Annotated in this window: 117 protein-coding genes, 1 pseudogene and 1 riboswitch (2 of these 119 only partly in view); of the genes and pseudogenes, 36 read left to right on the top strand and 82 right to left on the bottom strand. The window is 72.1% G+C overall.

Annotated features, from left to right (window positions below):
• On the top strand, positions 1-1,546 hold the 3' portion of the coding sequence (locus ASF37_RS08555; RefSeq protein ID WP_055963725.1) for an AMP-binding protein. 32 nt of this gene lie to the left of the window's left edge; the window shows 1,546 of its 1,578 coding nt (coding positions 33-1,578); the start codon falls outside the window, past its left edge; the stop codon is at positions 1,544-1,546.
• Positions 1,547-1,778: 232 nt separating this feature from the next.
• A complete protein-coding gene (locus tag ASF37_RS08550; protein WP_082506450.1) occupies positions 1,779-3,125 on the top strand; it encodes a glycoside hydrolase domain-containing protein in 1,347 nt (448 codons plus the stop codon).
• Between the two features lie 61 nt (positions 3,126-3,186).
• On the opposite strand, the gene ASF37_RS08545 is transcribed toward ASF37_RS08550, so the two are convergent.
• The 7 genes and pseudogenes from ASF37_RS08545 to ASF37_RS08520 all read right to left on the bottom strand — a co-directional run.
• The gene (locus ASF37_RS08545; protein ID WP_055966188.1) at positions 3,187-3,555 is read right to left on the bottom strand and encodes a sterol carrier family protein; all 369 of its coding nucleotides are present in this window, start codon (positions 3,553-3,555) and stop codon (positions 3,187-3,189) included.
• A 5-nt stretch (positions 3,556-3,560) separates the two neighbouring features.
• Positions 3,561-5,852, bottom strand: coding sequence for a phosphoribosylformylglycinamidine synthase subunit PurL (purL, locus tag ASF37_RS08540; RefSeq protein WP_055963719.1), 2,292 nt, complete (start codon positions 5,850-5,852; stop codon positions 3,561-3,563).
• A gap of 57 nt (positions 5,853-5,909) precedes the next feature.
• Positions 5,910-6,275 carry a hypothetical protein gene (locus ASF37_RS08535; RefSeq protein WP_056579879.1) on the bottom strand — a complete coding sequence of 122 codons (366 nt, stop codon included), beginning with the start codon at positions 6,273-6,275 and terminating at the stop codon, positions 5,910-5,912.
• A gap of 9 nt (positions 6,276-6,284) precedes the next feature.
• The gene (locus tag ASF37_RS08530) at positions 6,285-6,581 is read right to left on the bottom strand and encodes a DUF1905 domain-containing protein (protein WP_056579878.1); all 297 of its coding nucleotides are present in this window, start codon (positions 6,579-6,581) and stop codon (positions 6,285-6,287) included.
• Between the two features lie 61 nt (positions 6,582-6,642).
• Positions 6,643-7,737 (bottom strand): NADH:flavin oxidoreductase/NADH oxidase, encoded by a 1,095-nt coding sequence (locus tag ASF37_RS08525; protein WP_056579876.1) that lies wholly within the window; start codon positions 7,735-7,737, stop codon positions 6,643-6,645.
• Between the two features lie 77 nt (positions 7,738-7,814).
• Positions 7,815-8,099, bottom strand: a complete 285-nt coding sequence (locus ASF37_RS17730) for a cation:proton antiporter regulatory subunit (RefSeq protein WP_369797004.1) — start codon at positions 8,097-8,099, stop codon at positions 7,815-7,817.
• Between the two features lie 63 nt (positions 8,100-8,162).
• Positions 8,163-9,023: pseudogene (locus ASF37_RS08520) on the bottom strand (RimK family alpha-L-glutamate ligase); the annotation flags it as partial.
• Here ASF37_RS08520 and ASF37_RS08515 point away from each other — a divergent pair.
• Complete coding sequence (locus tag ASF37_RS08515; protein ID WP_082480286.1) at positions 9,022-9,561, top strand: RimK/LysX family protein; 540 nt, start codon at positions 9,022-9,024, stop codon at positions 9,559-9,561. The pseudogene ASF37_RS08520 and the gene ASF37_RS08515 sit on opposite strands and share 2 nt — an antisense overlap.
• Positions 9,561-10,511, top strand: coding sequence for a succinylglutamate desuccinylase/aspartoacylase family protein (locus tag ASF37_RS08510; protein WP_156364867.1), 951 nt, complete (start codon positions 9,561-9,563; stop codon positions 10,509-10,511). Before ASF37_RS08515 ends, ASF37_RS08510 begins: the two co-directional genes overlap by 1 nt.
• A 126-nt stretch (positions 10,512-10,637) precedes the next feature.
• Here ASF37_RS08510 and ASF37_RS08505 read toward each other — a convergent pair whose 3' ends face one another.
• Entirely contained in the window at positions 10,638-11,837 is a 1,200-nt protein-coding gene (locus ASF37_RS08505) for an NAD(P)/FAD-dependent oxidoreductase (protein ID WP_056579875.1), read from the bottom strand.
• 47 nt (positions 11,838-11,884) lie between these two features.
• On the opposite strand from ASF37_RS08505, the gene ASF37_RS08500 reads away from it, so the two are divergent.
• Positions 11,885-12,664, top strand: coding sequence for a hypothetical protein (locus ASF37_RS08500; protein WP_156368148.1), 780 nt, complete (start codon positions 11,885-11,887; stop codon positions 12,662-12,664).
• Positions 12,665-12,676: 12 nt separating this feature from the next.
• On the opposite strand, the gene ASF37_RS17340 is transcribed toward ASF37_RS08500, so the two are convergent.
• From ASF37_RS17340 to ASF37_RS08485, 3 genes are all read right to left on the bottom strand, one after another.
• The gene (locus ASF37_RS17340) at positions 12,677-12,991 is read right to left on the bottom strand and encodes an META domain-containing protein (RefSeq protein WP_055963695.1); all 315 of its coding nucleotides are present in this window, start codon (positions 12,989-12,991) and stop codon (positions 12,677-12,679) included.
• Entirely contained in the window at positions 12,988-13,833 is an 846-nt protein-coding gene (locus tag ASF37_RS08490; protein WP_056556151.1) for a hypothetical protein, read from the bottom strand. The genes ASF37_RS17340 and ASF37_RS08490 overlap by 4 nt, the downstream gene beginning before the upstream one ends.
• Positions 13,834-13,908: 75 nt before the next feature.
• On the bottom strand, positions 13,909-15,438 hold the full coding sequence (locus ASF37_RS08485) for a gamma-glutamyltransferase (RefSeq protein ID WP_056579871.1): 1,530 nt from the start codon (positions 15,436-15,438) through the stop codon (positions 13,909-13,911).
• Positions 15,439-15,623: 185 nt separating this feature from the next.
• On the opposite strand from ASF37_RS08485, the gene nhaA reads away from it, so the two are divergent.
• Positions 15,624-16,901 carry a Na+/H+ antiporter NhaA gene (nhaA, locus tag ASF37_RS08480; RefSeq protein ID WP_056579869.1) on the top strand — a complete coding sequence of 426 codons (1,278 nt, stop codon included), beginning with the start codon at positions 15,624-15,626 and terminating at the stop codon, positions 16,899-16,901.
• A gap of 10 nt (positions 16,902-16,911) precedes the next feature.
• On the opposite strand, the gene ASF37_RS08475 is transcribed toward nhaA, so the two are convergent.
• Positions 16,912-17,358 (bottom strand): GNAT family N-acetyltransferase, encoded by a 447-nt coding sequence (locus ASF37_RS08475; RefSeq protein WP_156368147.1) that lies wholly within the window; start codon positions 17,356-17,358, stop codon positions 16,912-16,914.
• Positions 17,359-17,375: 17 nt separating this feature from the next.
• Complete coding sequence (locus ASF37_RS08470; RefSeq protein WP_056579867.1) at positions 17,376-18,008, bottom strand: hypothetical protein; 633 nt, start codon at positions 18,006-18,008, stop codon at positions 17,376-17,378.
• Positions 18,009-18,124: 116 nt separating this feature from the next.
• On the opposite strand from ASF37_RS08470, the gene ASF37_RS08465 reads away from it, so the two are divergent.
• Positions 18,125-18,520, top strand: a complete 396-nt coding sequence (locus ASF37_RS08465) for a nuclear transport factor 2 family protein (RefSeq protein ID WP_056557170.1) — start codon at positions 18,125-18,127, stop codon at positions 18,518-18,520.
• Between the two features lie 23 nt (positions 18,521-18,543).
• Here ASF37_RS08465 and ASF37_RS08460 read toward each other — a convergent pair whose 3' ends face one another.
• Both ASF37_RS08460 and guaA read right to left on the bottom strand, forming a co-directional pair.
• A complete protein-coding gene (locus tag ASF37_RS08460) occupies positions 18,544-18,864 on the bottom strand; it encodes a class I SAM-dependent methyltransferase (RefSeq protein ID WP_200931196.1) in 321 nt (106 codons plus the stop codon).
• A 58-nt stretch (positions 18,865-18,922) separates the two neighbouring features.
• Positions 18,923-20,482: a glutamine-hydrolyzing GMP synthase gene (gene guaA, locus ASF37_RS08455; RefSeq protein WP_056579865.1), complete on the bottom strand. Its 1,560-nt coding sequence runs from the start codon at positions 20,480-20,482 to the stop codon at positions 18,923-18,925.
• A gap of 212 nt (positions 20,483-20,694) precedes the next feature.
• Between guaA and ASF37_RS08450 the strand changes: the two genes are divergently transcribed.
• Positions 20,695-21,513 carry an adenylate/guanylate cyclase domain-containing protein gene (locus tag ASF37_RS08450; RefSeq protein ID WP_056573488.1) on the top strand — a complete coding sequence of 273 codons (819 nt, stop codon included), beginning with the start codon at positions 20,695-20,697 and terminating at the stop codon, positions 21,511-21,513.
• Between the two features lie 125 nt (positions 21,514-21,638).
• Here ASF37_RS08450 and ASF37_RS08445 read toward each other — a convergent pair whose 3' ends face one another.
• Positions 21,639-22,037 carry a cyclic nucleotide-binding domain-containing protein gene (locus ASF37_RS08445; protein WP_055963666.1) on the bottom strand — a complete coding sequence of 133 codons (399 nt, stop codon included), beginning with the start codon at positions 22,035-22,037 and terminating at the stop codon, positions 21,639-21,641.
• A gap of 138 nt (positions 22,038-22,175) precedes the next feature.
• On the opposite strand from ASF37_RS08445, the gene ASF37_RS08440 reads away from it, so the two are divergent.
• Positions 22,176-23,747 (top strand): adenylate/guanylate cyclase domain-containing protein, encoded by a 1,572-nt coding sequence (locus ASF37_RS08440; protein WP_056579864.1) that lies wholly within the window; start codon positions 22,176-22,178, stop codon positions 23,745-23,747.
• 155 nt (positions 23,748-23,902) lie between these two features.
• On the opposite strand, the gene ASF37_RS08435 is transcribed toward ASF37_RS08440, so the two are convergent.
• From ASF37_RS08435 to efeO, 4 genes are all read right to left on the bottom strand, one after another.
• Entirely contained in the window at positions 23,903-25,594 is a 1,692-nt protein-coding gene (locus ASF37_RS08435) for a GMC oxidoreductase (RefSeq protein WP_056573494.1), read from the bottom strand.
• Positions 25,595-25,688: 94 nt separating this feature from the next.
• Positions 25,689-27,239, bottom strand: coding sequence for a succinic semialdehyde dehydrogenase (locus ASF37_RS08430; protein WP_055963658.1), 1,551 nt, complete (start codon positions 27,237-27,239; stop codon positions 25,689-25,691).
• A gap of 66 nt (positions 27,240-27,305) precedes the next feature.
• Positions 27,306-28,580: an iron uptake transporter deferrochelatase/peroxidase subunit gene (gene efeB, locus ASF37_RS08425; protein WP_055963655.1), complete on the bottom strand. Its 1,275-nt coding sequence runs from the start codon at positions 28,578-28,580 to the stop codon at positions 27,306-27,308.
• Positions 28,581-28,611: 31 nt separating this feature from the next.
• Positions 28,612-29,745 carry an iron uptake system protein EfeO gene (gene efeO / locus ASF37_RS08420; protein ID WP_056573499.1) on the bottom strand — a complete coding sequence of 378 codons (1,134 nt, stop codon included), beginning with the start codon at positions 29,743-29,745 and terminating at the stop codon, positions 28,612-28,614.
• A 267-nt stretch (positions 29,746-30,012) separates the two neighbouring features.
• Between efeO and ASF37_RS08415 the strand changes: the two genes are divergently transcribed.
• The gene (locus ASF37_RS08415) at positions 30,013-30,705 is read left to right on the top strand and encodes a response regulator transcription factor (RefSeq protein ID WP_056579861.1); all 693 of its coding nucleotides are present in this window, start codon (positions 30,013-30,015) and stop codon (positions 30,703-30,705) included.
• Positions 30,702-33,377, top strand: coding sequence for a DUF4153 domain-containing protein (locus ASF37_RS08410; protein ID WP_082506448.1), 2,676 nt, complete (start codon positions 30,702-30,704; stop codon positions 33,375-33,377). The genes ASF37_RS08415 and ASF37_RS08410 overlap by 4 nt, the downstream gene beginning before the upstream one ends.
• A gap of 2 nt (positions 33,378-33,379) precedes the next feature.
• Here ASF37_RS08410 and ASF37_RS08405 read toward each other — a convergent pair whose 3' ends face one another.
• The 7 genes from ASF37_RS08405 to ASF37_RS08375 all read right to left on the bottom strand — a co-directional run bounded on the left by ASF37_RS08405 (position 33,380) and on the right by ASF37_RS08375 (position 40,497).
• Entirely contained in the window at positions 33,380-33,796 is a 417-nt protein-coding gene (locus ASF37_RS08405; RefSeq protein ID WP_056579858.1) for a hypothetical protein, read from the bottom strand.
• A complete protein-coding gene (locus ASF37_RS08400) occupies positions 33,793-34,899 on the bottom strand; it encodes a GuaB3 family IMP dehydrogenase-related protein (RefSeq protein WP_055966179.1) in 1,107 nt (368 codons plus the stop codon). The genes ASF37_RS08405 and ASF37_RS08400 overlap by 4 nt, the downstream gene beginning before the upstream one ends.
• Positions 34,900-35,111: 212 nt before the next feature.
• On the bottom strand, positions 35,112-35,639 hold the full coding sequence (locus ASF37_RS08395) for a polyketide cyclase (RefSeq protein WP_082506447.1): 528 nt from the start codon (positions 35,637-35,639) through the stop codon (positions 35,112-35,114).
• A 7-nt stretch (positions 35,640-35,646) separates the two neighbouring features.
• Complete coding sequence (gene guaB / locus ASF37_RS08390; RefSeq protein ID WP_056556185.1) at positions 35,647-37,155, bottom strand: IMP dehydrogenase; 1,509 nt, start codon at positions 37,153-37,155, stop codon at positions 35,647-35,649.
• Positions 37,156-37,214: 59 nt separating this feature from the next.
• Positions 37,215-37,979, bottom strand: a complete 765-nt coding sequence (locus tag ASF37_RS08385) for a siderophore-interacting protein (protein ID WP_056579856.1) — start codon at positions 37,977-37,979, stop codon at positions 37,215-37,217.
• 74 nt (positions 37,980-38,053) lie between these two features.
• Positions 38,054-39,052, bottom strand: a complete 999-nt coding sequence (locus ASF37_RS08380; RefSeq protein WP_082506446.1) for an ABC transporter substrate-binding protein — start codon at positions 39,050-39,052, stop codon at positions 38,054-38,056.
• Between the two features lie 47 nt (positions 39,053-39,099).
• Positions 39,100-40,497 carry an RNB domain-containing ribonuclease gene (locus ASF37_RS08375; RefSeq protein ID WP_156368146.1) on the bottom strand — a complete coding sequence of 466 codons (1,398 nt, stop codon included), beginning with the start codon at positions 40,495-40,497 and terminating at the stop codon, positions 39,100-39,102.
• Between the two features lie 69 nt (positions 40,498-40,566).
• On the opposite strand from ASF37_RS08375, the gene ASF37_RS08370 reads away from it, so the two are divergent.
• Positions 40,567-41,019, top strand: coding sequence for an SRPBCC family protein (locus ASF37_RS08370; protein WP_056579850.1), 453 nt, complete (start codon positions 40,567-40,569; stop codon positions 41,017-41,019).
• 15 nt (positions 41,020-41,034) lie between these two features.
• On the opposite strand, the gene ASF37_RS08365 is transcribed toward ASF37_RS08370, so the two are convergent.
• The 5 genes from ASF37_RS08365 to groES form a co-directional block, all read right to left on the bottom strand.
• A complete protein-coding gene (locus ASF37_RS08365) occupies positions 41,035-42,657 on the bottom strand; it encodes a 4Fe-4S binding protein (RefSeq protein ID WP_056579848.1) in 1,623 nt (540 codons plus the stop codon).
• Positions 42,658-42,664: 7 nt separating this feature from the next.
• Positions 42,665-43,597 (bottom strand): diiron oxygenase, encoded by a 933-nt coding sequence (locus tag ASF37_RS08360; protein ID WP_055963621.1) that lies wholly within the window; start codon positions 43,595-43,597, stop codon positions 42,665-42,667.
• A gap of 305 nt (positions 43,598-43,902) precedes the next feature.
• Positions 43,903-44,295: an MmcQ/YjbR family DNA-binding protein gene (locus ASF37_RS08355; protein WP_056579846.1), complete on the bottom strand. Its 393-nt coding sequence runs from the start codon at positions 44,293-44,295 to the stop codon at positions 43,903-43,905.
• 109 nt (positions 44,296-44,404) lie between these two features.
• Entirely contained in the window at positions 44,405-46,009 is a 1,605-nt protein-coding gene (groL, locus tag ASF37_RS08350) for a chaperonin GroEL (RefSeq protein WP_055963617.1), read from the bottom strand.
• Positions 46,010-46,216: 207 nt separating this feature from the next.
• Positions 46,217-46,510: a co-chaperone GroES gene (gene groES / locus ASF37_RS08345; RefSeq protein ID WP_055963614.1), complete on the bottom strand. Its 294-nt coding sequence runs from the start codon at positions 46,508-46,510 to the stop codon at positions 46,217-46,219.
• Positions 46,511-46,738: 228 nt separating this feature from the next.
• Here groES and ASF37_RS08340 point away from each other — a divergent pair, with 228 nt between their 5' ends.
• Genes ASF37_RS08340 through ASF37_RS08320 form a run of 5 tightly spaced genes read left to right on the top strand, consistent with a single transcriptional unit; the run spans position 46,739 to position 50,991 of the window.
• Positions 46,739-47,908, top strand: coding sequence for a methyltransferase domain-containing protein (locus ASF37_RS08340; RefSeq protein WP_056556199.1), 1,170 nt, complete (start codon positions 46,739-46,741; stop codon positions 47,906-47,908).
• 37 nt (positions 47,909-47,945) lie between these two features.
• Positions 47,946-48,635, top strand: coding sequence for a LamB/YcsF family protein (locus ASF37_RS08335; RefSeq protein WP_056556202.1), 690 nt, complete (start codon positions 47,946-47,948; stop codon positions 48,633-48,635).
• On the top strand, positions 48,632-49,240 hold the full coding sequence (locus tag ASF37_RS08330; RefSeq protein WP_056556205.1) for an allophanate hydrolase subunit 1: 609 nt from the start codon (positions 48,632-48,634) through the stop codon (positions 49,238-49,240). Before ASF37_RS08335 ends, ASF37_RS08330 begins: the two co-directional genes overlap by 4 nt.
• On the top strand, positions 49,237-50,112 hold the full coding sequence (locus ASF37_RS08325) for a biotin-dependent carboxyltransferase family protein (protein ID WP_055963600.1): 876 nt from the start codon (positions 49,237-49,239) through the stop codon (positions 50,110-50,112). The genes ASF37_RS08330 and ASF37_RS08325 overlap by 4 nt, the downstream gene beginning before the upstream one ends.
• 42 nt (positions 50,113-50,154) lie before the next feature.
• A complete protein-coding gene (locus ASF37_RS08320) occupies positions 50,155-50,991 on the top strand; it encodes a tryptophan 2,3-dioxygenase (RefSeq protein ID WP_056579844.1) in 837 nt (278 codons plus the stop codon).
• 103 nt (positions 50,992-51,094) lie between these two features.
• Here ASF37_RS08320 and ASF37_RS08315 read toward each other — a convergent pair whose 3' ends face one another.
• The 12 genes from ASF37_RS08315 to ASF37_RS08260 all read right to left on the bottom strand — a co-directional run bounded on the left by ASF37_RS08315 (position 51,095) and on the right by ASF37_RS08260 (position 61,542).
• The gene (locus ASF37_RS08315; RefSeq protein WP_055963593.1) at positions 51,095-51,754 is read right to left on the bottom strand and encodes a methionine ABC transporter permease; all 660 of its coding nucleotides are present in this window, start codon (positions 51,752-51,754) and stop codon (positions 51,095-51,097) included.
• Positions 51,754-52,830: a methionine ABC transporter ATP-binding protein gene (locus ASF37_RS08310; RefSeq protein WP_055963589.1), complete on the bottom strand. Its 1,077-nt coding sequence runs from the start codon at positions 52,828-52,830 to the stop codon at positions 51,754-51,756. Before ASF37_RS08310 ends, ASF37_RS08315 begins: the two co-directional genes overlap by 1 nt.
• Positions 52,831-52,903: 73 nt before the next feature.
• Positions 52,904-53,845, bottom strand: a complete 942-nt coding sequence (locus ASF37_RS08305) for a MetQ/NlpA family ABC transporter substrate-binding protein (protein WP_055963586.1) — start codon at positions 53,843-53,845, stop codon at positions 52,904-52,906.
• Positions 53,846-54,000: 155 nt separating this feature from the next.
• The gene (locus tag ASF37_RS08300) at positions 54,001-54,741 is read right to left on the bottom strand and encodes a hypothetical protein (RefSeq protein WP_156367956.1); all 741 of its coding nucleotides are present in this window, start codon (positions 54,739-54,741) and stop codon (positions 54,001-54,003) included.
• Between the two features lie 27 nt (positions 54,742-54,768).
• Positions 54,769-55,143 carry an MmcQ/YjbR family DNA-binding protein gene (locus tag ASF37_RS08295; RefSeq protein ID WP_055966173.1) on the bottom strand — a complete coding sequence of 125 codons (375 nt, stop codon included), beginning with the start codon at positions 55,141-55,143 and terminating at the stop codon, positions 54,769-54,771.
• 106 nt (positions 55,144-55,249) lie between these two features.
• On the bottom strand, positions 55,250-56,881 hold the full coding sequence (groL, locus tag ASF37_RS08290) for a chaperonin GroEL (protein WP_055963583.1): 1,632 nt from the start codon (positions 56,879-56,881) through the stop codon (positions 55,250-55,252).
• A 201-nt stretch (positions 56,882-57,082) separates the two neighbouring features.
• Positions 57,083-57,361 carry a hypothetical protein gene (locus ASF37_RS08285; protein ID WP_055963579.1) on the bottom strand — a complete coding sequence of 93 codons (279 nt, stop codon included), beginning with the start codon at positions 57,359-57,361 and terminating at the stop codon, positions 57,083-57,085.
• Positions 57,362-57,370: 9 nt separating this feature from the next.
• Complete coding sequence (locus tag ASF37_RS08280; RefSeq protein WP_235493051.1) at positions 57,371-58,633, bottom strand: hypothetical protein; 1,263 nt, start codon at positions 58,631-58,633, stop codon at positions 57,371-57,373.
• Positions 58,634-58,651: 18 nt separating this feature from the next.
• On the bottom strand, positions 58,652-59,101 hold the full coding sequence (locus tag ASF37_RS08275) for a hypothetical protein (protein ID WP_056579842.1): 450 nt from the start codon (positions 59,099-59,101) through the stop codon (positions 58,652-58,654).
• Entirely contained in the window at positions 59,098-59,334 is a 237-nt protein-coding gene (locus ASF37_RS08270; protein ID WP_055963573.1) for a hypothetical protein, read from the bottom strand. Before ASF37_RS08270 ends, ASF37_RS08275 begins: the two co-directional genes overlap by 4 nt.
• Entirely contained in the window at positions 59,331-61,211 is a 1,881-nt protein-coding gene (locus ASF37_RS08265; protein ID WP_156367955.1) for a hypothetical protein, read from the bottom strand. Before ASF37_RS08265 ends, ASF37_RS08270 begins: the two co-directional genes overlap by 4 nt.
• A 130-nt stretch (positions 61,212-61,341) precedes the next feature.
• On the bottom strand, positions 61,342-61,542 hold the full coding sequence (locus ASF37_RS08260; RefSeq protein WP_055963570.1) for a cold shock domain-containing protein: 201 nt from the start codon (positions 61,540-61,542) through the stop codon (positions 61,342-61,344).
• 261 nt (positions 61,543-61,803) lie between these two features.
• On the opposite strand from ASF37_RS08260, the gene ASF37_RS08255 reads away from it, so the two are divergent.
• Complete coding sequence (locus ASF37_RS08255; protein ID WP_055963566.1) at positions 61,804-62,208, top strand: DUF4870 domain-containing protein; 405 nt, start codon at positions 61,804-61,806, stop codon at positions 62,206-62,208.
• A 142-nt stretch (positions 62,209-62,350) separates the two neighbouring features.
• Here the strand turns inward: ASF37_RS08255 and ASF37_RS08250 are convergent, their stop codons facing one another.
• Positions 62,351-62,632 carry a ubiquitin-like small modifier protein 1 gene (locus tag ASF37_RS08250; protein ID WP_055963564.1) on the bottom strand — a complete coding sequence of 94 codons (282 nt, stop codon included), beginning with the start codon at positions 62,630-62,632 and terminating at the stop codon, positions 62,351-62,353.
• A 48-nt stretch (positions 62,633-62,680) separates the two neighbouring features.
• On the bottom strand, positions 62,681-63,988 hold the full coding sequence (thrC, locus tag ASF37_RS08245; protein WP_369815232.1) for a threonine synthase: 1,308 nt from the start codon (positions 63,986-63,988) through the stop codon (positions 62,681-62,683).
• A 16-nt stretch (positions 63,989-64,004) separates the two neighbouring features.
• Positions 64,005-64,130: riboswitch (SAM riboswitch) on the bottom strand.
• Between the two features lie 217 nt (positions 64,131-64,347).
• On the opposite strand from thrC, the gene ASF37_RS08240 reads away from it, so the two are divergent.
• Positions 64,348-64,722, top strand: a complete 375-nt coding sequence (locus ASF37_RS08240) for a hypothetical protein (protein WP_156368145.1) — start codon at positions 64,348-64,350, stop codon at positions 64,720-64,722.
• 51 nt (positions 64,723-64,773) lie between these two features.
• Here ASF37_RS08240 and ASF37_RS08235 read toward each other — a convergent pair whose 3' ends face one another.
• Positions 64,774-65,358: a TetR/AcrR family transcriptional regulator gene (locus ASF37_RS08235; protein ID WP_055963558.1), complete on the bottom strand. Its 585-nt coding sequence runs from the start codon at positions 65,356-65,358 to the stop codon at positions 64,774-64,776.
• A 90-nt stretch (positions 65,359-65,448) separates the two neighbouring features.
• On the opposite strand from ASF37_RS08235, the gene ASF37_RS08230 reads away from it, so the two are divergent.
• Positions 65,449-66,921, top strand: coding sequence for an MFS transporter (locus ASF37_RS08230; protein WP_082482036.1), 1,473 nt, complete (start codon positions 65,449-65,451; stop codon positions 66,919-66,921).
• A 7-nt stretch (positions 66,922-66,928) separates the two neighbouring features.
• On the opposite strand, the gene ASF37_RS08225 is transcribed toward ASF37_RS08230, so the two are convergent.
• Genes ASF37_RS08225 through ASF37_RS08210 form a run of 4 tightly spaced genes read right to left on the bottom strand, consistent with a single transcriptional unit; the run spans position 66,929 to position 69,123 of the window.
• On the bottom strand, positions 66,929-67,390 hold the full coding sequence (locus tag ASF37_RS08225; RefSeq protein ID WP_235499971.1) for a hypothetical protein: 462 nt from the start codon (positions 67,388-67,390) through the stop codon (positions 66,929-66,931).
• Between the two features lie 10 nt (positions 67,391-67,400).
• Positions 67,401-68,216 (bottom strand): trehalose-phosphatase, encoded by an 816-nt coding sequence (otsB, locus tag ASF37_RS08220; RefSeq protein WP_055963551.1) that lies wholly within the window; start codon positions 68,214-68,216, stop codon positions 67,401-67,403.
• A gap of 30 nt (positions 68,217-68,246) precedes the next feature.
• Positions 68,247-68,813 carry a LytR C-terminal domain-containing protein gene (locus ASF37_RS08215; RefSeq protein ID WP_056579838.1) on the bottom strand — a complete coding sequence of 189 codons (567 nt, stop codon included), beginning with the start codon at positions 68,811-68,813 and terminating at the stop codon, positions 68,247-68,249.
• A 13-nt stretch (positions 68,814-68,826) separates the two neighbouring features.
• Positions 68,827-69,123: a DUF3263 domain-containing protein gene (locus ASF37_RS08210; protein ID WP_055963545.1), complete on the bottom strand. Its 297-nt coding sequence runs from the start codon at positions 69,121-69,123 to the stop codon at positions 68,827-68,829.
• 74 nt (positions 69,124-69,197) lie between these two features.
• Here ASF37_RS08210 and ASF37_RS08205 point away from each other — a divergent pair, with 74 nt between their 5' ends.
• Both ASF37_RS08205 and ASF37_RS08200 read left to right on the top strand, forming a co-directional pair.
• Positions 69,198-70,274 carry a Gfo/Idh/MocA family protein gene (locus ASF37_RS08205; protein WP_082506445.1) on the top strand — a complete coding sequence of 359 codons (1,077 nt, stop codon included), beginning with the start codon at positions 69,198-69,200 and terminating at the stop codon, positions 70,272-70,274.
• Between the two features lie 90 nt (positions 70,275-70,364).
• Positions 70,365-71,822, top strand: coding sequence for a trehalose-6-phosphate synthase (locus ASF37_RS08200; RefSeq protein ID WP_056556226.1), 1,458 nt, complete (start codon positions 70,365-70,367; stop codon positions 71,820-71,822).
• 3 nt (positions 71,823-71,825) lie between these two features.
• On the opposite strand, the gene ASF37_RS08195 is transcribed toward ASF37_RS08200, so the two are convergent.
• Positions 71,826-72,533 (bottom strand): GAP family protein, encoded by a 708-nt coding sequence (locus tag ASF37_RS08195; RefSeq protein ID WP_056556230.1) that lies wholly within the window; start codon positions 72,531-72,533, stop codon positions 71,826-71,828.
• A 272-nt stretch (positions 72,534-72,805) separates the two neighbouring features.
• Between ASF37_RS08195 and ASF37_RS08190 the strand changes: the two genes are divergently transcribed.
• Together ASF37_RS08190 and ASF37_RS08185 are read left to right on the top strand one after the other, a co-directional pair.
• A complete protein-coding gene (locus tag ASF37_RS08190) occupies positions 72,806-74,137 on the top strand; it encodes an MFS transporter (protein WP_056579836.1) in 1,332 nt (443 codons plus the stop codon).
• Positions 74,130-75,566 (top strand): aspartate aminotransferase family protein, encoded by a 1,437-nt coding sequence (locus ASF37_RS08185; RefSeq protein ID WP_056579834.1) that lies wholly within the window; start codon positions 74,130-74,132, stop codon positions 75,564-75,566. The genes ASF37_RS08190 and ASF37_RS08185 overlap by 8 nt, the downstream gene beginning before the upstream one ends.
• 45 nt (positions 75,567-75,611) lie before the next feature.
• Here ASF37_RS08185 and ASF37_RS08180 read toward each other — a convergent pair whose 3' ends face one another.
• Positions 75,612-76,811, bottom strand: coding sequence for an MFS transporter (locus ASF37_RS08180; protein WP_055963531.1), 1,200 nt, complete (start codon positions 76,809-76,811; stop codon positions 75,612-75,614).
• A gap of 99 nt (positions 76,812-76,910) precedes the next feature.
• Between ASF37_RS08180 and ASF37_RS08175 the strand changes: the two genes are divergently transcribed.
• The gene (locus ASF37_RS08175) at positions 76,911-77,621 is read left to right on the top strand and encodes a uracil-DNA glycosylase (protein WP_056579832.1); all 711 of its coding nucleotides are present in this window, start codon (positions 76,911-76,913) and stop codon (positions 77,619-77,621) included.
• The gene (locus ASF37_RS08170) at positions 77,618-78,769 is read left to right on the top strand and encodes an AI-2E family transporter (protein ID WP_055963524.1); all 1,152 of its coding nucleotides are present in this window, start codon (positions 77,618-77,620) and stop codon (positions 78,767-78,769) included. Before ASF37_RS08175 ends, ASF37_RS08170 begins: the two co-directional genes overlap by 4 nt.
• 154 nt (positions 78,770-78,923) lie before the next feature.
• On the opposite strand, the gene ASF37_RS08165 is transcribed toward ASF37_RS08170, so the two are convergent.
• Positions 78,924-79,214 (bottom strand): WhiB family transcriptional regulator, encoded by a 291-nt coding sequence (locus ASF37_RS08165; RefSeq protein WP_055963520.1) that lies wholly within the window; start codon positions 79,212-79,214, stop codon positions 78,924-78,926.
• Positions 79,215-79,330: 116 nt separating this feature from the next.
• On the opposite strand from ASF37_RS08165, the gene ASF37_RS08160 reads away from it, so the two are divergent.
• The 3 genes from ASF37_RS08160 to ASF37_RS08150 are packed head-to-tail and all read left to right on the top strand — an operon-like array spanning position 79,331 to position 82,038.
• Positions 79,331-80,227 carry a MerR family transcriptional regulator gene (locus tag ASF37_RS08160; protein WP_056556241.1) on the top strand — a complete coding sequence of 299 codons (897 nt, stop codon included), beginning with the start codon at positions 79,331-79,333 and terminating at the stop codon, positions 80,225-80,227.
• 37 nt (positions 80,228-80,264) lie between these two features.
• Complete coding sequence (gene folP / locus ASF37_RS08155; RefSeq protein WP_055963514.1) at positions 80,265-81,131, top strand: dihydropteroate synthase; 867 nt, start codon at positions 80,265-80,267, stop codon at positions 81,129-81,131.
• The gene (locus ASF37_RS08150; RefSeq protein WP_162239948.1) at positions 81,124-82,038 is read left to right on the top strand and encodes a glucosyl-3-phosphoglycerate synthase; all 915 of its coding nucleotides are present in this window, start codon (positions 81,124-81,126) and stop codon (positions 82,036-82,038) included. Before folP ends, ASF37_RS08150 begins: the two co-directional genes overlap by 8 nt.
• Here the strand turns inward: ASF37_RS08150 and rpsN are convergent.
• Genes rpsN through rpmB form a run of 3 tightly spaced genes read right to left on the bottom strand, consistent with a single transcriptional unit; the run spans position 82,019 to position 82,742 of the window.
• Positions 82,019-82,324 carry a 30S ribosomal protein S14 gene (gene rpsN / locus ASF37_RS08145; RefSeq protein WP_055963508.1) on the bottom strand — a complete coding sequence of 102 codons (306 nt, stop codon included), beginning with the start codon at positions 82,322-82,324 and terminating at the stop codon, positions 82,019-82,021. The genes ASF37_RS08150 and rpsN overlap by 20 nt on opposite strands.
• Positions 82,324-82,506 (bottom strand): 50S ribosomal protein L33, encoded by a 183-nt coding sequence (gene rpmG, locus ASF37_RS08140; RefSeq protein ID WP_055963505.1) that lies wholly within the window; start codon positions 82,504-82,506, stop codon positions 82,324-82,326. The genes rpsN and rpmG overlap by 1 nt, the downstream gene beginning before the upstream one ends.
• On the bottom strand, positions 82,506-82,742 hold the full coding sequence (gene rpmB / locus ASF37_RS08135; protein WP_055963502.1) for a 50S ribosomal protein L28: 237 nt from the start codon (positions 82,740-82,742) through the stop codon (positions 82,506-82,508). The genes rpmG and rpmB overlap by 1 nt, the downstream gene beginning before the upstream one ends.
• Positions 82,743-82,797: 55 nt before the next feature.
• Between rpmB and rpmE the strand changes: the two genes are divergently transcribed.
• The 4 genes from rpmE (at position 82,798) to ykgO (ending at position 84,701) form a co-directional block, all read left to right on the top strand.
• Positions 82,798-83,097, top strand: a complete 300-nt coding sequence (gene rpmE / locus ASF37_RS08130) for a 50S ribosomal protein L31 (RefSeq protein ID WP_056556244.1) — start codon at positions 82,798-82,800, stop codon at positions 83,095-83,097.
• Complete coding sequence (locus tag ASF37_RS08125; protein ID WP_056579828.1) at positions 83,094-84,224, top strand: GTP-binding protein; 1,131 nt, start codon at positions 83,094-83,096, stop codon at positions 84,222-84,224. Before rpmE ends, ASF37_RS08125 begins: the two co-directional genes overlap by 4 nt.
• 106 nt (positions 84,225-84,330) lie before the next feature.
• Positions 84,331-84,504, top strand: coding sequence for a 50S ribosomal protein L32 (gene rpmF, locus ASF37_RS08120; RefSeq protein WP_055963491.1), 174 nt, complete (start codon positions 84,331-84,333; stop codon positions 84,502-84,504).
• A 74-nt stretch (positions 84,505-84,578) separates the two neighbouring features.
• Entirely contained in the window at positions 84,579-84,701 is a 123-nt protein-coding gene (gene ykgO / locus ASF37_RS08115; protein ID WP_023645249.1) for a type B 50S ribosomal protein L36, read from the top strand.
• Between the two features lie 129 nt (positions 84,702-84,830).
• On the opposite strand, the gene ASF37_RS08110 is transcribed toward ykgO, so the two are convergent.
• The gene (locus tag ASF37_RS08110) at positions 84,831-85,616 is read right to left on the bottom strand and encodes a TSUP family transporter (RefSeq protein ID WP_056573553.1); all 786 of its coding nucleotides are present in this window, start codon (positions 85,614-85,616) and stop codon (positions 84,831-84,833) included.
• Positions 85,617-85,745: 129 nt separating this feature from the next.
• Between ASF37_RS08110 and ASF37_RS08105 the strand changes: the two genes are divergently transcribed.
• Positions 85,746-87,464 carry an ATP-dependent endonuclease gene (locus ASF37_RS08105; RefSeq protein WP_056579826.1) on the top strand — a complete coding sequence of 573 codons (1,719 nt, stop codon included), beginning with the start codon at positions 85,746-85,748 and terminating at the stop codon, positions 87,462-87,464.
• Between the two features lie 33 nt (positions 87,465-87,497).
• Here ASF37_RS08105 and ASF37_RS08100 read toward each other — a convergent pair whose 3' ends face one another.
• The 11 genes from ASF37_RS08100 to ASF37_RS08050 all read right to left on the bottom strand — a co-directional run bounded on the left by ASF37_RS08100 (position 87,498) and on the right by ASF37_RS08050 (position 98,913).
• On the bottom strand, positions 87,498-88,124 hold the full coding sequence (locus ASF37_RS08100; protein ID WP_056579824.1) for a class I SAM-dependent methyltransferase: 627 nt from the start codon (positions 88,122-88,124) through the stop codon (positions 87,498-87,500).
• Positions 88,121-89,203, bottom strand: coding sequence for a prenyltransferase (locus tag ASF37_RS08095; RefSeq protein WP_056573563.1), 1,083 nt, complete (start codon positions 89,201-89,203; stop codon positions 88,121-88,123). The genes ASF37_RS08100 and ASF37_RS08095 overlap by 4 nt, the downstream gene beginning before the upstream one ends.
• Before the next feature lie 7 nt (positions 89,204-89,210).
• A complete protein-coding gene (locus ASF37_RS08090) occupies positions 89,211-89,930 on the bottom strand; it encodes a bifunctional 2-polyprenyl-6-hydroxyphenol methylase/3-demethylubiquinol 3-O-methyltransferase UbiG (protein ID WP_055963476.1) in 720 nt (239 codons plus the stop codon).
• A gap of 1 nt (position 89,931) precedes the next feature.
• Entirely contained in the window at positions 89,932-91,215 is a 1,284-nt protein-coding gene (locus ASF37_RS08085) for a glycosyltransferase family 4 protein (protein WP_055963473.1), read from the bottom strand.
• Positions 91,216-91,291: 76 nt separating this feature from the next.
• Entirely contained in the window at positions 91,292-92,041 is a 750-nt protein-coding gene (locus tag ASF37_RS08080) for a glycoside hydrolase family 16 protein (RefSeq protein WP_200914382.1), read from the bottom strand.
• 40 nt (positions 92,042-92,081) lie between these two features.
• Entirely contained in the window at positions 92,082-93,491 is a 1,410-nt protein-coding gene (locus tag ASF37_RS08075) for an FAD-binding oxidoreductase (RefSeq protein WP_055963467.1), read from the bottom strand.
• A complete protein-coding gene (locus ASF37_RS08070) occupies positions 93,488-94,843 on the bottom strand; it encodes a hemolysin family protein (RefSeq protein ID WP_055963465.1) in 1,356 nt (451 codons plus the stop codon). The genes ASF37_RS08075 and ASF37_RS08070 overlap by 4 nt, the downstream gene beginning before the upstream one ends.
• A gap of 85 nt (positions 94,844-94,928) precedes the next feature.
• On the bottom strand, positions 94,929-96,128 hold the full coding sequence (locus tag ASF37_RS08065; protein WP_055963460.1) for a GGDEF domain-containing protein: 1,200 nt from the start codon (positions 96,126-96,128) through the stop codon (positions 94,929-94,931).
• 134 nt (positions 96,129-96,262) lie between these two features.
• Positions 96,263-97,222 (bottom strand): phosphotriesterase, encoded by a 960-nt coding sequence (locus ASF37_RS08060; protein ID WP_055963455.1) that lies wholly within the window; start codon positions 97,220-97,222, stop codon positions 96,263-96,265.
• Positions 97,223-97,312: 90 nt separating this feature from the next.
• Positions 97,313-98,101 carry an alpha/beta fold hydrolase gene (locus ASF37_RS08055; protein WP_055963452.1) on the bottom strand — a complete coding sequence of 263 codons (789 nt, stop codon included), beginning with the start codon at positions 98,099-98,101 and terminating at the stop codon, positions 97,313-97,315.
• A complete protein-coding gene (locus tag ASF37_RS08050) occupies positions 98,098-98,913 on the bottom strand; it encodes an alpha/beta fold hydrolase (RefSeq protein ID WP_056579822.1) in 816 nt (271 codons plus the stop codon). The genes ASF37_RS08055 and ASF37_RS08050 overlap by 4 nt, the downstream gene beginning before the upstream one ends.
• Positions 98,914-99,039: 126 nt before the next feature.
• On the opposite strand from ASF37_RS08050, the gene ASF37_RS08045 reads away from it, so the two are divergent.
• The gene (locus tag ASF37_RS08045) at positions 99,040-99,528 is read left to right on the top strand and encodes a MaoC family dehydratase (protein ID WP_056579820.1); all 489 of its coding nucleotides are present in this window, start codon (positions 99,040-99,042) and stop codon (positions 99,526-99,528) included.
• Between the two features lie 2 nt (positions 99,529-99,530).
• Positions 99,531-100,535 (top strand): NADP-dependent oxidoreductase, encoded by a 1,005-nt coding sequence (locus ASF37_RS08040; protein WP_200931195.1) that lies wholly within the window; start codon positions 99,531-99,533, stop codon positions 100,533-100,535.
• Between the two features lie 14 nt (positions 100,536-100,549).
• On the opposite strand, the gene ASF37_RS08035 is transcribed toward ASF37_RS08040, so the two are convergent.
• The 13 genes from ASF37_RS08035 to ASF37_RS07975 form a co-directional block, all read right to left on the bottom strand.
• Entirely contained in the window at positions 100,550-101,218 is a 669-nt protein-coding gene (locus tag ASF37_RS08035; RefSeq protein ID WP_055963443.1) for a TetR/AcrR family transcriptional regulator, read from the bottom strand.
• Between the two features lie 67 nt (positions 101,219-101,285).
• Positions 101,286-101,594, bottom strand: coding sequence for a putative quinol monooxygenase (locus ASF37_RS08030; protein WP_055963441.1), 309 nt, complete (start codon positions 101,592-101,594; stop codon positions 101,286-101,288).
• The gene (locus ASF37_RS08025; protein ID WP_056579818.1) at positions 101,591-102,547 is read right to left on the bottom strand and encodes a cyclase family protein; all 957 of its coding nucleotides are present in this window, start codon (positions 102,545-102,547) and stop codon (positions 101,591-101,593) included. Before ASF37_RS08025 ends, ASF37_RS08030 begins: the two co-directional genes overlap by 4 nt.
• 52 nt (positions 102,548-102,599) lie before the next feature.
• On the bottom strand, positions 102,600-103,658 hold the full coding sequence (locus tag ASF37_RS08020; RefSeq protein ID WP_056573574.1) for a phosphotransferase family protein: 1,059 nt from the start codon (positions 103,656-103,658) through the stop codon (positions 102,600-102,602).
• Positions 103,659-103,661: 3 nt separating this feature from the next.
• On the bottom strand, positions 103,662-104,444 hold the full coding sequence (locus ASF37_RS08015; RefSeq protein WP_056579817.1) for an SDR family oxidoreductase: 783 nt from the start codon (positions 104,442-104,444) through the stop codon (positions 103,662-103,664).
• On the bottom strand, positions 104,441-105,676 hold the full coding sequence (locus ASF37_RS08010) for an acyl-CoA dehydrogenase family protein (protein ID WP_055963428.1): 1,236 nt from the start codon (positions 105,674-105,676) through the stop codon (positions 104,441-104,443). The genes ASF37_RS08015 and ASF37_RS08010 overlap by 4 nt, the downstream gene beginning before the upstream one ends.
• Positions 105,676-106,494: an enoyl-CoA hydratase-related protein gene (locus tag ASF37_RS08005; protein ID WP_056579815.1), complete on the bottom strand. Its 819-nt coding sequence runs from the start codon at positions 106,492-106,494 to the stop codon at positions 105,676-105,678. The genes ASF37_RS08010 and ASF37_RS08005 overlap by 1 nt, the downstream gene beginning before the upstream one ends.
• Positions 106,495-106,548: 54 nt before the next feature.
• On the bottom strand, positions 106,549-107,553 hold the full coding sequence (locus ASF37_RS08000) for an ABC transporter permease (protein ID WP_055963422.1): 1,005 nt from the start codon (positions 107,551-107,553) through the stop codon (positions 106,549-106,551).
• Positions 107,550-109,106 carry a sugar ABC transporter ATP-binding protein gene (locus ASF37_RS07995; protein WP_082480314.1) on the bottom strand — a complete coding sequence of 519 codons (1,557 nt, stop codon included), beginning with the start codon at positions 109,104-109,106 and terminating at the stop codon, positions 107,550-107,552. The genes ASF37_RS08000 and ASF37_RS07995 overlap by 4 nt, the downstream gene beginning before the upstream one ends.
• 51 nt (positions 109,107-109,157) lie before the next feature.
• Positions 109,158-110,132, bottom strand: coding sequence for a sugar ABC transporter substrate-binding protein (locus tag ASF37_RS07990; RefSeq protein ID WP_055963419.1), 975 nt, complete (start codon positions 110,130-110,132; stop codon positions 109,158-109,160).
• Between the two features lie 91 nt (positions 110,133-110,223).
• Entirely contained in the window at positions 110,224-110,877 is a 654-nt protein-coding gene (locus tag ASF37_RS07985) for an HAD family phosphatase (protein ID WP_056579813.1), read from the bottom strand.
• Positions 110,874-111,683 carry an SDR family oxidoreductase gene (locus ASF37_RS07980; RefSeq protein WP_056556279.1) on the bottom strand — a complete coding sequence of 270 codons (810 nt, stop codon included), beginning with the start codon at positions 111,681-111,683 and terminating at the stop codon, positions 110,874-110,876. Before ASF37_RS07980 ends, ASF37_RS07985 begins: the two co-directional genes overlap by 4 nt.
• Positions 111,680-112,078, bottom strand: partial view of an AMP-binding protein gene (locus ASF37_RS07975; protein ID WP_200931194.1) — the 3' end only. It continues 1,104 nt past the right edge of the window; 399 of the gene's 1,503 nt are visible here — the last part of the coding sequence; its start codon lies beyond the right edge, outside the window; it ends in the stop codon at positions 111,680-111,682. The genes ASF37_RS07980 and ASF37_RS07975 overlap by 4 nt, the downstream gene beginning before the upstream one ends.

The following is a 112,078-nucleotide window of genomic DNA, read 5'->3' as shown; positions in this document are numbered from 1 at the left end:
CGACTTCCACGCGTACCGCGCCGAGCACGACCCGGACGGCCGTTGCTGGACCTACCTCGAGCGCACGTGGACCTGGGGCGAGGCCTGGGACGACGTCCGACGCTTCGCCGGGGCGCTGCAGGCGGAGGGCATCGTGCGCGGCGACCGGATCGCCTTCCTCGACAAGAACAACCCGGCCATCCTCACTGCGACCCAGGCGTGCTGCCTGCTCGGCTCGGCCAACGCGATCGTCAACTGGCGGCTGGCCGGCGACGAGCTCGACTACGTCATCAACGACGCCGGGGCCCGCATCCTCTTCGTCGGCCACGAGCTGGCCCCGTCGATCGACCTGATCCGCGACCGCCTGGTCGGCGTCGAGCGCATCGTCGTGGTCGGGGGCGACGACGACGAGCTCGAGGCGTGGCTCGCAGCGGCGACCCCCGTCGAGCGCCAGCCCGGCGTCGACCCCGACGACGTGTGCCTGGTCATGTACAGCTCGGGCACCACGGGCCGGCCCAAGGGCGTCATGCTCACCCAGCACAACATGGTCGTGCACACGCTCAGCGCCATGGGCGACATCGAGTACGGACCCGACGACACCATGCTGGTCGCGATGCCGATGTTCCACGTGGGCGGTTCGTCGTACGCCCTGTTCGGTCCCGCGACCGGCACCCACGGCTACATCATCCGCGAGGTCGATCCTCAGCTGCTGGCCGGCGCGATGATGGCCGGGGCCACCCACGCGTTCCTCGTCCCCGCCGTCGTGGCGGCCCTGCTGCAGGCCGGGCCCCAGGCCATGGCGTTGTTCAGCCGGCTGAAGGCGTTCTCCTACGGCGCGGCCCCCATGCCCCTGCCGGTGCTGCGCGGTGCCATCGAGCACTGGCCCGACACCGCGTTCATGCAGGTCTACGGGATGACGGAGATGGGCGGCGTCGTCACCATCCTCGACGACGCGGCACACCGCGACGCCGAGCACCCGGAGCGCCTCGTCTCGGCCGGTCGACCCATCCCCGGGGTCGAGCTGCGCGTCGTCGACGTCACCACCCTCCAGGACGTCGAGCCGGGCGGATCGGGTGAGCTGTGGTGGCGGACCGAGCAGAACACCGTGGGCTACCTCGGCCGCCCCGAGGCCACCGCCGAGCTGCTCGTCGCGGCCGACGACGGAGGCGGCCCCTGGCTGCGCTCGGGTGACATCGGTCGGGTCGACGACGGCGGGTTCGTGTTCATCGAGGACCGCGTGAAGGACATGATCATCACGGGCGGGGAGAACGTGTACTCCCCCGAGGTCGAGCGCGTGCTCGCCGAGCACCCGGCCGTGCTGGAGACCGCGGTCATCGGCGTCCCGGACGACCGGTGGGGCGAGACGGTCAAGGCCGTCGTGGCGTTCCGGCCCGAGCACACCGTGGACCCGCAGGAGCTCATCGACTTCGCCCGTGAACGGCTGGCCCACTACAAGGCCCCCCGCACGGTCGACGTCGTCGAGGCCCTGCCCCGCAACCCCTCGGGCAAGATCCTCAAGCGGGACCTGCGCAAGGGCTACTGGCCGAGCGACGGCCGCCAGGTCTGACTCGATCCCGGTCACCACACGGGAGAGGACATTAAAACGGTCCCGACCCTCCAGGGGTGTGGGCCGGGACCGTTGTGCCTCAAGGATACATGCCCGAGCGGCTTTCGTCTCCCTCGCGGTCGGATGAACTCTGGTTACGAATGTTTTACGCCACGAACCTGCCGCTCGGACGCCGCGGCGCGAATCCCTCGTGCACCTGACAGGACGCCACACGTTCCGTAGCCTTCGGACCATGCCTACGGTGACTTCCCCCCCGTCTCACCTCGGCGCAGGGCGGCAGGCCTTGACCCTCGCCTGCGCGCTCCTCGCGTCCGTCCTCGTCACGCTCGCCCTGCCCGGGCCCGCCTCGGCGGCCACTCCGGCGGCGCCCGGTGACCGGACCGCCTACGCCTTCGACGCGTGCGTCGCGCCGAGCACCACGGTCATGGACGCGTGGATGCGCGACTCGCCCTACTCGGCCGTCGGCATCTACGTGTCCGGCAACTCCCGCTACTGCGGGGACCGCTACCAGCCGAACCTCTCGAAGTCGTGGGTCCAGCACAACGCCGACGCCGGGTGGGGCTTCATGCCGATCCACGTGGGCTACCAGTCGCCCTGCTTCAAGAACAACCCGCAGAGCCGCGTGCAGAAGAAGAGGATGTCGACGTCGCAGACGACGGCCCGCAAGCAGGGTGCCGCCGACGCGCGCGAGGCCATCGCCGCCCTCAAGAAGTACGGCTTCGGCGCAGGCTCGGTGGCCTACCTCGACATCGAGTGGTACGCCCGGACCACGACGTGCGACAACGCCGTGCTCGCGTTCTCCGACGCCTGGACCGAGACCCTGAAGGCGTCGAAGTTCCGCTCCGGGATCTACTCCAGCGGCTCGGCCGCCATCAAGCTCGTCGACGACGTCCGCTCCGGCGCCAAGAAGTTCTCGGGCTTCACACAGTTCGACCAGGTGTGGTTCGCGTGGACGAACAAGGTGGCGAACGTGGACGGCGGTCCGTACCTGTCCGACACCGGCTGGAAGAACGCCCGCATCCACCAGTTCCACAACAACGTGAACGAGACGTACGGCGGGCACCGCCTCACCATCGACCGCAACCTGATGCGCGTGGGCACGGGGTCCGTGGCCACCAAGGAACCGCGGTCCTGCGGTGTCGACCTCACGCTCGCGTCCTACCCGACGCTGCGCGCGGGCTCGAAGGGCAAGGCCGTCGAGGCCCTGCAGTGCCTGCTCCAGGAGCGCGGCCTCAAGAAGTCCGTGACGGGCGAGGTCGGGTCCGGCACCGTCTCGGGCATCAACGCGTACCGCGCGAGCAAGGGCTGGAGCCGCAACGGCGTCGTCAGTCGTCCGGTGTGGACCGCACTCCTCGCGGAGGGCTCGACGCCGAAGGTCCTGAAGTACGGCTCGACGGGCTCGGCGGTCTGGCGGCTGCAGCGCTCGCTGCGCGCCGCCGGCTACGCGCCGTCGGTGAAGGGCGTGCTCGACACCGCCACGGTCAGGGCCGCCCAGCAGCTGCGCCGCGACAACAAGCAGGCCGCACTGCAGACGGTGACCTCGTCGCAGTGGTCACTCCTGCGCCGCGGCAACCTCTGACGGCTGCGGCTCGGTCCCGGTCCGCGCCGGCCCGTCCGACCCTGCCCCCCCGACGGGGCGGCTACGCGTCGTCGAGCGGCAGGTGGGGCGAGAGGTCCGAGCGCTGCCCCGAGGCCCGCACCCGCGTCCGGTCGGCCGACGCCTCGCTCCACGCCAGTGACCCGCGGGCCAGGGCGATCCAGGTGGCCGCGTCCATCTCCACGACGGCCGGCGGCGTGCCGCGGGTGTGCGTGGAGCCCTCGATGCACTGGACGGCCGCGAAGGGCGGGACCCGCACCTCCACGCTGCGACCGGGCGCCCGCTGGGCCAGTGCACCCAGGTAGTGCTTGACCAGGGGCTTGACCACCTCGCGAGCGTCGTCACCGTCGTCGAGCCGGGCCAGCAGGCCGTCGACGACCTCCGGCGTGAGCAGGGTGGACGGGCGCGCCACGCGGCTCAGCCGCCGAGGACGGGGCCGAGCACCGCGGGCAGCGTGGCGCTCCACGCGTCGCGCAGGTCCTCGAGGTCGATCGTGAACTGACCGGCCACCTCGTAGGCCGAGCCGCCCGTGCGACCGATCGACGTCAGCTCGACCCCGTGCTCGGCCGCGATCTCCGCGACCTCGTCGTGGTGGTGCTCGGGGACGGCCAGCAGGGCGCGCGCGGCGGACTCGCTGAACAGCTGCACGAAGGGGTCGTCGTCGAGCACGACCCGCACGCCGACACCGTGCGCGAACGCACCCTCGGCCAGCGCCATGGCGAGACCGCCGTCGGACAGGTCGTGCGCCGACGTGAGCAGCCCGCGCCGACCGGCCTCGCGCACGACCGCGGCGAGCGCCTGCTCGGCGGCGAGGTCGACCGTGGGGGGCAGCCCGCCGAGGTGACCGTGCACGACGTCGGCCCACGACGAGCCGGACAGCTCCTCCCGCGTCTCGCCGAGCACCAGCAGGTGGTCGTCATCGCGGGTGAAGCCCTGGCGGACGCGCTGGCGCACGTCCTCGATGACACCCAGCACGCCCACGACGGGGGTCGGCAGGATGGCCGTCTCGCCGGTCTGGTTGTAGAAGCTCACGTTGCCGCCGGTGACGGGGATCCCGAGCTCGGCACACCCGTCCTTGAGTCCGTGCGTGGCCTGCTCGAACTGCCACATGACCGCCGGGTCCTCCGGGGAGCCGAAGTTCAGGCAGTCCGTGACGGCCAGGGGCAGGGCGCCGGTAACCGCGACGTTGCGGAACGACTCGGCGAGCGCCAGCTGGGCCCCCGCGTACGGGTCGAGCTTGGCGAAGCGGCCGTTGCAGTCGGTCGAGACGGCCACGCCGAGGTTGCTCCGCTCGTCGACACGGACCATGCCGGCGTCCTCGGGCTGGGCCAGGACCGTGTTGCCCTGCACGTAGCGGTCGTACTGGTCGGTGACCCACGACGGGTCGGCGAGGTTGGGGCTCGTGACGACCCGCACCAGCTGCTCGCCGATCTGTTCGCCGGTGGCCGGACGCGGCAGCGCCTCGGCGGTGTCGGCCTGCAGGGCGTCCTGCCAGTCGGGGCGCGCGTAGGGGCGCTCGTAGGTGGGTCCGTCGTGCGCGACGGAGCGCGGGGGGACGTCGACGATCGTCTCGCCGTGCCAGTCGATGACCAGGTGCTCCCCGTCGGTGACCTCACCGACGACGACGGCCTCGACGTCCCACTTCTCGCAGATCGCCATGAACGCGTCGAGGTGCTCCGGCTCGACGACGGCCATCATGCGCTCCTGGCTCTCGCTCATGAGGATCTCCTCCGGCGAGAGCGACGGGTCGCGCAGGGGCACGGTGTCGAGCTCGACGTGCATGCCGCCGTCGCCGGCGCTGGCCAGCTCGCTCGTGGCGCACGACAGACCGGCGCCGCCGAGGTCCTGGATGCCGTTGACGACCTTGGCCGCGAACAGCTCGAGGGTGCACTCGATGAGCAGCTTCTCCATGAACGGGTCACCGACCTGCACGCTGGGCCGCTTGGCCGGGCCATCCGCGTCGAACGTCTCGGACGCGAGGACCGACACGCCGCCGATGCCGTCGCCGCCGGTGCGGGCGCCGTAGAGGACGACCTTGTTGCCGACGCCCGAGGCGAACGCGAGGTGGAGGTCCTCGTGGCGCAGCACGCCCACGCAGAGCGCGTTGACGAGCGGGTTGCCGAGGTAGGTCTCGTCGAAGACCACCTCGCCACCGATGTTGGGCAGGCCGAGGCAGTTGCCGTAGCCGCCGACGCCGGCCACGATGCCGGGCAGCACCCGGGCGGTGTCGGGGGCGTCGAGCGGTCCGAAGCGCAGCGGGTCCATGACCGCGACGGGGCGCGCTCCCATGGCAAGGATGTCGCGGACGATGCCGCCGACGCCCGTGGCCGCACCCTGGTACGGCTCGACGTAGCTGGGGTGGTTGTGCGACTCGACCTTGAACGTGACGGCGTAGCCCTGGCCGATGTCGATGACGCCGGCGTTCTCGCCGATGCCGGCGAGCGTCTTGCCCAGCGGGGTCTCTTGCGGCAGCTCGCCGAACTTCTTCAGGTGCACCTTGGAGGACTTGTACGAGCAGTGCTCGCTCCACATCACCGAGTACATGGCCAGCTCGGCGCCCGTGGGACGCCGCCCCAGGATCTCGACGATGCGGTCGTACTCGTCGGGCTTGAGCCCCAGCTCGGCCCACGGCAGCTCACGCTCCGGCGTCTCCTGCGCGTGGGCGACGGTGTCGAGCTGGCGCGTGCTGTCGGGCGATGCGTCGGTCACGGACTGAATCCTATCGGCGGGGCGGCCCCGGTCGTCGGGCATGTCCGTGCGAGCGGCTCAGCGAACGCCCGCCAGGTAGAGCGCCAGGGCGAAGGGGAAGAGCACCACGGCAGCGAAGCCGACGAGCGCACCGAGGACTGAAGCACCCGCGCGCCCTCCGTCGAGGCCCTGCGGACGCAGCCACCACGACCCCGCGGAGCACCCGACCAGCACGGCCCCGCTCAGCAGCAGGAGCCAGAGGGCGAAGGTCGTGAGCCCGTCGGCCTGGAGGGCGGTCACCACCGCGGCGGGATCGCCTTCGAACCGCGGCGAGACGTAGGCCACCAGACCGCCGGAGAGGACCACGACCAGCAGCGAGGCGCACAGACCGCCCAGCGACCCGCCCCAGGCCAGGCTCCGCGCCGCGCCGTGCTCGTTCTCCATGGAGGGAACCTAGCCCGTGACGACGCGCAGGATCAGCGACGCGACGTCGCCCTCGTGCACGTCCTCCGCCGTGCGCACGGCCTTCTTGACCGGCAGCACGTAGGCGCGGTGCTGCTTCGACGGGAACACCGACGTGCGCCACGTGGACCCGCCGATCGTCACCTCGACCCGGACCGACCCGAACCCTGCGGCCGTGGCGCCGAAGCGCTCCTCGACCTCGTCGGAGACGTCCTCGGGGACGGTGACGAAGTGCCAGGCGCCGTCGCGCCACAGTGCGCGTTCGAAGGTCCAGGTCGCGTCGTCCACGCCCCCATACTGACCCGTCCGGCGGTGCGCTGTCGCCCGAGGACCGGACGAGGAACGGGCGTCAGCGCCAGGTGCCGCGCTCGTACTGCAGCGGGTAGAGGCCGTCGGGCGCGTCGCCGAGCTCGTGGGCGGCGCGCTGCGGCCAGGCGGGCTCGCGCAGCGCCGCGCGGGCCAGCAGGACGAGGTCGGCGTCGCCACGGGTGAGCACGTCGTCGGCCTGCTGCGGGTCGGTGATGAGACCGACGGCGCCCGTGGGCAGCCCGGAGCCCTCGCGCACCTCGCGGGCCAGCGGCACCTGGTAGCCGGGACCCACGGGGATCTCGGCCGGGAGCAGACCGCCGCTCGAGACGTCCACGACGTCGACGCCGTGGTCGGCCAGCAGCCGCGACAGCCGAGCCGTCTCGTCGACCGTCCAGCCGTCGTCGAGCCAGTCGGTGGCCGAGAACCGGACGGCCAGCGCCTTCTCGTCGGGCCACACGGCGCGCACGGCGTCGACGACCTCGACCACCAGGCGGGTGCGGCCCTCGAACGAGCCGCCGTACTCGTCGTCGCGCTGGTTCGACAGCGGCGACAGGAACTGGTGCAGCAGGTACCCGTGGGCGGCGTGGACCTCCACCAGGTCGAAGCCGGCGGCATCGGCCCGACGGGCCGCGTCGGCGAAGTGACCCGGGATCGCCCGCACCTCCTCGAGGTCGAGGGCCCGCGGGGTGGCGTATCCGGGGAAGGCGAGCGCGGACGGGGCGACCGTCTCCCAGCCGCCCTCGTCGAGCCCGACGCTGCCCTCGCCCGTGGTCGCGGCGCGCGGGTGCGCGAAGGGGGCGAACGTGGAGGCCTTGCGGCCGGCGTGCGCGAGCTGCACCCCGATCGGCGTGCCCTCCGCGTGCACCACGTCGACGATGCGCGCCCAGGCCTCCTGCTGCTCGTCGTTCCACAGCCCCGTGTCCTCCGGGCTGATCCGACCCTCGGGCACCACGGCGGTCGCCTCGGTGACCAGCAGGCCGAAGCCGCCGGTCGCGCGGGCGCCCAGGTGCAGGAGGTGCCAGTCGGTCGGCACGCCGTCGCGGGCGAAGCACGAGTACTGGCACATCGGTGCGAGCCAGATGCGGTTGCGGGCGGTGACGCCGCGCAGGGTGACGGGTTCGAGGAGAGCGCTCACGTCAGGTGGCCAACGCGGCGCGGGCGGCCGATGTTCCCCGCCCCGCACCCCACGGCCCAGCACTCAAGGCTCAGGGCTCAGGGCTCGACGGTCGGCCAGGGCTCGTGGATCGGGTCCTTGGGCAGACGCTTGACCTTGCGGGTGCGCCGGCGTCGGCTGGGGATCATCGAGCGCATCTCCTCGAGCTTGCCGAAGCACAGCAGCCGGTCACCCGCCTCCAGGACGTGCGAACGCCGCGGGTTCGGGATCACCTGGGTGCCCCGCTGCAGGGTGAGCACCGAGATGTCGCGGTCGCGCAGGCCGCTCTCGCCGAGCGGCTTGCCCACCATGTCGGAGGCCGCCTGGACGAGCAGCTCGGCCACGCCGTACCCCGTGGAGACGGTGAGCCGCTGGCGCACGTCGATCTCGGGGAACGCGACCTGGTTGTCGATGTGGTCGATGATCGCGCCCGCGACGTCGAGGTTCGTGGCCGACTCGATGCCCTCGAGGCCCGGCGAGGAGTTGACCTCCATGACCAGGGGGCCGTCGTCGCCCTCGAGCATGTCGACGCCCGCCACCCGCAGGCCCATGATCTGGGCGGCGCGCACGGCGACCCGCTCGTACTCCGGGTCGAGCGAGACCGCCTCCACCGAGCCACCTCGGTGCACGTTGGAGCGGAACTCGTCGCCCTTGGCCACGCGGCGCATCGCCGCGACGACCCGGTCGCCGACCACGAGGGCGCGGATGTCGCGGCCCTTGCTCTCGGCGACGAAGCGCTGGATGAGCACGTTCTGCCGCGTGCTCTGGAGCGTCTCGATGATCGCCTCGGCGACCTTGATCTCGGGCGCCAGGATCACGCCGATGCCCTGGGTGCCCTCCAGCAGCTTGATGACGACCGGCGCCCCACCGACCCGCTCGATGGCCGCGATCACGTCGGCCCGGTCGCGCACGAAGGTCGTGGCCGGCATGCCGATGTCGTGGCGCGACAGGATCTGGCTGGCGCGCAGCTTGTCGCGCGAGTTCTGGATCCCCCACGACGTGTTGGGCGTGAAGACGTCCATCTGCTCGAGCTGGCGCACCACGGCCGTGCCGTAGTACGTGATGGAGTTGCCGATCCGGGGCAGCGCCGCGTCGTAGTGCGACAGCGGCTTGCCGCGGTACTGCAGGTCGGGCTCGGGCCCGGAGAGATCGATCGCGAAGCGCAGCGTGTTGAGGACCTTGACCGTGTGGCCCCGGTCGAGCGCCGCGGTGCGCAGGCGCTGCGTACTGTACGAGCGAGGCGCACGTGACAGGATCGCGAGTTTCATGGACTCCCCGAGCTGGAAGGACGGACGATTGACGCACCCACCTTCCTACACCCCCGCCCCAGCCGCAGGGCCGGACGGCGGTCTGCTCGACCAGACCCTGGTCGGCTGGCGGGAGTGGGTCCGTCTCCCCGACCTCGGCGTCCCGTGGATCAAGGCCAAGATCGACACCGGCGCCCGGACGTCGTCGCTGCACGCCTTCGACATCGAGCCCGACGACCACGGCCGGGTGCGGTTCAGCATCCACCCCTGGCAGGGCACCGACGAGGATCCCGTGCAGGTGGAGCTCGACGTGCTCGACCTGCGCGAGGTCCGCTCGTCGTCGGGTCACGTGGAGGAGCGCTACGTGGTGGTCCTCGACCTCACGCTCGCCGGCCGGGTGGTGCCGTCCGAGGTGACGCTGTCGCGGCGCGACGAGATGGGCTTCCGCATGCTGGTCGGCCGGGAGGCCCTGGCGCAGGGGTACCTCGTCGACTCCAGCGAGTCCTACCTCGGTGGCCGACCGCCCGTGCGGGTCCGTCGCCGGAACCGGGGTCGATGATGGCGCGTCCGTCGTTCGAGATCGGGCCGATCCGGGTGCGCCCGGGGCAGGCCAAGGCGGTGTCGCTGCCCATCACCCGGCTCGTGACCGGCGCCGACGTCGACCTGCCGGTGCGGGTGGTGCACGGCCGCGAGGACGGTCCCACGGTGTGGGTCGACGCCGCGATCCACGGCGACGAGGCGGTCGGCGTAGAGGTGATCCGCCAGGTGCTCGCCGACATCGACCCCAAGTCGATGCGGGGCACGCTCATCGCGATCCCCATCGTCAACGTGCTCGGCTTCATGACCGGTGACCGCTACCTGCCCGACCGCCGCGACCTGAACCGCTCGTTCCCGGGCTCGGCCCGCGGGTCGCTCGCCTCCCGCATCGCGCACCTGATGATGACCGAGGTGGTGGCCAAGTGCGACGTCGGCATCGACCTGCACACGGGGTCGGACCGGCGGACCAACCTGCCGCAGATCCGCGCCGACCTGGAGGACGACCGCACCCGTGAGCTGGCCGAGGCGTTCGCCGCACCGGTGATGCTGCACGCCAAGATCCGTGACGGGTCGCTGCGGGCGGCCGCGCGCGAGGCCGGTGCGACCGTGCTCCTCTACGAGGCGGGCGAGGCGTGGCGCATGGACGCCTGGGCGATCGACGCCGGCGTGCGCGGCGTCCGTCGGGTGCTCGCCGCGCTCGGCATGACCGAGCCGGTGGACGAGGATCCGCCCGCCCCCAGCCAGGCGTCGTACAGGAGCAGCTGGGTGCGGGCCCGCGGCACCGGCATGCTGCACCTGGAGGTCGCCCTCGGCGAGCACGTGACCGAGGGCCAGCGCATCGGTGGCCTGTTCGACTCCTTCGGCAAGCGGGTGCGCCTCGTCCACGCCGAGCGGTCCGGCGTCGTCATCGGCCGCACCGAGGCCCCCGTGGTCAACAGCGGCGACGCCGTCGTCCACGTCGCCGAGGTCTGACCCGTCCCGGAAGATTCCCAGGTCGACCTGGAAATCTCTGGACTGCACGGTTTCCCTACGACTGCACGGGTAGCAACCCGTGCGTCTGCACGGTCCCCAGGTCGACCTGGGAATCTTCATCCGCCGTCAGGCGAGGTCGGCGAGCTCGACGTTCGGGTCGGCGAGGCGCTCGGCCGACACCTCCTGGCCGACGAGGGCGCGCAGGTCGTCCTGGACGTCCCAGATGTTGACGTTCATGGCCGCGGTCACGACGCCGTCGCGCTGCCAGAAGACGATGAACTCGCCGTCCCCGGCGCCGTCGTCCAGCTCGCCGCGGACCACCACGTCGTCGTCGCCCGACCCGTGGCCGACGTACTCCATGCCCAGGTCGTACTGGTCGGTGAAGAAGTACGGCTCCCAGTCGTACGCCGCGTCCTGGCCGAGCAGCACCGACGCCACGGCCTCGCCCTGGCGCACCGCGTCGTCCCAGTGCTCGACCCGGACGGCCTCGCCGCGACCCGTGTGGAGCGTCGAGGCGACGTCGCCGATGGCATGCACGTCGGGGTGGCTGGTCGCGAAGTGCTCGTCGGTCACCACGCCGTCGTCGACGAGCAGCCCGGCCGCCTCCGCCAGCTCGACGTTGGGCGTGGCGCCCACACCCAGCACGACCACGTCGGCCTCGAGCACCTCGCCACCGCCGAGGCGGACGGTGCGTGCGGTCACGGCGTCGACCCGCTCGCCGGTGCGCAGCGTGACCCCGTGCGACGTGTGAACGTCCGCGAAGTAGCGGCCCAGGCGTTCGCCCATGACCGACGCGAGCGGCACGTCGCCGCGGAGCACGACGGTGGTGCTCAGGTCGTGGTGCCGCGCGGCGGCGGCGACCTCGAGACCGATCCAGCCGCCGCCGACCACGATCACCGACGACGCGTCCGCGAACGCGGCCGTCAGCCTCTCGACGTCGGCCGCGTTGCGCAGGAAGTACGCGTCGGCCCCGCCGGCGATGGAGTCCGGGACGGCGGGCCGCGCGCCCGTGGCGAGGACCGCCTTGTCGTACGGGACCACCTGGCCGTCGGCGAGGTGCACGCGGTGCGCCTCGACGTCGAGGCGCTCGGCCGCCACCCCGGTGACCAGGCGGACGTCGTGCTCGTCGTACCACTCCTGGGGCTGCACCGTGGCGTCGTCGAGCGGCGCCTCGCCGAGCAGGACGTCCTTCGACAGGGGCGGCCGTTCGTAGGGCAGCCGGTCCTCGTCGCCCACGATCGTGAGTGCTCCGTCGTGCCCGTTCTCGCGCAGGGCGGCGGCCGCCTTGGCCGCGGCGAGGCCGCCCCCGATGATGACGATGTCCATGCTTCGAGCCTGCCACGGCTGGTCTCCACGGCAACCCGGGTCACGGCGTGCCACGATGCCCCTACGCCACCCAGGGGGAACGACTCATGCGCCGCTCGGTTCGACTCGCCACGACGGCTCTCGCCGTCCTCGCCGTCCTCGCCGGATGCGGTCAGGGGGGATCCGACCCGGAGCCGACGGCGTCCGCGTCCAGCCCGGCACCGCTGCCCACCGAGGAGGCCGCGATCGAGGGCGCCCTGCCCACCTTGGACCAGGTGCCGGGCGCCTCGGAGGTCGACTTCCAGTGCCCGAAGGACGAGGAGAAGTGCGCCGGGTCCGACGTCGGTCATCCGTTCTGGGCGTTCTCCGTGCGCCTCGACTCCGTCGGCAACCCCGTGGACATCGAGCGCAACGGCACCACGAGTGCTCCCAACGACGTCGCGGTCGTCAACCTCAACCTGCTCGACGACGCCGAGGCGGCCCGCACCTTCATGGCCGGTCTGCGCAAGGACCAGGAGCCCTACGACGGAACGTTCGACATCCCCGCCGAGCCCGTCGGCGGCGGCCGCGAGGTCCCGGCGAGCTCGGGCGAGGGGTCGCTCGGCGACGTCACCGTGCAGGGGCTTGACGGCTACCTGAGCTCCTACCGGCTCGACTCGGCCGAGACCGGCGACCCGGCCCAGCGCGTCGTGAGCCTCCTGGTGGGCGAGGGACGCGTGGTGGTCGGCGTGTTCGTCAGCATGTCCGCACCGGGCCGCGACGCCGACGCCGCGGAGCAGCTCGCGCAGCGCCTCGCCCGGGACACCGTCGAGCGTCTCCGCAAGGGAGCGGCCACGTTCACCCAGTGACGTCCGACCGGCTCAGTCCGGGTCGGTGAGCAGGACGCCGAGGTCGGTGCCGTCGGGTCCGACGGCGCGCAGGTGGCCGTCGTCCCACACGAAGGTGGTCGCCTGGCCGAGCCAGGTGTCGACGTCGGGGCAGGCCATCAGCGTCGAGACGCGTGCGCCGCTCGTGACGACCTTCTTGCCGTCGAGCGACCACTGCTGGCCGCCGAAGCGGTTGCAGCCGTCGTGCCCGGCGAGGTCGCCGTTGTCGCGCAGCTCGAGGAACGCGCGCGGCGGGCCGCCCTCGGGCAGCCACCGCCCGACGACGTCGGTCCGTGCCGGCGTGCTCACTCGCTGCCGTAGAGGTCGTCGGAGGTCGCCGTCGTCGGTGACGACGGCGATGCGGAGGCGAGCACGCCGCGTCGACGTCCACCGGGAAGTCGCTGCGCGAGCGTCCCGAGAGGCTCCACGGCTCCGCTCAGCACCGCGACCGCCTGGTTGAGGTTGGGGATGGCGTTGCCCAGCGCCTCGAGCCGCGGCACGATCGCGTCGAACGTCGCCCCCAGGGAGACCAGCTGGTCGAGCGTCCCGCCCGGCATCAGCAGGTTCTCGAGGATGCCCTCCTCCTCGAGCAGCTTCTCGAGCAGGCCGCCGGGCTTCAGCACGTTCTCGAGCGTGCCGTCCTGCTCGAGGATGCGGTCCAGCGGCCCGCCGGGCACCAGCATCCGCTCGATAGGCCCGCCCGGCGCCGTCAGCCGCTCGAGCGGCCCGTCCGGTGCCAGCAGGCGGTCGAGCGAGCCTCCGGGCGCGAGGAACCGGTAGAGCGGTCCGTCCTCGGCCAGGGCGCGGTCGAGCGGGCCGTCGGCCTCGAGCAGCCGCACGAACGGGCCCTCCTCTGACGCCATCCGGTCCACGAGCCCGTCCCGCTGCAGCGCCTTGCCGACGGGCCGGTCCTCGGACGTGATGTCGGCGACGAGGTTGCCGAGCGCGATGATCCCGCGCTCGTCGGCCAGCAGCTTCGCGAGCTGCTCCAGCAGGCCGTCCTCGCCGATCAGCACCGCGATGCGGGTCCCGTAGCCGCCCTCGCGCAGGATCGGGCCGTCGGGTGCGGCCAGCTGACCCAGCGCCAACGTCGTGCGCGTGGCCGAGATGGTCACGCGCAGGGGCAGGGTGGCCAGACCGACGAGGTTCATGCTCGCAGCGTAGGACCGTGACAGTGGCGGTGTCACGTGGTTGTCCGACCCGTCCTCGAGGGTCGCGAGGGTCCGTCAGGACCGCACGAGCCGGACGGCCCCGTCCCGGCGGGGATCGGCGGCTGCCTCCAGGTGCAGCTCGCCGGCCGCGTCACGGCGCAGCAGGGTCGCACCCACCCCGCCGTAGTACATCGTCAGGTCGGTCTCGACCTTGACGACCTCGTCCGGTCGTCCGGCGCGGTGCACGTGGACCCGCGGATGGTTCACCGCCTGCTGCAGACCCATGCCGCCGTTCGCGAAGCCCGCGACCACCTGGGCGACGGCCGTGGAGATCCGGTCCGCGCCGGGCGAGCCGATCGCCAGCGCCGCACCGTCGCGGTGGTGCGCGACCGTGGGCGCCATGTTCGACAGCAGGCGCGTGCCCGGCTCCAGCCCGTGCAGGCCGCGGGGGTTGAGCTCCTGCTCCCCCAGGCAGTTGTTGAGCCAGATGCCGGTGCCCCGCGCGATCATCCCGGAGCCGTAGCCCGACGAGACCGTGACCGAGCAGGCACCGCCGTCACCGTCCGTCGCCGAGACGTGCGCGGTCGAGCCCGCCGACCGCACCTCGTCGTCCACCGACGCCAGGTAGGCCAGCGCGTCGGCCACCAGGTCGTGGCTGTGGTCGAGCACGTCGAGCCGATGGCCCAGCACGGCGCGCTGCACCTCGACGAGGCGGGCGACGTCGGCCTCGGACCAGCGGCCGTCGACCACGGCGTGCGGTGTGCCGTCGAGCAGTCGCAGCATCGCCGCGACGCACACGCCACCCACCGCCGGCGTAGGGTTGGTGCCGAGCGTCCAGTCCCCCAGCTCCACCCGCAGCGCCGGACGCACGACCGGGCGGTACGCCGCGAGGTCCTCGCGGCCCAGCAGGCCACCGCGGGCCTGCACGTCGTCACAGATCAGTCGAGCCAGGTCGCCCGTGTGCAGCGCCGATGCACCGTCGGCCGCGATGACCTCGAGCGTCGCGGCCAGGTCGGGCACCACCACCAGGTCGGTCGTGACGGCACCGGAGGCGTCGTGCACGCAGGCCCGGCTCTGCTCGTCCCACCCGAAGATGTCGTCGTGCACGTACTCCAGGTAGTACCGCGACGCCGACCCCAGCCGGAACCCGCCGCGCGCGACGTCGACGGCCGGCGCCACGATCTCGCGCCACGGCACCGACCCCCAGCGCGCGTGCGTCTCCTCGAAGGCCGCCACGGCGCCGTGCGCGGCCACCGAGCCCGGCCCGATCGTGACCGTCACGCCGCCGCCGTAGTCCGTGCGGACGTCCCAGGTCCCGGTGTCGGGATCGGTGTCGGTGTCGGGCCGTGCCGGCGTCGAGGGGCCGGACCGTGAGCCGCGGCCCGGCATGTCCATCCACCCGTCGACCGTGACCGGCGCGGACCCGTCGGCCGGCTGGACCGTGACGAACCCGCCCGAGCTGAGCGAGACGATGCCGACCTCGTTGACCATGGTCACGAGCGCGGCGGCGAGGGCGGCGTCGACCGCGTTCCCACCGGCCAGGGCCACCTGCTCCCCCGCGTCGGCCGCCGCCTCGTTGGGTGCGGCGAGCGCGACGTCAGGCATGGACGCAGGCTAGTCTCCCGCGCCCCGACCCCGCGATCCGACGGGTCGGTGACGATCGGGAGCGAGGAGGACGTCACGATCCCGTCGAATCGCGTCGTGGGGGCGGTCGCCGGTAGAGTGGACGGCGGTGTGCCGGGAAGTCTGGTCGGCGTCAGTTCATCGACCCCATTGGAGATCGTGACCCCGTGACCACCCCCCGCCGTCGCCTGCTCACCCGCGGTTCCTGGCTCGAGACCCAACGGATCGGCGAGCTGGTGCGCGCCGAGACCTTCGGCGGTGCGCTGCTGATGATCGCGGCGATCCTGGCGCTCATCGCGGCCAACACCACCGACACCTACGCCCAGGTCCGCGACACGGTGATCGGTCCCGCGTCGCTGCACCTCGACCTCTCCATCGGCGCGTGGGCCGCCGACGGCCTGCTGGCGATCTTCTTCTTCGTCGTCGGCCTCGAGCTCAAGCGCGAGTTCGTCGCCGGCGACCTGCGCGACCCCTCGCGCGCCGCGGTCCCGATCGTCGCCGCCATCGGCGGCATGGCCATGCCTGCGCTGATCTACGTGGCGATCAACAGCATCAACGACGCCGGCCGGCCGGTCGGCTGGGCCATCCCGGCCGCCACCGACATCGCCTTCGCCATCGCCGTGCTCGCCGTCGTCGGCTCGTTCCTGCCCACCGGCCTGCGCCTGTTCATGCTCACGCTGGCGATCGTCGACGACCTCCTGGCCATCACGATCATCGCGATCTTCTACACCTCCGACCTCGACGCGATCTGGCTGCTGCTCGCCCTGCTGCCCATCGCGGCGTTCGGCGCCCTCGTGCAGCAGCGCATCCGCTCGCCCTGGCTGCTGATCCCGCTCGCGGTCACCGCCTGGGCCCTCGTCCACGCCTCCGGGGTGCACGCCACCGTCGCCGGCGTGCTGCTCGGCTTCACCGTCCCGGTCCTGCGTCGCGACGGCCAGGACGGCCCGGGCCTCGCCGAGCACCTCGAGGAGATCGTGCGGCCGCTGTCCTCGACCGTGGCCGTCCCGGTCTTCGCGTTCTTCTCCGCAGGCGTGGCGATCGAGGGCGCCTCCGGGTTCGTCGAGGCGCTGCGGGACCCGGTGACCCTGGGCATCATCGCCGGGCTCGTGATCGGCAAGCCGCTCGGCGTCCTCCTCTTCACCTGGCTCATGGCCCGGTTCACGAAGGCCGAGCTGGACGACGACCTGGAGTGGATCGACCTCGTCGGCGTCGGGCTGCTCGCGGGCATCGGGTTCACCGTCGCGCTGCTCGTGGGCGAGCTGGCGTTCGGTGTCGGCAGCGAGTCCGACGAGCACGTGAAGGTCGGCGTGCTGCTCGGCTCGCTCACGTCGGCCCTGCTCGCCGTGGTGGTGCTGCGCCTGCGCAACCGCACGTACCGGCTCATCCACGAGCGGGAGACCCGCGACGACGACGCCGACGGCATCCCCGACGTCTACCAGGGCTGAGACGCGGGCGTCAGGACGCCGGCACGAGGGGCCGCGACCACGCACGCTCGACGTCGAGCTGGCCGGTGCGGGCGAACAGCTGCACCTGCTGCGTGGTGGCGAGTGCCCCGGCCAGGTCCGCGAGGTCGGCCGGCACGAAGCCGAGGCCCTGCCAGAACGGACCGGACCGGCGGCTGAACAGCCAGGCCGTGGTGGCGCCGGACTCGGCGGCCCGGTCGAGGGCGAACCGCGCCAGTCGGGTCCCGTGGCCGCCGACACGACGATCGGGGGCCACGGCGACGCTGCGGACCAGCACGTGCGCCCCGTCGTCGCCGGCCTCGTAGCCGGTGCTGCCGACCACGGCGCCGTCGACGTCGCGCTCGATCCAGCAGCGCAGGCCCGGGGCGTCGAGCCCGGCGACCGTCAGGTCGGCGTCGCGGAGGAAGCGAGCGAGGTCCGGCACGTCAGCGGCACGCACCGGCAGGAGCACCGTGGTCAGTCCCCGTCGGGCTCGTTGTCGAGCGAGCTCCAGTCGCCGTCGGACTCGAGCGTGCGGCTGCCGTTCTCGGTGGACACGACGATCGAGCCGTTGCGGCCGACGATCTCGTAGAGCGTGGAGCCCTTCTCGCCGACGAACGCGTCGTTGCCCGGGTCGTAGTCGCCGGCCATGTCGATGACGTCGTCGCCCGCGGGCTTCACGACCACGCGGAACCGCTCGCCCGAGGAGTTCCGCCCGCACACGGACGCCTTGGAGCCGTCGGTGGTGGTGGTCTTGTAGAGGATCACCGGGTAGGTGCCCCCGCAGCCGAGGTCGAGTCCCGACGCCTCCTGCTGGCGCACGTTGACCACGCGGGTCCCGCAGTCGGGCAGCAGGCTGTCCTGCTCGACGCCCTCGACGTTGAACTGGGTGTCGGCGTCCTCGCAGCTCGTGGTGGCCGACTCGGTGGGGCTCGGGGTCCCGGTCGGCGACGGCGAGGCCGAGGGGTTCTGCGTGGCCTCCGGCTCCGAGCTGGGTGAGGCGAGCGGCTCGGCGTCGTCGCCTCCACCGCCGATGAGGGCCCAGCCGCCGAGGCCGGCGAGCACCACGAGGACCAGGCCGACGAGGACCAGCCTCAGCTTGGGGTTCACGCGCGGCACCTCCCGAGATCGACAGCCGGTCCGGGATCGACGACCAGCACAGCCCTCGACACTAGCAACACGTCCCGATGGAGTGGGGTCGGACGCGTCCGTGGTGAGATCGGGGCATGGAACCGGCGCAGCTCTCCCACCGCTACCTCGAGGCACTCGAGGCCGGCGACCTCGCCGGTGTCCTGGCGCTCTTCGCCCCCGGCGCGACGGTGGTCTCGCCCCTGTACGGCACCCTCCCGGCGACCGAGTTCTACCCGCTCCTGCTCGCCGACACCGGGCAGTCGCGGCTTACGCTGCGGACGACGATGACCGGCGAGGTCGACGGCCGCACCGTCGTGAGCCTGTGGTTCGACTTCGACTGGACCCTGGCCAGCGGCGAGCCCGCACCCTTCACCGTGGTCGACGTGGCAGAGCTCGACGCGGACGGACGGATCGATCGGCTGCACATCGTGTACGACACCGCCCCGATCCGCGCGGCCTTCGACCGTCAGCGCGGCGCCGGACCGGCCTGAGCAGCCCGAGCTTCCCGGTCACGTCACGCGCGGGTCGCGAGGATCGCTCCGTGCGACCGGGCGGGGCGATCGGTTCGCGACTCGGTGTGCGTGACGGCGAAGCCGGCCCCCTCGACCTCGGACGACAAGAGGTCGACGGGCCAGTAGTGGGCCGTGGTGATCGCGTGCTCGAACGGTTCCAGCGTCGGCCCGGTGAAGAACCCCAGCGCGAGACCGCCGCCGGGCCGGATGCACCGGGCGAGCTCGGTCAGGGCTGCGCCGATCTGCTCGGGAGCGGTGTGGATCAGTGAGTACCACGCGAGCACGCCGCCGAGCGAGCCGTCGTCGACGCCCAGGGCCCCCAAGCCTCTCGCACCGGACGGCCGTCCCCGAGCCGGGTGCCCGCAGGTCAGCCCGCCCGGCTCACTCCCACTCGATGGTGCCTGGCGGCTTGCTGGTGATGTCGAGGACGACGCGGTTGACGTCCTCCACCTCGTTCGTGATGCGGGTGGAGATCCGCTCGAGCACCTCGTAGGGCAGGCGGCTCCAGTCGGCGGTCATCGCGTCCTCGCTGGAGACGGGGCGCAGCACGATCGGGTGGCCGTAGGTGCGGCCGTCGCCCTGCACGCCCACCGAGCGGACGTCGGCGAGCAGCACGACCGGGAACTGCCAGATGTCGCCGTCGAGACCTGCGGCCGACGTCTCCTCGCGCACGATCGCGTCGGCCCGACGCAGGATCGCGAGGCGCTCGGCGTCGACGGCACCCACGATGCGGATGGCGAGACCGGGACCGGGGAACGGGTGCCGGCCGACGATGGCCTCGGGGATGCCGAGCTGGCGGCCCACCTCACGCACCTCGTCCTTGAAGAGCGTCCGCAGCGGCTCCACCAGCGAGAACTCGAGGTCCTCGGGCAGGCCGCCGACGTTGTGGTGGCTCTTGATGTTGGCCGCACCCTCGCCGCCGCCGGACTCGACGACGTCGGGGTAGAGCGTGCCCTGCACCAGGAACTTGACCGGCGGACCCGGCGTGGCGAGCACCTCGCGCTCGGCCTCCTCGAACACGCGGATGAACTCGCGGCCGATGATCTTGCGCTTGGTCTCGGGGTCGCTCACCCCGGCGAGGTGGCCGAGGAACCGGTCCTTCGCGTCGACGACCTTGAGGTCGACCCCCGTGGCCTCGACGTAGTCGCGCTCGACCTGCTCGGCCTCGCCATCGCGCAGCAACCCGTGGTCGACGAAGACGGCGGTGAGCCGGTCGCCCACCGCGCGCTGGACCAGGGCGGTCGAGACGGCGGAGTCGACGCCACCGGAGAGCGCGGAGATGACCCGGGCGTCACCGACCTCGGCGCGGATCTTCTCGACCTGCTCCTCGACGATGTTGACGCTGGTCCACGTCTGGCGGCAGCCGGCGATGTCGACGAGGAACCGCTCCAGCACCTGCTGGCCGTGCTCGGAGTGCAGGACCTCGGGGTGCCACTGCACCCCGGCCAGTCGACGGTCGGTGTTCTCGAACGCCGCCACCGTCGCTCGCGGGGAGCGCGCGTTGACCGTGAAGCCGTCGGGCGCACCGACGACCTCGTCGCCGTGCGACATCCACGAGGTGAGGGGGCCGGGCAGTCCCTGGAGCAGGGTCCCGGGGTCGAGCACCTCCACCGAGGTGCGTCCGTACTCCCGCTGGCCGGTGCGGGCGACGTCGCCGCCGAGAGCCGCGGCCATGGCCATGAAGCCGTAGCAGATGCCGAAGACCGGCACGTCGGACTCGACCATGGTCGGGTCGAGCTGGGGGGCGCCCGGCTCGTACACCGACGAAGGGCCACCCGACAGGATGATCGCGGCCGGCTCGCGGGCCAGGATCTCCTCGACGGGCATCGTGTGCGGCACGATCTCGGAGTAGACGCGCGCCTCGCGGACCCGCCTCGCGATCAGCTGCGCGTACTGGGCGCCGTAGTCGACGACGAGGACGAGGTCGTGGTCTGGAGTCACCCCGTCATCGTATCGGTCGAAATATTTCTTCAGACCGTCGTAACCCCCTCCGCGCGACGTCGTTGATCAGGACGGATCTCACTACACTCCCTCCCGTGAGATCCACAGTGCCGCCTCCTCGTGGCACAACAGGACCCGGCCCGTGAGCTCCCTCCAGGCCGGGTCCTGTGCTGTCCGGCACTCCCCCGCCCCAGCGCCGTAGATTGGCTGCGATGTCCGTCCTCGAGATCGTCCTCTCCGTCACCTGCGCCGCGCTGGCCGTGTCGCTCGTCGTTGCCTGGGGCCTGCTGCTCGGCGCACGCCGTCGCATCGCGCAGCTGAAGCGGGCGATCCGGACCGAACGGCCGCGCATCCGGCTGGTGCCCACGCCGTCCGACGCCGTCCGCACCGTCGTCGGCACCGCGATCAGCCTGAAGGACAAGGGCTTCAGCGGAACGCTGCGCAGCTCGATCGACGACCTCGCCCGCTGGGCCGACGTGGAGCGTCCCGACCTCGCCCGCATGGCGTCGCGCGACGGGACCGTGGCGATCCTGTTCTCCGACATCGAGGGCTCGACGGCCCTCAACCACGCCCTGGGCGACCGCGGCTGGGTGCAGCTGCTCTCGCGGCACGACGCTGTCGTCAACCGGGCCGTCAGCCGCAACGGCGGCTACGTCATCAAGACCCAGGGCGACGGCTTCATGGTGGCGTTCACCGACGCCGCCCAGGCGGTGGCCGCCGCGGCCGAGGTGCAGCGTCGGATCACCCGCGCGCGGCCCGGGTCACGCCTGAGCGGGGTGGCGGTGCGGATCGGCGTGCACCAGGGCTCGGCGGTGCACCGCGACGGCGACCTGTTCGGCCGCAACGTCGCCTACGCGGCACGCGTGGCGGCCCAGGCCGAGGGCGGCGAGGTGCTCGTGAGCGACGGTGCGCTCGAGTCGCTGGAGGAGACCCACGGCGAGGACAGGCCCGCCGTGCTGGAGAGCCGCGAGGTCGACCTCAAGGGGATCCCGGGCACGCAGGTCGTCCACGCGATCGACTGGAAGGTCTGAGCGCGAGCGCTCGGCCACCCGCTCGGCCGGTGCGGATTCCACCGTCTCAGCGCTGAGACGGTGGAATCCGCACCGCGCGGGGCGTGGCCGCCCGATTCGGTGGAGAACTCACCGCTCGGGGGGGATCAGTCGAGGCGCTCGGTGGCCTTCTGCTGCAGCTTCGAGGCGAAGTTCGGGTCGTGGTCGAGCAGCTCGGCCACGTCGGAGTCGGTCAGGTGCAGGGCCTTGACGGGCGTCTTCGCCACGACGGTCGCGTTGCGCAGCTTGCCGTTGACCAGGGCCATCTCACCGATCACGTCGCCGGCCTCCAGCTCGGCGATCGGCTGCTTCTGGCGCCGCACCTCCATCGTCCCCTCGAGGATGATGTACGCCTTGTCCGCGGGGGTGTTCTCGATCATCACCGCCCAGCCCTCGGGGATGTTGACCGGACGACCGACGCCGGCGAGCTTCTCGACGGTCTCGGCGTCGAAGTCGGTGACGCGGGTGAGCGCGTCGATGGTCTCGCGGTCTGCCTTGCGTGCCATGGCTTCCTCTCGGTCGTGCGACACCGGGGTGGGAGGGCGCCGCAACTCGTCCAACGACTCGAGCGGAGGGAGGACACGCCGCGGCATGCTGACGGTACGCTGCCGCACGTCCCCACCGCCAGCCCTGGAAGGTCCGACGTGGACGATCGTCCCTCCCGCTCGGCCACCCGGTCCCGGCGTGCCTTCGGGTCGGTGCTGCTCGGTCCGGCCGAGCAGGACCCCAGCCGGCTGAGGTTCCGCATCCAGCTGCTGCTCACCCTCTTCCTGGTGAGCACCAACGTCATCGGTGCCGGCATCGTCTTCGTGCTCTCGGTCTTCGTGGTGCCCAGCCCCGCGCCCACGCGGGACATGGCGTACGCGCTCGCCGTGGCCGTGCCCTGCTACGTCGGGCTCGCGGTCCTCGTCGGCGCCACGTGGGGCACGTCGGCCACGCTGAAGGCGCAGCGGTGGGCCATCGAGGGTCGCGAGCCCGGGCCCAAGGACCGACGCCGCGCGCTGCGCGCCCCCCGCATGCTGACCCTGCTGCAGGCCGCGCTCTGGATCCTCGCGACCATCCTGTTCACGGTGCTCTCGCTGGTCGTGCAGGAGGAGCGCGCCCTGTCGACCGGTCTCACGGTCGGCATCGCCTCCATCGTGGTCACGACCATCGCCTACCTGCTCGCGGAGTTCGCGATGCGGCCCGTGGCCGCACGCGCCCTCAGCGGCGCGGTCATGAAGAAGCCGCGCGGGCTCGGCGCCGCCACCCGGGTCCTCATGTTCTGGTGGCTCGGCACGGGCGCACCCGTCGTGGGCCTGGTCGTGGTGGGCATCCTGGCCCTCTCCACCGACCAGCTGACGCTCAGCGAGCTGGCCGTCGTCGCCCTCGTGCTCGGCAGCGTCGTGCTCTGCTTCGGCTTCTTCGTCATGTGGTTGACGGCGCGCGCCGTCGTGCAGCCGATCACGGGGGTCACCGCGGCGATGCGCGAGGTGGAGCGCGGCGAGTTCGGCACCACCATCGAGGTGTTCGACGGCTCCGAGCTCGGCATGCTGCAGTCCGGCTTCAACCAGATGTCCACGGGCCTGCTCGAGCGGGAGCGGCTGCGCGACGCCTTCGGGCGGCACGTGGGACGCGACGTGGCCGAGGCCGCTCTCGGGGAGATCCGGCTGGGCGGTGAGACCCGCGAGGTCTCGGTGCTGTTCACCGACCTCGTCGGCTCCACCACGTACGCCGAGCAGCGCGACCCCGACGAGGTCGTGGGCATGCTCAACGACTACTTCGGCGTGATCATCGCCGAGGTCGACGCCCACGGCGGGCTGGTCAACAAGTTCATGGGCGACGCCGTGCTGGCGGTCTTCGGCGCTCCGCGCCCGCTCGACGACCACCCCGGGCAGGCCCTCGCGGCCGCTCGTCGCATCGGGGAGCGGCTCGAGACCGAGCTCGTCGGCGTCCGCGCCGGGATCGGGGTGGCCACCGGCCGCGCCGTCGCAGGCTACGTCGGCGACGAGTCCCGCTACGAGTTCACCGTCATCGGCGACGCGGTCAACGCCGCGTCGCGCCTCACCGAGCTGGCGAAGGACGTCGACGGCGGGGTGCTGGCCGACCTGCAGGCCGTCGAGGCGGCCGGGTCCGAGGAGTCGGCGCACTGGGCGCCGCACGGCAGCACCGTGCTCCGTGGCCGCTCGGACGAGACGCGGACCGCGGTGCCGCGGCGCACCTCGTCCACGTCCTGAGGCCACGAGCCGGTCCCGACCGTCCCACGATTCCCATCAGCTGATGGGAATCCCCCACTCACCTGCGGATGCATCCGCAGGTGAGTGGGGGGAAACCATGGTGGGCTCACGATTCCCATCAAGTGATGGGAATCGTGAGCCGACGGCCGCGACGCTCAGCTGACCCCGACGATGGGCAGCCGGAGGGCGCCGGGGGCGTCGTCGGGGACCACGGGGCTCTTGGGTGCGATCGGCTCCATGGACCGGAAGCCCTCGCCCACGGCGGGCCGGACGTCGGTCTCGCCACGGTTGGGCCAGTAGGCCATGGCCCGCTCGGCCTGGGCCGTGATGGTCAGCGACGGGTTGACGCCCAGGTTCGCGCTGATCGCGGAGCCGTCGACCACGTGCAGGCCCTCGTACCCGTACAGGCGGTGGTAAGGGTCGATGACGCCCGTCTCGGGCGAGTCGCCGATGCAGGCGCCGCCCATGAAGTGCGCCGTGAGCGGCACGTTGAATGGCTCGCCGATGGTGCCGCCGGGGGTGCCCCCCATGTGCTCGGCCATGCGCTGCACCGCCACGTGCCCGGGCTCGATGAACGCCGGGTTGGGCGCACCGTGGCCCTGGCGCGACGTGAGCACCTTGCGGCCGAGCAGGTTGCGCTTCGTGTACGTGGTGATCGAGTTGTCGTGCGTCTGCATGACGAGCGCGATGATGGTGCGCTCGGACCAGTGCCGCAGGTCGTACAGCTTGAACAGGTTGCGCTTCTGGTTCCACATCTCCTTGAGCCAGGTCTTCCAGCGCTTCGTCGGCAGGCTGCCGTCGGTGAGGACGGTCTGCAGCAGCGACATCGCGTTGGAGCCGCGGCCGTAGCGGCACGGCTCGATGTGGGTGTACTCGTCGGGGTGGAACGAGGAGGTGATCGCCACGCCCTCGGAGTAGTCGATGTCCTTGCCGTCGGAGATCGAGCCCAGGAGCGCCTCGGAGTTGGTGCGCGTGAGCAGGCCCAGGCGATCGGAGACCTTCGGCAGCACGCCGCGGTCCTTCATGCGGTGCAGCAGCTTCTGGGTGCCCATCGAGCTGGCGGCGAAGATCACCTGCTCGGCGGTGATGACCTTGTGCTTGCGGAAGCGCTTGTTGGTGCCACGGGTCTCGACGGCGTAGCCCCCGCCGGGCAGCGGCGTGACCGACACGACGGTCGTCAGGGCCTGGATCTCGGCGCCGTTCTGCTCGGCCAGGTGCAGGTAGTTCTTGACGAGCGTGTTCTTGGCGTTGTGCCGGCACCCCGTCATGCACTCACCGCAGTTGATGCAGGCGTTGCGGTCGGGTCCGGCGCCGCCGAAGTACGGGTCGGCGACCTTCGCGCCGGGCTCGTCGCCGAACAGCACGCCGACGGGCGTGTGGTGGAACGTGCCCTCCACGCCCATGTCGGCCGCGACCTTCTTGATGATCCGGTCGGCCGGGGTCTCGAAGGGGTAGGTGGCCACGCCGAGCATCCGCTTGGCCTGGTCGTAGTACGGCGCCAGCTCGGCCTTCCAGTCGGCGATGTGGCCCCAGGCGGGGTCCTTGTAGAACGGGTCGAGCGGCTCGTAGAGCGTGTTGGCGTACACGAGCGACCCGCCGCCCACGCCGGCACCGGAGAGGATGAGGACGTCCTTGAGCTTGTCGATGCGCTGGATGCCGTAGCAGCCGAGCTGCGGCATCCAGAGGAACTTGCGCAGCCGCCAGGACGTCTTGGCGAAGTCCTCGTCGCGGAACCGCTTGCCGGCCTCGAGCACCGCGACCTTGTAGCCCTTCTCGGTCAGGCGGAGCGCGGACACGCTGCCGCCGAAGCCTGAGCCGATGACGATGACGTCGTGGTCGAATGCCATGGGATACCTCTCGTCGTGCTGCGGGGTCGTGCTGGGTGGGGTCGTGCGGGAGCGAGACGCTGCGGTGTCGTGCTGGGGGGGGTCGTGCTGGGGGTCAGGCGCGCCGGGTGCGTCGCAGCACCTTGAGGCCGAGCGTGAGGGCCCGAGCGTAGGTCTTGGCGGGGACGAACGCAGGGCCGGCCATCGGGACGGCGCGCTGGACGGCCACCGACTGCGGCTCGGTGTAGCGCAGGATGCCCTCGGCGCCCTGGCGGCGGCCCACGCCCGAGCTGCGCATGCCGCCCATGGGGGCGTCGATGCTGCCGAACGTGGCGGCGAAGCCCTCGTTGATGTTGACCGTGCCGGCCTTGATGCGCGGCGCGACGAGGCGCGCCTGGCGGACCGGGCCGAAGATGCTCGCGTTCAGGCCGTACTCGCCGGCGTTGGCGAGCGCGATCGCGTCCTCGACGGTGCGGTAGCGGTACAGCGAGACGAGCGGGCCGAACGTCTCCTCGGCGAAGCAGGCGGCCGCCTCGGTGACGCCCTCGAGGACGGTGGGCTCGTAGAAGTAGGGGCCGAGGTCGGGCCGGGCCCGCCCACCGGCGAGGACGGTCGCGCCGTTGGCGACGGCGTCGTCGACGTGCTTGGTGACGGTCTCGACCTGGCTCTGGGAGATGAGCGAGCCCATGTCGGCGTCCCAGTCGAAGCTGGCGCCGAGGCTGAGCGCGCGCACGCGCCGCACGAACGCGTCACGGAAGGAGTCGTAGAGCGCCTCGGGCACGTAGATGCGCTCGATGGACACGCACAGCTGGCCCGCCGAGGAGAAGGCGGCGTTGACGGCGCCGGCCGCGGCGCGCTCGACGTCGGCACCGGGAAGCACGATCATCGGGTTCTTGCCGCCGAGCTCGAGCGAGCAGCTGACCAGCCGCTCGGCGGCCTGCTTGGCCACGAGGGTGCCGGTGGCGGTGGAGCCCGTGAAGCAGATGTAGTCGGCGCGCTCGATGATCGCGGTCCCGACGACGGAGCCGGCCCCGCTGACGACCTGCCAGACGTCGGTGGGGATGCCCGCGCGGCGCAGCAGCTCCACGCCGGCGAGCGCGATCAGCGGGCTCTGGCTGTCGGGCTTGTGCACCACGGCGTTGCCGGCGGCGACGGCGGGCAGACCGTCGGCGATGGCCATGGTCAGGGGGTAGTTCCAGGGGCTGATGACGCCCACGACCCCCTTCGGCACCTGGTTCACGTGCACGCTCGTGAGCCCGGGCAGGGCGCCGTTGCGCCGACGCGTGCGCAGCTGGCTGCGCAGGCGCCGGGCGTAGAACCGGGCGGTGAGCGCCAGGTGGGCCACCTCGTCGAAGGCGTGCGCACGCGCCTTGCCGGACTCCAGCTGGATGAGGTCGAGCAGCTCGTCCTGGTGGGCGAGCACCAGGTCGTGCAGGCGCAGCAGCGCGGCCGACCGGGCCTCGAGCGGCGTGCGGGCCCAGCGCTCCTGGGCGATGCGGGCGGCGTCGAACGCGGCCTCGACGTCGTCGATCGAGGAGACGGGGATCTCCGCGACGGCCTCGCCCGTGAGCGGCGTGCGGGTGGTGCGGGTCTCGCCGCTCGTGCTGCGGATGAGGGCGGTGAGGCTCGTGACGCGGGAGGCGGGGACGACGCTGGCGGCGGACATGCTGCTCAGGATACCGCCGGTATGTGGAACGCGACAGGGCTTGTGTCACATCGGGGACGTCACACGTCAGCCGAGCAGGCCCTCGCCCCAGAACCCCTTCGCCCCGAGTCCGGGCGGGCACGCGAACAACCCGGAGCTGCGGTGCACGATGTACTCGTTGAGCGCGTCGTTGGTGCTGCCCGCGAGGGTGCGCTGGATGCGCACGAACTGCTCGGGCGAGCGCTGGAAGCTGATGAAGAACAGCCCCGCCGCCAGCTGGCCCAGACCGTCGGTCCCGTTCACGAAGTTGTAGCCGCGGCGCAGGATCTTGGCGCCGCCGTTGGAGTCGGGGTGCGCCATCCGCACGTGCGAGAGGGTGGGGATGGCCGGCTCGCCGTCGGCGCCCTTGGCGGCCAGGTCGATCGCGGCGTGCTCGTCGCCGCCCGACAGCGGTCCGCCCGACCCCTTGGCCCGGCCGATGATCGCCTCCTGACCGGCCAGCGGCTCGCGGTCCCACGTCTCGATGCGCATGTCGATGCGTCGGGCCACCAGGTAGGACCCGCCCACCAGCCAGTCCGGTCCGTCGGACTCCTGCACCCACACGACGTCGTCGACGTCGCGGTCCTCGGACTTGACGTTGGCCGTCCCGTCCTTGAACCCGAAGAGGTTGCGCGGCGTCACCTGGGCGGCCGAGGTGGACGACGTGCGTCCGAAGCCCAGCTGGCTGTAGCGGACCGACGCCCGCCCGAAGGCGATGCGCACGAGGTTGCGGACCGCGTGCACGGCCACCTGCGGGTCGTTGGCACACGCCTGGATGGCGATGTCGCCACCGGTGAGCGCCGGGTCGAGCCGGTCGCCGGAGAAGGCCGGCAGATCGACGAGCTCGGCGGGCCGTCGACCGTCTAGGCCGAACCGGGCCTTCCCGTCGCGCTCGAAGAGGCTGGGGCCGAAGCCGATCGTGAGGGTCAGGCCCGACGCGGGCAGACCCAACGCCTCCCCGGTGTCCTCCGGCGGGGCGAGCGGGGTCCCGGCGACCGCGCCGTACACCCCGACCTCGTTGCCCTGCGTGAGGCGGCGCGCGGCCTGCGTCCACTCCTTCAGCAGCGACACCAGCTCGTCACGGCTCTCGGTGGTCACGTCGAGCACCACGAAGTGCAGACGGTCCTGGGCCGGGGTGAGGATCCCCGCCTGGTGCCGGCCCTCGAACGCGACCGGCACCGCGTCGGGGTCGGGCGCGACCGGCTCGTCGCGGGTGGCGGCCACCGCGTAGCCACCTGCGGCTCCCGCGGCGAGCGCGCCGACCCCGGCCGCCCCCAGCAGGGAACGACGGGAGACACCGCTGCGCTCGGTCACGATCGCCATCCTGTCGTGCTCGAGCCCGTGGGGCAGGTGGTCACGCCGAGGCGGCCACGACGGCCGCGACCTTGCTGATCGGCTCGCTCAGGGCCGCGACGGCGTCGGAGAGCTTCTTGACCTGTGCCTTCGTGAGCGTGTCGTAGCCGACCCACTCGCCGGTGTCGGCGTCCTGGTGCTGGTCGAGCTCGGTGTCGAGCGCCTCGAAGCGCTGGTCGATGAGCGTCACCAGCTCGGGGTCGGCCTTCTCCAGCACGGGGCGCAGGGCCGCGATGGCCGCCTGGGACCCCTCGATGTTGGCCTTGAAGTCCCACAGGTCGGTGTGGCTGAACTCGTCCTCCTCACCGGTGATCTTGCCGGTGGCGACCTCGTCGAGCAGACCCTTCGAACCCTGGGCCAGCTGCAGCGCGGTGAGCGGCTGCTCCTTGCTGAGCTCGACGACCTTCTTCACGTTGGCGAGCAGCTCGTCGGCGTAGGGGTCCATGCCCTTGGTGTCGCCCTCGACCCACAGCTGCTTCTCGATGCGGTGCCAGCCGGTGAAGTCGCGGCCCTCGGCCTTCGCGTCGGGCTCACGACCGTCGGTGATCGGGTCGAGGTCGCCGAAGATCTCGGCGACGGGCTCGATGCGCTCCCAGTAGGTGCGGGCCCGCGGGAACAGCGCCTTGGCCTCGTCGACCTCGCCGGCCTTGACGGCGTCGACGAACTCGGTGGTCTTGTCGATGAGGGCGCCGGTCTGGCTCTCGACGTAGCGCTCGTAGCTCGCGGCGGCGGCCTTGAGCTCCTCGGAGTCCGACAGGTCCTTCGCCGGCGCGCCCGTCACGGACAGCGTCTGGCGGATGCCGTCACCGACCATGCCCGGCTTGCAGGCGCCCTCGTACGAGCCCTTCGGCAGGTCGACGACCAGGTCCCGCGACAGGCCGGGGCCGACGTTCTCGACCTCGCCCATGATGCGGTCGCCCTCGGCGTACACGTAGAACTCGGTGACCTTGGAGCCCTTGTTGGTCACCTGGAAGGTGGTCGGGCCGGCGTCGAGCTTCGTGGCGGACACCTCGCACGAGGAGTCCGATGCGGCGACGGCGACGGTCCCGTCGCCCGCGGCCGGCTTCTCGGCGCAGGCGCCGAGCAGGGAGAGGGAGACGGCCACCAGGCCGGTGGCGGCGAGACTGCGGTGCATGGGGATCCTTCGGGAACGGGCGTCCAGGTGAGGACAGCCTCACCATGGTAGTCCCGCACCCGTTCCCCCACGCAACGATCCGGCGTGTGACGTGCGCCGGCCCCTCGCCCCGCCCCCTATCGGTGGAGCCTCAACCGCAGGGCTGCCGCTGCGGTTGAGGATCCACCGATGGGGGGCAGGGGGCGGGGCACGCGGCCGACGGATCTTCACATGATCTCCAGGTCGCTCCCCCACGCCGGGACGCGCACCGAACCTAGGGTCGGGTCCATGACCGCCGAAGCCCGTCGCACCATCCTCGTCGTCGAGGACGAGCCGCTCATCAACCAGATGGTGACCGACCGCCTGCGCGCCGAGGGCCACGACGTGGTCCAGGCGCACGACGGCCCGGGGGCCGTGGTCGCGTTCGAGGAGCACGACCCCGACCTGGTCGTGCTGGACCTCATGCTCCCCGGGTTCGACGGGCTGGAGGTGTGCCGACGCGTGCAGGCCCTGCGTCCGGTCCCCGTGCTGATGCTCACCGCGCGCGACGACGAGACCGACGTGCTCGTGGGCCTCGGCGTCGGCGCCGACGACTACGTGACCAAGCCGTTCCGCCAGCGTGAGCTGGTGGCTCGCGTCCACGCCCTCCTGCGCCGCGTCGACCGGGCCGCCGAGCTGGCCGCGCGGGCAGCGCCGACACGCACCGTCGGCTCGCTCGCCGTCGACGGCGCCACCCGTCGGGTGAGGGTCGACGGCGCCGACGTGCACCTCACGCCGCTGGAGTTCGACCTCCTCACGGCACTCGCCGCCGAGCCCGGGTCGGTGCGCAGCCGCGAGGAGCTCATGCAGGAGGTGTGGGGCTGGTCCGACGCCTCGGGCACCCGCACGCTCGACAGCCACGTGAAGGCCCTGCGCGCGAAGATCGGCGCCGACCGGGTGCGCACGGTGCACGGCGTCGGGTACGCCCTGGAGGAACGATGAGCCCCCGACCTCCCAGCACGAGTCCGACCAGCACTGGACCGACGGGCGCTCGACCGACGGGCGGCGCGCGTCCGCTCGACGCGGTCGGCTCGATCAAGGCCAAGCTGGGCCTGCTCGTCGGCGCGAGCACGGTGGTCGCCGCACTCCTCGCCCAGATCGGCGACCGAGCCGGCCTGCCCGTCTGGGTCTCCCTGCCGGTCACGGTGGGGGCCGCGCTGCTCGTGACGCAGTGGCTCGCCCGCGGCATGACGTCGCCGCTTCGCACCATGACCGACGCCACCGCGCGCATGTCGGCGGGCGACTACGGCGTCCGCGTCGGCGTGACGTCCGACGACGAGGTCGGCCGGCTCGCCCGTGCGTTCGACGCCATGGCCGCCGCGCTGGAGTCGACCGACCGCGAGCGCCGCCAGCTGGTCGCGACCGTGGCGCACGAGCTGCGCACCCCGCTCACCGCGCAGCGGGCACTGCTGGAGAACCTGGCCGACGGCGTCGTCCAGCCCGACGACGCGGCGCTCGGCGCCGCGCTGCACCAGGCGGAGCGCCTGAGCGACCTGGTGGCCGACCTGCTCGACCTGTCGCGGATCGACGCGGGTGTGGCGCCCCTGCGCCTCGAGGACGTCGACGTCGAGTCGCTCGTGCGGTCCGTCGTCGACGAGAGCCTCGACCGGGGGCGCGACACGTCCGTGACCGTGGAGGTGTCGCCACCCGATCTCGCCGTCCGCGCCGATCCCGGTCGACTCGCCCAGGTGGTCGCGAACCTGGTCGACAACGCCGTCCGGCACAGCCCGACCGGGCGCTCGGTCCGGGTGAGCGCCTCGGCCGAGGACGGCCGGTGGCACCTCGACGTCCGCGACGAGGGCCCGGGCATCCCGTCCGACCTCGAGGACCGCGTCTTCGAGCGGTTCGGCACCGGCCCCGACGCAGGGGGTGGCACCGGCCTCGGGCTCGCGATCACCCGCTGGGTCTGCGAGCTGCACGGCGGCACCGTCGACGTCGTGCCCTCCACCGCGGGAGCGCACCTGCGCGCCACCCTGCCGCGCGACCCCCGTCCCACGCCCCGTCCAGCCGCCGCCCAGGCATCGACCCTCCCGACGATCGACCCGAGGAGCACCCCCATGACCACGAGCACCCCTCCCCAGCGCCCAGGCACGACCGCACCGGCGCCGGACGTCGCGGCACCACCCTCCACCGGGCGAGCCGACGACCTGCTGGCCCGCCTGTGGCCCGAGCGCGCGCTGCCCCCGCAGGTGCCGCTGCTCCTCGCCTCGGCCGGCGTGGGCGTGCTCGGCTCCCTGCTGATCGTCGACCAGCCGATCGGCGTCGGCTCCCTGCTGCTCGCCCTCGCCGTCGCTGCCGTCGTGCTGACGGCGGCACGCGGTCGCTCCCGCGGTGCCGCCGACCCGTTCACGGTCGTGGGCGTGGCACTCGGGGTCGCCCTCGCCTCGATGACGGTGCTGCGCGCGAGTGAGTGGGTCGGGCTCCTCGGGGTGGTCGTGGCCGGCACCACGGTGGCCGTGGCCGTCACCCGAGCCCGGTCGGTCGTCGCGATCCCCGGTGCCGTCGTCGCATGGATCGCGTCCGCCGCCCGCGGGCTGCCGCTCCTCGGTCGGACTCTCTCGGCCACGAGCCGCTCACGCCTGCTGTGGCCGGTGCTGCGCACGACGGCCCTGGCCGCGGGCGGCCTGGTGCTCTTCGGCGGGCTCTTCGCCTCGGGCGACGCCGTCTTCGGCACCTGGGCGTCGAGCATCGTGCCCGACCTCGCCTGGGACTCGGTCGTGGCCCGCGGGTTCGTCTGCTTCTTCGTCGCCGGCGTCACCCTGGCCGGCTGCTACCTGGCCCTCAATCCACCGCCCCTGCTCGCCGAGGACCTCCCCACCGGACGACCGGTGCGGCACCGGTGGGAGTGGCTCGTGCCGCTCGGCACCGTCGTGGCCCTGTTCGTCGCCTTCCTCGTGGCGCAGTCCGCGGCGATGTGGGGTGGCCGCGACTACCTGCAGCGCACCACCGGCCTGACCTACGCCGAGTACGTGCACCAGGGCTTCGGCCAGCTGACGACGGTGACGTTCCTGACCCTCGTCGTCATCGGGGTCGCCGCCCGCAAGGCCCCGCGCACCGACGAGCGGGACAGGCTCGTGCTGCGACTGGTGCTGGGGCTGCTGTGCGTGCTGACGCTCGCGGTCGTCGTGTCCGCCCTCTACCGGATGGATCTGTACCAGGAGGCCTACGGCTACACCGTGCTCCGCCTCGCCGTCGTGGGCTTCGAGCTGTGGCTCGGGCTGCTCGTGTCACTCACCCTGGTCGCGGTCGGCCGGCTCACCGGGACCTGGCTGCCGCGGGCCGCGCTGCTCTCCGGCGCCGGCGTCCTGCTGGTCCTCGGCCTGATGAATCCCGCCGGCTGGGTGGCCACCCACAACGTGGAGCGGTTCGCCGAGACCGGGACCCTCGACGTCGACTACCTGCGCTCGCTCGGCGACGACGCCGTGCCGTCGATCGTGGCGGGCCTGCCCGAGCGGACGGCCGCGTGCGTCCTGGACGATCCGTACGGCCCGACGGAGACCGACGACGGCGGTGCCTGGTCCTGGAACCTGGGCCGGGAGCGCGCCGACCGGGCACGGGCCGAGGTGGCCGCGGTCCCGTCCGACGGGTCGTGCCTCACCATCGCGCGTGAGTGAGGTCAGCGCGTGAGGACGACCATCCAGCCGATCATCGCGGCACACCCTGCGACACCGACGACAAGGCCGACGAGAGGCCAGTGCCACGTGCGTCTGCGCCGGATCGCCCCGCGGACGATGAGCAGCGCCGAGCCGAGGACGGCGGTCGCCAGCACCAGCCAGAGGACGGCGATGCCCAGGAAGAACAGCAGTCCTCCCCCGTCGCCGCACAGCAGTGCGCCCTCGTCGGAGGAGGTTCCGCAACCGTCGGCCGCCATGACCAGCAGCAGCGCCATGACGCCGGCGACGGCGGACAGGGCGGAGAGCCCGAGCCACAGGACGGTCGCGACGACGACGTCGGCGACGCGCACAGGGCCGAGGTCGGCTGGCAGCGACGGCAGCCGGCTAGCGGTGCCGTCCGGCGCCGACCCGTCGATCACGCGACGACGACCTCGACCCGCTGGAACTCCTTGAGCTCGGTGTAGCCCGTGGTGGCCATCGCGCGGCGGAGGGCCCCGATGAGGTTCATCGTGCCGTCGGGCACCGACGACGGGCCGAAGAGCACCGACTCGAGCGAGCCGACGGTGCCGATCTCGACGCGCTTGCCGCGCGGCAGCTCGGCGTGCCACGCCTCGGCACCCCAGTGGAAGCCGCGGCCCGGGGCCTCGGTGGCACGGGCGAACGGGGAGCCGATCATGACGGCGTCGGCCCCGCAGGCGACGGCCTTGGCGATGTCGCCGCTGCGGCCGATCGAGCCGTCGGCGATGACGTGGACGTAGCGGCCGCCCGACTCGTCGAGGTAGTCGCGGCGGGCCGCGGCGACGTCGGCGACGGCCGAGGCCATGGGCACCGCGACGCCGAGCACCGACCGCGTGGTGTGCGCGGCTCCGCCGCCGAAGCCGACGAGGACGCCCGCCGCGCCGGTGCGCATGAGGTGCAGGGCGGCCTGGTAGGTGGCGCAGCCGCCGACGATCACGGGGACGTCGAGCTCGTAGATGAACTCCTTGAGGTTGAGCGGCTCCGTCTGGCTCGAGACGTGCTCGGCCGAGACGGTGGTGCCGCGGATGACGAAGAGGTCGACCCCGGCCTCCACGACCACGTCGGAGAACTGCTTGGTGCGCTGCGGCGAGAGCGCGGCGGCCACCGTGACGCCGGCGTCGCGGATCTCGCGGAGGCGGTCCTTGATCAGCTCGGCCTTGATCGGCTCGCCGTAGATCTCCTGCAGCCGTGCGGTCGCGGCGACGGCGTCGAGGGACGCGATCTCGGCGAGCAGGGGGGTGGGGTCCTCGTAGCGGGTCCACAGACCCTCGAGGTCGAGCACGCCGAGCCCACCGTGGCGACCGAGCGCGATCACGGTCTCGGGGCTCATCACCGAGTCCATCGGTGCGGCGATGACCGGGAGCTCGAAGCGGTAGGCGTCGATCTGCCAGGCCGTCGAGACCTCCTCGGGGTCGCGGGTGCGCCGGCTGGGCACGATCGCGATGTCGTCGAAGGAGTAGGCGCGGCGGCCGCGCTTGGCGGCGCCGATGTCGAGCTCAGGCATGCGTCCCACCCTAGTGGCGACGGACGTCACGTCTCGCCGGGCGTCGTCGCGCGTCCCACCCAGGGTCCTCGTCCCCAGAGGTAGGTAGCGCGCGGAATCGGCGGGGCGGAGGTAGGTAGCGCGCGGAAACGGGCCTCGTATCCACGTGCCTCCTACCTGCGACGCGCGAGATCCGCGGGTCACCTACCTCTGACGGCGATTCCGCGGGCTACCTACCTCTGACGGCCGCGCGCCTCGCGCTCGGCGAGCGCCTTGAGGTTGAGCAGCTGGCGGCGCGCCATCGGGAGGTCGCCCAGCGACAGCAGGTCGACGAGGGGCCGACGGCCTCGGGAGACGAGCTTGAGCAGCAGCCGGGTGTCTTCATCCCCCACGGGCCCGACGCGGTAGCTCATGACGGCGGGGCCGATCCGGGCCGTGAGCTCACGGCCGGGCTCCACCGCGAGCACGCGCCCGACCTGGCGCCCCATCGCCGTCATGAACACCTCGCCGACGACGGGGTCGGGCAGGTCGGCGCGCACCCGCGGCGAGCGCCGACCGAGGTTGTCGACCCAGTCGTAGGAGTACGGGGCCACCCTCAGCTGCCGCACCCACGCCCACACCACGTCGGCCGGCGCGTCGACGGTGACGCCCCGCCACGCCTGCATCGGCGCGTCGGGCAGCACGGCGTCGCAGCCGTACTCCAGCGCGACCTCGGCGTCCGTGACGCCCCACCGGTCGGCCAGGACGCGACGGGGCCTCACGACGTCGTCAGCGTCCGGCGTAGTTGGGGGCCTCGACGGTCATCTGGATGTCGTGCGGGTGGCTCTCCTTGAGCCCCGCCGACGTGATGCGCACGAAGCGACCGCGCTCCTGCAGCTCGGGGATGGTGCGCGAGCCGACGTAGAACATCGACTGGTGCAGACCACCGACGAGCTGGTGGGCGACGGCACCGAGCGGACCGCGGTAGGCCACCTGGCCCTCGATGCCCTCGGGGACGATCTTGTCGTCGCTGACCACGTCGGCCTGGAAGTAGCGGTCCTTGGAGTAGGACTTCTTGCCGCGCGAGGCCATGGCGCCGATGGAGCCCATGCCGCGGTACGTCTTGTACTGCTTGCCGTTCATGAAGATCAGGTCCCCGGGGCTCTCCTCGCAGCCGGCGAGCAGCGAGCCGACCATGACCGAGTCGGCACCCGCGACGAGCGCCTTGGCGATGTCGCCGGAGTACTGGAGCCCGCCGTCGGCGATGACCGGCACGCCCGCCGGCCTGGCGGCGAGCGAGGCTTCGTAGACGGCCGAGATCTGCGGGACGCCCACACCGGCCACCACGCGGGTGGTGCAGATGGAGCCGGGCCCGACGCCGACCTTCACGGCGTCGACCCCGGCGTCGACGAGAGCCTGGCTGCCGGCGCGGGTGGCGATGTTGCCGCCGATGACCTGGATGCCGTCGAAGGCGCGGTCGGCCTTGATGCGGCGCACCATGTCGAGCAGCAGGCGCGCGTGGCCGTGGGCGGTGTCGACCACGAGCACGTCGACCCCGGCCTCGCGCAGGGCGTTGGCGCGGTCCCAGGAGTCGCCGAAGAAGCCGACCGCGGCACCGACGAGCAGGCGACCCTCGTCGTCCTTGCTGGCGAGCGGGTACTGCTCGGACTTCACGAAGTCCTTGACGGTGATCAGACCGGCGAGGCGGTCGTCGGCGTCGATGATCGGGAGCCGCTCGCGCTTGTGCTGACGCAGCAGCGACGAGGCGTCCTCACGACTGATGCCGACCGGCCCGGTGACGAGCGGCATGGGCGTCATGACGTCGCCGACGATCGTGGTGGACCACTCCGCGACGGGCGTGAAGCGCAGGTCGCGGTTGGTGATGATGCCGAGGAGCCGGTTGTCGGGGTCGACGACGGGCAGGCCCGAGACGCGGTACTCGCCGCAGATCTCGTCGAGCTCCTCGAGCGTGGCCTTCGGGCCGATCGTGACGGGGTTGGGGATCATGCCCGTCTGGGTGCGCTTGACCAGGTCGACCTGGTAGCTCTGGTCCTCGATGGAGAGGTTGCGGTGCAGGATGCCGATACCGCCCTCGCGCGCCATGGCGATGGCCATGCGCGACTCGGTGACGGTGTCCATCGCGCTCGACAGCAGCGGGATCCGCAGCGTCAGGTCGCGGGTGAGCCGCGCGGTGGTGTCGACGTCACTCGGGACGACGTCGGTCTCGCCGGGAAGCAGCAGGACGTCGTCGTACGTGAGGCCGAGGCTGGCGAACTTGTCGGGGATGCCCTGCTCCATGCAGCCATGGTACGGCCGCCGACCCCGGGACCCCAGGGGCCCGGACGTGACGTGCCCCGCTACAGCCCCGGCCTCCCCTCGGCCCAGTAGGGCTGCGTCTTCACGGCCTTGCGGTCCAGACCCACGACGTCGCGCAGGAGGGTGCGCTGACGCTGGATGGCCGGACCGTTGCCGGCGAGGTAGGCCACCGGGTCGGGCAGCACGCGCAGCGCATCGACGTTCGCGCGGATCCAGGCGTCCAGGACGGCTCCGGGTGCCTCGACCGCAGGGAGCACCGTGGCCTCCGGCACGAGCACCCGGGTCGCGTCCACGTCGGCCTCGGGCACCTCGAGCACGGTGACCAGGTCGCGCCCGTCGCGGCCCGCACGCTCGGCCATGCACAGCGCGAGGCTGATCACGGTCGCGTCGCCGAGGAGCACGACGGGTCGTCCGTCACCGGGCGCCGTCTGCCGCCCACGGCCCGGCACCCCCGCCGGGTCCCAGGTGAAGGCCCGCGCGGACGACCACCGGCAGACCTTCACCGCGTCACCCTCGGCCCACCCCTCGACCAGGTCGTGGCCGGGCGTCGGCCCGGGATGGTCGTGGCGCTGCACGATGATCGTCAGGGCGTCGCCCTCGATCAGTGCCGGCGTGTAGTGCCGGAACTCGTTGCGGGACACGCGGAACGCAGTCACGTCGCACGGCTCGATCGTGGCGGACGTGAAGTCGGAACAGCGCAGGACGAGACGGCGCAGGCCCGGCGAGATCACCTCGTTCGCGCCGACGGTGGCCTCGTGGGCCTGGGCCTCGACGTAGTTCGCGAGCAGGGTGGGCGTCTTCGACACGGTGTGCTCCAGGTCGGCCGGACCGGGCGACGACGGCCCCGACCCCTGGGTCGGGGCCGTCGCTGCCCGAGGTGTCAGGACGTGAACGTCTCGAGACCGTCGGCGAAGCGGTCGAAGACGTCGGCGTAGGCCTGCGCCGACGGCGGCGCCACGGACGTCCACGGGATGTAGGCGTCGTTCTCGGCGGCCGTGGTCTTGCCCCAGACCGGCTCCTTCTTCAGCGCGGCCAGGCCGGCGCTGCCGATGCGGTCGTCCCAGTAGGCGACGTCGGCGTCGTAGGTGTCGGCCTTCTCCCAGCTGAGCGACTCGAAGTAGCCACCCTCGTCGGGGTTCTTCGGCGTCACGATGTCGAGACCGATCTCGTCGCGGTAGTACTTGAGGTCCGGGCTGACCTCGGGGTTGGAGACGTAGAACAGGTCGGGCGAGTACGAGACCGCGAGGATCGACGGCTTCGCGCCCTGCGCGACCTTCTCGAGCCGCGCCTGCGCGGTCTCGAAGGCCTCACGGCCCTCGGCGAAGTCGGCCTCGTCGGCACCCAGCGCCGTAGCGGCCTTCTCGGTGGAGTCGATGATCTGCGGGAGCGTCTTGCCGTCGAAGCTGATGACGAGCGTCTGGAACTGCGCGTCGAGCTTCTTCTTGACGTCGGCGTTGACGTACCAGAGGTCGGGCTCGAGGTAGCTGCTGGTGACGACCAGGTCCGGCTCGAGACCGGCCAGCTTCTCGAGGTCGATGTCGCCGTACTCACCGCCACCGGTGACGTCCTCGACGGCGTCGGCGTCGAGTCCGGCAGCCTGGGAGTCGAGCTCGCCGTCGGCGTTCTTCACCGGACCGAAGACGCCGACGATCTTGTCGCCGAGGCCGAGGTCGGTGAGCGCGGCTGCGACCGACGACTGCACGACGAGGCGCTCGGGCGCGGCGTCGAGCTCGAGCTTCGTGCCGAGGTCGTCGGTGTAGGTCCAGGCCTGGTCGGAGCCGGAGTCGTCGTCGGACGAGCCGCACGCGGCGAGCGGGAGCGCGAGAGCCAGGGCGGCGGCAACCACCGTGCGGCGGAGCAGGGGGGAACGTCGTGTCATGCAGGGCAGCCTAACTTAAGGTTGCCTTACCTGAGCAAGAGGTCAGATCACCAGGCCGGCGTGAGGTGCACCACGCCCGCCGCAGGGTCGGCGGCGACCACCCGGACCTGGCGCCGCTCGCCCTCGCGCAGCCGGGCCGACCCCGCGCCGGCGTCGGTCGCGACCAGCACGGCGGGCTCGAGCAGCATGACGTCCGCGTCCTGCCCGTCCACGTCGACCACCAGCGCCTCGAGCTCCTGACCGACGAACGGGGCGAGCATCGACGCCTCCACCCGGTCCAGAACGCCGCGGGTGGCACGGGACGCGAGGGCGTCGGAGGCCCGCATCGCATCGGGGACCGACGGCAGCGCCTCGCGCAGCGCCGTCGGGACCTCGCCCCCGCTCGACACCGCCAGGCAGACCTCGCTCGCGAACCGGTCGGCGAGCCGCCTCAGCGGTGCGGTGACCTGGGCGTACGGCGCCCCGACGCCCGCGTGCCCCGGGGTCGCGGGCGGCTCTCCGTCGAAGGCGGCGAACGAGGCTCCGCGCAGCAGACGAGTGGCGTCGGTCATGACCGCCAGGTGGGTGACGTCGTCGGCGTCGAGGCCGTCGAGCAGCGCTGCCGGGTCATCACCCGCGTCCACGCCGAGGGCGCGGGCGCGGGCGAGGAACCGCTGCACGTCGCGCGGGTCGGGGTCGGGCAGGGTGCGCAGCAGCCCCACCCGCGCCTCGAGCATGATCGACGCCGCCACGGTGCCGGTGAGCAGCGAGATCTCCGCGTTCCAGTCGTCGGCCTCGCGTCGGACACGCCACACCGCGCGCCACCCGCCCGAGGTCGCCTCGTCGGGCACGACCTCCTGGTCGGGCAGGCCCAGCTCGAGCGCACCCGCGGCCACGCGGACCGCGCGCCGCAGCCGGCCGACGTCGCGCAGCGCCTCGATGCTCGGATGCAGACGTCCGGCGTCGGCGTCGGCCTGGACGGTCGCGTAGTCGAGGCGGGCGACCGACCGCACCAGGGCGCGCTCGACGCGGTGGGCGACGACGGCACCGTCGACGTCGAGGTCGATCGTCCACAGCACGGCGCCCCGCACCTGGTCGGGCAGCAGGCTCAGCGCGCCTTCCGAGAGCACCGGCGGATGCAGCGGCACGCGACCGTCGGGCAGGTAGATGGTCTGCCCGCGTCCGCGGGCCTCCGTGTCGATCGCGCCGCCCAGCGGGACCACGCCGAGGTCGGCGATGGCGTAGTGCACCCGGAACCCGCCGTCGCGACGCTCGAGGTGGACCGCCTGGTCGAGGTCCATGGCCCCCGGCGGGTCGATGGTGACGAAGGGCAGGCCGGTGCGATCGGTCGTCGCGAGCGGGCCGCGGGCCGCGACCTCCTCGGCCTCGGCGAGCACGTCGTCGGGGAAGTCGTCGGAACGCTCGGCGGCTGGCAGGTCGAGCTCTCGGCGCAGCGTCTCGAACACGTGCGCGACGCTACCAGCGCACCGCACCGACCCGGTTGCGCCGACCTCGGTGGGAGGCAAGGTGGAGACATGGACACGCACATCACCGCCACCCGCACCATCGATGCACCGGCCGGCGAGGTCTTCGCGATCCTGTCCGACCCCGAGCGGCACCACGAGATCGACGGCTCCGACATGGTGCGCAGCGACGACCGCTCGGACCGCATCACCGCGGCGGGGCAGTCGTTCCGGATGAACATGCACCACCCGAGGGCCGGGGACTACCAGACCGACAACCACGTGACCGGCTTCGAGCAGGGCTCCCTGCTGGCGTGGCAGACCGGAGCGGTCGACGCCGACCCGGCCGGCTGGGAGTGGGTGTGGCGGCTGACCCCTCTCGGGCGCGACTCGACCGAGGTCAGCGTCACCTACGACTGGTCGAAGGTCACCGACCCGGCCGTCCTGAAGCGGCTGCACTTCCCCGTCGTGCCGCACGAGGCACTCGAGTCGACCCTGGCCAACCTGGCGGCCGCGGTCGCCTGAGTCGGCTCGCCGCACTCACCGTCCGGCGGCGAGCAGGTCCTCGACGGTGGTCAGCTTGACCCGCGGCCGTCCGCTCGCGAGGCCCGCGTCGATCTCGCGGCGCTCGATGGCCCGCACCCCCGCACCGCGGACGAGCTGCGGCTGACGCCGCTGCACCAGCCGGGACAGTGCCCGCTCCGACCGCGACGGGGAGCGAAGTCGGCCGTCGGCCGCATCGCCCAGCAGCGTCGTGACGGTCTCGCCCGCGCACACGCGGTTGGCGCCGATGCCGCCGGTCGACCCGCGCTTGGCCCAGCCGACGACGTAGGCGCCGGGGACTGGCTCGCCGGTCGCCGGGTCGACGACCCGGCCCTCGTGGTTCGGGATCAGGCCTCGCTCGTCGTCGAACGGCAGCCCGGGGACCATGCGACCGCGCCGGCCGATCGAGCTGACCAGCAGCTGCGTGGGCGCCTCGGCCTCGCCGTCGGGGCCCGCCACGATCACCGACGCCAACACCCCGTCCCCGTGCGCGGCCGTGACCCGGCGGCCGAAGGCCAGCACGAGCCGCTTGCCCGCGCCGGCACCCCCACCGGGCTCGGACGTCCAGTCGCTCCGCACGCGCGGGAACCCGGCCAGCAGCGCGGCGTTGGTCCCCGGCTCCGGGGCGGCCAGGGCCGTCGCGACCGCCTCGTCGTCCTCGACGCAGAGCTCGATGCCGTCGGGCAGCGTCAGCAGCTCGGGCCGGGTGAAGGCGGCGTGCTCGGGACCGCGACGCCCCAGCAGCACGACCTCGCGCACGTCGGCCCGACGCAGCGCCTCCAGGGCGTGGTCGGCGATCTCCGTGCCGGCCAGTCGACCGGGATCACTGAGCAGCAGGCGCGCGACGTCGAGCGCGACGTTGCCGTTGCCCACGACGAACACCCTCGCCCCCTGCACGCCGACGGCGTCGCCCGGGACGTCGGGGTCGCCGTTGTACCAGGAGACGACCTCGGTGGATCCGTGCACGCCCTCGAGGTCCTCCCCCACGATGCCGAGCCGTCGGTCCTCGGGGGCGCCGATGCCGTAGACCACCGCGTCGTGGTGCTCGAGCAGCTCCTCGTGCGAGAGGTGCCGACCGACCTCCACGTTCATGAAAAGGCGCGCGCGGGGGTGGTCGTAGGTCCAGCCGAAGGTGTCCTGCACCCGCTTGGTCTCCGGGTGGTCCGGCGCCACCCCGCCGCGCAGCAGACCGCCCGGCACCGGGAGCCGGTCGAAGAACGACACGTGCGCGTCGGACGCCGCGAGCAGCTCACGTGCGGTGTAGGTCGCGGCCGGGCCGGTCCCGACCACGGCGACCCGCAGGCCCGTGGGCACGCCCGGGCGCACGCGGGCGTGGGTCTGCTGCTTCGCGACCTCGCGCTCGGGCCGCTGCTCGTAGTAGGCGGCGTTCAGCTCGGCGAACACGGCCTCGCCGCCGCGCAGGATCTCGATCGGCTTGATCGCCGACGCGGGGCAGGCGTCGGCGCAGGCGCCGCAGTCGATGCACGAGCGAGGGTCGACGTAGAGGATGTCGGTCGTGCCGAAGTCGGGCTCTCCCGGCGTCGGGTGGATGCAGTCGACCGGGCACACCTCCACGCAGGAGGCGTCGGAGCAGCAGCTCTGGGTGATGGCGAAGGGCATGGCGGCCTCAGAGCATGTGCACGCGGCGGTACAGCCGCTTGGCCGTCGGCGTCAGCAGCCCGGCCTCGGCCAGGAAGTCCATCAGGTGCACGCACGACAGACGCATGAGCGCGTGGTGGTGCTCGTTGTTCTTGGCCGCCTCGACGGCCTCCTTCACGTCGAGCCCGGCCTCGGCGTACACCTCGGGGCGGACGAGGCTCTTGACGATGAAGTAGCCGACGCTCGCGATCTGCAGGGCGCTGGCGCGGCGGCGGGCCTCGGAGATGCCCTTCATGGCCTCGAGGGTCTCGTGGCGCGCGAACTTCATGTGCCGCGACTCCTCGACCACGTGGATCTTGCAGATCGTCTTGACCTGGGGCGAGACGGAGGCGCCGCGCATCCAGTCACGCTGCATGACGTCGAGGACCTCCTCGGCCACCAGGATCGACGTGTAGGCGACCTCGCCGCGCGCCGTCAGCTTGAGCAGCTTGGCGGCCTTGTGCAGCAGCGGGTGGGGCAGGTAGGAACGACCGGCGATGTGCTGGGCGCCCTTGGCGAACATGATCGAGTGGCGGCACTCGTCGGCGATCTCGGTGAGCGCGAACTGGAACTCGCTGCTCGCGTAGTCCTTGTCGTAGATGTCGACGAGCAGCATCTGCTGCAGGAGCATCTCGAACCAGATGCCGATGCTCGCGACGCTGGCCGCCTCGTGGCGCGTGAGCGTGGCGCGCTGCTCCGGCGTCATGCGCTCCCACAGGTCGGTGCCGAAGAGCGTGCACCACTCGGGGTTCACGCCGTCGTGCAGCGGGTCGAGCGGCGCGTCCCAGTCGACCTCCTTCTCGGGGTCGTAGGACAGCTGGGCCGACGACGACAGGAGCCGCTCGAGCACGCCGTCACGCTCGACCTCCGCACGGAACGCGGCGGCGTCGGGGGTGGTGGGGCGGGTCTCGGTGATCGTCATGGCAGTCTCCTCGGCTACTCGACAACGGTGATGTGACATCGGGAATGTCGCATCCATACCCACGGTATGGCGAGTCGGTCGCGAGCGCAAGAGACGACCGTCACGCGGCCCCTCGACGGGACGTCGGAGCGCGGATGCACCCGTGCGGTCAGGACGCGGACGTCCCGAACCCCGCGGGGCAGGGTGGGAGATTCCCAGGTCGACCTGGGAAACCTGCAGAAGCACAGGTTGCTACCCGTGCAGTCGTAGGGAAAGCCGTGCAGTCCGGAAGATTCCCAGGTCGACCTGGGAATCTGCGGCACGGGTCAGGGGCGGTCGGCGAGCCAGGACTCGGCCAGGCGGGCGGGTGCGCGCGCGAGCCAGGCGTCCTCGACCGCGGTCTCCAGCCGGGCGGGGTCCACCAGGTCGAGCTCGACCAGGAAGCCGGGGTGGTTCGCCAGGTGCTCGATGGTGAAGAAGCCCGGCACCCCCTCGCCGAGGATCGCGTCGCGGTCGGCGAGGTCCTCGGTGCGCAGACCGACGATCTCGCCCTGCGGCACCGGGTCGTCGCCGAACCGCCTCAGGTCGGCCTTGCTGAACGGTCGCACCCAGCAGAACATCGCCTTCTCGACGAACCAGGCGCGGTTCCCCCAGCTGGTGCGCTCGGCGACCTCCGGCAGCGCCAGGCACAGACGCTCGACGTCCTCGACGGTGGCCATGGGATCACGGTGCGGGTTGGCCGGCGGCGCGTCAAGCACGGGCGGGAACGACGGCGGCGCCCACCCCCCGAAGGGGCGGGCGCCGTCGACAGCGCGTCGGTGCGACGACTCAGTGGTTGTGCCCGGCGTGGGCGTCACCCTCGTCGTCGGCCGGCTTCTCGGCCACCAGGGTCTCGGTGGTGAGCAGCATGGCGGTGATGGACGCGGCGTTGGCCAGCGCGGAGCGCGTGACCTTGACCGGGTCGAGGATGCCCTGCGCGAGGAGGTCCCCGTAGGTGTCGGTGGCGGCGTTGTAGCCCTCACCGGACTCGCGGACCTTCGACACGACGACCTCGCCGGAGACGCCGCCGTTGCGGGCGATCCACTCCAGCGGGGCGTCGGCACCCTTGCGCACGATGCGCACGCCGACGGCCTCGTCGCCGCTGAGCCCGAGGTCGCCCTCGAGCACCGAGACGGCGTGGACGAGGGCGGAGCCGCCACCGGCGACGATGCCCTCCTCGATGGCCGCGCGGGTCGCCGAGACGGCGTCTTCGATGCGGTGCTTCTTCTCCTTGAGCTCGACCTCGGTGGCCGCGCCGACCTGGATCACGCACACGCCGCCGGCCAGCTTCGCGAGACGCTCCTGGAGCTTCTCGCGGTCCCAGTCGGAGTCGGTGAGCTCGATCTCGGCCTTGATCTGGTTGACCCGGCCCTCGACCTCGGCGGTCTCGCCGCCACCGTCGATGATCGTCGTGTCGTCCTTGGTGACGACGACGCGACGGGCGGTGCCGAGCACCTCGAGGCCGACCTGGTCGAGCTTGAGCCCGACGTCGGGCGTGACGACCGTGGCGCCGGTGAGCGTCGCGATGTCCTGCAGCATGGCCTTGCGGCGGTCACCGAAGGCGGGCGCCTTGACGGCGACCGAGGTGAACGTGCCGCGGATCTTGTTGACGACCAGCGTGCTGAGCGCCTCGCCCTCGACGTCCTCGGCGATGATGAACAGGCTCTTGCCCGCGCCGATGACCTTCTCCAGGAGCGGAAGCAGCTCGGCGACCGAGCTGATCTTGCCCTGGTTGACGAGCACGTAGGGGTCGTCGAGGACGGACTCCATGCGCTCGGTGTCGGTGACCATGTACGGCGAGAGGTAGCCCTTGTCGAACTGCATGCCCTCGGTGAAGTCGAGCTGCGTGCCGAGCGTGTTGGACTCCTCGACGGTGATGACGCCGTCCTTGCCGACCTTGTCGAACGCCTCGGCGATGAGCTCGCCGATGTGCGCGTCGCGCGAGGAGACGGTGGCGACGTCGGTCATGTCCTTGATGTCGTCGACGTCGCGGGCGATCTCGTGCAGCTTCTCGCTGACGGCCTTGACCGCGGCCTCGATGCCCTTCTTCAGGCCGACCGGGTTGGCGCCGGCGGCCACGGCGCGCAGGCCCTCGTGGACCATCGCCTGGGCGAGCACGGTGGCCGTGGTGGTGCCGTCACCGGCGACGTCGTTCGTCTTGGTGGCGACCTCCTTGGCCAGCTGGGCTCCGAGGTTCTCGAACGGGTCGTCGAGCTCGACCTCACGGGCGACGGTGACACCGTCGTTCGTGATCGTGGGGGCGCCCCACTTCTTGTCGAGCACGACGTAGCGGCCCTTGGGGCCGAGGGTGACCTTGACGGTGTTCGCGAGGGCGTCGACGCCCCGCTCGAGGGCGCGGCGTGCGTCCTCGTCGAACTCGAGGATCTTGGGCATGTGATGCCTTCCTACGCATGGATCAGATGGGGTGCCCGGCGAGTGCCGGGCAGAGTGCGCCGGGAGACCCGGCGGGTGACGTCAGGCGGTTCTGACGTGCGTGGCGCCCGACTGGCAAGGCGCCGTCGCGACGGCGACCTTGGAGCGGAGCGGTCGCCGAGCGACGAGCAACGCCGCCAGCCGGGATGCCACGTGCGTCAGAACGCGTCAGGAGACGACGGCGAGGACGTCGCGGGCGGAGAGGATGAGGAACTCCTCGCCCGAGTACTTGACCTCGGTTCCGCCGTACTTGCTGAAGATGACCTTGTCGCCGACGTTGACGTCGAGCGGGACGCGGTTGCCGGAGTCGTCGATGCGACCGGGGCCCACGGCCACGACCTCACCCTCCTGCGGCTTCTCCTGGGCGGTGTCCGGGATGACGAGTCCGGATGCGGTGGTCTGCTCGGCCTCGACGGCCTTGATGACGAGACGATCCTCGAGCGGCTTGATGGTGACCGACACTGGTCGACCTCCCCTTCAACGTTGGTGGAATGACGGATGGAACGTGATGGGTGTGCACGCCGTCGCGGGGGTCGTGCACGGTTGGCAGTCTCGGTACCCGAGTGCCAGTTCCGAATCTAGCACTCACCCCTACTGAGTGCTAAAGGGTGTTCGCCGTCGGCGGACGCACGATCGTCCGCCGACCTGCGAGGAGGGAGCGCCGTTCGTGGCGGCTGGTTGGATGGGCGCGTGGACCTGGCGACGTTCGAGCGGCTGCAGACCGACGAGGGACGGGCGCTGGTGGCCGAGGTGCACCAGCGGGCCGGGGTCGAGTCCGACCTCGCCCTGGGCACGCGGCTGCGCCGCGCCCACGACGTCGAGCTGGTGGCGGCGGCCGTCACGCAGAACCACCTGCGCGGGCTCGCGCGCACCAAGCTGGGCGACGACGCGGCGCGGATGTTCTTCACCCACGAGGCGCTGCAGCAGGCCACCCGTGGCTCGGTGGCCCGGCTGCGTGCCGAACGCCTCGCCGGCACGGGTGCCACGGCGGCACTCGACCTGGGCTGCGGCATCGGCTCGGACCTGCTCGCGCTCGCCCGCGCCGGCCTGCGGGTCCGGGGCGTGGAGCGCGACCCGGTGCGTGCCGCCATCGCCCGCGCCAACCTGGCCGCCCTCGACCTCGACGGCGAGGTGCTCTGCGCCGACGCCGCCGACGTTGACCCGACGGACGACGAGGTGGTGTTCCTCGACCCGGCCCGCCGCGACGACCGTGGCCGGGTGTTCGACCCCGAGGCGATGAGCCCGCCGTGGTCGGTCGTGGCGACACACCTGGCCGGTCGCGCGGTCGTGAAGACCCTCCCGGGCATCCCGCACGCGCTGGTCCCCACCGGCGTGGAGGCGCAGTGGGTCAGCGACGGCGGCGACCTGGTGGAGGCGTGCCTGTGGGGCGCCGGCCTCGACCTGACCGACCGCGCGCCGCGTCGCGCCACGGCCCTGCCCGGCGGTGACGACCTGGCCGGCGACGGCGCACCCGGCGACGTCGGCGAGCTGGGAGGCTGGCTGCACGAGCCGGACGACGCGGTGATCCGTGCCGGTCTCGTCGGAGGCCTGGCGGAGCGGATCGACGGCCAGCTGGTGGACCCGCGCATCGCATGGGTGACCACGGACGTCGACGTGCGCCACCCGCTCGCCCGCTCCTTCCGCGTGGTGCAGGAGCTGCCCTACCGCGAGAAGCAGCTCAAGGCGGCGCTCGTGGCGCTCGACGTCGGCACCCTGACGATCAAGAAGCGCGGCGTCGACGTCGTGCCCGAGCAGCTGGTCCGCCGCCTGCGGCTCAAGGGGTCCGTGCGCGCCACCGTGGTGCTGACCAGGGTGGACGACAAGGCCGTCGCCCTGCTCGTGGACCCGCTCCCCCGCTGAGCCGTCCGGCACCCCGCGCGGGTCCTAGGGTGGAGGCGTGCGGATCGACCTGAACGCCGACGTCGCGGAGTCGGCCGACGACCTGGCCCTGCTCGACGTCGTCACGAGCGCGAACGTGTGCTGCGGCGCCTACGCCGGCGGCGAGGAGCTCATGCTCGACGCGTGCGAGCGCGCGGTCGAGCGTGGCGTCGCGATCGGTGCGCAGGTGGGCTACCCCGATCGCGAGGGCTTCGGCCGACGCCCCCAGGAGCCGGCCACGGACGAGCTGGTCGACGAGCTGCGTGCCCAGATCGACCTGCTCGCCGAGGTGGCCGACGCCGTGGGTGGCCGCGTGGCCTACGTCAAGCCGCACGGCGCGCTGTACAACACCGTCGCGCACGACGAGCGGCAGGCGACGGCCGTGGTCGAGGCCGTGGGACCGTACGGGCTTCCGCTCCTCGGGCTGCCCGGGGCCGTCTCGCTGCGGCTCGCCGCCACCGAGGGGCTCCCGACCGTCGCCGAGGGCTTCGCCGATCGCGCGTACACCGCCGCCGGGACCCTCGTCCCGCGTGACCAGCCGGGCGCGGTGCTGGGCGACGTCGACGAGGTCGTGTCCCAGGCGCTGCGCCTCGCCGGCCAGGTCGACTCGCTGTGCGTGCACGGCGACTCCCCCGACGCGCTCGCCCTCGTCCGGGCCGTGCGCGCCGCCCTGGCGGAGGCCGGGCACGAGGTCGGACCGTTCGTGTGAGGGTGCTCGCGTGCGGGGAGGACGCCGTGCTCCTGGACTGCGACGACCTCGACGAGGCGCGCCGCCGCCACGCGGCACTGGTCGACCACCCCGACGTCGTGGAGGCCGTGCTGGGGGCGCGCACCGTGCTCCTGCGTGGTCGACCGTCGACGATGCGAGCGCTGGCCCGCAGCGTCCCTCCGGCGCCCACGGCGTCGACGTCCGGCGCGCGTGAGCACGTGGTCGACGTCGTCTACGACGGGCCCGACCTCGACGCCGTGGCCGAGGCGACTCAGATGAGCGTCGAGGCCGTGGTGGGCGCGCACACCGCAACACCCTGGACCGTCGCCTTCGGCGGGTTCGCCCCCGGCTTCGCCTACCTGGTCGACGGCGACCCGCGGCTCACGGTCCCCCGCAAGGACACGCCCCGGCCACGGGTTCCCGCCGGCGCCGTGGCCCTGGCCGGCGGGTTCAGCGGCGTCTACCCGCGGGAGTCGCCCGGTGGCTGGCAGCTGGTCGGACGCACCGACGTGGTGCTCTTCGACGTCGAGCGCTCCCCTGCGGCACTGCTCGCACCGGGCGACACCGTCCGCTTCCGCGCCGCCGGCCCCGGGGCCTCGCCGTGAGCCTGGTCGTCGTGCACCCCGGGCCCCTGACGCTCGTCCAGGACGACGGGCGACCGGGGCTGGCCGCGCAGGGGGTCGGCGCCGCGGGGGCCTTCGACCGGCGAGCCCTCCACCAGGCCCGGACCCTCGTGGGCGACGCGTCCGGCACCGCCGTCCTGGAGGTGCTCGGAGGCGGCCTCGAGCTGCGGGCCACGTCCGAGCACGTCGTCGCCGTGACGGGGGCGGTCGGGCCGGTGCTGGTCGACGGTGCTCCGGTCGAGCACGGTCGGGCCGTGCGCCTGGGCGCCGGGCGGCACCTCGCGGTCGCCGCGTTCGGCCACGGCCTGCGCGGCTACGTGGCGGTCGCCGGCGGCATCGACGTGCCTTCGACCCTGGGTTCGCGCAGCGCCGACACCCTCAGCCGGCTCGGACCACCGGCACTGACCTCCGGCGACGACATCGCCGTCGGGGAGACGCTCCAGGATCCGCCCGACGTCGCCCCCGTCCCGAGCCTGCTGACCCCCGGCACCACGACCGTCGAGGTGGTGCTCGGTCCGCGCGACGACTGGTTCACGCCCGACGCCCTGGCCGCGTTCCTCGGCACCGGCTGGGTCGTGTCCGAGCGGTCGGACCGCATCGGCGTCCGGCTGGACCACCCCGCTCCCGGTCGCACCGGCCTCGAGCGGGCCGTCGACGGAGAGCTGCCCAGCGAGCCGTGCGTGCGCGGCAGCGTGCAGGTGACGTCGGCCGGGCTCCCGGTCGTGCTCGGGCCCGACCACCCCGTCACCGGCGGCTACCCGGTCATCGGGGTGGTCACCGGCCGCGGCCTCGACCGCCTCGCGCAGGCTCGCCCGGGCGAGACCGTGCGCTTCCGCCGGCACACCCTGCCCTGACCGCGGCGCGGCCCGACCCGCGCCTGGGGCACCATCGAGGGCATGAGGCCCACCCACCGACCCGTCGAGGACGGCGTCGCCACCGACCTGGCGGGCGAGTCGACGTACGGCTCCTACCTGCGCCTGGACCTGCTGCTCGCCGCACAGCAGCCGGTCACCGACCACCACGACGAGATGCTCTTCGTCGTCCAGCACCAGGTGACCGAGCTGTGGCTCAAGCAGCTGGTGCACGAGCTGCGCTCGGCCATCGCGCTGATCGACGCCGACGAGCTCGCCCACGCGCTCAAGCGACTGGCCCGCGTCAAGGCCGTCCAGCGACAGATGTTCGAGCAGTGGGGCGTGCTCGAGACGCTGACCCCCGTGGAGTACCTGCAGTTCCGCGACGCGCTCGGCAAGGCGTCGGGGTTCCAGTCGGCGCAGTACCGGACGGTGGAGTTCCTGCTCGGCAACAAGACACCGGCGATGGTCAAGGTGTTCGAGCACGAGCCCGACACCCAGGCGCAGCTGGCCGCCGACCTCGCCGCGCCCAGCCTCTACGACGCCTTCCTGGGCCACCTGACCCGCCAGGGCCACGACGTGCCGCCCGCGGTCCTCGAGCGCGACCTCACGCAGCCCTACGAGCCGCACCCCGGCGTCGTGGAGGTGTTCCGCCGCGTCTACGCCGACCCCGAGCGCCACTGGGAGGTCTACGAGACGTGCGAGGAGCTCGTCGACGTCGAGGAGGGGTTCCACCTCTGGCGGTTCCGCCACCTCAAGACGGTGCAGCGGATCATCGGCCACAAGCGCGGCACCGGAGGCTCGAGCGGCACGTCCTTCCTGCAGCGCGCGCTCGAGCTGACGTTCTTCCCCGAGCTGCAGGACGTCCGCACCGCGCTCTGACCGCGGCCGCGCTCCCGGGCCAGCGCTCCCGTTTCGGACACGTCCGGGGCACTGTCCGGGGTGCAACTGCCCCGGAACTGTCCGAAACGGCGGTCGCCGGGCCCTACCGCCGCAGCACCTTCCGCGCCCAGGCGTTGCCGGCGAACTGCAGCACCTGCACGATGACGATGACCAGGAGGATCGCCGTCCACGTGACGTAGCCGTTGAACTGGCGCAGCCCGAAGGTGAGCGCCAGGTTCCCCAGACCGCCCGCGCCGATCACGCCGACCACGGCCGTCATGTCGACGATCGCCACGACGGCGAACGTGAAGCCGAGGATGAGCGGGCCGAACGCCTCGGGCAGCAGGACGGTGAGAACCACCCGCAGCCGGCTGGCCCCCATCGCGCGGGCCGCCTCGAGGACGCCCGGCTGGACGCTCACCAGGTTCTGCTCGACGATCCGCCCGATGCCGAACATCGACGCGACGACGATCGCGATGATCGCGAACTCGTTGCCGATGCCGCGGATGCCGACCTCGCGCACGAACGGCTGCAGCGCGATCGCGAGCAGGATGAACGGGATCGGGCGGAAGAAGTTCACCACCACGTTGAGCAGCGTGTTGGCCACCGCGTTCGGCCAGATGCCGCCCCGCCGGGTCACGTAGAGCGCCGTCCCGAGCACCAGCCCGAGCAGCCCACCGAGCAGCAGACCGGCCCCGGCGAGGTAGAGGGTCACGAAGAACTCGGAGACGAACTCCCCGCGCAGCTCCAGGACGCGATCCATCAGGCCACCTCCCCCGTCGAGCCGACGTCCGCGACGCGGGCCTCCGCCTCCGGCACGTCGGTCACGGTCACGAGCTCGCCGATGCGTCGCACGGCGTCCTCGACGGCGGCGTCGTCGCCGCGCAGCTCCAGCGTGAGGTGGCCGAACGCGCGACCCTGGACGTCCTCGATCCCACCGAAGACCAGCTCGAACTCGACGTCACGCCGCACCAGCTCGGCGAAGACCCGCGACTGGCTGACGCTCTCGTCGCGGAAGCTGACCGTCACGAGCCGCCCGTCGTGACGTTCCCGCAGGTGCGCGACGGCACGCGCGTCGGGGACGTCGTCGACGAGCGTCCGCACGAAGCGCTGCGTCGCTGGGTGCGACGGCTGGGCGAAGACGTCGAACGTCGATCCGGCCTCGACGACGCGGCCGCGCTCCATGACGACCACGCGGTCGGCGAGGCTCTTCACGACCTCCATCTCGTGGGTGATCACGAGGATGGTGACGCCCAGCTCGGCGTTCACCCGGCGCAGCAGCGCCACGACGTCGGCCGTGGTCTCGGGGTCGAGTGCGCTCGTGGCCTCGTCGGCCAGCAGGATCGCGGGGTCGGTGGCGAGGGCGCGGGCGATCGCCACGCGCTGCTTCTGCCCGCCGGAGAGCTGCTCGGGGTGCTGGTGCGCCTTCTCGCTCAGCCCCACGAAGTCGAGCAGCCGCTCGATCCGCGCGTGGCGCTCCGCCTGCGGCACGCCCGCGACCGCGAGCGGATAGGCCACGTTGCCGTAGACCGTGCGGGAGTGGAACAGGTTGAACTGCTGGAAGATCATGCCGATGCCGCGCCGAACCCCCTGCAGCTGCCGCTCCGACAGCGTCGTCACGTCGGTGCCGTCGACGCGGATCGTGCCGCTCGTGGCCGGCTCGAGCGCGTTGACCAGCCGGACCAGGGTCGACTTCCCGGCGCCGGAGTAGCCCACCACGCCGACGATCTCCCCGGCCTCGACGTGGAGGGTGACGTCGTCGACGGCGTGCACGGGCTCACCACCGCGACGGGTGGGCGGGTACGTCTTGCTGACACCCTCGATCTCGATCAGGGCCATGGTCTCCTCCTGGACGTCGGACGCGCAGGCCCGTGCCCGACGACCAGGTCGTGGTCGCCGGGCACGAGCGGCGTCAGGACTGGTTGGCCTTCGTCTCGGCCTCGGCCCGCTCGTACACGTCGACGAGCTCGGACCGCGGCGCCTTCACCAGCTGGGCGGTTCCGCCGGAGACCTGCTGGAGGCCGTCGGTCACGGCCTTGGTGTCCTGGAAGATCTCGACGAGGCGCTGGTAGGTGGGGTTGTCGGCGTCCTCGGCGCGGGCCACGAACACGTTGACGTAGGGCTCGGCCGTCGGGTCGGCGGCGTCGTCGGTCGCCAGGGCGTCGTCGAACGACAGGCCGGCCTTCTCCACGAAGTCGTTGTTGATGACCGCCGCGTCGAGGTCCTCCAGGCTGGTCGCGGTCACGTCGGCCGCGAGCGCCTCGACCTTCACCCGCGAGGCCCCGGTGTCGACGTCGGAGAGGTCGGTGAAGATCGACGGCTCGCCGTCGAGCTCGATCAGACCGTTCTTGGCGAGGATGCCGAGGGCGCGGGCCTGGTTGCTCACGTCGTCCGGGACGGCCACGGTGCCGCCGTCCGGGATGTCGCCGACGGCGTCGTGCTGCGAGGAGTACAGACCCAGCGGGTACACGGCGGTGGAGCCGACCGGGGTCAGGTCGGCGTCGTTGGCCAGGTTGTAGTCGGCCAGGTAGACCAGGTGCTGGAACTGGTTGAGGTCCAGCTCGCCCGCACTGACCGCAGGGTTCGGCTGCGTGTAGTCGGTGAAGTCGCGCAGCTCCACGTCGATGCCCTCCTCGGCGGCGGCGTCGACGAAGACCTCCCAGTACGGGTCGCTGGCACCGACGACGCCGATGGAGACCGTCTCGGCGTCCTCGCCGGCGGCGCTCGTCGCGTCGTCGCCGCGGGTCAGGAAGAACGCGACGAGGGCGATCACGACGACGGCCGCGACGGCCGCGCCCGCGACGAGCGGACCTCGCCGCTTCGGGGCCTCGATGGTGGTGGGCTGCTCAGACATGGCGGGGTCCTTCTCTCGGCGATCGGCCGACACGGGGGCAGGGGACGTCGTCCGGGTGAGGACGACCCCTGCACGCTACGAACTCCCGTCACGACACCGTGACCACGCCCAGCATGCGAGAACGGGCCGAGCAAGGGCCGCGGTAGTGGTACGACTCAGGCCCGGTCGTCGTAGGACCAGACCACGTCGTCGCGGACCACCCTCCCCGGCACCCCGGCGACCACGCTGTGGGCCGGGACCTTCTGACCACGCACCACCGACCGCATCGCCACGACGGCGCCGTCGCCGACGTCGGCGTGACCGGTCACCACGGCGTCCTTGCACAGCCACACGTGCCGGCCGAGGCGGATGTCGGCGCCGAACGGGTTGATCCGCTCGCCCGTGACGCGGTCCTCGAGCCGGTGCATGTCGTCCGTCGCGACGTACACGTCGGAGGCCCACAGCTGCTCGGGGCCGGCCACGATGCTCCCCCCGTTGCGGGCGTCGACCACGGCGCACCGCGTGGCGATGAGCGGGCCGTGCAGCACGATGCTGGACCCGCCGCCGCAGAACAGCTCGCCGGCGGTGATCTCGCAGCCGGCGTCGACGAACACGGTGGCCTCGTCGCCGCCGACGAGCAGGGTCGACACGGTGCGCAGGGCGGACCCGACGGCGATCACGACGTCGCGGACGGGGAACAGCGTCAGCTGGGCGAGGACCTTCTCCGGCAGGCAGGCGCCCTCGGCGAGGTAGAGGGCGTTGTCGCAGTCGTGCCACCACTGCGGGACACCCTCGGTCGCACGGTGCCAGGTGAGGGCGTCGATCGCGCCGGCCTCGGCCCCGGCCGCGCGCAGACGCTCTCGGTGGCCGGGGTCCATGCCCGGGCCCATCGCGTCCTGCGTCGGCGTCGTGGTCACCCGTGCATCCTGCCAGCCGCGCCGACCTCAGTGCGCGGGACGCTCGACCTGCGCTACGAGCTCCTGCGGGGCCTGCACGCAGTACGACTCCGTGAGCAGCTCGCGCAGCTCCGCCGGCTCGACGCCGGGACCGTCGTCGAGCACCAGCCCCACCACGTCGCCGCTGCGCCCGACGCGGAAGTAGGGGTGGCCGAGGTGCTCGAAGGCGGCCACCTCGTCCATCGGCGCCCGGAAGGTGACCCGCACGAGGCCGTCCTCACCCCCGAACACGTGGGCGACGTTGTGTCCTCGCACCACCCATCGGGTCCCCGTCCAGGCTCGCTCGCGGCGCGTCTCGGGCAGGTCGTCGAGGACGGCGGCCACCTGCGCCAGCAACGCCTCGGGTACCGGTGCACGTGCCACGCGGAGCAGCCTGCCACGCCCCGCCGACACGACCCGCCGCACGTGCGAGGGCCCCGACCACCTCGCGGTGGTCGGGGCCCTCGTCAGGGGTGGTGCGGGTGGGGGCTCAGAAGCCCATGCCGCCCATGTCGCCCATGTCCGGCGCGCCGCCACCGGCGGCAGCCGGCTCCGGCTTGTCGGCCACGACGGCCTCGGTGGTGAGGAACAGCGCCGCGATGGACGCGGCGTTCTGCAGCGCGGAGCGCGTGACCTTGGCCGGGTCGATGATGCCCGCGGCGATGAGGTCGACGTACTCGCCCGTGGCGGCGTTCAGGCCGTGACCGGCGTCGAGGCCGGCGACCTTCTCCGCCACGACGCCGCCCTCGAGGCCGGCGTTGATCGCGATCTGCTTCAGCGGGGCCGACGCGGCGGTGCGCACGATGTTGGCACCCGTGGCCTCGTCACCCTCGAGCTCGAGCTTCTCGAACGCGGCCTTGGTGGCCTGGACGAGCGCCACGCCGCCACCGGCGACGATGCCCTCCTCGACGGCCGCCTTGGCGTTGCGCACGGCGTCCTCGATGCGGTGCTTGCGCTCCTTGAGCTCGACCTCCGTGGCCGCGCCGACCTTGATGACGGCCACGCCGCCGGCCAGCTTCGCGAGGCGCTCCTGGAGCTTCTCGCGGTCGTAGTCGGAGTCGCTGTTCTCGATCTCGGCGCGGATCTGGTTGACCCGTCCGGCGATCTGGTCCTGCGAGCCGCCACCCTCGACGATCGTGGTCTCGTCCTTGGTCGTGACGACCTTGCGGGCCGTGCCGAGCAGCGAGATGTCGGCGTTCTCGAGCTTGAGGCCGACCTCCTCGCTGATGACCTCGCCACCGGTGAGGATGGCGATGTCGGCCAGCATGGCCTTGCGGCGGTCACCGAAGCCGGGGGCCTTGATGGCGACCGACTTGAAGGTGCCGCGCATCTTGTTGACGATCAGGGTGGCCAGGGCCTCGCCCTCGACGTCCTCGGCGATGATCGCGAGCGGCTTGCCCGACTGCATGACCTTCTCGAGCACCGGGACGAAGTCCTTGACCGAGCTGATCTTGCTGTTGACGATGAGGATGTAGGGGTCCTCGAGGACCGTCTCCATGCGCTCGGGGTCGGTGACGAAGTAGCCCGACAGGTGACCCTTGTCGAAGCGCATGCCCTCGGTGAGCTCGAGGTCGAGGCCGAACGTGTTCGACTCCTCGACCGTGATGACGCCCTCCTTGCCGACCTTGTCCATGGCCTCGGCGATGATCTCGCCGACCGTGGGGTCAGCGGCCGAGATGGACGCGGTGGAGGCGATCTGCTCCTTGGTCTCGACGTCCTTGGCCATGCCCAGCAGCTGGCTGCTGATGGCCTCGACGGCGGCCTCGATGCCCTTCTTCAGGCCCATCGGGTTGGCGCCGGCGGCCACGTTGCGCAGACCCTCGCGCACGAGCGCCTGGGCCAGCACGGTGGCCGTGGTGGTGCCGTCACCGGCGACGTCGTCGGTCTTCTTGGCGACCTCCTTGACGAGCTCGGCGCCGATCTTCTCGTAGGGGTCCTCGAGCTCGATCTCCTTGGCGATGGAGACACCGTCGTTGGTGATCGTGGGCGCGCCCCACTTCTTCTCGAGCACGACGTTGCGACCCTTGGGGCCGAGCGTCACCTTGACTGCGTCGGCAAGCTGGTTCATGCCGCGCTCGAGACCGCGACGGGCCTCTTCGTTGAACGCAATGGTCTTGGCCATGTGGAACTCTCCGGTTCGACGTGGTGGGTGTGACCGGTCGGTGCCCGCGACGGACGAGCCCTGCGCCGCGGCGAACCCTTCCCGCTGCGGCCGTGACCCTCACCGGGCCGGTCTGATGTCTAGCACTCTCACTATAGGAGTGCTAACCAACGACTGGCAATCGGGTCCCGAGAGTGCCAGTCCGCCCCGCGGGACGACCGGTCAGTCCTCGTCGCCGATGACGAGGCGGGGGAGGCGGTCGCGCCAGGGCCGGCCGCGGGTCTCACCGCGAGTGGGATCGACGGCGGCCACGGGGACCGGCACGGGCAGGACCGGAGCGACGGGGTCGCCGGCCTCGTGCTCCGCGGCCTCCGCCAGCCGGTCCTTGCGGGCGATCCACAGGACCGTCGCGACGATCACCACGACCGGGATGAACGCGGGGATGGCCAGCACGGCCACCGGGTGCGTCGTCAGCACCTCTCCCGCGACCGTCGGCTCCATCCGTCGAGCCTAGACCGAGAGGAGCAGGTAGATGCCGGTGAACGTGTAGCCGACCATGAGCACGAGCATGGCGAGCTGGCCGGTGAGCCGGTGCGCACGCGGCAGCAGCGCGAGTGCCCGGTCGTGCGCCGCGACGACGGCCACGACGTGCCCGGCCACCACGAACCCGACCTTGTAGACGGCCAGCACGTCCGGGTGCTCGGACAGGAAGTACGAGACCTCCAGCCCGTTGCCGACCCCCAGGAGCTGGAGCAGGTCGATCGCCGCGGCCTGGCCGCGCTCGAGCAGGTAGGTCAGGTAGTGGGCGAAGATGTAGCCCACGACGATCGGCACCAGCGAGTGCGCCATCAGTCCGGGCAGCGCCCGGCGCTCGTGTGGCGTGACCCCGCCCGTGGCCACCGACGCCGCGACGAACGCCACGCCGACCACGACGCAGAACAGCAGCAGCACCAGTGACGTCGTGAGCGTGGAGTGCGAGCCCGACTGCCACCGCTCGGACGCCGAGAAGCTGTCGAAGGCCGTGGACCCCAGCAGCACCGCGATCGCGGCCACCAGGCCGGGCGCGACGGGCAGCAGCGGCAGAGAGCGCAACGGGTCGTGCGGGTCGAACCTGCGGTCACGCACGAGCGGGGCGAGGCGAGCCACGAAGGCGCTGTAGACGTCGAACGGGTCGGCGCGGTCGAACCAGCGCGGGCCGAACAGCACACCGCCCAGCACCGTGACGACCACGTAGGTGGCCACCCAGGTGCGCACCGTGACGACGTCGCCGGCGTCGGGCGAGACCAGCTCGAGCCACACGAAGGCGAACAGCCCCACCGCCGCCGGCCAGTAGCCCCAGACGTCGCGGTAGGCCACGAAGCCCTCCGGACGACCGGTCGCGCGACCCACCAGCCACTGCAGCGACCGCCACGGCGACAGGTCCTTCCACACGTGCCCGGCGAGCAGCGCCAACGGCACCAGCCCCACCCACACGAGGATGTAGAAGGCGGCGATGCCCGGGTTCGTCGCGTCGTCGGGGCCGAGGAACAGGGCACCCAGGAACCAGGCGGCGAGCAGCGCGCCCAGCACCGCGAGCCACGGCCGCCGCGACGGCTCGTCGGGGACGACGTGCCCGGCCGGCGGCTGGAGGCGCGGCTCCTTCCACGCGAACGCCAGCACGGCGAAGGAGATGGTGAGCGCCCACGACGCACCGACGATCGCGTACAGGAACGGGATCGGCAGGTCCGTCGAGCCGCCGACGCCGTGCATCGGCAGCGGCAGCACGGCTCCCACGAACGGATCGAGCACGGGTCAGGGCCGGACGACGAGCTGCACGATCACGGCGTGGGTGGCGTGCGACTCCACCGCCACCTGGCCGGGGCGGTCGATCGTGAACGTCCTCGACGTCTCGTCACCGGCCTCGACGTCGATGCTCACCTCCGGGTCGGAGTGCACGTGCACCTCGTCGGCGACCTCGGCCGTGACGTTCAACGTGATCGGCTCCCCGACCTCGACCTCCACCCGCTCGCCCTGCGGCGTCGGGCCGTCGGCGGAGATGGTGACGTCGACGACCACGCCAGGATCGGCACTCACGTCGGCACTCTCCTCGGCCGACGGGGACGCGCTCGCGCTGCTCGGGGCAGCACTGGGGGCGTCCGTGCCCGGGTCCGGGTCTCCGCACCCGGCGAGCAGCAGCCCGGCAGCCACGGTCGTCACCAGGGCGGCGGTCAGCCGCGCGGTCGTGGTCGTGGTCGTCCTCATGTCGGGTTCCTCTCCTCCCCGTCGTCGGGGGTCTCGCCGGCGTCGGGCTCGAAGGCCCGGTCGATCAGGTCTCGTTCGCGCTGCTCGTCCTGGCGGTCCTTGCGGGCGATGTAGAGCACCACCCCCACGACCACGATCGCCGGCACGAAGGCGGGGATCGCGACGAGGGCGGCGTGGTGCGCCCACAGCACCTCGCCGTGGGCGACCCCGAGGACCGCCGGGTCGGGGGTCACGCCGTCCCGGCTCCGCTCCCCTGGTCCAGGCCCGAGCCGCCGCCCGGGCCGTGCTCCAGCTCGTCGCGCCGACGGCGTCCCTCGCGGGCGATGGCCCCGGAGACGCGCGCCACGGCCACGCTGATGCCGGCCAGGATCGCGAGGCTGCAGATCAGGACCACGAGGTTCGCCACGCCCCACATCCACGGCGAGGTGTCGAGCTCGCGCTCACGCTGCAGGATCTCGATCTCCGGGACGAACTCGCGGGTCATCTGCGACTCGACCGGGACCTCCTCGGCCCCGAGCGCCTCGTCGGCCGGCAGGAAGATCGGCGCGGCGGTGAGCATGCGGCCGTCCTGCACGCGCAGCAGCGTCTTCCAGGTGCCGCCGATCGGCATGGGCTCGGTGGTCTCCCACGAGTCCGGGCCGGTGCGCCTCAGCGACTGCGTGACGACGCCGGCGCCGCCGCCCTGCCACGCGGTGATCTGCACCCACGTCGGGTTCTCGTCGACGAGGCCCTCGGTGGTGGTGACCTCGACCATGATCTCGGGCTGGGCCTCCGTGCCGACCTGCTGGACGGCGAACGTGGCCTCGGCGTTCTCGGGCACCGTGGCGTTGAGCCCGTTGCCGACGGCCACGGACGTGACGACGATCGACCCGACCACGATCGAGCGGCCCACCCAGCGGTTGCTCGGCAGGCGGCCGTCGAGGCCCATCGCGAACAGTGCGCCGCACAGACCGGCGCCCAGGGCCACGGGAACCACGGTCACCAGGCTCTCGAGCCAGATGTCCTGCGGCCACGGGAACTGGAAGACGGCGTCGTTCCAGAACTTCTCGATGACGGTGCCGACCGTGCCGATCAGCAGACCGCCGACGGCGCCGAACACGAGCGGCTTGTCCTTCAGTCGGCTGAGCGCCAGCAGCTCGATGATCAGGGCGCTGCCGAGGTAGAGCGGGAACACGTGCGACGCCTGGCCGAAGACGTCGCCCACGATGAACGAGACGACGCCGCGCGTGATGACGAAGAAGAACGCCGCGAACAGGGCCGCGCCCGGACCGGCGTACAGCCGCGCGGCCACGAGGGTCAGTGCGGCGGCCGCAGCGATCATCAGCGGCGCGAAGACCATGCGGAACTGCGCGATGCCGAAGTCGAACTCCGCCTGGAAGACCGACAGGCCGATGAGGAGGCCGCCGAACGCCATCGAGAGGGTCAGCTTGTGCAGCGTCCGCGCGCCGTGGTTGTCGGCCGAGCGCTTCCACTCCTCGGAGAACTCGGCCTCGCGGTGCAGCAGGATGATGCCGGCCGTCGAGAGGCCGGCGCCGCCGATCAGCATGAGGTGCGTCGGGCCCCAGAGCGTGACGTCCTGGCCGAACAGGCGGTGCCACACGTCGTCGAGCGGGAAGCCGATGAGGGCGTAGAGCCCGCACGCGGCGATGAAGATGCCGGCGACGGGGGCGTACCAGCTGCGGGTGATCCGCACCGACGCGATGCCGGGACGCTGGCCGTCGCGCGGGAACACGATCGCGCTCATGCCGGCGATGAACAGGGCGAAGAGCCCGTAGAGGATCAGGTAGTGGGCGGGGTTCGCGAGCGGGCCCTCGTCGCGTCCGCGACCGGCGTGCAGGCTCACGTCCCACAGGAACCCGAGCAGCGCGACGACGAGGGAGCTGGCCACGAACAGCGAGGGGATGGACGCCCAGCCGGGCTCGCCGGTGCGCTCGTGCAGGCGGTCACCGAGGGTCTGGAACCACTCGATGCGGTGGGTGCGGTGGGCCCAGGCGATGGCGACGAGGACCGCGGTCACGAGGCCGGCCCCGACGCTCAGTCCGATGACCTGGTCGAGGGCCGCTCCGCCCACGGGGGCAGGCTCTGCGGCGACGAGGATGGCGGGGAACATTCCGGGAGTATGTCAGCGCGCCATGTGACACCGCAAGTGTCAGATGAGGTGCGTCACACCGGGGCGCTCGACGTCGACGAGCGTCCGGTGCGCGTGGTCACGACGGGCAGCGACGGCGCCCGTCACCGGGTCAGTGCCCGACGACCTCCTGGGCCTCACGGCCCTTGGGGCCGTCGACCACCTCGAGCTCGACCGCCTGGCCGTCCTCGAGCGTCTTGTAGCCGTCGGACTTGATCTTGGACCAGTGGACGAAGACGTCACCCTGGCCCTCGACCTCGATGAAGCCGTAGCCCTTGTCGGCGTTGAACCACTTGACGGTGCCCTGCACCATGACGAACTCCCACCTGGTGACGCGATCGAACCACCTGCCCGGACCGATCTGACGCCGAGCCTATACGCGCCGGTCGCGGCGCAGAAGAGCGCGGTTCACCCGCTGGTCACCCAGCCCGTCGACCGGCCTGCGACACCGCCCTCGGGATGGACCCCGATCGACCCTGACCGCACCCTGGCCGCACCCCGGGAACAGGGTGCGCTGCTCGGTCGGCGTGCTTCAGTGGAGGCACACGAACATCGATCGAGGAGCTGGACTCTCATGACCGCCTATCCCCACGAGCCCGCGCCCGGCCAGGGCACCGGGCAGGGCGAGCCCCTGTCCGACGACACCCAGCGCAGCATCGGCGTCATCGTGCACGCCGTGCCGGCGGCCGCCCTCGTGCTGAGCGCAGGCACCCTCGGCTTCGTGGCGTCCCTCGTGATCTATCTCGTCTATAAGGACCGTGGCGAGTACGCCCGCCGCCAGGCGGCCAACTCGCTCAACGTCCAGATCACCACGGGCATCCTGCTGCTGCTCTCGCTCCCGCTCATGCTGGTGCTGATCGGCTTCGTCACCTACGGGATCGTCATCGTCTGGGCCGTCGTGCTGCACGTCGTCGGCGCGGTGCGCGCCAGCAACGGCGAGTGGTGGAACCCGCCGCTCACCCCCCGCTTCGTCCGCTGACGCGGCTCGGAGATTCCCAGGTCGACCTGGGAATCGCCCGGCACGCACGGCTTCCTCACGTCTGCACGGGTTGCTTCCCGTGCGGGCGTGAGGTCTCCGTGCGCCGGTGCGCCTGTTCGGCTGCCCACCCGCAGGACGAGGATCAGGCGCAGCCGCCGGCGACGGCGGGGATGATGCTGATCTGCGCGCCGTCCTTGACGGGGGTCTCGAGGCCCTGGGCGAAGCGCACGTCCTCCTCGGCCACGTACACGTTGACGAAGCGGCGGAGCTTGCCGTCCTCGTCGACGATGCGGGCCTTGATGCCGGCGTAGGACGACTCGAGCGAGTCGAGCACCTCGGCGAGCGTCGCGCCGTCGGCCTCGACCTTGGAGGAGTCGCCGGTGTAGCTGCGCAGGATGGTGGGGATGCGGACGGACACGGACACGGTGGTCTCCAGTCGATCGAGGGGTGAGGGGCGGGAGCGGTCGTCGGCTCAGGCGAGGCCGGAGGCGACGAACGCGTCGTACGTGGGGGCGATCGTCGCGGCCGGGCCGACGCGGCCCGAGACGGCGTCGAGGGTCTTGAGCCCGTGGCCGGTGTTGATGAACACCGTCTCGAGGTCCGGGTCGAGCTGCCCGGTCTCGACGAGCTTCTTCAGGACGGCCAGCGTCGTGCCGCCGGCGGTCTCGGTGAAGATGCCCTCGGTACGCGCCAGCAGCACGATCGCGTCGCGGATCTCGTCGTCGCTGACCTGCTCGACGGCGCCGCCGGTGGCCCGCGCGATGTCGAGCACGTAGATGCCGTCGGCGGGGTTGCCGATGGCGAGGGACTTGGCGATCGTGTCGGGCTTGACCGGGCGGATCGCGTCATGACCCTCGGCGAACGCCGTGGCCACCGGGTTGCAGCCCTGCGCCTGGGCGCCGAAGACCTTGTAGGGCTTGTCCTCGACGAGGCCGAGGTCGATGAGCTCCTTGAACGCCTTGTGCACCTTGGTCAGCTGCGAGCCGGAGGCCACCGGGATGACGATCTGGTCGGGCAGGCGCCAGCCCAGCTGCTCGGCGATCTCGTAGCCCAGCGTCTTGGAGCCCTCGGCGTAGAACGGTCGGACGTTGACGTTGACGAACGCCCACCCGTCCTCCTCGCCGGCGATCTCGCTCGCGAGCTTGTTGACGTCGTCGTAGTTGCCCTCGACGGCGACGAGGTTGTCGGTGAAGACGGCCGAGTTCACCTGCTTGGGCGTCTCGAGGTTGCTCGGGATGAACACGACGGTGCGGATGCCGGCGCGCGCCCCGGCGGCGGCCACGGCGTTCGCGAGGTTGCCGGTCGACGGGCACGCGAAGACCTTCGCGCCCAGCTCGGTGGCGGCGCTCAGGGCGCACGCGACGACGCGGTCCTTGAAGGAGTTGGTGGGGTTGGTGCTGTCGTCCTTGACCCAGAGCCTGGTCAGGCCCAGCTCGGCGGCGAGGTTGCGCGCCTCGAGCAGCCGCGTGAAGCCGGGCTCGGTGTTCGGGCTGGACTCGATGTCGTCGGGCACCGGCAGGAGCGCCTTGTAGCGCCAGATGTTGCGCGGGCCGCTCTCGATCTGCTCGCGCGTGACCGTGCCGAAGTCGTAGTCGACCTCGAGCGGGCCGAAGCAGTCGTCGCACGCGTAGTGCGGGCCGAGCGGTCGCGTGGCGCCGCACTCGCGGCAGACGAGCCCGGTGGCGGACCCGAAGGCGCCGTCGCGCAGCGAGCCGCGCTGGGCGACCTCGGCCTTGTCGACGTCGGATGCCGCGGACGTGGTGGACGGGGCGGTGGTGATGCTCACGAAAGCCTCCTGGTCATCTTTCCCGACCTCTCTGGTCGGGACGGAATGAGCACCTGGCTCCGGTGTCCTGGGTGGACGGTGGAGCTGGTTGCTGGGGCGTCGTCGGGCCGTGTCCCTGTACCCCTCTGGATGAGCAGGTCCAGCGTAGGCAGGCGTCTCACCATGTGTCCAATTGGTCCGCGATGCGAGACGCAACGGTCCACGGAGCGGGCGTCCACAGATCGAGCCGCAGGCGAGCGCGCCGCCCGTGGTCGTCCACAGCCGTCGGCGCAGCCGGGCGTCGCGCCGGCCACGAGGGCCATGTCCCGTCGACCGCACCGGACCGACCGGTGCCGACGTCGGAGGTCTTCACCATGCCGCTCACCATCCGTCCACTCCGCACCCGTGCCGCCACGCTCGTGGCTGCGCCGGCGCTCGCCGTCACCGCCGGACTGCTGAGCAGTGCCGTCCTCGCCGACCCGCCGTCCAGCCGGCACCGCCTGCCGGGGCACACGATCGTGGCCGTGGAGGGCGATGCCGAGAACGGCTTCAGCGTGTTCCGACTGGACGGCAGCAGCGAGCACCCGCCGACGCTCTCGGAGTCGACGGCGGAGTGCCACGAGTACGACGACCCCACCGACGTCGCGGTGTGCGTGGCCGAGGTCGAGACCCGCCTCGAGGGGATGGCCGACGTGCAGCTCAGCCTGCGCTGGGCAGCGGGGCGTCGCGGGGGTCCCGGCCCTCGGTGAACCGGGCGCACGCGTGACGCACGGGACCCGACCCCGGTTCCCGCGGCAGGCCTAGGAGGCCTCGGTGAGCGAGTCGGCGACGTCGCCGAACACGCAGTCGGTGAGGGCCAGCAGCGCGGGGTCGCCCGTCACGTGCTCCGGGGCGCCGATGGCCAGCATCACGTTGATGAGCATGCCGTGGGCCACGAAGTCACGGGCCCGGTCGTCGTCGATCCCGGTGCCGCGGACGACCTGGAAGATCTCGGTCATGCGCGACCGCGCGAACGCCCCGATCTCGGGATCGGTCGCGGCGGCGAACCCGTGGACCATGAGCTGCAGGGCGTCGCGGTCGCGCAGGACCAGGTCGGCGTAGGCCTGGCCGAGCGGCGAGAGGCCCTCCTCGGAGTCGGGGTCGATCACCTGCGTGGCGATGACGTGCTCGAAGGCGTCGATGATGCGACGGGTCGCGCGGTCGAACACCTCCACGAACAGCTCGAGCTTCGTGCCGAAGATCCGTACGACGTAGGGCTGCGAGACGCCGGCCTCCTTGGCCACAGCGTCGGTGCTGGTCCCGGCGTACCCCGTCCGGGCGAAGGCGCGGGTGGCGGCCTCGAGCACGAGCTCGCGGCGGGCGTCGGCACTCATCCGGGGGGTCATGGTTGACAGGTTATCACCCGATTACTTAAAGTCGCCACAAGTAATCATTCGATGCCTTCTACGTTCGGTCCCCTCCCCAGGAGCACTCCCATGACCACCGACACCCTCGACTCCCCCGCCTCTGCCCCACCGCCCACGGGCACGCCGTCGGCGACCACGACCTCCGCGCGCCGACGCACGGCGCTCGCCCTCACGGCGGCCTCGTTGCCGATGTTCATGGCCACCCTCGACAACCTGGTCATGACGAGCGCCCTGCCGGTCGTGCAGTCCGACCTGGGCGCCACCGACACCCAGCTGTCATGGTTCATGAACGCCTACACGCTGCCCTTCGCGACGTTCATGCTCGCGCTGGCCGCCGTGGGCGACCGCCTCGGACGACGACGCGTGATGCTGGCCGGCATCGGCGTCTTCACGCTCGGGTCCGTGGCCGCCGCGCTGAGCGGGTCGGCCGAGGCCCTCATCGCGGCGCGGGCCCTCCAGGGCGTCGGCGCCGCGGCGATCGTGCCGCTGTCGCTCACGCTCCTCGTCGCCGCCGTGCCCCCCGCGGCGCGAGCGGCCGCGATCGGCATCTGGAGCGGCGTGGCCGGGCTGGGTGTCGCCGTCGGACCCGTGATCGGCGGCGCCGTGGTCGAGGGGCTCAGCTGGCAGGCCATCTTCTGGATCAACGTGCCCGTGGCCCTGGTCGCCGTGCCGCTGCTCCTGCTCGCCACCCCGGAGTCGCGCAGCTCCGCGCCCGGACGCCCCGACGTCGTCGGCACGTTCCTGCTCGGTGGTGCGGTCTTCGCAGGTGTCTGGGGCATCGTCCACGGCAACGACGACGGGTGGTCCTCCGCCGGGGTCGTCGGCACCCTCGTGGCCGCCTCGGCCCTCGCGCTCGGGTACCTGACATGGGCCGCACGGCTCGACCGATCCACCCGCCCGGGTGACGACGCCGTCCTCCCGCTCCGCCTGTTCCGTCGCCGGGCGTTCAGCGCGGCGAACGTCATCGGCCTCATGTTCAGCCTCGGCATGTTCGGCAGCGTGTTCCTGCTGTCGCAGTACCTCCAGGTCGTGCAGGGCTACTCACCGCTCGAGGCCGGTCTGCGCACGCTCCCCTGGACCGCCGCACCCATGGTGGTCGCCCCGATCGCCGGAGCACTCGTCCCCCGCCTGGGCGCCCGGTCGCTGCTGGTCGTCGGGCTCTCCCTGCAGACCGTGTCGCTCGTGTGGTTCGCATCGGTCGTCGAGAGCTGGTCGGGCTACGGCGACCTGGTGGTTCCCCTGGTCCTGGCCGGCGTCGGCATGGGCCTGACGTTCGCCCCCATGTCGACCGCCGTGCTCGACGGACTGCCCGACGACGACCTCGCGATCGCGAGCTCGGCCAACAACACCGTCCGCGAGTTCGGCGTGGCGCTCGGGATCGCGGTCATCGTCGCGGTCTTCCAGGGAGCCGGCGGCTCGATCTCGCCGCAGGGCTACGACGGGGCGATCGGTCCGTCGCTGCTCGCCGCCGCGGGCGCGGTCGGCGTGGCGCTCGTCGCCGCGCTGTTCGTCCCGGGCCGGCCGGACCGGACCGTCGGCTGAGCCCTGCTCACCGCCCGTGCCGACGCCGACGTCGAGTCTTCACGGGCGGGTAGCCGCCGTCGTCCAGGCCCGCGAGCCGCTCGAATGGGTTGTACGACGAGTGGTCGCCCGCGACCACCCAGGAGAACCCGGCCGCCAGCAGGTAGAGCGGCACCATGACCGGACCGACCAACCAGGCGTACTGGGTGACGTGCCGGTCCTCGTGCTGCAGGAGCCGGGGCCGGTCGCGCAGCCAGGCGTGGTCGTGGGTGCTCACGACCACGGAGCCGAGCGTGAAGGCACTCGCCACCGGGAAGCGCCATCGGTAGCCGCCCGCCAGGTAGGTGCCGCGCCCGTGCCGCTCGATCGTGGCGCCGCCCAGCCACGCGACCACGAGGCCGGCCACGGTGCTCAGGTTGACCCAGTTCAGCACCGTCCGGACGCGCGTCCACGGCGTGTGGACCGGCAGGCGCTCCCCGGGGATGCTCACGGCGCAGCACTCAGGCGTCGAGGGCGTCGGCCCAGGCCGTGAGCCACGCTGCGACGCCGTCGGGTCCGGGCAGCACCACGTCGGAGCGACTCACGAGCGCGTCCTGCTCGCCCGACGCCGACGCCACCAGGACACCGTCGCCACCGCTGCGGCGCAGGTGCTCCACCGCCTCGAAGGCCGGCAGGTCGCCCAGGTCGTCGCCGACGTAGACGACCCTCCGCAGGCCGGTCGTCTCCACGAGGTCGCGCAGCGCGACCCCCTTGTCGGTCGCGTGACCGCGCAGCTCGAGCACCTGGCGGCCCGGCTCGACCTCGAGGTCCAGGTCCGCGGCGAGCGCCCGGAGCGGGCCCTCGAGCTCGTGGATCAGGTCCGCGTCGATGCCCCGCGTGTGGATCGCGACCGCCAGGCCCTTGTCCTCGATGCGGACGTGCCCTGCGCGGTGGTCGGCGAGCCACTGGGGAAGCATCGACGCCAGCCGCTCCACCGAGTCCGGACGGTCGGGACGCTCGAGCACGTCGACCTCGGCGTCCCACCGCTCCGCTCCGTACTGCCCACAGATCACGAGCCGCTCGAGGCCCGCGAGCCCACGGAACCCGCTGAGGGTCAGCGCCTGCTCGACCGGACGGCCGGTGACGATCGCGACCTGCCCCAGCACGTGACCCAGACGGGCGACGGCCGTGACGGCGTCGGGGTGCGCGAAGGCCCGGGTCGGGTCGTCGACGACGTGCGAGAGGGTGCCGTCGAAGTCCAGTCCGAGCAGGATCTGCCGGGGGTCGACGAGCAGCGACGCCGGGACGTCGGGCGTGGGGTGGTCTGCCGCGGGCACCCGAGCATCATCGCAGCCGCGGAGCGCGACTCAGGAGACGGGACCGACCAGCACGATCGTGAGCCGCTGGCCGCTCATCCCGTTGACGATCGGGGCCACGGCCTGGATGCCGAGGTCGTCGGCCAGCTGCCGCGCCTCCGCCTCGCGGCCCTGCGGGTAGTGCACGGTGTTGGCCGCCGAGTAGCCGCGCCAGTTGCCCACCGCGCCGACGGTCCAGCCCTCGGCGGTGACCCGCTGGGCCACCGTGCGGGCCAGGCCCTGGGTGCGCGACGCGTTGAGGACGGAGACCTGGATCGACGACCGGTCGACCGCGGGCTCGGTGGGCTCGGGCTCGCTGGTCTCGGTGGGCTCGGGCTCCGGCGTCTCGCTGGGCTCCGGCTCGGTCGTCTCGGTGGGCTCCGGCGTGGGCGTGGCGGACGGCTCGGACGCAGCAGGGCTCGAGCTCGCCGACGCGACCGGGGCGTCGTCGTCGGGGCCGGTGACCAGGAGCCAGGCGAGCCAGGCTCCTGCCAGCACGACCACCCCGCCGACCGCGAGGAGCGCCCAGGTGGGCAGCACGAGCGCCCGGCGGGTCACCGTGCGGCGGTGGTCGGACACCCGCGACCGCGACTCAGAGATCGATGCCGAGGCGGCGCGCCGAGCGACTGCGCTGGCGCTGAGCACGCAGACGACGCAGACGCTTGACCAGCAGCGGGTCGAAGGCGAGGGCGTCGTCGCTGTCGATGAGGGCGTTCAGCAGCTGGTAGTACCGCGTGGCGGACATGTCGAACTTCTCGCGGATGGCCTGCTCCTTGGCCCCGGCGAACTGCCACCAGAGCCGCTCCATCGACAGCATGTCGAGGTCGCGGTCGGTCAACGTGCTGCCCGGACGTGCCGGGTCGTGGCTCGACTGCTCCACTGCGCTCATGGCGTCACCCTAACCCAGGAATGACAGTGGTGTCATTCGCTTCGGCGGACTGCTGCTCTGGTATGCGTGGAGGCATGGCCGAGTCCCCCAGCAGCATCCAGCCCAGCACCGACCTGCCCAGCACCGACCAGCGCGCCGCCGCGGCCGTCCCCGCCGACCGGCCCCTGCGCTGGGGCATCCTCGCCACCGGACACATCGCCGGCAGCTTCGCACGGGACCTGGCCCTGCTGCCCGACCACGAGGTGGTGGCCGCGGGCTCGCGCGACCGGACGCGGGCCCAGACCTTCCTCGACGAGCACGGCACGCCGACGGCCCGCGCGTACGGGAGCTACGACGAGCTCGTGGCCGACCCCGACGTCGACGTCGTCTACGTCGCGAGCCCGCACAGCCGCCACCTCGAGGACGCGCTGCTGTGCCTCGACGCCGGCAAGCCGGTGCTGTGCGAGAAGGCCATGACGCTGGACGTCGCGAGCGGACGCGAGCTCGTCGCCCGCGCACGCGAGACGGACCTGTTCCTGGCCGAGGCCATGTGGATGCGCACGAACCCCGTCATCCGCGAGGTGAAGCGGCGCGTGGACTCCGGCGCGATCGGAGAGGTCGGCGAGCTCAGGGCAGCCCTCGGGTTCGCGGCCGGCCCGGACGTCGCACGCCTGTGGGACCCCGAGCTCGGGGCCAGCGCGCTGCTGGACATCGGCATCTACCCGCTCACCTTCGCCCACCTGGTGCTCGGCCACCCGCACAGCGTCACCGCCGCCGGCGCGCTGCACGCGCGCGGATTCGACGTGGCGGGAGGGGCCACGCTGGTGCACGAGGCTCGCGGGTCCGGTGGCTACCAGCCCGTCTCGAGCATCGCGTGGACGCAGCTCGCCCAGTCCGACAGCACGGCCTCGATCGCCGGCACGGACGGACGGATCGAGATCGACGGCCGCTTCCACCACCCCACGTCCTTCACGCTCGTGCGCGGGGACGAGCGTGAGCGGATCGACGTGCCCGTCACCGGACGCGGGTACGCCCACGAGGCCGAGGAGGTCGCGGCCTGCCTGCGGGACGGACGGACCGCGTCGGCGCTGCTGCCGCTCGAGGCCACCCTGCAGATCCAGGAGCTGATGGACACGATCCTCGAGCAGATCGGCACGCACGCTCATCGGTGACCAGCCAGTGCTGACCGGCCAGCGCTGACGGACCCGGCCCGCCCGGCGCGGTCGACGGGCGCGGTCCCGCCGCTCGCCTAGGGTGGAGCCATGGCGGCAACGGCGGACTTCGTGGTGATCGCCAACCGGTTGCCCGTGGACCGGGTGGTCCAGCCCGACGGCAGCACCACCTGGCGCACCTCCCCCGGCGGCCTGGTGACCGCCCTCGAGCCCGTGATGCGCCGCAACGGCGGAGCCTGGATCGGGTGGCACGGCGCTCCCGACGAGAAGCTGCGGACCTTCGAGCACGACGGCATCACGCTCGTCCCGGTGCACCTCACGAGCCAGGAGTACGAGGAGTACTACGAGGGCTTCTCCAACGGCACGCTCTGGCCGCTCTACCACGACGTCGTCGCCCCGCCGGAGTTCCACCGCGAGTGGTGGGACTCCTACGTCGAGGTGAACCGGCGCTTCGCCAAGCGGGCCGCGAAGGTCGCTCGCAGGAACGCCGTGGTGTGGGTGCAGGACTACCAGCTGCAGCTCGTGCCGCAGATGCTCCGCGAGCTCCGGCCCGACCTGCGCATCGGCTTCTTCCTGCACATCCCGTTCCCGCCGAACGAGCTGTTCCAGCAGCTGCCGTGGCGTCGCTCGATCCTCGAGGGCCTGCTCGGTGCCGACCTCGTCGGCTTCCAGCTGCCCGGCGCCGCGCAGAACTTCGTGCGGCTCGTGCGGCAGCGCGTCGGCAACAAGACCCACCGCGACACGGTCTACCTCGACGACGGCCGGATCGTGACGGCCCGCGCCTACCCGATCTCCATCGACTCCGCCGGCTTCGAGGAGATGGCCCGACGACCTGAGGTGGCGGCCCGGGCCGCGGAGATCCGCGAGAGCCTCGGCAACCCGCGCTGCGTGCTGCTCGGCATCGACCGCCTCGACTACACCAAGGGTCTGCGGCAGCGGCTCCGCGCCTTCGGCGAGCTCATCACCGAGGGCTCCGTCGACGTCGAGGACGCGGTGTTCGTGCAGGTGGCCACGCCGTCGCGCGAGCGGGTGGGCCAGTACAAGATCCTGCGCGACGACATCGACCGGCTCGTGGGCCGCATCAACGGCGACGTCGGCCGCATCGGCGCCCAGCCGATCACGTACCTGCACGCGTCGTACCCGCGCGAGGAGATGGCCGCGCTCTACCGGGCCGCCGACGTCATGGTCGTGACACCGCTGCGCGACGGCATGAACCTGGTGGCCAAGGAGTACGTGGCGTGCCGCTACGACGACGACGGCGCGCTGGTGCTCAGCGAGTTCGCTGGCGCAGCGGCCGAGCTGCGCCACGCCTACCGGGTGAACCCGTACGACATCAACGGCCTCAAGGAGGCCCTGGTCGAGGCCATGCAGGCGCCCGAGAAGGAACGCCACCGCCGCATGAAGGCCATGCGCAAGCAGGTGGTCGAGAACGACATCGACACGTGGGCCAACAGCTTCCTCGACGACCTGCGCAACGTCAGGCGCACGCACGACAAGACGCCCCGGCCCGCGCGGAGCAACCCCGAGACGAGCACGCGTCGGCGCTGACGGTCAGCCGAAGAGCCGGTCGAACGCGTCGATGCCGACGAAGAAGCCGACGATGCCGATGACCCAGCTCATCATCGAGCCCGTGCGCGCCGACATCCAGGCGTCGGCCCGCTCGAGCCACGGCTCCACGAGTCGGGAGGCCGCGACTCGGAGCACGAGGAGGACGAGGGCCGGCAGCACCATGACGAGCACGTAGCCCACGAGCACGAGCAGCTGGACCGGACGGTCGACGTCGGCACGCGAGAGCAGGCCCATGGCGGCCAGGTACGGGAGCATCGTCGCGACCTCGAGCACGGTGGCCACGAGCGCGATGCCCATGGTCGTGCGCACGGGGACGCCCTCGCCCTGCAGCGCCGCACGCCAGCGTCTGGCGCGCGGACTCGGTCCGGACTGCTCCTTGGCCTTCTTCTCGACGCGGAAGCTCCAGAGGAACAGCCCCACGCCCACCACGAGCTGGGCAATCGTGAGCGGCCGGTTGTCCGCGAGCGCTCCACCGAGGTCGGAGGCCGCCTCCACGGCGACGTCGATGCCGAGGAGCAGCAGGACGCCGACCGCGTAGTAGAAGACCACGACGGTCCCGAGGAACAGCAGCACCCGCCCCGGCCGCACTCGCGGCGCGAGCAGCATCCAGAGCGGGATGAGCAGCGTGCCGAAGCTGGTGCTGTCGACCAGCGCGAGGCCGGCCAGGCCGGCGAGCTCCGCCCACGTCATGCGTTCCCCCTCCCGCGCGCCACGTCGCGCGCCCCACGCCGACCGTGCCACATCGCATCGCGTCACGTCATCTCGCCCACCGTCCCGCCGTGCCGGCCGAGTCCGCGCACCCTGCACGGGTGATCGGAGGCACGGAGATCTCACACCCGCACGGAGAGCAACCCGTGCAGGGGTGAGGAATCCGTGCGGAGCGGGAGATTCCCAGGTCGACCTGGGAATCGTCGAGACGCGTGGGACCGCCGGTGGCCCCGGCCTCGCCTAGCCTGACCGCCATGACGTCGACGCCGCTGCCCCCGCGGGTCCGGCGCGGCTACGCGCTCGGCAGCGTGGCCACGGGCACCTTCGGCACGGTCCCGGGACTCCTCCTCCTGCCGTACCTGACCGACACGCTCGGCATCGCCGCCGTCGTCGCCGCGGTGATCGTCTTCCTGCCGAAGGCGTGGGACGTGGTGCTCAACCCGATCGCGGGGCGCATCAGCGACGCCTCGACGCACCCCCAGGGCCGACGCCGCCCCTTCCTGCTGCGGGGCGGGCTGCTGCTGGCGGTGTTCTTCGCGCTCATGTTCGCCGGACCCACGGAGCCGTCGGTGCTGGCGGGCGCCTGGGTCGTGGTGATGTTCCTGGGCTGCGCGAGCGCGTACGCGTTCTTCCAGGTGCCGTACGTGGCGATGCCGGCGGAGATGACGTCGGACTACGCCGAGCGCACCCGCCTGATGACGTGGCGGGTCGCGGTGCTGGCGCTCGCGATCCTGCTCTCCGGCGCCACGGCTCCGATGGTGGTCGACGCCGTGGGCGACGGCGACTCCGACGCTGCGGGGTACCGCGTCATGGGCGTCTACGTCGCGGTGCTGCTGGTGCTCGGCGTCGTCGGTGCGTGGCGCGGCACCCGCGACGCACCCCGGCTCGACGTCGCGCCACCGGCAGGCGGCCTGCGCGAGCAGCTCGCCCTCGTGTCCGGCGACCGCGACTTCCGTGCACTGCTCGGCTGCTTCGTGCTCCAGGCGCTCGGCATCGGCGCCATGCTCGCCGGCGTCGCGTACGTGGCGGACGAGCTGTTCGACTCCGCGGCCGCCTCGACGTTCCTGTTCGCCTCCTTCGTGGGCCCGGCCCTCCTCGTGACCCCGCTCTGGGAGCGGTTGTTCGCCGGGCGTGGCAAGCAAGCCGGGTACACCGTCGCCACGCTGCTGCTCGTCGTCGGCGCCCTCGGCCTGCTCGCCGCCCGTGACGCCACGGCCCTCGTCGTCTACCCCGCCGCCGCCCTGGTCGGCACCGGCTACGCCGGCGCCCAGGTGTTCCCGATGGCCATGCTGCCCGACGTCGCCGCCCGGGACGCCCGGCGCAGCGGGCAGAACCGCATCGGCGTGTACACCGGCGTCTGGACCGCCGGCGAGACGCTCGGCCTCGCACTCGGCCCAGGACTGTTCGCCCTGGTGCTCGCGGTCGGCGGGTACGTCTCGTCCACGGGCGGGCAGGACGTCGCGCAGCCCGACTCGGCCCTCACCGCGATCACCCTGGGGTTCTCGCTGGTCCCCGCCGCGATCATCGCGCTCAGCCTCCTGCTGCTGCGCCGCTACCGCCTCGACGAGGAGCTCGCCCGTGCCTGACTCTTCCCCCAGCCATCCCACTCCCGAGGCCGTCATCGCCGAGCTCGAGGAGCTGCGCGCCGGCGACCTGCCCACGCACGGCGGCCGCACCCTGGCGTACGTCTACGACTCGGGCATCGCCGAGGCCGACGAGCTCGGCCGCCGGGCGCTCGCGATGTACGGAGCGACGAACGGGCTCGACCCCACCGCGTTCCCGAGCCTGTTGCGCATGGAGCGCGACCTCGTGACCTTCGCGCGCGACGCGCTGCACGGACCGCCCGAGACGGTCGGCACCGTCACGTCGGGCGGCACCGAGTCGATCCTGCTCGCCGTCAAGGCCGCGCGCGACGCCTCGCCCGTCGACCGCCCGGCCATGGTCGTGCCCACCACGATCCATGCCGCGTTCCACAAGGCCGCCCACTACTTCGGGGTGGAGCTCGTGGCGGTCGACGTCGACCCGCGGACCCGTCGCGCCGACGTCGGCGCGATGGTCGAGGCGATCGACGGGCTCGGCGAGCGCGTGGTGCTCGTGGCGGTGTCGGCGCCCTCGTACGCCCACGGCGTCGTCGACCCGGTTCCCGAGATCGCCACGGAGACGTCGGCGCGAGGCCTGCGGCTCCACGTGGACGCCTGCATCGGTGGCTGGGTCCTGCCGTGGGTCGACGACGCTCCGGCGTGGGACCTGGCGGTCCCCGGCGTCACCAGTGTCTCGGTCGACCTGCACAAGTACGCCTACGCGCCCAAGGGCGTCTCGCTGCTGCTGTTCGCCGACCCCGCACACCGGCGAGCGCAGTTCTACGCGAGCGCCGACTGGCCCGGCTACACGATGCTCAACTCCACCGTGCAGTCCACCAAGTCCGGTGGGCCCCTCGCGGCGGCGTGGGCCGTGGTCCGCTACCTCGGCGCCGACGGCTACGCCCGACTCGTGCGCCAGACGGTCGACGCCACCCGCGCGCTCGCCGACGGCATCGGCGGCATCGACCACCTGCACGTGGTGGTGCCGCCGGACTCGACGCTGCTGTGCGTCGGCGCCGACGACGCGCTCGACGTGTTCACGCTGAGCGACCGCATGCTCGCCCGCGGCTGGTTCGTGCAGCCGCAGATGTCGTGGCGCGACGAGCCGGCGACGCTGCACCTGACGATGTGCGCCGCCACCGCCCCGCAGGTCCCGCAGCTGCTGGAGGACCTCGCCGCCGCGACGGCCGACGCGGTCGCGGCCGGTCCGGTGACGGTGGACGCCGAGCTGCGCGCCGTGGCCGAGTCCCTCGACCCGGCCACGCTGGACGACGCGACGTTCGACCTGCTCCTGCAGACCGCGGGCCTCGGTGACGGCAGCGGCGAGGTGTCCGTGCCGCAGGAGATGGCGCCGGTGAACGCCCTGCTCGACGTCGCGCCCCCGCGCCTGCGCGAGGCCCTGCTCGTCGCGTTCCTGGACCGCCTCACCCGGTGAGACATGGACCGGGGTCCGACCCCAGGGAACGCCGACCCGGCACATTCAGGACGACGACCCGCGCCGTGCGCGGAAGGCGAGGGAGAGCACCAGGGCCAGCGCCGTGGCGGTGACGGTCACCGCGAACGCCGGGGTGTGGCCGCCGAGGTCGGCGAGTCGGCCCGCCACCGTCGAGCCGAGCGCGTACCCGATGCCTGTGGCACCGGCGAGCAACGTCATGGCGGTGCCGACGCGCTCGGGCTCGACCACCGATCCCGCCATCGCGAAGTTGCTGATCATGTACGGGGCCACCGCGAAGCCCAGCAGGGCGATCACGGCGACGAGCTGCCCGATGGTCTGCACCAGGAGAAGCGGCACCGACAGGACGAGCAGCGCGGACGCGGACGCGACCATGCGCGTCGGGTAGCCGATGCGCTCGGGCAGGGCGGCGATCGCGAGGCCGGCGATCGCGCTGCCGACCCCGAGCGTCGCGTGGATCAGCCCGGCCTGGCCGGGCTCGCCCGCCGCGGTGGCCAGCACCGTGGACCCCGTCTGCGTGGCACCGAACAGCATGCCGATCAGCATCTGGGCGAGGGCGAGCACCACCAGGACCCCGGTGATCACGGGCGCGTCGGACCGGACGGCCCCCGGTTCGGGTCGGGTGAGCGCGGCGGTGGGGTGGAGTGCGAACCACGACCCGAAGGCCACGAGCAGCCCCGCAGCCACCAGCAGCGCGTCGCCCGGGGCCACCACGACCGCCAGCAGCCCGACCGTGGCGGGGCCGAGCACGAAGGAGACCTCGTCGGCCGCTCCTTCGTAGGAGAACGCAGCGTCGACGAGCCGGCGCTGGTCGGGAGCGCGACGGGTGATCGGCTGCCACCGCACGCGAGCCAGCGGACCGATCTGGGGCGTGGCGAGCCCGGCCAGGGCCGCCACCACGATGATGGCGGCAGGCGACGCGTCGGACTGCGTCGTCCACACGATCGCCGCGAGTCCTGCACCTCCGGCCCACGACTGGGCGAGCACGACGGGACGCTGACCGATGCGGTCCGCCAACGACCCGAAGAACGGTGCACCGACGGCGTTCGCCACGGCGAGGGCACCGGCGGCCGCACCGCCGAGCGCGTAGCGACCCGTGGCCCCACTGACGAGGAGCAGCGTGCCCATCTGGCTCATGGCAAGCGGAACTCGCCCGAGGAAGGCTACGACGACGTAGGCGGGCCCGACGATCCGCAGCAGCGTGCGGTACGCGGTGATGGCTGACACTGCGCCCCAGAGTCTAGGGCGCGCCGTTCTCGGAACGCCATCGCCCTCACGACGTCGCCGGACGGGCGACCACGTCCCGATCCTGCCTAGGGTGAGGCCATGCCGAAGTCGTTGCACGAGCTCGTCGCACCCGACTGGGCCGAGGCGCTGGCGCCGGTCGCCGACGACGTGACCCGGATGGGCGAGCTCCTGCGGGCCGAGACCGAGGCCGGCCGACCGTGGCTGCCCCACGGCGACGCGATCCTCCGTGCCTTCCAGGAGCCGCTCGCCGACGTGAAGGTGCTCGTCGCCGGCCAGGACCCGTACCCGACGCCCGGTCACGCCATGGGTCTGTCGTTCTCGGTCCACCCCGACGTGCGCCCCCTTCCCCGCAGCCTCGCCAACATCTACACCGAGCTCGAGGCCGACCTGGGCATCCCCCGCGCGCCCCACGGGGACCTGACGGCGTGGTCGGAGCAGGGCGTCCTGCTGCTCAACCGGGTGCTGACGGTGGGGGCCGGCGCCCCGGCCAGCCACCGCGGGATGGGCTGGGAGCGCGTCACGGAGCAGGCGATCCGGACCCTCGTGGCCCGCGACCGGCCGCTCGTCGCGGTGCTCTGGGGGCGGGACGCCCAGAAGCTGCAGCCCCTGCTGGGCGACACCCCCGTGGTCGCGAGTGCCCACCCCAGCCCGCTCTCCGCATCGAGGGGGTTCTTCGGCTCGCGGCCGTTCAGCCGCGTCGACGCGCACCTCCTCGAGCTGGGCAGCGCACCCGTCGACTGGCGGGTCCCGCCGATCCCACCGACCGCGGCGCCTACGCTGCAAGGATGAGCACTCCGACCGTCCGCGATCGCGCCGTGGTCATCGACCAGGCGTTCGCCGTCCTCCAGCGGTGGGGGCTGCGCCTCGTGGTGCTGGCCGCCGCCGTGTACGTGCTCGGCTGGATCGTCGGGCACCTCTGGATGGTGTTCTTCCCGCTGTCGCTGGCCCTGCTCGTGGCAACCGTCCTGGCGCCCCCGGTCACCTGGCTGCGTCGGCACAAGGTGCCGAGCAGCCTGGCCGCGGCCCTCGTCATGATCGGCTTCATCGCGGCGATCGTCGGTGCGATCGCGGTGCTCACGCCCCAGGTCGCAGGTCAGGCGCCGGCCATCGCCTCGCAGGCCTCCGACGGCCTGCAGCGGGTGCGCGACTGGCTCACCGACGGACCGCTGCAGCTGTCCGACGGACAGATCACCCGCGCCATCAGCGCCGTGCAGGACAAGCTGCAGGAGAGCGCCGCGGCCATCAGCTCGGGCATCTTCTCGACGTTGAGCGCCGCGACGAACGCCGTCATCAACCTGGTGCTGGTCCTGATGCTCACGTTCTTCTTCGTCAAGGACGGCCACCGCTTCCTCCCGTGGCTGGCCACGCTGGGCGGCCGCCGGGCCGGCGAGCACGCGACCGAGCTGCTCGGCCGCACCTGGAACACCCTGGGCGGGTTCATCCGCACCCAGACCCTGGTGTCCTTCATCGACGCCGTCATCATCGGCATCGGTCTGACGATCCTGGGCGTGCCGCTCGCGATCCCCCTCGCGGTCATCACGTTCTTCGGCGGCTACATCCCGATCGTCGGCGCGTTCGTCAGCGGCATCCTCGCGGTGCTCGTGACGCTGGTGACGAACGACTTCAAGGCCGCCGTGATCGCCGCACTCATCGTGCTGGCCGTCCAGCAGCTCGAGGGCAACGTCCTGTCGCCGTGGCTGCAGGGCAAGACCATGAACCTCCACGCCGGGGTCGTGCTGCTGTCGGTCACCGCCGGCGGCACCCTGTTCGGGGTCACGGGCGCGTTCCTGGCCGTGCCGGTCGCGGCGACCACCGCCGTGCTGCTGCGCTACATCAACGAGCAGATCGACGACGGCGTGGACCCCGAGGCTCCACCCGAGGACTCCCACGCCGCGGCACTGCTGGCCGAGGGCAAGGTCGCCGACGACGCGGACTGACGTCGGCGCGACCCCGTCGCACCTGGTCCGTGGAAGCCGAAGAGCCAACCCCGCAGGTCGGGGTTGGCTCGTCAGTGCTGTTCTGAGCGGTCGATCGCCTTCGCGGGCCCGTCGCGCCGGCCCGTCGGCCAGGCCGGATCGTCAGGCTGCGTCGTCAGGCTGGGACGTCGGCGGAGCGCTGCAGGATCGCGGTGCGCTCGTGCTCGGTCAGTCCGCCCCACACGCCGTAGGGCTCACGCGCGGCGAGGGCGTGCTCGCGGCACTCGGTGATCACGGGGCAGGTGCCGCAGACCGCCTTGGCGGCGGCCTCACGGTCGCGACGTCGCGAGCCGCGCTCGGCGTCGGGCGAGAAGAACCGCGCCGACTCCAGGCCCTGGCACGCGCCCTGGTACTGCCACTCGTAGACCTCCTGCAGCGGAAGCGGCAGGTTCTTGAGGTTCGCCATGATGGGCTCCTTCGCTGCATGGGGAGTGAGATCGGGGGTCGATCTCGGGGTTGTTCAGAACGTACCCCGAACTTGTTCAGGTTGGCAAGCGGGTGAACAAGTTCTATAGTTGAGGCATGACACCGCCCGATCCGAGCACCGCGCAGCGGCAGGAGATCCTCCTGTCCGTCGGTGAGGTCGCGGCTCGTCTCGGGGTGCCCGCCTCCACGTTGCGCACGTGGGAGCGCCGGTACGAGCTCGGCCCCACCGCCCGCAGCAGTGGTGGCCACCGCCGCTACGACGCCACCGACGTCGAGCGGCTCGAGCGCATGAACCTGCTCATCAGCAGTGGCCTCGGGCCCGCGGCCGCGGCGCGCGCCGCACTCAGTGGCGACCCCGTCGAGGTCGACGGCGACGCCGCCGACTTCGGTGACGCCATCGTGGCCGCCACCCGGGCGTACGACGCCGAGGGCTTGCGCACGCTTTTCACGCGCAAGCTGGAGGATCTCGGCACCCTCCACGCGTGGAGCGACCACATCGCGCCGAGCATGCGACGCATCGGCGACGAGTGGTACCAGGGCAACATCGGCGTCGACGGCGAGCACCTCGTCAGCGACGCGCTGCACACCGCCCTGCGGGCCCGCTTCGCCGCCCGACGCCTTCGGCACCAGGACCACCGCCCCGTTCTGCTGGCCTGCGCCGAGGACGAGCACCACGTCCTGCCCCTGCTCGCCCTGCAGTGCGCCCTCGCCGAGGAAGGCGTCGGCTGCCACATGCTCGGCCAGCGCACGCCGTTCAGCGCCATCTCGGCCATGACCCTGCGCCTCCGACCCGCGGCCGTCTTCCTCTGGGCCTCGATCGTGCACTTCGACGCGGGCGCCCTGTCGTCGGTCGTCGACGCCGCCGGCGACCAGTCCGAGCTGATCCTCGGCGGGCCGGGGTGGAGCGTCGACAGCCTCCAGGTCGCGACCGACCTGGCCGAGGCCGTCGCGGCCGTGAAGAACGCCATCGCCCTGCACCCCGTCGACGCGTGACCGGCGCCCCTCCCACCGTTCTGACACGATTGACGACGTGGCCGACCTGACCTTCCGCGGACGCCGCGTCGTCCAGGACCGGGCCCTCGTGATGGCGATCGTCAACCGCACGCCCGACTCCTTCTACGACCGCGGCGCCACGTACGACCCCGCCGTCGCGCTCGACGCCGTCCGGCGTGCGGTCGACGACGGCGCCGACGTCGTCGACATCGGCGGCGTGAAGGCCGGCCCGGGCGACGCGGTCGACGCCGCCGAGGAGGTGCGGCGCACCATCCCGTTCATCGAGGCGGTGCGCGAGGCCGCGCCCCACGTCGTCATCAGCATCGACACGTGGCGCGCCGAGGTGGCCGACGCCGCCGCCGCAGCCGGCGCCGACCTGCTCAACGACACGTGGGCCGGGCACGACCCCGACGTCGTGGCCGTGGCCGCTCGACACGGTCTCGGCTACGTCTGCTCCCACACCGGCGGGGCGCTCCCACGCACCCGCCCCCACCGCGTCCGCTACGACGACGTCGTGGCCGACGTCGTCGCCACGACCACCCGGGCGGCGAAGGCCGCGGTCGAGGCCGGCGTGCCACGTGAGGGCGTGCTGGTGGACCCCACCCACGACTTCGGCAAGAACACCTTCCACAGCCTCGAGCTGGTGCGCCGCGCCGACACTCTCGTCGCCACCGGCTGGCCGGTCCTCATGGCCCTGTCCCGCAAGGACTTCGTGGGCGAGACGCTCGGCCTCGGCCCCGACGACAGGCTGGAGGGCACCCTCGCGGCCACGGCCCTGACCGCTGCCGCCGGGTGCGCCATGTTCCGCACCCACGACGTGACGGCCACCCGGCGCGTGCTGGAGATGACGGCCACCCTGCGCGGTGAGCGACCGCCGACCAGGGCGGTGCGCGGCCTTGCCTGACCTGCAGCCCTGGTTCGCCACCCACACCCACGCCGCGTCCGCCCCGCTCGGCGACCTGGTGGCGGCCAAGCGTGGACGCCGCGTCGGCGTGGTGCTGCCCGCCCGCGACGAGGCCACGACGATCGGCGAGATCGTGCGACGCGTCCGCACCGCCTGGTGCGACCTCGTGCCGCTGGTCGACGAGGTGGTCGTGGTCGACTCCCGCTCCAGCGACGACACCGCCGCCGCGGCACGCGAGGCCGGAGCCGTCGTCGTGACCGCCGAGGACCCCGATCCCGCGTTCGACGGTGGCAAGGGATCGGCCATGCGCACCGGCATGGCCCACCTGACGAGCGACGTCGGCGTCTTCCTCGACGCCGACGTGCGCGGCTTCGACCCCGCCTTCGTGGCACGACTCGTCGGCCCCCTGCTCACCGACCCCTCGCTGGTGCTCGTGAAGGCCTTCTACGACCGCCCGACGCACGACGGCGGCGGTGGACGGGTGACAGAGCTGGCCGCCCGGCCCGAGATCACGCGACGAGCACCCGAGCTGGCCGGCTTCGTGCAGCCGCTCGCCGGGGAGTGCGCGTTCGTCCTCGACGCGTTCGTCGACCTGCCCGTGGTCAGCGGCTACGGCGTCGACGTCGGCATGCTGCTGCAGGCGGTGCGCAAGCACGGCCTCGACGCGACGGCACAGGCCGACCTGGGCCGCCGCGAGCACGACCACCAGGGCCTGCGCGCCCTCGGGCGGATGGCGCTCCAGGTGCGCGCGGCGTTCGACCTGGTCCTCGACGACCGCGACGTCGTGGTCGACGAGCGCTGGGTGCCCGGCCGTGACGCCGACGGCGCCGCGACCCTGGTGGCCGAGCGGGTGGAGACGCGCCTGCTCCCTCCGCCCGGCGCCGGGGCTACCAGCTCGACTTCGTGATGCCCGGCAGCTCGCCCCGGTGCGCTCCCTCGCGGAACCGGATGCGCGAGAGTCCGGCGACCCGCAGGTGGCCCCGCGGCCTGCCGTCGACCTGGTCGCGGTTGCGCACCCGCGACGGGGAGGAGTCACGCGGCAGCCCGGCCAGGGCACGCGAGGCCTCCATGCGCTCGGCCATGGACAGCGACGTGTCCCGGGACGCGGCGCGCAGGGCGTCACGTCGTTCCCGGTAGCGCTCGACGACCTCCTTGCGGCGCTCGTTGGCGACGATCTTGCTGCGCTTGGCCATCAGCGCTCCTCCTTGAACTCGACGTGCCTGCGGATCCTCGGGTCGTACTTGCTCAGCACGAGCCGGTCGGGGTCGTTGCGACGGTTCTTGCGCGTGACGTAGGTGGTGCCCGTGCCCGCCGTGGATCGCAGCTTCACGATGGGCCGGACGTCGTTGCCCCGCCCCCTCGACGATCCCGCCATCAGAGCCTCTCCCCTCGAGCGAGGATGTCGGCGACCACGGCGTCGATGCCGCGCACGTCGACGGTCTTGATCCCTCGGGCACTGAGCGTGAGCGTGACGTGCCGGCCGAGGGTCGGCGCCCAGTAGCGCTTCTTCTGGACGTTGACGTCGAAGCGCCGCTTGGTGCGCCGGTGCGAGTGGGACACGTGGTGGCCGAAGCCCGGGGTGGCCCCGGTGACCTGGCAGGTGCGCGACATGGCGACCTCCTGTGTAGAATGACAATCGTTCTCATCAGCCTACCGGAGACGTGACGTGAAGAAGAACCAGCACCCCCGCTACGACGAGGTCGCCTTCCGCGACCGCTCGGGCGACCTCCTGCTCGTGACCCGCTCGACGCTGCCCGAGCGCCTCCCTGCCGACCACGGCGCAAACGGCCGCCCAGGGCCCGGCACCCCTGCCAAGACGGTCGACGTCGACGGCCGCACCCTGCCCGTGGTCGACGTCGAGGTCTCCAGCGCCAGCCACCCGTTCTGGACCGGCCGCGGCCGCGTGGTCGACACCGAGGGACGGGTCGAGCGCTTCCGTCGCCGCTACGGGCAGGTCGACGCATGAGCCCCGTCGGCCGCGGACGCCGGCGCGTCCTCTCGCGCACCACCCCAGCCGCGCTCGTGACCGGCGTCGACGAGGTGGCCATGGAGGCCGTCACCGTGGGCCTCCAGTTCGACCTTCCCTCGGCCGTCGTCGTGCGCCACGTGCTCGACGTCGAGTCCCAGCGGCTCGTGCGCGTGGTCAGCGACTGCACCGGCGTCCTGGAGCGGCACGTCCACGAGCTGGAGCACGCCTGCGTGGCCTGCGCCCTCCGCGAGGACGTGGTGCCCACGATGGAGCGCCTCGCAGCCAGCGGTCGCTGGGGCGCGGTGGTCGCCCACCTGCCGGTGGCGGCCGAGGCCCTGCAGGCCTGCCGGGTCATCGAGACCTACGTGCAGGCCGCGCCGCACGTGCACGTGGCGGCCGTCGTCGCAGCCCTCGACGGCCAGGCCGTGCTCGCCGACCTGCTCGGGGACGACCTGCTGCACGAGCGCGACCTGCACACGAGCGAGGACGACTCCCGCGGCGTCGCCGAGACGGCCGCCGCGATCGTCGAGTACGCCGACGCCGTCGCGCTCACCGGACCGTGCGACCCCGCCGGGCTGGACCTGCTGCGTGCGCTCGCTCGTCCGGGCGTCACGGTCGTCGACGACCCGTCGGCGCTCGACGCCACGCCGCTCGTGGCCGGAGCGCACCGCCACGACGTCACGGAGGCGTGGGTCGACGTCGTGCGACGCGACGAGCTGCCGCTGCACGGCTCCCGCTACGTGTGGACGCTCGACCTCCGCTCCGACCGCCCGTTCCACCCCGGACGCCTGCTCGAGAGCATCGAGAAGATCGGCGGCGGGCCACGTCGCTCGCGCGGTTCGTTCTGGCTGCCGAGCCGCCCCTCCGACGTCTGCGTGTGGGACGGGGCGGGCGGACAGCTGAGCGTCGGGACGGCCTCCCCGTGGGGCACCGACACGCCCCTGACCCGCATCGTCGTGCACGGCCTGGCGTCGGGACCGCTCGCCAGCAGCCCCGACGACGTGCAGGAGGCCTTCGAGCACTGCCTGCTCAGCGACGCCGAGCTGGCCGACCGGGGCCCGTACTGGGAGGTCGCCTCCGACGGCCTCGAGCCCTGGCTCGGCGACGTCCGCCGCGCCGCCTGAGCCGTACCCATCGCCGCCCAGGGCCCGGCACCCCTGCCGGCTCCGCCCACCGCCCAGGGCCCGGCACCCCTGCCGGGTCCGCCCACCACCCGATCGAAGGAGCCCCATGGCCGTCCCCAAGCGCAAGACCTCGCGCAGCAACACCCGCCACCGGCGGTCGCAGTGGAAGGCGACGCCCGCCGACCTCGTGCCCGTCACCGTCGAGGGCCGCACGGTGCGGGTGCCGCGCCGGCTCGTCAGGGCCGTGCACCGCGGCCTGGTCGACGTCGACCGTCTCTGACCCACCGCCCCCGAGCCTGTCTGAGCCTGTCGAAGGGTCGGGGGCCCGAACCCATCCCACCCACAGGAGGAACCATGAAGGTCCGCAACTCCCTGCGCTCGCTCAAGAACCAGCCCGGCTCGCAGGTCGTGCGCCGACGCGGGCGCACCTACGTGATCAACAAGCAGAACCCGCGCCTGAAGGCCCGCCAGGGCTGACGACCTCCGGACCCGCCACGGTTCCCTGCCACTCACCATGGCGCGCACGCCATGGTGAGTGGGGCAGGACCGTGGTGGGTTCGCGATTCCCATCAGGTGATGGGAATCGTGGGGCCGGTGGGCCGGAGGTCAGCCGACGAGCTGCTGCCAGGTGTCCCAGCCGATGCGCACGACGAACGCCGACACCACGACGATGAACACGATGCGGATGAACCGGTTGCCCCGCGCCACGGCGAGGCGGGCGCCGAGGTAGCCGCCGGCCACGTTGCAGACCATCAGCACCGCGGCGACCTTCCAGATGACCGCACCCTGCGGGACGAACACGACCAGGGCGGCCAGGTTGGTCGCGAAGTTGGCCAGCTTCGCCTTGCCGCTGGCCTCCAGGAACCCGTAGCCGAGCACCCCCACGAGCGCGAAGACGAGGAACGAGCCGGTCCCCGGCCCGAGGGCGCCGTCGTAGAAGCCGATGGACGCACCCACCAGCATGGCCGCCCCGTAGTGGCGCCGACCGGTGAAGCGGATGGCCGCCACCTGGCCGAGGTCGGGTCGCAGCACCGTGAAGGCACCGACGACGACCAGGACCACGAGGATCGCCGGGTTGAAGGCCGCGCGCGGGATCCACGAGGCCACGACCGCACCCAGCAACGAGCCGATGAACGCCGCACCCGCCAGGGGCGCGGCCGTGCGCAGGTCGAGCCGCACGCGTCGCAGGTAGGTGATGCTCGACGTCGTCGTGCCGGCGATCGAGCCGATCTTGTTCGTGGCCAGCAGCTGGACCGGCGCCGCCTGCGGGAAGGCCACCATGAGGGCGGGCAGCTGGACCAGCCCGCCACCCCCCACGACGGCGTCGATCCATCCGGCGAGGAACGCGGCCACGCCGAGGAACAGCAGCACTCCCCCGGTGAGCTCCTCCACCCGGTCAGGCTACGCACCGGCCGGACCCGGCCACGAGGCGGCGACGTCATGAGGAACGACCAGCGCACTCCTCACCGTCGGGACCAGTAGCCTGAGTCCCGCCAGAGCCCCTCCACGGAAGTAGGCCCCATGCGACTGATCGCTGCGCGCGTCCGCAAGGTCATGTCGGTCCACGACTCCGGACGCCTGGCGCTCGACGAGGGCATCACGACCATCGTCGGCAAGAACGAGTCGGGCAAGACGGCCATGCTGCAGGCGCTGTACCGGGCCAACCCGCTGCCCAGCGGTCACGTCACCGCGTTCACCGCGCGACGCGACTACCCCCGACGCGACCTCGGGCGCGACCGCGAGGTCATCGACCAGGTCCGCCCCGTCACCCTCGAGATCGAGCTCGACTACGACGACCGCCAGGTCCTGGAGCGCGCCGGCGCCCTGCTGCCGACGACCCCGCTGTTCGTGAGCCGCTCGTACGGCGACGGCGAGCTGCACTGGGCGTCCGACGAGGAGGGCACCCCGCTCGAGGCGTCGCCCGAGGCCATCGCCCGGCTGACCGCGATGCTGCCGGGCTTCCAGTACTTCGACGACCACAACGTGCTCCCTGGCAGCGTGTCCATCCGGCGTCTGCAGGAGATGGACTCGGCCGACCTCTACCCCTCCGAGCGCACCGCGCTGGCGCTGCTGAGGCTGGCCGGCGTGGCCGACGCCTCGTTCGACGAGGACGACTACGAGGTCCGCAAGGCCGCGCTCGAGGCCGCCGCCGCACGCCTGTCGGACCAGCTGCTGGAGTACTGGAGCCAGAACCGCGAGCTGTCGATCGAGCTCGACCTGGAGACGATGGGCATCTCCTCGCCCGACCCGTGGCTGCACATCCGCGTGCGCGACGACCGCCAGCGGATGAGCCTCAACGTTGCGGAGCGCTCCAAGGGCTTCATCTGGTTCTTCTCCTTCCTCGCGGCGTTCTCGGAGTTCGCCGACCAGGACCGTCGGGTCATCCTGCTCGACGAGCCCGGCATGAACCTGCACGCGAACGCCCAGGCCGACCTGCTGCGCTACATCAAGGAGCACCTCGGCCCCTTCCACCAGGTCGTCTACTCCACCCACTCGCCGTACCTCATCGACTCCGGTCGCCTGAGCCGCTGCCGCGTGCTCGAGAACGTCGGCGACGAGGGCAGCAAGATCAGCTCCGACCTGTGGCGGGCAGGGTCCGAGACCACGGTGCCCCTGCTGGCGGCGCTCGGTGCGGACCTCACGCGCAAGCTGGTCAGCGGGCCGCACCAGCTGCTCGTCTCGTCACCGTCGGACATCACGTACCTGACGGTCATGAGTGACCTGCTCCGTTCCGAGGGCGGACGCGCGCTCGACCCGCGCTGGAACCTGACGCCCGTCGGTGGTGCCTCCGGCATCCCGACGATCCTGGCGCTGCTCGGCACCACGGCCGTCTCGGCCACGGTGCTCATGGACGGTCCGGCCGGCGCGCGGGGCGCCGTCGAGGAGCTGGTGAACCGAGGGGCGATCTCGGCCGACCACATCGTCCCGCTCACCGACATCACCGGCACCCTCGACGCCGACCTCGAGGACCTCTTCGACTCCCGGTGGTACGTGACACTCCTGGAGGAGTCCGGCGGACCGAAGGTCTCGCACCGCAAGATCACCGGCAAGCGGTTCCTGCGCAAGCCGCCTCGCCGACGCATCGTGCACCAGGCCGAGACGGTCGTCGGCGGCGCCTACGACCGCTTCCAGCCCGCCGGCCACCTGCTGCGCAACCGGTCGCAGGCGCTCGCCTCGGTCGACGCCGAGACGAAGAAGCGGTTCCAGCAGCTCATCGACCGGCTCAACGCCCTGCTCTGACCGCCCTCTCCCTGGTCGGCCAGGAGTGGCTCGTCAGCGACGGAGGACGCGCAGCGAGCCGGTGTGGCCGACCTCGGTGAAGCCGTCGTCGAGGGCGCGCAGGTAGATGCGGTAGGGCGCCTGCCCGCCGTCGGCGGGGTCGGGGAAGACGTCGTGGATGACGAGCACGCCGCCCGGCCGCACCCACCGGGCCCAGCCCTCGTAGTCGCCCTGGGCGTGCTCGTCGGTGTGCCCGCCGTCGACGAACACGAGGTCGAGCTCGCGGCCCCACCACGACGCGACGTCGGGCGAGCGGGCCACCACCACGTCGACGACGTCCTCCAGGCCGGCGCGCGCGAGGGTCTCGCGCAGGAACGGCAGGGTGTCCATCCGGCCGTCGGTGCCGACGAGGGTCTCGTCGTGGTACTCCCAGCCGACCTGCTGCTCCTCCGAGCCGCGGTGGTGGTCGATCGTCACGAGCCGTGCACCGCTCTCGCGTGCGACGTGGCCGAGGTGCACCGCGGACTTGCCGCAGTAGCTGCCGATCTCGACGGCCACCCCGCCCGCGCGCAGGTGGGCGGCGGCCGCGGCCCGCAGGGCGTCGGCCTCGTCGGCCGGAAGGAAGCCGCGCACCTCGTCGGCCACCGCCTGCAGCGCCTCGGGCAGCGGCGGTGCACTCATGCCACGCACGGCTGGTCGCACTCCTCGTCGGCGGCCAGGAGGGGCAGGCCCTCCCCGCGGAACAGCCCGTTGGCGGGTGTGGTCCGGGTCAGGGCGTCGACGGCGAGGAGCACGGTGCCCGCCGTCCAGGTGGTCTGCTCGATCGGCCAGTAGGTCTCGTCGGGATAGACGTAGCCGGTCCAGTACGTGGCGTCCTCGCGGCGCAGGACCTGGATGTCGGCGAGGAGCGCCCGGGCGTCCGCGCCACGGCCCACCGCATCGAGCGCCAGGACGAGCTCGCACGTCTCGCCCCCGGTGACCCAGGGGCTGTCGTCGACGCACCGCGCGCCGAAGCCGGGCACCACGAAGTCGTCCCAGCGCCGCTCCAGGCGGGCCAGGGCGACGGCGCGTGGCAGCGCCCCGCCCAGCACGGGGTAGTACCAGTCCATCGAGAACCGGGCCTTGTCGGCGAACCGGTCCGGGTGGTGGTCCAGGGCGTGGCGCAGCCGCACCGCCGCGTCCTCCCAGTGCGGCACCCGCTCCCCCACGACGTCGGCCAGCGCCACGCCGCACCGCAGGCTGAGGTGGATGCTGGCGTTCCCGGTGACGAGGGCCTCGTCGGCCACGCACCCGTCGGCGCCGCGCGACCAGCGGACCGGACCCGCGTCGTCCTGCAGGACGAGCACGGCGTCGAGCGCACCCTGCACCGACGGCCACATGGAGCTGACGAAGGCCCGGTCGCCGGTCAGCCGCCAGTGGTGCCAGACCGCGGTGGCCACGTAGGCGGTGAAGTTGGCGTCGGTGGCGGGCTCGACCACCTCGCCCCCGGAGTACTTGGTGGCCCACGTGCCGTCGGGTCGCTGCTGCGAGCGGCTCCAGGCGTAGGCGGCCTCGGCCTCGTCGCGGCGCCCGGCGACGGCGAGCCCCATGGCGGCCTGGAGGTGGTCCCACGGGTCGAGGTGCCCGTCGGCCTCCCACGGGATCGCCCCGTCTCGGGTCTGCACGTCCGCGATCGTGTCGGCCGTGGCCTGCACCTGGGCAGCGTCGAGCACGCCGGGGAGCGCGAGGACGGCCGGCGATCCGGTGACGGCGGGGGTCACGGCGACCTCAGGCCGCGAGCGGCTTGGTGTAGTACAGCGCCACGCTCTTGCCCAGGACCGGGTCGAGGAGCTTCTCGGCCACGCGGGTGGTGCGGGGCGCCTTCATCATGTCCCACACGAGCAGCTGGTGGTAGGCGCGCACGGCCGGGTGCTGGTCGCGCTCCACGCCCACGGCGCACTTGATCCACCAGTACGGCGCGTGCAGGCCGTGCGCGTGGTGGGTGTGGGTGTGCACCAGGCCCTCGGCACGCAGCTTCGCGTCGAGCTCGCTGGCCTTGTAGATGCGGATGTGCCCGCCCTCGTTGGCGTGGTACTCGTCCGACAGCATCCAGCACACCTTCTCGGGCCAGAAGCGCGGGACGGTCACGGCCAGCGTCCCGCCGGGCGCCAGGATGCGCACGAGCTCGCTGATGGCCTGCTCGTCCTCGGGCACGTGCTCGAGGATCTCCGAGGCGAGCACGACGTCGAAGGAGGCGTCGGCGTAGGGCATGTCGAGGATGGTCCCGGCCTGCACGGCACCACGCCCGGTCCTGGGCACCTGCCCCTCGACCCGCATCGCCTCGAACATCTCGTCGACGCCCTTGAGCTCGACCTCGTCGAGGTCGAACGCGGTCACGTCGGCACCGCGGCGCAGGGCCTCGTAGCTGTGCCGGCCGGCGCCGGCACCGACGTCGATGAATCGGGTGCGGGCGCCCACCCGGAGGCGGTCGAAGTCGACGGTCAGCACGTCACTGCTCCTTGCCGGCGAACCTGCGGATCGCCTCGTCGTAGACGTCGGCGGTGGCCTTGGCCACCGAGGTCCAGCTGTAGCGCTCGAGCGCACGGGCACGGCCGGCGGCGCCCAGGGCCGCGCGGCGGTCGGGGTCGTCGAGCAGGGAGGAGACGGCGGCGGCCAGCTGCTCGGCGTCGCCCGGCTCGACGAGCACCGCGCACGGCTCGCCGCCCTCGGCGTCGCCCACGACCTCGGGGATGGCGCCGGCGCGGCTCGCGACGACCGCGGTGCCGCTCGCGAGCGCCTCGACCGTCGGCAGGGAGAAGCCCTCGTAGAGCGAGGGGACGCACATGATCTCGGCCGAGCGCAGGAGCTCGGCGATCTGCTCGGACTCCAGGCCGCTGTGGGTGGTCACGCAGTCGCGCAGGTCGAGCGCGTCGATGCGGCGGTCCGTGGCGCCGCCGGGCTCGACGCTCGAGACGAGCTGCAGCTCGACGTCGGGGTGCTCGACCCGCACCTTGGCGAGTGCGTCGAGGAGGTGGGCGACGCCCTTGAGCGGCTTGTCGGCGCTGGCGACCGCCACGATGCGGCCGGGCACGCGGGACTCGGTCGCGGCGGGGGTGCCGGGCTGTCGGCGGCGAACGGGACCGAAGGTGTCGGTGTCGACGCCGAGCGGCACCACGCGGATGCGGGCCGGGTCGATGCCGAAGTCGGTGACGGTGTCGTCGGTGGCCACCGTGGAGACGCCCACGACGAACGGCAGCCGCCGGGCGACGCGGGCCTGCATGCCCACGAACGAGTACCACCGAGCGACCGAGAGCTTGCGCCACCCACGGGCAGCCTCGAGCTCGACGATGCGGTCGCGGCTGATCGGGTGGTGGATCGTGACGACGAGCGGGAGCCGTCGGCGCAGGGCGAGCAGCCCCCAGCCGAGGCTCTGGTTGTCGTGGACCACGTCGAAGTCGTCGAGCCGGTCCTTGAGGTGACGGTCGGCGCGCAACGTGAACGAGAGCGGCTCGCCGAAGGCGCCGGTGACGCTGAGCAGCCACTCGACGACGTCGGGAACGCTGCGCAGCGTCCAGGGCGCCGGGGGCTTGAAGGGGTCGGGCTCGTCGTAGATGCCGAGACTCGGCAGCCTCGTCAGTCGCACCCTCGGGTCGAGACCCTCGGGGTAGGGCTGACCGGAGATGACCTCGACGTCGTGGCCGGCCTCGACAAGACCCCGGCTGAGGTGCTCGACGTAGACGCCCTGGCCACCCACGTGCTGCTTGCTGCGGTACGACAACAGGGCGACGCGCACGTGACCACCTTCCTGTGACGTCGCACCGACAGCGACCGTTGAGAGACCAACGGTATCCGAGTCGCGCTCCGGCGCCTCAGCGGCCGGTGACCCGACGCACCTCGAGCAGCGGCACGTGGTCACCCGTCGTGCGGTCGGGGAAGTCGAAGACCGCGAGGACGAGCAGCATCGGGTAGCTCGGCGACTGGTCGGACGCAGCCACCTGCTCGCCGTCGAGGAACCAGGTGATCCCGTGCTCGGTCCAGTCCACGGCATAGGTGTGCCACGCACTCACGTCGAGGCTCCGACGTGGGGCAGCGAACTCCTCGACCAGGTCGGGGTCGCGGAAGGGATGGACCCCCCGTCCGACCTCGAGGGTCACCGTGCCGTCGGGCGTGGTGGCGCGCGTGTCGCCGAAGACCTCGACCAGGCAGATCTCACCGCAGCGCCGGGGCTCGTCCTCCATGCCGATCGTCCACGCCGAGAACATCGACCCTGCGCCGACCGTGGCTCGGCACTCGACCTCGATGCGGCCGTGCAACGGCACGAAGCCCGCGACCCGGGGCTGCTCCTCGCGCACGGTCAGACCGGGGCGGAACGGCTGCTGCCCACGTGTCGACCCCACCGGACCGGACCAGCTGCCGCTCTGCACGGCCGAGACCCGCAACGGTGGCTCGTGCAGGTCGGGGCACCACCGGGGATGCTCGGGGGGAAGCGACAACCGCAGTCCGTCGTCACCGACCTCCCACGTGGCACGTGCGTCCTCACGCGAGCTCCAGGCGGGCAGGTAGGCGGGGACCCACCGCTGGAGGTCCAGCCCGTCGAAACGTTCCTCGAACCGCTCCACGATCGGCATCCTCGCACGCGGCACCGACACCGCGGACGACTCAGGAGTCGAAGCCGAGGCCGAGCCGGTCGAGGGTGCGCAGCAGCAGGTTGCGGCGACCCTCGTCGTGGTCGGCGCGATCGAGCGACCAGCGGGTGGCCTCGATGCCGATCGTGGCCAGCGGCTCGGGCGGGAAGGGCACGGCCGGGCGTCGCACCATCGCGAGCCGGGTGCGCTCGGTGTCGTCACCGGCGAGGTGGTCGAGCATGACCTCCGCGGCGAACCGGGTGGCACCGACACCGAGGCCCGTGAAGCCGGAGGCGTAGGCCACGCGACCGCGGCGGGCGAGGCCGTGGAAGGCGCAGAAGCGGGTGGACGTGTCGATCGCGCCCGCCCATCGATGGGTGAACGCGACGCCCTCGAGCTGCGGGTAGGTGGTGAGGAAGTGCGACGCGAGCCGGCGGTAGGAGGCGTCGCGGTCCTCGTGCTCGGGGCTCACCTGCCGCCGATGGATCGCGTCGTAGCCGCCGTAGAGGATCCGGTCGTCGGCGCTGAGCCGCGAGTAGTGGAACTGGTGCGCCAGGTCGGCGACGCCCTGGCGACGGTCCCAGCCGATCGACGCCTTCTGCGCGGCGTCGAGCGGCTCCGTCATGAGGACGTAGTCGTACACCGGCACGGTGGACAGGCGCGTGCGCCGCAGGAGTGGGCGGAACACGTTCGTCGCGAGGGCCACGGCGCCGGCGCGGACCACGGCGCGCTCGGTCCGCACCCGCACCCCGCCCGTGCGGCCGGAGGACAGGCCCGTCACGCGGGAGTGCTCGAAGATCTCCACCCCGAGGTCGGCCGCCACGCGGGCGAGCTCGTGCGCGAGCCGGGCCGGGTGGACGAGGGCGGTCTCGTCACGCTCCCAGCGGCCCGCACGGTAGATCGGGCTGTGGATCTCGGCCTGCACGGCGGACTCGTCGAGCCAGTCGCCGCTCTCGTCCTCCTCGAGCCAGCGCACCTGGTGCGGCTCGTAGGCGACGGACAGGGTGCCCGTGCGCTCCAGCTGCACGTCGAGACCGAGGTCGTGGACGTCACGCTCCAGGGCGTCGAGGTTCTCGCGACCGAGGCGGTGGAGGGTGTCGTACTCGTCGGGCCACCGGGCCCGCCCGTTGACCTCGCCGTGGGTCAGGCTCGCCTCCACGAAGCCGCCGTTGCGTCCCGACGCCGCCCAGCCGATGGTCTCGGCCTCGAGCAGCACCACGCGTCGACCAGGGTCGCGGCGCTTCGCCAGCACCGCGGTCCAGAGGCCGCAGTAGCCCCCGCCGACCACGACGAGGTCGGCCGTGGTCGACGCCGTGAGCTGCGGGTGGCCGGCTCCGGGGGCGTCCTCGAGCCAGTAGGAGCTCAGCCGGCTCGGTCGCAGCGCGGCATCGATGGCCGCCTCGCGGGGAGGCTGCCGCTCGAAGACCGTGCTGTGCCGGCTCATGGGCGCTCGGACGACCCCTCGGCAGGTTCCAGCTCGCTCGACGCCGCCGTGTCCTGGCCGGGCGCGCCCGGCGTGACCGTGACGAGGTGGAGCCGCATGATGCGACGCCCCTCCACCGCGGTGACCGTCAGCCGGTAGCCGTCGAGGTCCACGACCTCGCCCTCGACCGGGATGTGGCCGAGGCGGTCGAGCACGAGACCGGCGACGGTCGAGTAGTGGGCGTCGGGGAGCTCCAGGCCCGTCAGCTCCACGAAGTCGTCGAGGTGCATGGCGGCGTCGATGTCGTCGCCGTCGGAGGAGTGCAGCAGCTCGGCCACCTCGGCGAGGTCGTACTCGTCGCGGATCTCGCCCACCAGCTCCTCGATGATGTCCTCGAGCGTGACGATGCCGTCGGTCCCGCCGTACTCGTCGACCACGAGCGCGATGTGCACGCCCTCGCTGCGCATCTGCGCCATGGCCGGGAGGATCCGGTTGGTGCTGGGCAGCACGGGGATCTCGCGCACGATGTCGGCGACGGACCCGGTGCCGGCACCCTCGGGCACGGCCAGCAGGTCGCGGACGTGCACGAACCCGATGACGTCGTCGGTCGAGCGTCGCCGGGTGACGGGGTAGCGGGAGTGCGGCATGGCGAGCGCCTCGCCGGCGGCCTCGGCCAGACTCATGCCGCCGTCCAGGAAGTCGACGGCTCCGCGCGGCCGCATCACCTCGCGCAGCGTGCGGTCGGTGGCGGTGAACACGTCCTGCAGGATCTGCCGCTCGTCGTCCTCGAGGCTCTCGTGGGCGCCGACGAGGTCACGCAGCTCGTCCTCGCTCATCTCCTCGCCCGCGGCGTGGGGGTTGCCGCCGAGCAGACGGACGACCATGTTGGTCGACTTCGACAGCAGCCAGATGACCGGTCGCATGAGGGTGGCGAACCGGGCGAGCGGCGGCGCGACGGCCAGCGCGATGGGCGCCGACTTCTGCAGGGCGAAGCGCTTGGGCACGAGCTCGCCGAAGACGAGCGACAGGTAGGCGATGAGCAGCGTCATCGCGACGAGCGCGACGCTCGATGCGGCGCTCTCGGACAGGCCCAGCGCCTCGAAGGTCGGCGCCACGTCGGGCGCGAGGGTCGACGCGCCGTAGGCGGCGGACAGGAAGCCGGCCACCGTGACGCCGATCTGCACGGCCGCGAGGAACGTGTTCGGGTCGCGCGCGAGCGTGGCGACCTTCGACCCGCGTGAACCGGTCTTCTCCAGCTGGTTCAGCTGGCTCTCGCGCAACGAGACGAGGGCCAGCTCCGTGGCCGCGAACACCCCGCCGACGAGCACGAAGACCATCACGAGGCCGAGGTTGAGCAGGGTGTCGCTGTCCATCAGGCCCTCCTGGCGACGCAGCGGAGGAGGGCCTGGCAGGTACTCGGAGGTTGGTCCACGAGATTCATTCTAGGGAGGCTCCCCGTCACGGCGAGGTGGAGCGGTCTGCGGTGGCGCCGTCGGCCACGACCACCCGCGCCCGACCGGCGTCCTTGGCCGCGTAGAGGGCACCGTCGGCGCGGGCGACGACGTCGGCGAGGTCGTCGCCACGACCGACGAGGGTCATGCCGTAGCTGACCGTGGGCAGCACCACGCCGCCGGGGAGCGACGTGGCCTCCAGCGCGACGGTGATCCTCTGCACGACGTCGCGCGCCTCCTCGACGGTCGCCTCGTCGAGGAAAAGGACGAACTCCTCGCCGCCGAAGCGCCCCACGATGTCGGCACGACCGACCGTGCTGCGGCAGGCCGCCGCGAACACCTGCAGGGCGACGTCGCCCGCCGGGTGGCCGTACGTGTCGTTGATCTGCTTGAAGTGGTCGAGGTCGGCCATGACCAGCACGCCGTGGACCTGGCGACGACGGTGGCCGCGCCAGCGCCGCTCGACCAGGCGCACCAGCTCGTCTCGGTTCAGCAGGCCGGTGAGGCCGTCCCGGGTGGCTCGCTCCTGGAGCTCGAGCGTGTCGTCGGCATAGCTGAGAGCCGTCATGCTGAACGAGACGGTGGCGAGCATGACCGTGGTGACCAGCGTCGTGACCTCGGTGCCGAGGTAGACCGCGAACGCGCGTCCGTCCTGGCCGACGAGGAGGTAGGCCACCAGGCGCAGGCCGTAGAAGGTCGACAGGCCGGTCGACATGACCGCGAGCGAGCGCAGGATCGGCCGGTACATCCGTTCTCGGGGGCCAGGACCGAAGGACCCGCTGCGACCCGTCTGCCACAGCTCGACCGAGGCCAGGGCGATGAAGATCGTCATGAGGCCGAGGAACACCGGCGCACCGGACCACTCGTTGGTGCCCGGGTCGTCGAGCGCCGACGTGACGAGCAGCCCCACGAGCGTGGCGCCGACGAGCCACCAGCTGACCGACCTTCCCTCGACCGCCCGCGCCCCCGACCACACGGCTGCGGCGCCCGCGACGACGCACACGTTGCCGAGCGGGTTCGCCCACCACTGCTGCGCCGTGCCGTCGAACAGGTAGGCCGCGGAGCCGGCGAGGAACAGCCCGAGCGCTGCGCACCACCAGCCGGCGTAGGCCGAGCGGGTGGAGCGGTAGGCGACGAAGTAGAAGAGCGCGAGCAGGGTGACGGCCACGATGGCGAACGAGACGCGCAACGAGATCGGGTCCAGCATGTCGCCCCTGGTCGGTCGGCACGGATGGTCCGGTCATCCTCGCACAAGGACCTGCCTGCACGGCCGTGTTTCCAGGCGGCTCACGGCCACGCCGGCGGACCGGCGACGCCGTCGCCACCGGTCCGCGCGGCGGCTCACTCGAAGTGGCGCCGCGGGTTGGCCACGAGGATCGTCTCGATGTCGGCCTCGGTCAGACCACCCTCGAGCAGGGCCGGGATGACGTCCTCGCTGATGTGGCGGAAGTGCCAGTTCGGGGCCGCGTGCGCCTTGGCGTCCGGGCTGAAGTAGTCGATGAAGCAGTTGGCGTCGTGCGCCAGGGTGACGTGCTCGACGTAGCCACGCCGCACGAGCTCGATGATGGTGCCGATCCGCTCCTGCATCGGGTTGAACAGGTCGAGACCGAACCGGTCCATGCCGAGCATCGACCCGGCGTCGGCGACCTTGCAGAGGTAGTCGACGTCGTTGGTGTCGCCGGAGTGGCCGATGATCACCTTCGACAGGTCCACGCCCTCCTCCTTCAGCACCTGCTGGGCGACGAGCCCGGACTCGTTGGCCGGGTTGGTGTGCACGGTGATGGGGGCTCCGGTCTCGACATGGGCCTGGCCGACCGCCCGCATCACGCGCTCGACGCCCGGGGTGAGCCCGGCGAGCTCGATGGCGCACTTGAGGATGCCCGCGCGAACATCGGTCCCGGCGATGCCCTCGCGGATGTCCTTGACGAACATCTCGGTCAGGGGCTCCGGGACGTCGACCAGCAGTCCCGGTCCGCGGTGCTCGAACTGGTGGGGCACGTCGTTGTAGGTGTACAGGCCCGTGGCCACGACGATGTTGAGCTCGACCTGGGCGGCGATCTTCTGGATGCGCGGGATGTACCGACCGAGCCCCAGGACGGTGGGGTCCATGATCGAGTCGATGCCGACGCCCTTGAGCTCGGTGAGCTTCTCGACGGCGTCCCTGATGCGCTCCTCCTCGTCCCAGTCGTCCTGGTAGTTCTGGTTGTACTCGGTGTTGAGGACGAAGACGTGCTCGTGCACCAGCGTCCTGCCGAGCTCGCTCGAGTCGATGGTGCCGCGTGCGGTGGGGATGGTCGTCATCAAGGCTCCTGGTTGTCGTGGTCGGGTTGGGGGGTGTGTCGGTCTGGGGTCGGGCCGTCCGGCGTCACGCCGACGGCAGGGGTCGGGGGGTCAGGCCGGATCGGTCAGGAAGTCCACGACCCGCGGGATCACGAGCGCCGGCCGCTCGAGGATGACGCTGTGGCCCACGTCGGGCAGGCTCCACAGCTCGCCGTGCTGCACGCCGTCGACGACCTCCTGGGACCAGGCCGGCGGGCGCGCCACGTCCTCACCCCCGCTGACGACGAGCGTCGTGGCCGTCACGGCAGGGAGCAGGTCCACGGCACTGCGGCGCTCGACCACGCCGCGCACCGCGTGCACGAGGGTCGGCGGGAGTGCCGCGAACGCGGCCCGCGACTCCGCGACGAGTGCTGCTCTCCCCGGGTCGCTGCGGCAGGACTCGCCCAGCATGATCTGCATGATCATCTCGAGCAGGTCGCCCTGGAAGCCCGACCGCTCGACCTCGTCGGCGATCGGACGGAAGGCCTCGAGCTGCTCCGGAGGTTCCGCGCGCACCGAGGACCCCAGCATGACCAGACGGTCGACCAGACCCGGACGTCGTGCCGCGACCCGGACGGCGACGTCACCGCCCATCGACTGCGCGACGACGTGGACGCGGGTCAGGCCGAGCGCGTCGACCACGTCCAGGACGTCGTCGGCGCACTGCTCCATCGTCACCGTGTCGTCGGCGGCGGGACTGGAACCTTGGCCCCTGAAGTCCGGCCGCACGACCCTGAGGCGACCCTGCACCGCCTCGGCGAAGGCGTCGAACATCGTGTGGTCGAGGAACAGCGAGTGCAGGCAGAGCACGACCGGCAGGTCGGTCTCGCCGGAGTCGACGACGTGCAGCGCCGCGCTCACGACGAGACCGCCGTGTCGAGCGACGCGAGGTGCCGCTCGAGCAGCTCGGTCACCTCACCCGGGTTCTCCAGCGCGTGCACGTGACCCGTGCGCTCCATGGTCACGAGGGTCGCCCCGGGGGTCAGGTCGACGATCTGCTGCGACTTCGGCGGCGGGTAGGTGTGGTCCTCGGTGCCCGCGACGACCACGACCGGGACGGCGACGCCGCCGAGCTCGTCGAGCACCGGCTTGCGGTGGGCGATGTGCCAGGCCGCGTCGGCGTACTCGGGCGTGCGGCTCCGCAGCAGTGCGGTGACCTCGGCGAGCACGTCGGCGCGCGACGGGTCGGTCAGCGTCGTGTCCCCCATCATGAACTGGAGGACGCCGTCGAGGACGGGCTCGATGCCCTGCTCGGCCAGCACGTCCACGAGGGCGTCCATGTCGTCCGCCTGCTCCTCGACGTCGGCCGACGTGCCCATCAGCACCGCGGAGGCCAGGAGGTCGGGCCGGCGAGCCGCGAGGCGGAGCCCGACGAAGCCGCCCATCGAGTTGCCGACGAAGGTCACCCGCCCGAGGTCGAGCGCCTCGATGAGGGCGGCCGCGTCCTCGGACAGCGTGTCCATGTCGAGGTTCTCGCGCACGTCGCGCGCGCTCTCCCCCTGGCCGCGGTGGTCGTACCGCACGACCCGGTAGCGGTCGCCGAGCGCCTCGGCCTGGTGCCGGAACATGCGGACGTCGAAGAACATGGACGGGCTCATGACCACGGCGTGCGCGTCGCGAGGTCCCTCGTCCTCGTAGCGCAGGGTGGTGCCGTTGACGTCGATCATGGCCATGTCGGACTCCTGGGGGGTGTGATGGCGGTCACGCTACCTGCACGCTACTTGAACCCGGTTTCGGGTTCAAGTACGTTTCGGTGCATACCGTGATCCCCATCACGCTGGCCCCCTCCGGAGGACGTCATGACCGAGACCACCGCCCCCATCCAACCCACGACCATCCAGGACCTGGTCGACCTCGTCGGGACACGCCTGGGCCCCACCGCGTGGCACGACGTCACGCAGGACCGGATCGACGCCTTCGCCGACCTCACCGGTGACCACCAGTGGATCCACGTCGACCCGGAGCGTGCGAAGGAGAGCGCGTTCGGGTCGACCATCGCGCACGGCCTCTACAGCCTGTCGATGGGTCCACGGTTCATGGAGGACCTCATGGCCTTCGACGGCTTCGCCCACAGCCTCAACTACGGGTACGAGAAGGTCCGCTTCCCCGCTCCCAACCCCGTCGACTCGCGCATCCGCATGCACGCGGAGATCGTCTCGGTCGACGATGTCGGGAACGGAGCCGCGCGCATCGTCACGGTGCAGACCTTCGAGCGCGAGGGGTCCGACAAGCCGATCTGCGTCGCGCAGTCCATCGGTCAGTTCACCGAGTACCCGACGGAGGACTGAGCGTGCCGATCGCCGCCCGCAGGGTCCACCTCGCCGCGCGCCCCGTCGGCCTGCCCGACGCGTCCACCTGGGACGTGTCGGACGACCGGCTCGACGACCCCGCCGACGGTGAGGTGCACGTCGCCGTGACCCACCTGTCGCTCGACCCGGCCATGCGCGGCTGGTTGAACGACGTCCGGTCGTACGTCCCACCCGTCGGGATCGGCGAGGTCATGCGCGCCTTCGGCATCGGCACCGTCGTCACCTCCCGTGCCGAGGGCCTCGAGCCGGGCGACACCGTGATGGGCACGATCGGCGCGACCGACCACGCGGTGGTCGCGGGGGCCGACCTCACCAAGGTCGACCTCGCCGTGGCCCCGGCCCCGACCTGGCTCGGTGCGCTCGGCATGCCGGGCATGACGGCGTGGTTCGGCCTCTTCGACGTCGCTCGAGCCCAGCCGGGCGAGACGGTCGTGGTCTCGGGTGCGGCCGGCGCGGTCGGCTCCGTCGTCGGCCAGCTCGCGAAGGCCCGCGGCTGTCGCGTGGTCGGCATCGCCGGCGGTCCCGAGAAGTGCGCGTGGCTCACCGACGAGCTCGGCTTCGACGCCGCCGTCGACCACCGCGAGGGCGCGGTGCACCGCGCCCTGCGTCAGGCCGCGCCCGACGGGATCGACGTCTACTTCGACAACGTCGGCGGCGTGGTCCTCGACGCTGCGCTCCGCACCCTGCGACTCGGCGCACGCGTCGCGATCTGCGGCGCGATCTCGACGTACAACGCGACCGAGCCCGCCCCCGGACCGGCGCACTACATGTCGCTCCTGGTGAACCGCGCGTCGATGGCCGGCTTCCTGGTCTTCGACTACGAGGACCGGTACGGCGAGGCGGTCGACGGCATCGGCGCGATGATCGCCGACGGCTCGCTGATCGCCCGCGAGCACGTCGTGAGCGGGGGGATCGACGCGTTCGGCGACACCCTGCTGATGCTGTTCAGCGGCGCGAACACGGGCAAGCTCGTGCTGGCGCTCTGACCCAGCGTTCTGACTCAGCGCTCGGTGGTGAGCCCGAGCGCGTTGGCCCACAACCGCGTCGAGGTCTCGACGAGGTCGTCTACCGACCAGTTCTCCCCCAGCGCGAAGCTCGAGTACGCCAGCCGGCTGACCATGCCCGAGAGCGCCCGCGACGTCATCATCGGATCGAGCGTGGCGTCGACCCGCCCGTCCTCCTGGAGCTTCTGGATGCTCTTGGCGTTGCGGCGCGCGAACGCCTCACCGCGCTCGAGCCGGCGCCGACGGAAGTCGTCGTCGATCGTGGCGACCTGCTCCTGCAGGCGCATCAACCGACCGTTGCGCTTGTAGGTCTCGAAGTAGGCGCGGTTGCTCGCCTCGATGACCGCGACGGGGTCGTCGGCCTCCTCGACGTGGGGCATGCCCGGGTGGAGCATCTCGTCGCGTGCCGCCTCCATCACCGCAAGGAAGATCTCTTCCTTGCTGTTGAAGTACGTGTAGAACGTCCCCGTCGAGCAGCTGGCCTCGGCGGTGATGTCCGTGAGCCTCGAGGCGAGGAAGCCGTCGCGCTCGAACACCGTCCGCGCGGACGCCACGAGAGCCGCCCGCGTGCGCAGGCCGCGGCGGGTGGTCGGGGGCTCCTTCAGGCCGGAGGTGTCCGCCAGGGCCGGAACCACGTCCTTCCTCGCCGCGGGCTGCTCGCTCATGGTGCTGTTCTACTGGCGACGGCGTGGCGGTGCAAACCGGTGTTGCCGGTCCGGAGCCCCTCGGGGCTCATGAGGGGTCCGCGACGTCGACCGCCTCCAGCACCCGGACCACCGGTGCCGCGGCGAGCAGGGGCGCCAGCCTGGCCGAGGTCTCCTGGAAGTGCTCGGCCGCTCCGTGCGCCTTGAGCGCCTCGACCGAGGACCACCGCTCGAGCATGACGAGCTCGTCCGGTCGGCGTCGCACCCGGTGCAGGTCGTAGCGCAGGCATCCCTCCTCGCCACGGACCGTCGCGAGCGACGCCTGGAGAATCTCCGCGAGCTCGTCACCGCGCCCCTCCTGCGCCTGGATCGTCGCGACCACGTCGAACGCGCTCATCGCACGACCACCGGGTTCACGGGGGCGCCCGTGCCACCGACGACCTTGAGCGGTGCCGCCGTGTAGAGGAACGTCCAGCGCTCGTCCGCGGCACAGGCGGCGGCGAGGTCCTCCAGCCACGCGATCTCCGTGAACGCGACGCCCAGGTTGCGCATGAGGGCGCTGTGCAGCGGCAGCGTGACACCGCTCGAGGGCTCCAGCGTCACCTCGTTCGCGATCGTGTCCGTGACGAGGTTCGGGATCTCCATCGCCTGGAACCACTCGACGAGCTCGGGGCTGTAGGTGAGGCCCGGCTCGAGGAAGCCGTCGTAGAACTCCTCGGCGCTCTGCCGGTAGAAGGAGCCGACGAAGCCGGTGCGGACGACCAGGATGTCGTGCTTCTCGATCGTGCAGCCCTGGGCGGCAGCGATCTCCAGCAGGTCCTCGTGGGTGAAGGTCTCCCCCTTGTCGAGCGCCGCCTTGCCCCGGTGGCGCGCGACGTCGATCAGCACGCCGCGCCCGACCACACCACGCTCGGCGATGGGCAGGACCGACGCCTTCTCCATCGCGCCGTCGGTGGTGGCGGCGTCGTAGCCGTTCCAGATCTGGCCGTCGTACCAGACGTGGCCGAGGGAGTCGTACTGCGTGGACGCCTGCAGGTAGAGCGTCGCGACGTCGTCGGAGTAGTGCGCTCCGCCGGGCGTCTCCACGCCCTCGCCCCGCTGGAAGAAGCCCTCGTCCATCACGTTCGTGCGCTGGATGCTCTCGCGGCCCGGCCACACCGGGTCGCCGGACGGATCGCCCATCCGCACCTGGAGCGTGAAGACCTCGCCCGACCGGACCTCGGCGACGCCGCGGAGCACCTCCGCACTCGTGAGGTAGTTCAACGAGCCCACCTCGTCGTCGGGCCCCCACTTGCCCCAGTTCCTCGGGGAGTCCTTCAGGAAGTCGCCCACGTAGGGGGTCTCGGTCATGTCGTGCTCCTTCGGTCGTGGATCGGGTGGGGTCGGATCATGGGTGGGCTGGTCAGCGGTCGAGACCGGCGGTCTCGACGACGACCCAGGCGCGCTCGACCAGCTGGTCGATGGCCTCCGGCACGGGTGGGCCGCCGTCGGCGGCGTTGCTCGGCTCGTCCAGGGCCCGCCGCATCACGCCCTCGGCGATGACGGCGATCTTCCAGAGACCGAGGGCGTGCCAGTAGTCGAGGTCGGACCGCTCGCGGCCCGAGGCCTCCAGGTAGGTCCTGGCGATCTGCTCGCGCGAGGAGAAGCCCGGCAGCGCGGACGCGGCGAACGCGTGGGTCGCACCGTCGGAGGCCTCCGGCCAGTAGGCGAGCAGGCTGCCGATGTCGGCGAGCGGGTCGCCGAGGGTGCTGAGCTCCCAGTCGAGCACGGCACGCACGTCGCCCAGCTCGGGGTCGACGATGACGTTGCGCAGGTGGAAGTCACCGTGCACGAGGGCGACGTCGCGCCCAGCGTGCGTGGACTGCTCCGGCATGCGCCGGCGCAGGAGCTCGGTCATGGCGTCGAGCCGGGGCAGGTCACGCGTGCGCGAGGCCTCCCACTGCCGGGACCAGCGCTTGAGCTGGCGGGCGGCGTACGGCGAGCGGCTCGCGAGGTCACCCAGCCCCACCTCGTCGACGTCGACCTCGTGCACCGCCGCGAGCGTGCGCGCGAGCGACGGTCCGATCGCGGCCCGCAGCGAGAGGCCGAGCCCCTCCGCCACCTCGTCGCGGTCGACGACGAGCCCGTCGACGTGCTCCATGACCACCACCGGGGTCTCGGCGAGGGCGTCGTCCACGTAGCGTCCCAGGACCTGCGGCACGGGCACGCCGGTGTCCGAGAGCGCCGCGAGGATCCGGTGCTCGCGCAGCACGTCGTGCGCCGAGGCGAGCAGCTCGCCCCGTGGCGGACGACGGACGATCCAACGAGCGTCGTGCTCGTCGCGCACGAGGTAGGTCAGGTTCGACTGGCCGCGGCCCACCCGGTCGGCCACGAGGCCTCCCTGCACCTCGTGGCCGTCGGCACGCAGCAGCGCGGCGAGCACGTCCAGGTCCAGCGCGACGTCGGTCGCGGTCCCGGGCACGACTCAGCCCTCGACCCGCGCCGCGAGGGCATCGGCCGCCGCACCGGACCCGATCATCTGGCCGCCGTCGATGACGAGCGTCTCGCCGGTGATCCAGGACGACGCGGACGATGCGAGGAACAGCACGGCCGCCCCGACGTCGTCGGGCTCGCCGATCCGGGCGAGCGGCGTCCGCTCCACCACGGCACCCTCGTGCTCCTTCCACAGCGCCTCGGCCAGCTTCGTCCGCACGACACCCGGCGCGACGGCGTTGACCCGGATCGACGGTGCGAGCTCGATCGCGAGCTGCTTCGTCAGGTGGATGAGGGCGGCCTTCGACACGTGGTAGATCCCGAGGTCGGGCCCGACCGACAGGCCGCCGATCGAGGCCGTGTTCACGATCGATCCGCCGTGCTCGCCCATCCAGGCGTCGACCACGAGGCGTGACCACAGGATCGGCGCCCACAGGTTCACGTCGAGCGTCTTGGCGAAGCGGCCGTGGTCCTGGGCGAGCACCGGGCCGTAGGCCGGGTTGGTGCCGGCGTTGTTGACCAGCACGTCGACGCTGCCGAACGCCTCCATCGTCCGCTCCACGCACGCGCGGGCGAGGTCCTCGTCGGTCGCGTGGGCCCCGATCCCGAGCGCCCGCGGGCCGACGGAGTCGGCGGCCGCACGGGCCGCCTCCTCCGTCCGTGCCGTGAGCACCACGTTGGCGCCTGCGTCGTGCAGCGCCGCCGCGGCCGCGAGGCCGATGCCGCGCGAGGCGCCCGTGACGATCGCGGTGCGACCCGCGAGCGGCTCGCTCACCTCTTCTTGTTCCAGTCGGCGTTGATCCGGCGCAGCTCGACCTGGGCGATGGTGCGCTTGTGCACCTCGTCCGGTCCGTCGGCCAGACGCAGCGTGCGCTGGTGGGCGTAGAAGCTGGCGAGCGGGAAGTCGTCGGTGATGCCGCCACCGCCGTGCACCTGGATCGCGCGGTCGATGATCTTGAGCGCGACGGCCGGAGCGGCCACCTTGATCGCCGCGATCTCGGTGCGCGCCTTCTGGTTGCCGACCGTGTCCATGAGCCACGCGGTCTTGAACGTGAGCAGACGGATCATCTCGATGTCGATGCGCGCCTCGGCGATCCAGTCCTGGATGTTGGACCGGTTGGCCACGGGCTCGCCGAACGTGACCCGGTTCTGCGCGCGCTCGATCATCAGGTCCAGGGCGCGCTCGGCCATGCCGATCGACCGCATGCAGTGGTGGATGCGACCGGGTCCCAGGCGGGCCTGGCTGATCATGAAGCCGTCACCCTCGCCGGCGAGCAGGGCGGTCTTGGGCACCCGGACGTCCTCGAACAGGATCTCCGCGTGACCCTCGCGGTCCATGTAGCCGAAGACCGGGAGCCCTCGGACGATCGTGATGCCGGGGGTGTCGAGCGGGACCACCATCATCGACTGCTGGCGGTGCTTCGCGGCCTCGACGTCGGTCTTGCCCATGACGATCAGGACCTTGCAGTTGGCGTGCAGCGCGTTGGAGGCGAACCACTTGCGGCCGTTGAGCACGTACTCGTCGCCGTCGGCGTCCATGCGCAGCTGGACGTTGGTGGCGTCCGAGCTCGCGACCTCCGGCTCGGTCATGCAGAAGGCCGAGTTGATCTCACCGGCGAGGAGCGGCTTGAGCCACTTCTCCTTGTGCTCGTCGGTGCCGAAGAGCTCGAGCACCTCCATGTTGCCCGTGTCGGGAGCGTTGCAGTTGATCGCCTCGGGGGCGATGTAGGGGCTGCGCCCGGTGATCTCGGCGAGCGGCGCGTAGTCGAGGTTGCTCAGGCCGGGGGCTCCCCAGTCCTCGCGCTCGTGCGGGTGGAAGAGGTTCCACAGACCACGCTTCCTGGCCTCGGTCTTGAGCTCCTCGAGGATGGGCGGGTGGAAGTTGGCGTTGCCCGACTCCGCCATCTGGGCGGCGTAGACGGACTCGGCGGGGTAGACGTAGCCGTCCATGAACTCCAGGAGCTTCTCCTGGTACTCCACGGACCTCTGGCTCGGTGCGAACTCCATCAGATCTCCTTGCGAGGTAGCGGTGCGAACACCGGCGGGCGCCGTTCGGTGAAGCTCGCGACGCCCTCGGCGATGTCGGAGCCCCGGAAGGACTCGCGCATCAGGACGTCGGCGGCCTGCACCGACTCGGCGAAGCTGCGCTCGGCGTCGAGGAGCAGCTGGGACTTGATCGTGGCCATCGACCACGGGGAGCAGGACGTCGTGAGGTCGGCGGCGTAGGCGACGGCCCGCTCGAGCAGCTCGTCGGCGCGCACGAGGTGCTCGACGAGCCCGATGCGGTGCGCCTCGTCCCCGTCGACACTTCGTCCGGAGAGCAGCAGGTCCGCCGCGCGTCCGGGCCCGACGAGCCGCTGGAGCAGCCAGGCCATGCCGTACTCGGCCACGAGACCGCGACGCGAGAAGGCCGTGAGGAACACCGCGTCGGGCGAGGCGAATCGCACGTCGCAGTAGAGCGTCTCGACCATGCCGAGGCCGGCCGCGGCCCCGTTGACCGCGGCCACGAGCGGCTTGCGGAGCGTGAGCGGCAGGTGCCGCGGGAGCGGGCGGTCGATCTCGGCGTCGGTGGCGTCCGCCGCGCCCGCCAGGTCGCCCATGTCGGCGCCGGCGCAGAAGCCTCGGCCTGCACCGGTGACCACCACCGCGCGCACGTCGGGATCCTCGTCGGCCGCCAGCAGCGCGGCGAAGTACTCGTCCTCCATGGCGTTGGTCCAGGCGTTGAGCCGCTCGGGCCGGTGGAGGGTGAGGACGAGCACCGCACCGCGTCGCTCGGAGAGCACGGTCGGCTCGGACCTCGTCTCCTCCGGGGACGTCGTCGTCATGACTCGACCTTACATGAATCTGAGTTCAACTTCATTAAATTGGTCCTGCCCACGCTAGGCCATCGAGGCTCGGCGGCGAGCCAGCGAGCCCACCCCGACACCGAGGATCAGGAGCAGACCCTGGAACAGGTACTGCCAGTAGGTCTCGAGCCCGACGAGGGCGATGGCGTTGAAGCCCACCGAGACCGTGACGACGCCGATCAGCGTGCCGATGACGTGGAACTCGCCGTCGCGCAGGACCGCGGACCCGAAGAAGGCTGCGGCGAACGCGGCGAGCAGGTAGCTGTCTCCGCCGGAGACCGCCGCGCTGCCGGTGCGCGACGCCAGCAGGATGCCGGTGAGGGCGGCACAGATGCCACAGATGACGAAGGCGAAGACACGCACCCGGTCGACGCGGATGCCCGAGAGCTGGGCGGCCACGGCGTTGCCGCCGACCGCCTGCATCGACTGCCCGAGCACGGTGCGGTTGAGGATGAACCACAGCACGGCGGCGAGGCCGAGCATCATGAACACCGGGTACGGGATCCCCAGGAAGCGGCCGAGCGTCAGCTGGATGAAGCCGGCCGGGTCCGGCAGGCCCACCGGCGTGCCACCGGCGACGGCGTAGTTGATGCCGACCGCGACCGTGCCGATGCCGAGGGTCGCGACGAGCGCGTTCACGTTCAGCAGCGTGACCACCAGGCCGTTCGCGAGTCCGACCACGGCACCGATCACGACGGCCAGCACGAGCGCGGCGACGACCCCGATCTCCTGGTCGACCATCGCCGAGAGGCAGATGACGCCGGACAGGCTCGCGACGTTGCCGATGCTGAGGTCGAACTCGCCCGTGACCAGCGCGAACGTCAGCCCCATCGCGATGATCGCCGACAGGGCGCTCTGGTTCAGGATGTTGATGAAGTTGTCCCAGGTCGCGAAGGTGTCGGGCTCGAGGATGCTCGTGCTGACGACCAGGACGGCGAGGACGAGGAGGGCGCCGTAGCGACCGAACCACTTCCACACGCGTGTGCTGGTGGAGGGGGTGGCGACGACGGCCGTGGGGTCGAGCGCGGTGACGGTCATGCGAGGTCCTGTTCTGTCGAGCCGAAGCAGAGCGAGGTGAGACGGTCCTTCGTGGCCCGGGCGGCGGGCACCGTGGCGGTGATGGTTCCTTCGCGCATCACGACGACGCGGTCGCAGATGGCGAGCTCCTCGAAGTCGCTGGAGATCATGAGGATCGAGGTCCCCTCGGCGGCGAGCGCCCGGATGATGTCGTAGATCTCGCTGCGGGCGCCGACGTCGACGCCGACGGTGGGCTCGTCCAGGATCAGCAGTCGTGGGCCGGCGAGCACGTTCTTTCCGACGACGATCTTCTGCTGGTTCCCGCCGCTGAGCTCACCGACCTTCTCGTGGACGGAGCCGGCCTTGACGCCGAACCGGGACACCGCGTCGCGGGCGATGCGCGCCGCCCTGCGCGGGCTGAACGTGCCCAGCCGCTTCTCGGGGTCGCGCAACGAGGCCATGTTGAGGTTGGAGCTGACGGAGTTGCGCAGGATCAGGCCCTGGGAACGACGCTCCTCGGGCACGAGTGCGACACCGGCACGGATCGCCTCGAAGGGCGAGCGCGGTGCGTACGGGCGTCCGTCGAGCGTCATCGAGCCGGAGCCGACCGGGTCCGCCCCGATGAGCATGCGCGCCAGCTCGGTGCGACCCGCCCCGACGAGGCCGGCCACGCCGAGGATCTCCCCCCGGTGCAGGGTCAGGTCGACGTCGTGCACCCGCGGCAGGCGGGTCAGGCCCTGCACGCGCAGGAGCTCAGGAGCCTGCGTGGGGTCGCCCTCCGTCTCGCGGTGGGTGACCTCCTCCACGTCCCGACCGACGATGTGGCGGGTGAGCGCGGGGACGTCCAGGTCGGCCGCGGCGAAGCTCCCGACCAGTCGGCCGTTGCGCAGCACCGTCACGTCGTCGGCGACCTGCAGCACCTCCTCCAGGCGGTGCGAGATGTAGAGGATCCCGACGCCGTCGGCCGTGAGCTCGTCGATGATGCCGTAGAGCCGCTCGGCCTCCTCCTGGGTGAACGACGCCGTCGGCTCGTCCATCGCGACGATGGTCGCGTCCCGCATGAGCGAGCGGCCGAGCGAGACCATCCAGCGGTCGGAGACGGCGAGGTCCTCGACCCTGGTGTCGAGCGGGACGCGGTAGCCGATGCGCTCCTGGACGGCCAGGGCCTTGCGACGCAGGCCGCGCTGGTCGATGACACCGGAGCGGTGGTGGTCCGCGCCCATCGCCATGTTCTGCAGAGCCGTGAACTTCGGGACCAGGTTGAGCTCCTGGTGGATGAAGCTCAGGCCGAGCCGCGTCGCGTCCTGCGGCGCGTGGATCGAGACCTGCTCGCCGTGGACGCGGATCGTGCCGGCGTCGGCCGACTCCGCCCCGGCCAGGATCCTGACGAGGGTCGACTTCCCGGCCCCGTTGGCCCCGCACAGGGCGAGGACCCGCCCGGGGCGCAGGCTGATGGACACGTCCTCCAGGGCCTGGTGCCCACCGAACTGCTTCGAGATGCCGGACATCTCCAGGCACGTCGGCTCGGGCACCGGGGCGACCTCGCGGTCGTCGAGGGCTGTTGCTTCGCTCATGCACACTCCTCTGGGGTTCCAGGGCGCCGGCCCTGGAGGACGTGGTCGGGACTACTTGGTCGAGTCGGGGTACTCGGCCAGGAAGTCGTCGATCGTGTCGGTCGTGACCAGCACGTTGGTGAGAGGAACCTCCTGCGGCTCCGCGTCCACGCCGCCCTCCACGAACTCCGGGACGAGCTTCGCGAAGTCCTCGCCGGCCTGGTCGGCCAGCAGGAAGACGGTGGCCCGCATGTCGCCGGCCTTGATCGCGTTGATGGCACCCGGCTGTCCGTTGATGCCGTAGACGAGGACGTCGTCACGGCCGGCCGACTTGAGCGCGGCGATCGCGCCGAGGGCCGGGTCGTCGAAGCATCCCCAGACCGCGAGCTTGCCGCTGCCCTTCGGGTGCTTGGCGAGCCAGGCCTGCGTGAACTGCGTGCTGCCCTCGACCTGGCCGGGGATCGGCACCTCGTTGCGCGTGGTCTCGATGTCGGTGCTCTTCAGCGCCGTGTCGAGCGCCTCCTCGCGGCCGATGCACGGCAGGCCGCTCTTGTAGCCCAGGACGAGCAGGTCGCCCGCGCCGCCCATGTCCTCCACGAGCTGCTTGGCGACGGGCTCACCGTTGGAGACGCCGGCGTCGAGGTTGGCGGTGATGCCGTCGGCCGTGCCACCGGAGATCGAGACCACCGGGATGCCTGCGGCCTTCGCCGCCTGGGCGCCGGCGGTCAGGGTGTTGCTGTCGAAGACCGCCGTGACGATGAGGTCGACCTTCTTCTGGACGTAGTCCTGCATCGCGCCGTTGGCCTTGTCGACCGCACCCTGCGGGTCGACCGCGCTGGTCTCCCAGCCCTGCTTTTTCGCGTACGCCTGGAAGGAGGCGATGGCCTGCTCGGACGTCTGGTCGCTGGAGGCGAACTTGACGATGCCGATCGAGTAGCTGTCGTCGCCTCCGTCGCCGGACCCGCCCGAGTCGCCGCTGCCACAGGCAGCGGTGACGGTCAGGGCCGCGGTGACGACCAGACCGATGCCGAAGCGTCGAACGTTCATGGGTTCCTCCTGAGGGTGGTCCGCCCGGGTGGGCAGACAGTGCTGTCGGAACGACCGGACGGCCGCGCCGGGGTGCTGCTCGATCCCCCGATCACTGCACGGTGGAGGTCCTCCTCGCCCCGACCTCGAGCAGCTGCGAGAGCTGCGCCGCGGTCTCCTCCGCCTCGCGGTGCACGACGCCGGCCATCCCGAGACGCTCGGCAGCGACGATGTTCTGGGCGAGGTCGTCGACCATGACGGCCTCGTGGGGCGCGACGCCGAGGCGTTCGCACCCGATCTCGTAGAGGCGGCGTGACGGCTTGCGCACGCCCTCCTGCCCCGAGATGGTCACGGCGTCGAACATCGTGGGCAGGTCGAATCCCGCGTAGCAGTCGCGTCCGAGCGAGTTGGACACCAGACCGACCGGCACACCGTCCTCCCGCAGCGACGCGACCAGCTCGACCATCGCCTCGTCGCGGACCAGGCGTGCCTGCATCCGACCGATGAGTCCCTCGGTCTCGACCTCGACCCCCTGGGCGCGAAGGCGCTCGGCGAGTCCCGCCTCGAACGGGTCGTGCCCGAGGCGCCCCTCCTCGTGGTCGACCAGCAGCTGCCGGGCGGTGGGGTCCTCGGCGAACAGGCGCATGGGAAGTGTCTCGTCGCCGCACTCGTCGCGGCCGAACGCGGCGAACCCGTCGAGGACGCTCGAGGTCAGAACCCCGCCGAAGTCGAACAGCACCGCGCGACGAGCGCTCCGGGCGCTCATCCGAGCGACTCCTGGTAGCGCCGCATGCCGGCGATCCATCGGTCGTAGTCCGACCCCTTGCGCCGGAAGTACTCCAGCACCTCGGGGTGGGGGAGGATGAGGAAGCGCTCGGCGTCGATGCCCTCGAGAACGATGTCGGCGACCTCCAGCGGCTCCAGCACCCCGCCCGCCTCCGTGACGGCCTTGGCGCCACGGCGCGCGGTCTCGTCGTCGGACTCGGCGCCACCGTTGAGCATGTCGGTGTTGACCCCCATCGGGCACAGGCAGCTCACCGCGACGCCCCGCGACCCGTACGTGACCGAGAGCCACTCCGAGAACGCGACCGCGGCGTGCTTCGTCACGGAGTAGGTGGCCGAGCCGATCTGCGTGACCAGGCCGGCCGCCGACGCGGTGCTGAGGAAGTAGCCCTCGCCCCGCTCGAGCCAGCCCGGGACGAGCAGACGGGCGGCCCGCACGTGGGACCGGACGTTCACGTCGATCGAGGTGTCCCACTCGGCCTCCGTGGCCTCGAGTCCCTGGCCGAGGCCCACCCCGGCGTTGGCGGCGTAGAGGTCGACCGGGCCGAAGCGCGAGGCCGCGAGGTCGAGGACGCGGCGGATGTCACCGTCGTCGGCACAGTCCCCCGCGACTCCCGCCACGCGACCCGGTGCGACGCCGTCCAGCCGTTCCACGACGTCCTTCACGCGCACGTCGTCGAGGTCGGTGACCACCACGCTCGCACCGTGCTCCAGCAGCCGCTGGGCCAGGGCCGCGCCGATGCCGCCGGCGCCGCCGGTCACGACGGCGACCCGCCCCTGGACCTTCATGCGGTCACCTCCGCGGCAGCGACCCGGATCGCGTCCCGGTCGATCTCCCGCTTGAGGATCTTGCCGGTCGCGCCCTTCGGGAGGGCCTCGACGAACTGGTAGAGCCGGGGCACCTTGTAGGCGGACAGCTGGACCTTGGCCCAGGCCCGCAGCTCCTCCCCGGTGAGCCGCGCACCGGGGCGCAACGAGACCACGGCCGCCACCTCCTCGCCGAAGTGGTCGTCCGGGACACCGACGACGGCGACCTCGACGATGTCGGGGTGCTCGTAGAGCACCTCCTCGACCTCGCGCGGGTACACGTTGTAGCCGCCGCGGATGATCAGGTCCTTCGCCCGGTCGACGATGCTGAGGTAGCCGTCGCCGTCGAGCGACCCGAGGTCACCGGTCTTGAGCCA

The organism is Aeromicrobium sp. Leaf289 (genome assembly GCF_001423335.1).
Classification (GTDB): Bacteria; Actinomycetota; Actinomycetes; order Propionibacteriales; family Nocardioidaceae; genus Aeromicrobium.
Note: the sequence above shows the minus strand (reverse complement) of the source record. Positions and strands in the feature narration are given on the sequence as shown.

Bases quoted from the DNA above. Each gene is read 5' to 3' on its own strand.
- ASF37_RS08550 (WP_082506450.1), top strand. From the start codon at position 1,779: ATGCCTACGGTGACTTCCCCCCCGTCTCACCTCGGCGCAGGGCGGCAG.
- ASF37_RS08535 (WP_056579879.1), bottom strand. From the start codon at position 6,275: ATGGAGAACGAGCACGGCGCGGCGCGGAGCCTGGCCTGGGGCGGGTCG.
- ASF37_RS08515 (WP_082480286.1), top strand. From the start codon at position 9,022: ATGGACTCCCCGAGCTGGAAGGACGGACGATTGACGCACCCACCTTCC.
- ASF37_RS08510 (WP_156364867.1), top strand. From the start codon at position 9,561: ATGGCGCGTCCGTCGTTCGAGATCGGGCCGATCCGGGTGCGCCCGGGG.
- ASF37_RS08505 (WP_056579875.1), bottom strand. From the start codon at position 11,837: ATGGACATCGTCATCATCGGGGGCGGCCTCGCCGCGGCCAAGGCGGCC.
- ASF37_RS08490 (WP_056556151.1), bottom strand. From the start codon at position 13,833: ATGAACCTCGTCGGTCTGGCCACCCTGCCCCTGCGCGTGACCATCTCG.
- ASF37_RS08485 (WP_056579871.1), bottom strand. From the start codon at position 15,438: ATGCCTGACGTCGCGCTCGCCGCACCCAACGAGGCGGCGGCCGACGCG.
- ASF37_RS08465 (WP_056557170.1), top strand. From the start codon at position 18,125: ATGGAACCGGCGCAGCTCTCCCACCGCTACCTCGAGGCACTCGAGGCC.
- ASF37_RS08450 (WP_056573488.1), top strand. From the start codon at position 20,695: ATGTCCGTCCTCGAGATCGTCCTCTCCGTCACCTGCGCCGCGCTGGCC.
- ASF37_RS08445 (WP_055963666.1), bottom strand. From the start codon at position 22,037: ATGGCACGCAAGGCAGACCGCGAGACCATCGACGCGCTCACCCGCGTC.
- ASF37_RS08435 (WP_056573494.1), bottom strand. From the start codon at position 25,594: ATGGCATTCGACCACGACGTCATCGTCATCGGCTCAGGCTTCGGCGGC.
- ASF37_RS08430 (WP_055963658.1), bottom strand. From the start codon at position 27,239: ATGTCCGCCGCCAGCGTCGTCCCCGCCTCCCGCGTCACGAGCCTCACC.
- efeB (WP_055963655.1), bottom strand. From the start codon at position 28,580: ATGGCGATCGTGACCGAGCGCAGCGGTGTCTCCCGTCGTTCCCTGCTG.
- efeO (WP_056573499.1), bottom strand. From the start codon at position 29,745: ATGCACCGCAGTCTCGCCGCCACCGGCCTGGTGGCCGTCTCCCTCTCC.
- ASF37_RS08415 (WP_056579861.1), top strand. From the start codon at position 30,013: ATGACCGCCGAAGCCCGTCGCACCATCCTCGTCGTCGAGGACGAGCCG.
- ASF37_RS08410 (WP_082506448.1), top strand. From the start codon at position 30,702: ATGAGCCCCCGACCTCCCAGCACGAGTCCGACCAGCACTGGACCGACG.
- ASF37_RS08400 (WP_055966179.1), bottom strand. From the start codon at position 34,899: ATGCCTGAGCTCGACATCGGCGCCGCCAAGCGCGGCCGCCGCGCCTAC.
- guaB (WP_056556185.1), bottom strand. From the start codon at position 37,155: ATGGAGCAGGGCATCCCCGACAAGTTCGCCAGCCTCGGCCTCACGTAC.
- ASF37_RS08380 (WP_082506446.1), bottom strand. From the start codon at position 39,052: ATGACACGACGTTCCCCCCTGCTCCGCCGCACGGTGGTTGCCGCCGCC.
- ASF37_RS08370 (WP_056579850.1), top strand. From the start codon at position 40,567: ATGGACACGCACATCACCGCCACCCGCACCATCGATGCACCGGCCGGC.
- ASF37_RS08365 (WP_056579848.1), bottom strand. From the start codon at position 42,657: ATGCCCTTCGCCATCACCCAGAGCTGCTGCTCCGACGCCTCCTGCGTG.
- ASF37_RS08360 (WP_055963621.1), bottom strand. From the start codon at position 43,597: ATGACGATCACCGAGACCCGCCCCACCACCCCCGACGCCGCCGCGTTC.
- ASF37_RS08355 (WP_056579846.1), bottom strand. From the start codon at position 44,295: ATGGCCACCGTCGAGGACGTCGAGCGTCTGTGCCTGGCGCTGCCGGAG.
- groL (WP_055963617.1), bottom strand. From the start codon at position 46,009: ATGCCCAAGATCCTCGAGTTCGACGAGGACGCACGCCGCGCCCTCGAG.
- ASF37_RS08320 (WP_056579844.1), top strand. From the start codon at position 50,155: ATGAGGCCCACCCACCGACCCGTCGAGGACGGCGTCGCCACCGACCTG.
- ASF37_RS08315 (WP_055963593.1), bottom strand. From the start codon at position 51,754: ATGGATCGCGTCCTGGAGCTGCGCGGGGAGTTCGTCTCCGAGTTCTTC.
- ASF37_RS08310 (WP_055963589.1), bottom strand. From the start codon at position 52,830: ATGGCCCTGATCGAGATCGAGGGTGTCAGCAAGACGTACCCGCCCACC.
- ASF37_RS08305 (WP_055963586.1), bottom strand. From the start codon at position 53,845: ATGTCTGAGCAGCCCACCACCATCGAGGCCCCGAAGCGGCGAGGTCCG.
- groL (WP_055963583.1), bottom strand. From the start codon at position 56,881: ATGGCCAAGACCATTGCGTTCAACGAAGAGGCCCGTCGCGGTCTCGAG.
- ASF37_RS08285 (WP_055963579.1), bottom strand. From the start codon at position 57,361: ATGGAGCCGACGGTCGCGGGAGAGGTGCTGACGACGCACCCGGTGGCC.
- ASF37_RS08275 (WP_056579842.1), bottom strand. From the start codon at position 59,101: ATGAGGACGACCACGACCACGACCGCGCGGCTGACCGCCGCCCTGGTG.
- ASF37_RS08265 (WP_156367955.1), bottom strand. From the start codon at position 61,211: ATGTTCCCCGCCATCCTCGTCGCCGCAGAGCCTGCCCCCGTGGGCGGA.
- ASF37_RS08260 (WP_055963570.1), bottom strand. From the start codon at position 61,542: ATGGTGCAGGGCACCGTCAAGTGGTTCAACGCCGACAAGGGCTACGGC.
- ASF37_RS08255 (WP_055963566.1), top strand. From the start codon at position 61,804: ATGACCGCCTATCCCCACGAGCCCGCGCCCGGCCAGGGCACCGGGCAG.
- ASF37_RS08240 (WP_156368145.1), top strand. From the start codon at position 64,348: ATGCCGCTCACCATCCGTCCACTCCGCACCCGTGCCGCCACGCTCGTG.
- ASF37_RS08235 (WP_055963558.1), bottom strand. From the start codon at position 65,358: ATGACCCCCCGGATGAGTGCCGACGCCCGCCGCGAGCTCGTGCTCGAG.
- ASF37_RS08230 (WP_082482036.1), top strand. From the start codon at position 65,449: ATGACCACCGACACCCTCGACTCCCCCGCCTCTGCCCCACCGCCCACG.
- ASF37_RS08210 (WP_055963545.1), bottom strand. From the start codon at position 69,123: ATGAGCGCAGTGGAGCAGTCGAGCCACGACCCGGCACGTCCGGGCAGC.
- ASF37_RS08205 (WP_082506445.1), top strand. From the start codon at position 69,198: ATGGCCGAGTCCCCCAGCAGCATCCAGCCCAGCACCGACCTGCCCAGC.
- ASF37_RS08200 (WP_056556226.1), top strand. From the start codon at position 70,365: ATGGCGGCAACGGCGGACTTCGTGGTGATCGCCAACCGGTTGCCCGTG.
- ASF37_RS08195 (WP_056556230.1), bottom strand. From the start codon at position 72,533: ATGACGTGGGCGGAGCTCGCCGGCCTGGCCGGCCTCGCGCTGGTCGAC.
- ASF37_RS08190 (WP_056579836.1), top strand. From the start codon at position 72,806: ATGACGTCGACGCCGCTGCCCCCGCGGGTCCGGCGCGGCTACGCGCTC.
- ASF37_RS08175 (WP_056579832.1), top strand. From the start codon at position 76,911: ATGCCGAAGTCGTTGCACGAGCTCGTCGCACCCGACTGGGCCGAGGCG.
- ASF37_RS08170 (WP_055963524.1), top strand. From the start codon at position 77,618: ATGAGCACTCCGACCGTCCGCGATCGCGCCGTGGTCATCGACCAGGCG.
- ASF37_RS08165 (WP_055963520.1), bottom strand. From the start codon at position 79,214: ATGGCGAACCTCAAGAACCTGCCGCTTCCGCTGCAGGAGGTCTACGAG.
- ASF37_RS08160 (WP_056556241.1), top strand. From the start codon at position 79,331: ATGACACCGCCCGATCCGAGCACCGCGCAGCGGCAGGAGATCCTCCTG.
- rpsN (WP_055963508.1), bottom strand. From the start codon at position 82,324: ATGGCCAAGCGCAGCAAGATCGTCGCCAACGAGCGCCGCAAGGAGGTC.
- rpmG (WP_055963505.1), bottom strand. From the start codon at position 82,506: ATGGCGGGATCGTCGAGGGGGCGGGGCAACGACGTCCGGCCCATCGTG.
- rpmB (WP_055963502.1), bottom strand. From the start codon at position 82,742: ATGTCGCGCACCTGCCAGGTCACCGGGGCCACCCCGGGCTTCGGCCAC.
- ASF37_RS08125 (WP_056579828.1), top strand. From the start codon at position 83,094: ATGAGCCCCGTCGGCCGCGGACGCCGGCGCGTCCTCTCGCGCACCACC.
- rpmF (WP_055963491.1), top strand. From the start codon at position 84,331: ATGGCCGTCCCCAAGCGCAAGACCTCGCGCAGCAACACCCGCCACCGG.
- ykgO (WP_023645249.1), top strand. From the start codon at position 84,579: ATGAAGGTCCGCAACTCCCTGCGCTCGCTCAAGAACCAGCCCGGCTCG.
- ASF37_RS08105 (WP_056579826.1), top strand. From the start codon at position 85,746: ATGCGACTGATCGCTGCGCGCGTCCGCAAGGTCATGTCGGTCCACGAC.
- ASF37_RS08100 (WP_056579824.1), bottom strand. From the start codon at position 88,124: ATGAGTGCACCGCCGCTGCCCGAGGCGCTGCAGGCGGTGGCCGACGAG.
- ASF37_RS08075 (WP_055963467.1), bottom strand. From the start codon at position 93,491: ATGAGCCGGCACAGCACGGTCTTCGAGCGGCAGCCTCCCCGCGAGGCG.
- ASF37_RS08070 (WP_055963465.1), bottom strand. From the start codon at position 94,843: ATGGACAGCGACACCCTGCTCAACCTCGGCCTCGTGATGGTCTTCGTG.
- ASF37_RS08065 (WP_055963460.1), bottom strand. From the start codon at position 96,128: ATGCTGGACCCGATCTCGTTGCGCGTCTCGTTCGCCATCGTGGCCGTC.
- ASF37_RS08060 (WP_055963455.1), bottom strand. From the start codon at position 97,222: ATGACGACCATCCCCACCGCACGCGGCACCATCGACTCGAGCGAGCTC.
- ASF37_RS08050 (WP_056579822.1), bottom strand. From the start codon at position 98,913: ATGGCCATGATCGACGTCAACGGCACCACCCTGCGCTACGAGGACGAG.
- ASF37_RS08045 (WP_056579820.1), top strand. From the start codon at position 99,040: ATGACCGAGACCACCGCCCCCATCCAACCCACGACCATCCAGGACCTG.
- ASF37_RS08035 (WP_055963443.1), bottom strand. From the start codon at position 101,218: ATGAGCGAGCAGCCCGCGGCGAGGAAGGACGTGGTTCCGGCCCTGGCG.
- ASF37_RS08030 (WP_055963441.1), bottom strand. From the start codon at position 101,594: ATGAGCGCGTTCGACGTGGTCGCGACGATCCAGGCGCAGGAGGGGCGC.
- ASF37_RS08025 (WP_056579818.1), bottom strand. From the start codon at position 102,547: ATGACCGAGACCCCCTACGTGGGCGACTTCCTGAAGGACTCCCCGAGG.
- ASF37_RS08010 (WP_055963428.1), bottom strand. From the start codon at position 105,676: ATGGAGTTCGCACCGAGCCAGAGGTCCGTGGAGTACCAGGAGAAGCTC.
- ASF37_RS08005 (WP_056579815.1), bottom strand. From the start codon at position 106,494: ATGACGACGACGTCCCCGGAGGAGACGAGGTCCGAGCCGACCGTGCTC.
- ASF37_RS08000 (WP_055963422.1), bottom strand. From the start codon at position 107,553: ATGACCGTCACCGCGCTCGACCCCACGGCCGTCGTCGCCACCCCCTCC.
- ASF37_RS07995 (WP_082480314.1), bottom strand. From the start codon at position 109,106: ATGAGCGAAGCAACAGCCCTCGACGACCGCGAGGTCGCCCCGGTGCCC.
- ASF37_RS07990 (WP_055963419.1), bottom strand. From the start codon at position 110,132: ATGAACGTTCGACGCTTCGGCATCGGTCTGGTCGTCACCGCGGCCCTG.
- ASF37_RS07985 (WP_056579813.1), bottom strand. From the start codon at position 110,877: ATGAGCGCCCGGAGCGCTCGTCGCGCGGTGCTGTTCGACTTCGGCGGG.
- ASF37_RS07980 (WP_056556279.1), bottom strand. From the start codon at position 111,683: ATGAAGGTCCAGGGGCGGGTCGCCGTCGTGACCGGCGGCGCCGGCGGC.